This window comes from Gordonia oryzae (genome assembly GCF_003797185.1).
Classification (GTDB): Bacteria; Actinomycetota; Actinomycetes; order Mycobacteriales; family Mycobacteriaceae; genus Gordonia; species Gordonia oryzae.
Genome location: NZ_RKMH01000008.1, coordinates 1 through 115,343, shown reverse-complemented (window position 1 = coordinate 115,343; position 115,343 = coordinate 1). Strand labels below are relative to the sequence as shown.

Annotated in this window: 101 protein-coding genes, 4 tRNA genes, 3 pseudogenes and 1 riboswitch (1 of these 109 running past the window's edge); of the genes and pseudogenes, 58 read left to right on the top strand and 50 right to left on the bottom strand. The window is 67.1% G+C overall.

Annotated elements, in window-relative coordinates; all coding sequences use genetic code 11:
* From EF294_RS11810 to EF294_RS11795, 4 genes and pseudogenes are all read right to left on the bottom strand, one after another.
* Positions 1-344 carry the start of an LCP family protein gene (locus EF294_RS11810; RefSeq protein WP_123929916.1) on the bottom strand. It extends 1,981 nt beyond the left edge of the window, so the window shows 344 of its 2,325 coding nt (coding positions 1-344); the start codon lies at positions 342-344; the stop codon falls past the left edge of the window.
* A 185-nt stretch (positions 345-529) separates the two neighbouring features.
* Complete coding sequence (gene dusB / locus EF294_RS11805) at positions 530-1,720, bottom strand: tRNA dihydrouridine synthase DusB (RefSeq protein WP_281276002.1); 1,191 nt, start codon at positions 1,718-1,720, stop codon at positions 530-532.
* Between the two features lie 35 nt (positions 1,721-1,755).
* On the bottom strand, positions 1,756-2,748 hold the full coding sequence (locus tag EF294_RS11800; RefSeq protein WP_123929910.1) for an acyl-ACP desaturase: 993 nt from the start codon (positions 2,746-2,748) through the stop codon (positions 1,756-1,758).
* 287 nt (positions 2,749-3,035) lie between these two features.
* Positions 3,036-3,565: pseudogene (locus EF294_RS11795) on the bottom strand (nuclear transport factor 2 family protein).
* Positions 3,566-3,730: 165 nt separating this feature from the next.
* Between EF294_RS11795 and EF294_RS11790 the strand changes: the two are divergent.
* Positions 3,731-5,134, top strand: coding sequence for a WS/DGAT/MGAT family O-acyltransferase (locus EF294_RS11790; protein ID WP_123929907.1), 1,404 nt, complete (start codon positions 3,731-3,733; stop codon positions 5,132-5,134).
* Between the two features lie 40 nt (positions 5,135-5,174).
* Positions 5,175-7,202 (top strand): NAD(+) synthase, encoded by a 2,028-nt coding sequence (locus EF294_RS11785; protein WP_123929905.1) that lies wholly within the window; start codon positions 5,175-5,177, stop codon positions 7,200-7,202.
* 316 nt (positions 7,203-7,518) lie between these two features.
* On the opposite strand, the gene EF294_RS11780 is transcribed toward EF294_RS11785, so the two are convergent.
* Entirely contained in the window at positions 7,519-8,676 is a 1,158-nt protein-coding gene (locus EF294_RS11780) for an acyl-CoA dehydrogenase family protein (protein ID WP_123929902.1), read from the bottom strand.
* A gap of 14 nt (positions 8,677-8,690) precedes the next feature.
* Entirely contained in the window at positions 8,691-9,887 is a 1,197-nt protein-coding gene (locus EF294_RS11775; RefSeq protein ID WP_185091056.1) for an acyl-CoA dehydrogenase family protein, read from the bottom strand.
* Positions 9,888-10,414: 527 nt separating this feature from the next.
* On the opposite strand from EF294_RS11775, the gene EF294_RS11770 reads away from it, so the two are divergent.
* Genes EF294_RS11770 through EF294_RS11745 form a run of 6 tightly spaced genes read left to right on the top strand, consistent with a single transcriptional unit; the run spans position 10,415 to position 16,011 of the window.
* Entirely contained in the window at positions 10,415-11,551 is a 1,137-nt protein-coding gene (locus tag EF294_RS11770) for a thiolase family protein (protein ID WP_123929896.1), read from the top strand.
* A gap of 19 nt (positions 11,552-11,570) precedes the next feature.
* Positions 11,571-12,335, top strand: coding sequence for an SDR family NAD(P)-dependent oxidoreductase (locus EF294_RS11765; protein WP_123929893.1), 765 nt, complete (start codon positions 11,571-11,573; stop codon positions 12,333-12,335).
* Positions 12,332-14,014 (top strand): class I adenylate-forming enzyme family protein, encoded by a 1,683-nt coding sequence (locus tag EF294_RS11760; RefSeq protein WP_123929890.1) that lies wholly within the window; start codon positions 12,332-12,334, stop codon positions 14,012-14,014. Before EF294_RS11765 ends, EF294_RS11760 begins: the two co-directional genes overlap by 4 nt.
* Positions 14,007-15,236 carry an acetyl-CoA C-acetyltransferase gene (locus EF294_RS11755; protein ID WP_123929887.1) on the top strand — a complete coding sequence of 410 codons (1,230 nt, stop codon included), beginning with the start codon at positions 14,007-14,009 and terminating at the stop codon, positions 15,234-15,236. Before EF294_RS11760 ends, EF294_RS11755 begins: the two co-directional genes overlap by 8 nt.
* Positions 15,237-15,293: 57 nt before the next feature.
* The gene (locus EF294_RS11750) at positions 15,294-15,512 is read left to right on the top strand and encodes a helix-turn-helix transcriptional regulator (RefSeq protein WP_123929883.1); all 219 of its coding nucleotides are present in this window, start codon (positions 15,294-15,296) and stop codon (positions 15,510-15,512) included.
* Between the two features lies 1 nt (position 15,513).
* A complete protein-coding gene (locus EF294_RS11745) occupies positions 15,514-16,011 on the top strand; it encodes a hypothetical protein (protein WP_123929880.1) in 498 nt (165 codons plus the stop codon).
* Positions 16,012-16,032: 21 nt separating this feature from the next.
* On the opposite strand, the gene EF294_RS11740 is transcribed toward EF294_RS11745, so the two are convergent.
* The 4 genes from EF294_RS11740 to EF294_RS11720 all read right to left on the bottom strand — a co-directional run bounded on the left by EF294_RS11740 (position 16,033) and on the right by EF294_RS11720 (position 20,497).
* On the bottom strand, positions 16,033-16,923 hold the full coding sequence (locus tag EF294_RS11740) for a LysR family transcriptional regulator (RefSeq protein WP_123930343.1): 891 nt from the start codon (positions 16,921-16,923) through the stop codon (positions 16,033-16,035).
* A gap of 5 nt (positions 16,924-16,928) precedes the next feature.
* Positions 16,929-17,873 (bottom strand): LysR family transcriptional regulator, encoded by a 945-nt coding sequence (locus EF294_RS11735; RefSeq protein ID WP_123929877.1) that lies wholly within the window; start codon positions 17,871-17,873, stop codon positions 16,929-16,931.
* Between the two features lie 747 nt (positions 17,874-18,620).
* The gene (locus EF294_RS11725; protein ID WP_123929875.1) at positions 18,621-19,382 is read right to left on the bottom strand and encodes a crotonase/enoyl-CoA hydratase family protein; all 762 of its coding nucleotides are present in this window, start codon (positions 19,380-19,382) and stop codon (positions 18,621-18,623) included.
* On the bottom strand, positions 19,379-20,497 hold the full coding sequence (locus EF294_RS11720) for an MBL fold metallo-hydrolase (protein WP_246007813.1): 1,119 nt from the start codon (positions 20,495-20,497) through the stop codon (positions 19,379-19,381). Before EF294_RS11720 ends, EF294_RS11725 begins: the two co-directional genes overlap by 4 nt.
* A gap of 242 nt (positions 20,498-20,739) precedes the next feature.
* Between EF294_RS11720 and EF294_RS11715 the strand changes: the two genes are divergently transcribed.
* Positions 20,740-21,894, top strand: a complete 1,155-nt coding sequence (locus tag EF294_RS11715; protein ID WP_425459426.1) for a CaiB/BaiF CoA transferase family protein — start codon at positions 20,740-20,742, stop codon at positions 21,892-21,894.
* A 9-nt stretch (positions 21,895-21,903) separates the two neighbouring features.
* Here the strand turns inward: EF294_RS11715 and EF294_RS11710 are convergent, their stop codons facing one another.
* The gene (locus EF294_RS11710; protein WP_123929866.1) at positions 21,904-22,851 is read right to left on the bottom strand and encodes an alpha/beta fold hydrolase; all 948 of its coding nucleotides are present in this window, start codon (positions 22,849-22,851) and stop codon (positions 21,904-21,906) included.
* 312 nt (positions 22,852-23,163) lie between these two features.
* Between EF294_RS11710 and EF294_RS11705 the strand changes: the two genes are divergently transcribed.
* Positions 23,164-23,982: an alpha/beta fold hydrolase gene (locus EF294_RS11705; protein WP_425459425.1), complete on the top strand. Its 819-nt coding sequence runs from the start codon at positions 23,164-23,166 to the stop codon at positions 23,980-23,982.
* A gap of 501 nt (positions 23,983-24,483) precedes the next feature.
* Here EF294_RS11705 and EF294_RS11700 read toward each other — a convergent pair.
* The 3 genes and pseudogenes from EF294_RS11700 to EF294_RS22080 form a co-directional block, all read right to left on the bottom strand.
* Positions 24,484-25,032, bottom strand: coding sequence for a YceI family protein (locus EF294_RS11700; RefSeq protein WP_123929860.1), 549 nt, complete (start codon positions 25,030-25,032; stop codon positions 24,484-24,486).
* A 148-nt stretch (positions 25,033-25,180) separates the two neighbouring features.
* Positions 25,181-25,855 (bottom strand): NUDIX hydrolase, encoded by a 675-nt coding sequence (locus EF294_RS11695; protein ID WP_123929858.1) that lies wholly within the window; start codon positions 25,853-25,855, stop codon positions 25,181-25,183.
* A gap of 57 nt (positions 25,856-25,912) precedes the next feature.
* A pseudogene (locus EF294_RS22080) lies at positions 25,913-26,250 on the bottom strand (polyphosphate kinase 2 family protein); the annotation flags it as partial.
* 74 nt (positions 26,251-26,324) lie between these two features.
* On the opposite strand from EF294_RS22080, the gene EF294_RS11685 reads away from it, so the two are divergent.
* On the top strand, positions 26,325-27,260 hold the full coding sequence (locus EF294_RS11685; protein WP_123929855.1) for a cytochrome c oxidase assembly protein: 936 nt from the start codon (positions 26,325-26,327) through the stop codon (positions 27,258-27,260).
* A gap of 80 nt (positions 27,261-27,340) precedes the next feature.
* On the opposite strand, the pseudogene EF294_RS22075 reads toward EF294_RS11685, so the two are convergent.
* The 4 genes and pseudogenes from EF294_RS22075 to EF294_RS11665 form a co-directional block, all read right to left on the bottom strand.
* A pseudogene (locus tag EF294_RS22075) lies at positions 27,341-27,701 on the bottom strand (HNH endonuclease); the annotation flags it as partial.
* Between the two features lie 114 nt (positions 27,702-27,815).
* Positions 27,816-27,889: transfer RNA gene (locus tag EF294_RS11675), tRNA-Phe, on the bottom strand.
* Between the two features lie 29 nt (positions 27,890-27,918).
* Positions 27,919-27,995: transfer RNA gene (locus EF294_RS11670), tRNA-Asp, on the bottom strand.
* A gap of 34 nt (positions 27,996-28,029) precedes the next feature.
* Positions 28,030-28,102, bottom strand: a tRNA-Glu gene (locus EF294_RS11665).
* A gap of 180 nt (positions 28,103-28,282) precedes the next feature.
* Here EF294_RS11665 and EF294_RS11660 point away from each other — a divergent pair.
* Positions 28,283-28,355, top strand: a tRNA-Lys gene (locus EF294_RS11660).
* A gap of 15 nt (positions 28,356-28,370) precedes the next feature.
* Here EF294_RS11660 and EF294_RS11655 read toward each other — a convergent pair.
* On the bottom strand, positions 28,371-29,363 hold the full coding sequence (locus EF294_RS11655; RefSeq protein ID WP_123929852.1) for an oxidoreductase: 993 nt from the start codon (positions 29,361-29,363) through the stop codon (positions 28,371-28,373).
* A 51-nt stretch (positions 29,364-29,414) separates the two neighbouring features.
* Here EF294_RS11655 and EF294_RS11650 point away from each other — a divergent pair, with 51 nt between their 5' ends.
* From EF294_RS11650 to EF294_RS11635, 4 genes are all read left to right on the top strand, one after another.
* Positions 29,415-29,831 carry a MerR family transcriptional regulator gene (locus EF294_RS11650; RefSeq protein ID WP_123929849.1) on the top strand — a complete coding sequence of 139 codons (417 nt, stop codon included), beginning with the start codon at positions 29,415-29,417 and terminating at the stop codon, positions 29,829-29,831.
* A gap of 233 nt (positions 29,832-30,064) precedes the next feature.
* Entirely contained in the window at positions 30,065-31,705 is a 1,641-nt protein-coding gene (locus EF294_RS11645; RefSeq protein ID WP_123930340.1) for an adenylate/guanylate cyclase domain-containing protein, read from the top strand.
* A gap of 97 nt (positions 31,706-31,802) precedes the next feature.
* Entirely contained in the window at positions 31,803-32,681 is an 879-nt protein-coding gene (locus tag EF294_RS11640) for an oxidoreductase (protein WP_123929846.1), read from the top strand.
* Between the two features lie 367 nt (positions 32,682-33,048).
* Complete coding sequence (locus EF294_RS11635) at positions 33,049-33,540, top strand: hypothetical protein (RefSeq protein ID WP_123929842.1); 492 nt, start codon at positions 33,049-33,051, stop codon at positions 33,538-33,540.
* 601 nt (positions 33,541-34,141) lie between these two features.
* Here EF294_RS11635 and EF294_RS11620 read toward each other — a convergent pair.
* Positions 34,142-34,744, bottom strand: coding sequence for a TetR/AcrR family transcriptional regulator (locus EF294_RS11620; protein ID WP_123929836.1), 603 nt, complete (start codon positions 34,742-34,744; stop codon positions 34,142-34,144).
* 90 nt (positions 34,745-34,834) lie between these two features.
* Between EF294_RS11620 and EF294_RS11615 the strand changes: the two genes are divergently transcribed.
* Together EF294_RS11615 and EF294_RS11610 are read left to right on the top strand one after the other, a co-directional pair.
* Positions 34,835-35,218, top strand: coding sequence for a DUF1304 domain-containing protein (locus EF294_RS11615; protein WP_123929833.1), 384 nt, complete (start codon positions 34,835-34,837; stop codon positions 35,216-35,218).
* Between the two features lie 51 nt (positions 35,219-35,269).
* A complete protein-coding gene (locus tag EF294_RS11610; RefSeq protein WP_123929830.1) occupies positions 35,270-36,283 on the top strand; it encodes an NADP-dependent oxidoreductase in 1,014 nt (337 codons plus the stop codon).
* Here EF294_RS11610 and EF294_RS11605 read toward each other — a convergent pair whose 3' ends face one another.
* Complete coding sequence (locus EF294_RS11605; protein WP_123929827.1) at positions 36,284-37,438, bottom strand: pyridoxal phosphate-dependent aminotransferase; 1,155 nt, start codon at positions 37,436-37,438, stop codon at positions 36,284-36,286.
* A 712-nt stretch (positions 37,439-38,150) separates the two neighbouring features.
* On the opposite strand from EF294_RS11605, the gene EF294_RS11595 reads away from it, so the two are divergent.
* Positions 38,151-39,920 carry a serine/threonine-protein kinase gene (locus EF294_RS11595; RefSeq protein ID WP_123929824.1) on the top strand — a complete coding sequence of 590 codons (1,770 nt, stop codon included), beginning with the start codon at positions 38,151-38,153 and terminating at the stop codon, positions 39,918-39,920.
* A gap of 3 nt (positions 39,921-39,923) precedes the next feature.
* On the opposite strand, the gene EF294_RS11590 is transcribed toward EF294_RS11595, so the two are convergent.
* Entirely contained in the window at positions 39,924-41,591 is a 1,668-nt protein-coding gene (locus EF294_RS11590) for a DNA repair helicase XPB (RefSeq protein ID WP_342774342.1), read from the bottom strand.
* A gap of 458 nt (positions 41,592-42,049) precedes the next feature.
* Between EF294_RS11590 and EF294_RS11585 the strand changes: the two genes are divergently transcribed.
* Entirely contained in the window at positions 42,050-43,558 is a 1,509-nt protein-coding gene (locus tag EF294_RS11585) for an MFS transporter (protein WP_123929818.1), read from the top strand.
* A gap of 23 nt (positions 43,559-43,581) precedes the next feature.
* Here EF294_RS11585 and EF294_RS11580 read toward each other — a convergent pair whose 3' ends face one another.
* Both EF294_RS11580 and EF294_RS11575 read right to left on the bottom strand, forming a co-directional pair.
* A complete protein-coding gene (locus EF294_RS11580) occupies positions 43,582-45,909 on the bottom strand; it encodes a helicase-associated domain-containing protein (protein WP_123929815.1) in 2,328 nt (775 codons plus the stop codon).
* 37 nt (positions 45,910-45,946) lie between these two features.
* Entirely contained in the window at positions 45,947-48,424 is a 2,478-nt protein-coding gene (locus tag EF294_RS11575) for a protein kinase domain-containing protein (RefSeq protein ID WP_123929812.1), read from the bottom strand.
* Between the two features lie 158 nt (positions 48,425-48,582).
* On the opposite strand from EF294_RS11575, the gene EF294_RS11570 reads away from it, so the two are divergent.
* From EF294_RS11570 to EF294_RS11555, 4 genes are read left to right on the top strand one after another with little or no spacing between them, the layout of a single operon-like run.
* Positions 48,583-48,786, top strand: a complete 204-nt coding sequence (locus EF294_RS11570; protein WP_185091043.1) for a hypothetical protein — start codon at positions 48,583-48,585, stop codon at positions 48,784-48,786.
* Between the two features lie 13 nt (positions 48,787-48,799).
* Positions 48,800-49,336 (top strand): cyclic pyranopterin monophosphate synthase MoaC, encoded by a 537-nt coding sequence (gene moaC, locus EF294_RS11565; RefSeq protein ID WP_123929805.1) that lies wholly within the window; start codon positions 48,800-48,802, stop codon positions 49,334-49,336.
* Positions 49,333-49,812, top strand: a complete 480-nt coding sequence (locus tag EF294_RS11560; protein WP_123929802.1) for a MogA/MoaB family molybdenum cofactor biosynthesis protein — start codon at positions 49,333-49,335, stop codon at positions 49,810-49,812. Before moaC ends, EF294_RS11560 begins: the two co-directional genes overlap by 4 nt.
* A gap of 16 nt (positions 49,813-49,828) precedes the next feature.
* Positions 49,829-50,275, top strand: a complete 447-nt coding sequence (locus EF294_RS11555; RefSeq protein ID WP_123929799.1) for a molybdenum cofactor biosynthesis protein MoaE — start codon at positions 49,829-49,831, stop codon at positions 50,273-50,275.
* A 116-nt stretch (positions 50,276-50,391) separates the two neighbouring features.
* On the opposite strand, the gene EF294_RS11550 is transcribed toward EF294_RS11555, so the two are convergent.
* The 5 genes from EF294_RS11550 to EF294_RS11530 form a co-directional block, all read right to left on the bottom strand.
* Positions 50,392-51,021: a transglycosylase family protein gene (locus EF294_RS11550; protein ID WP_123929796.1), complete on the bottom strand. Its 630-nt coding sequence runs from the start codon at positions 51,019-51,021 to the stop codon at positions 50,392-50,394.
* 7 nt (positions 51,022-51,028) lie between these two features.
* Positions 51,029-51,202, bottom strand: a riboswitch (cyclic di-AMP (ydaO/yuaA leader).
* Positions 51,203-51,462: 260 nt separating this feature from the next.
* Positions 51,463-51,711 carry a MoaD/ThiS family protein gene (locus EF294_RS11545; protein ID WP_123929793.1) on the bottom strand — a complete coding sequence of 83 codons (249 nt, stop codon included), beginning with the start codon at positions 51,709-51,711 and terminating at the stop codon, positions 51,463-51,465.
* A gap of 4 nt (positions 51,712-51,715) precedes the next feature.
* Positions 51,716-52,831, bottom strand: coding sequence for a GTP 3',8-cyclase MoaA (gene moaA, locus EF294_RS11540; RefSeq protein WP_123929790.1), 1,116 nt, complete (start codon positions 52,829-52,831; stop codon positions 51,716-51,718).
* The gene (locus EF294_RS11535; protein ID WP_425459422.1) at positions 52,828-53,451 is read right to left on the bottom strand and encodes a flavin reductase family protein; all 624 of its coding nucleotides are present in this window, start codon (positions 53,449-53,451) and stop codon (positions 52,828-52,830) included. The genes moaA and EF294_RS11535 overlap by 4 nt, the downstream gene beginning before the upstream one ends.
* 4 nt (positions 53,452-53,455) lie before the next feature.
* Entirely contained in the window at positions 53,456-53,677 is a 222-nt protein-coding gene (locus tag EF294_RS11530) for a hypothetical protein (protein ID WP_123930337.1), read from the bottom strand.
* A gap of 284 nt (positions 53,678-53,961) precedes the next feature.
* On the opposite strand from EF294_RS11530, the gene EF294_RS22455 reads away from it, so the two are divergent.
* A complete protein-coding gene (locus EF294_RS22455; RefSeq protein ID WP_123930331.1) occupies positions 53,962-54,375 on the top strand; it encodes a cold-shock protein in 414 nt (137 codons plus the stop codon).
* Between the two features lie 90 nt (positions 54,376-54,465).
* Here the strand turns inward: EF294_RS22455 and EF294_RS11520 are convergent, their stop codons facing one another.
* Together EF294_RS11520 and EF294_RS11515 are read right to left on the bottom strand one after the other, a co-directional pair.
* Entirely contained in the window at positions 54,466-54,993 is a 528-nt protein-coding gene (locus tag EF294_RS11520) for a DUF2771 family protein (protein WP_123929787.1), read from the bottom strand.
* 3 nt (positions 54,994-54,996) lie between these two features.
* A complete protein-coding gene (locus tag EF294_RS11515) occupies positions 54,997-56,991 on the bottom strand; it encodes an MFS transporter (RefSeq protein WP_123929784.1) in 1,995 nt (664 codons plus the stop codon).
* A 119-nt stretch (positions 56,992-57,110) separates the two neighbouring features.
* On the opposite strand from EF294_RS11515, the gene EF294_RS11510 reads away from it, so the two are divergent.
* Positions 57,111-57,959 (top strand): DUF3027 domain-containing protein, encoded by an 849-nt coding sequence (locus tag EF294_RS11510; protein WP_123930328.1) that lies wholly within the window; start codon positions 57,111-57,113, stop codon positions 57,957-57,959.
* 26 nt (positions 57,960-57,985) lie between these two features.
* Positions 57,986-60,799, top strand: a complete 2,814-nt coding sequence (locus EF294_RS11505; RefSeq protein ID WP_123929781.1) for a sacsin N-terminal ATP-binding-like domain-containing protein — start codon at positions 57,986-57,988, stop codon at positions 60,797-60,799.
* A gap of 21 nt (positions 60,800-60,820) precedes the next feature.
* Here the strand turns inward: EF294_RS11505 and EF294_RS11500 are convergent, their stop codons facing one another.
* Entirely contained in the window at positions 60,821-61,429 is a 609-nt protein-coding gene (locus EF294_RS11500) for a TetR/AcrR family transcriptional regulator (RefSeq protein WP_123929778.1), read from the bottom strand.
* A gap of 107 nt (positions 61,430-61,536) precedes the next feature.
* Between EF294_RS11500 and EF294_RS11495 the strand changes: the two genes are divergently transcribed.
* The 3 genes from EF294_RS11495 (at position 61,537) to EF294_RS11485 (ending at position 65,917) form a co-directional block, all read left to right on the top strand.
* Positions 61,537-62,679, top strand: a complete 1,143-nt coding sequence (locus tag EF294_RS11495; RefSeq protein WP_123929775.1) for an acyl-CoA dehydrogenase family protein — start codon at positions 61,537-61,539, stop codon at positions 62,677-62,679.
* A 108-nt stretch (positions 62,680-62,787) separates the two neighbouring features.
* Complete coding sequence (locus EF294_RS11490; protein ID WP_123929772.1) at positions 62,788-63,366, top strand: phosphatase PAP2 family protein; 579 nt, start codon at positions 62,788-62,790, stop codon at positions 63,364-63,366.
* 46 nt (positions 63,367-63,412) lie between these two features.
* Positions 63,413-65,917, top strand: a complete 2,505-nt coding sequence (locus EF294_RS11485; protein WP_123929769.1) for an outer membrane protein assembly factor BamB family protein — start codon at positions 63,413-63,415, stop codon at positions 65,915-65,917.
* A gap of 113 nt (positions 65,918-66,030) precedes the next feature.
* Here EF294_RS11485 and EF294_RS11480 read toward each other — a convergent pair whose 3' ends face one another.
* The gene (locus EF294_RS11480) at positions 66,031-66,279 is read right to left on the bottom strand and encodes a DUF2530 domain-containing protein (RefSeq protein WP_123929766.1); all 249 of its coding nucleotides are present in this window, start codon (positions 66,277-66,279) and stop codon (positions 66,031-66,033) included.
* Positions 66,280-66,788: 509 nt separating this feature from the next.
* On the opposite strand from EF294_RS11480, the gene EF294_RS11475 reads away from it, so the two are divergent.
* Positions 66,789-67,229, top strand: coding sequence for a MarR family winged helix-turn-helix transcriptional regulator (locus EF294_RS11475; RefSeq protein ID WP_123930325.1), 441 nt, complete (start codon positions 66,789-66,791; stop codon positions 67,227-67,229).
* A gap of 56 nt (positions 67,230-67,285) precedes the next feature.
* On the opposite strand, the gene EF294_RS11470 is transcribed toward EF294_RS11475, so the two are convergent.
* The gene (locus EF294_RS11470) at positions 67,286-68,527 is read right to left on the bottom strand and encodes a GNAT family N-acetyltransferase (protein ID WP_123929764.1); all 1,242 of its coding nucleotides are present in this window, start codon (positions 68,525-68,527) and stop codon (positions 67,286-67,288) included.
* 167 nt (positions 68,528-68,694) lie between these two features.
* Between EF294_RS11470 and EF294_RS11465 the strand changes: the two genes are divergently transcribed.
* Both EF294_RS11465 and EF294_RS11460 read left to right on the top strand, forming a co-directional pair.
* Positions 68,695-69,561, top strand: coding sequence for a TrmH family RNA methyltransferase (locus EF294_RS11465; protein ID WP_123930322.1), 867 nt, complete (start codon positions 68,695-68,697; stop codon positions 69,559-69,561).
* Positions 69,558-69,944 (top strand): DUF2537 domain-containing protein, encoded by a 387-nt coding sequence (locus EF294_RS11460; RefSeq protein ID WP_123929761.1) that lies wholly within the window; start codon positions 69,558-69,560, stop codon positions 69,942-69,944. Before EF294_RS11465 ends, EF294_RS11460 begins: the two co-directional genes overlap by 4 nt.
* A gap of 31 nt (positions 69,945-69,975) precedes the next feature.
* Here EF294_RS11460 and EF294_RS11455 read toward each other — a convergent pair whose 3' ends face one another.
* The 5 genes from EF294_RS11455 to EF294_RS11430 all read right to left on the bottom strand — a co-directional run bounded on the left by EF294_RS11455 (position 69,976) and on the right by EF294_RS11430 (position 75,321).
* Complete coding sequence (locus tag EF294_RS11455; protein WP_123929758.1) at positions 69,976-70,761, bottom strand: DUF6928 family protein; 786 nt, start codon at positions 70,759-70,761, stop codon at positions 69,976-69,978.
* A 9-nt stretch (positions 70,762-70,770) separates the two neighbouring features.
* Positions 70,771-71,814, bottom strand: coding sequence for a septation protein SepH (gene sepH, locus EF294_RS11450; RefSeq protein WP_123929755.1), 1,044 nt, complete (start codon positions 71,812-71,814; stop codon positions 70,771-70,773).
* A gap of 497 nt (positions 71,815-72,311) precedes the next feature.
* Positions 72,312-73,454: a phosphoserine transaminase gene (serC, locus tag EF294_RS11445; protein ID WP_123929752.1), complete on the bottom strand. Its 1,143-nt coding sequence runs from the start codon at positions 73,452-73,454 to the stop codon at positions 72,312-72,314.
* Between the two features lie 431 nt (positions 73,455-73,885).
* A complete protein-coding gene (locus EF294_RS11435; RefSeq protein WP_123929749.1) occupies positions 73,886-74,131 on the bottom strand; it encodes a hypothetical protein in 246 nt (81 codons plus the stop codon).
* A 62-nt stretch (positions 74,132-74,193) separates the two neighbouring features.
* Positions 74,194-75,321, bottom strand: a complete 1,128-nt coding sequence (locus EF294_RS11430) for a citrate synthase 2 (protein ID WP_123929746.1) — start codon at positions 75,319-75,321, stop codon at positions 74,194-74,196.
* A gap of 212 nt (positions 75,322-75,533) precedes the next feature.
* Here EF294_RS11430 and pdxH point away from each other — a divergent pair, with 212 nt between their 5' ends.
* From pdxH to EF294_RS11405, 5 genes are all read left to right on the top strand, one after another.
* Positions 75,534-76,229: a pyridoxamine 5'-phosphate oxidase gene (gene pdxH / locus EF294_RS11425; protein ID WP_185091054.1), complete on the top strand. Its 696-nt coding sequence runs from the start codon at positions 75,534-75,536 to the stop codon at positions 76,227-76,229.
* Positions 76,226-76,855 carry a PadR family transcriptional regulator gene (locus EF294_RS11420; protein ID WP_123929739.1) on the top strand — a complete coding sequence of 210 codons (630 nt, stop codon included), beginning with the start codon at positions 76,226-76,228 and terminating at the stop codon, positions 76,853-76,855. Before pdxH ends, EF294_RS11420 begins: the two co-directional genes overlap by 4 nt.
* A gap of 9 nt (positions 76,856-76,864) precedes the next feature.
* A complete protein-coding gene (locus EF294_RS11415; protein WP_123929736.1) occupies positions 76,865-78,133 on the top strand; it encodes an MFS transporter in 1,269 nt (422 codons plus the stop codon).
* Positions 78,134-78,179: 46 nt separating this feature from the next.
* Complete coding sequence (locus EF294_RS11410) at positions 78,180-79,265, top strand: isopenicillin N synthase family dioxygenase (protein WP_123929733.1); 1,086 nt, start codon at positions 78,180-78,182, stop codon at positions 79,263-79,265.
* A 496-nt stretch (positions 79,266-79,761) separates the two neighbouring features.
* On the top strand, positions 79,762-81,339 hold the full coding sequence (locus EF294_RS11405) for a 13E12 repeat family protein (protein WP_123929731.1): 1,578 nt from the start codon (positions 79,762-79,764) through the stop codon (positions 81,337-81,339).
* Between the two features lie 186 nt (positions 81,340-81,525).
* Here EF294_RS11405 and EF294_RS11400 read toward each other — a convergent pair whose 3' ends face one another.
* Entirely contained in the window at positions 81,526-82,524 is a 999-nt protein-coding gene (locus tag EF294_RS11400; protein WP_123929728.1) for an oxygenase MpaB family protein, read from the bottom strand.
* Positions 82,525-82,731: 207 nt separating this feature from the next.
* Between EF294_RS11400 and EF294_RS11395 the strand changes: the two genes are divergently transcribed.
* Entirely contained in the window at positions 82,732-83,208 is a 477-nt protein-coding gene (locus EF294_RS11395) for a hypothetical protein (RefSeq protein ID WP_123929724.1), read from the top strand.
* A gap of 24 nt (positions 83,209-83,232) precedes the next feature.
* On the opposite strand, the gene EF294_RS11390 is transcribed toward EF294_RS11395, so the two are convergent.
* Together EF294_RS11390 and EF294_RS11385 are read right to left on the bottom strand one after the other, a co-directional pair.
* Positions 83,233-84,105, bottom strand: coding sequence for a 5-oxoprolinase subunit C family protein (locus tag EF294_RS11390; RefSeq protein WP_123929720.1), 873 nt, complete (start codon positions 84,103-84,105; stop codon positions 83,233-83,235).
* A complete protein-coding gene (locus tag EF294_RS11385; RefSeq protein WP_123929717.1) occupies positions 84,102-84,767 on the bottom strand; it encodes a 5-oxoprolinase subunit B family protein in 666 nt (221 codons plus the stop codon). Before EF294_RS11385 ends, EF294_RS11390 begins: the two co-directional genes overlap by 4 nt.
* Before the next feature lie 136 nt (positions 84,768-84,903).
* On the opposite strand from EF294_RS11385, the gene EF294_RS11380 reads away from it, so the two are divergent.
* The 5 genes from EF294_RS11380 to EF294_RS11355 all read left to right on the top strand — a co-directional run bounded on the left by EF294_RS11380 (position 84,904) and on the right by EF294_RS11355 (position 89,414).
* On the top strand, positions 84,904-85,848 hold the full coding sequence (locus EF294_RS11380) for a carbohydrate kinase family protein (protein ID WP_123929714.1): 945 nt from the start codon (positions 84,904-84,906) through the stop codon (positions 85,846-85,848).
* 67 nt (positions 85,849-85,915) lie between these two features.
* A complete protein-coding gene (locus EF294_RS11375) occupies positions 85,916-87,238 on the top strand; it encodes a citrate synthase (protein ID WP_123929711.1) in 1,323 nt (440 codons plus the stop codon).
* A gap of 82 nt (positions 87,239-87,320) precedes the next feature.
* Entirely contained in the window at positions 87,321-87,689 is a 369-nt protein-coding gene (locus tag EF294_RS11370; RefSeq protein WP_123929708.1) for an FKBP-type peptidyl-prolyl cis-trans isomerase, read from the top strand.
* 75 nt (positions 87,690-87,764) lie between these two features.
* Positions 87,765-89,054, top strand: a complete 1,290-nt coding sequence (locus tag EF294_RS11365) for a cryptochrome/photolyase family protein (protein WP_123929705.1) — start codon at positions 87,765-87,767, stop codon at positions 89,052-89,054.
* Between the two features lie 162 nt (positions 89,055-89,216).
* On the top strand, positions 89,217-89,414 hold the full coding sequence (locus EF294_RS11355; RefSeq protein ID WP_123929702.1) for a hypothetical protein: 198 nt from the start codon (positions 89,217-89,219) through the stop codon (positions 89,412-89,414).
* Here EF294_RS11355 and EF294_RS11350 read toward each other — a convergent pair whose 3' ends face one another.
* Complete coding sequence (locus EF294_RS11350) at positions 89,415-90,554, bottom strand: NAD(P)-binding domain-containing protein (RefSeq protein WP_123929699.1); 1,140 nt, start codon at positions 90,552-90,554, stop codon at positions 89,415-89,417.
* A gap of 66 nt (positions 90,555-90,620) precedes the next feature.
* Here EF294_RS11350 and EF294_RS11345 point away from each other — a divergent pair, with 66 nt between their 5' ends.
* Together EF294_RS11345 and EF294_RS11340 are read left to right on the top strand one after the other, a co-directional pair.
* Positions 90,621-91,352: an enoyl-CoA hydratase gene (locus tag EF294_RS11345; protein ID WP_123929697.1), complete on the top strand. Its 732-nt coding sequence runs from the start codon at positions 90,621-90,623 to the stop codon at positions 91,350-91,352.
* A gap of 138 nt (positions 91,353-91,490) precedes the next feature.
* Positions 91,491-93,329 (top strand): purine-cytosine permease family protein, encoded by a 1,839-nt coding sequence (locus tag EF294_RS11340; RefSeq protein ID WP_123929694.1) that lies wholly within the window; start codon positions 91,491-91,493, stop codon positions 93,327-93,329.
* On the opposite strand, the gene EF294_RS11335 is transcribed toward EF294_RS11340, so the two are convergent.
* From EF294_RS11335 to EF294_RS11320, 4 genes are all read right to left on the bottom strand, one after another.
* Complete coding sequence (locus EF294_RS11335; RefSeq protein ID WP_123929691.1) at positions 93,303-94,382, bottom strand: XdhC family protein; 1,080 nt, start codon at positions 94,380-94,382, stop codon at positions 93,303-93,305. The genes EF294_RS11340 and EF294_RS11335 overlap by 27 nt on opposite strands.
* A gap of 246 nt (positions 94,383-94,628) precedes the next feature.
* Complete coding sequence (locus EF294_RS11330) at positions 94,629-95,948, bottom strand: D-arabinono-1,4-lactone oxidase (protein WP_425459421.1); 1,320 nt, start codon at positions 95,946-95,948, stop codon at positions 94,629-94,631.
* Positions 95,936-97,195, bottom strand: coding sequence for an alanine racemase (locus EF294_RS11325; RefSeq protein WP_123929686.1), 1,260 nt, complete (start codon positions 97,193-97,195; stop codon positions 95,936-95,938). The genes EF294_RS11330 and EF294_RS11325 overlap by 13 nt, the downstream gene beginning before the upstream one ends.
* A complete protein-coding gene (locus EF294_RS11320) occupies positions 97,192-97,818 on the bottom strand; it encodes a TetR/AcrR family transcriptional regulator (RefSeq protein ID WP_123929683.1) in 627 nt (208 codons plus the stop codon). The genes EF294_RS11325 and EF294_RS11320 overlap by 4 nt, the downstream gene beginning before the upstream one ends.
* A gap of 141 nt (positions 97,819-97,959) precedes the next feature.
* Between EF294_RS11320 and EF294_RS11315 the strand changes: the two genes are divergently transcribed.
* The 3 genes from EF294_RS11315 to EF294_RS11305 all read left to right on the top strand — a co-directional run bounded on the left by EF294_RS11315 (position 97,960) and on the right by EF294_RS11305 (position 102,014).
* Positions 97,960-99,141 carry an MBL fold metallo-hydrolase gene (locus EF294_RS11315; RefSeq protein ID WP_123929680.1) on the top strand — a complete coding sequence of 394 codons (1,182 nt, stop codon included), beginning with the start codon at positions 97,960-97,962 and terminating at the stop codon, positions 99,139-99,141.
* Entirely contained in the window at positions 99,138-101,705 is a 2,568-nt protein-coding gene (locus tag EF294_RS11310; protein ID WP_246007812.1) for an HAD-IC family P-type ATPase, read from the top strand. The genes EF294_RS11315 and EF294_RS11310 overlap by 4 nt, the downstream gene beginning before the upstream one ends.
* 90 nt (positions 101,706-101,795) lie before the next feature.
* The gene (locus tag EF294_RS11305; RefSeq protein ID WP_123929677.1) at positions 101,796-102,014 is read left to right on the top strand and encodes an antitoxin; all 219 of its coding nucleotides are present in this window, start codon (positions 101,796-101,798) and stop codon (positions 102,012-102,014) included.
* Here the strand turns inward: EF294_RS11305 and EF294_RS11300 are convergent.
* Entirely contained in the window at positions 102,011-102,664 is a 654-nt protein-coding gene (locus EF294_RS11300) for a DNA-3-methyladenine glycosylase (RefSeq protein WP_425459420.1), read from the bottom strand. The genes EF294_RS11305 and EF294_RS11300 overlap by 4 nt on opposite strands.
* Positions 102,665-102,685: 21 nt before the next feature.
* Here EF294_RS11300 and EF294_RS11295 point away from each other — a divergent pair, with 21 nt between their 5' ends.
* From EF294_RS11295 to EF294_RS11275, 5 genes are all read left to right on the top strand, one after another.
* On the top strand, positions 102,686-103,123 hold the full coding sequence (locus tag EF294_RS11295; RefSeq protein ID WP_123929671.1) for a type II toxin-antitoxin system Rv0910 family toxin: 438 nt from the start codon (positions 102,686-102,688) through the stop codon (positions 103,121-103,123).
* Between the two features lie 57 nt (positions 103,124-103,180).
* Positions 103,181-104,911: a VWA domain-containing protein gene (locus tag EF294_RS11290; RefSeq protein ID WP_123929668.1), complete on the top strand. Its 1,731-nt coding sequence runs from the start codon at positions 103,181-103,183 to the stop codon at positions 104,909-104,911.
* Positions 104,912-105,017: 106 nt separating this feature from the next.
* The gene (locus tag EF294_RS11285) at positions 105,018-105,515 is read left to right on the top strand and encodes an FMN-binding protein (protein WP_123929665.1); all 498 of its coding nucleotides are present in this window, start codon (positions 105,018-105,020) and stop codon (positions 105,513-105,515) included.
* Positions 105,516-105,519: 4 nt separating this feature from the next.
* Entirely contained in the window at positions 105,520-106,461 is a 942-nt protein-coding gene (locus tag EF294_RS11280; protein WP_123929663.1) for an FAD:protein FMN transferase, read from the top strand.
* Positions 106,458-108,047 carry a ferredoxin--NADP reductase gene (locus tag EF294_RS11275; RefSeq protein ID WP_123929660.1) on the top strand — a complete coding sequence of 530 codons (1,590 nt, stop codon included), beginning with the start codon at positions 106,458-106,460 and terminating at the stop codon, positions 108,045-108,047. The genes EF294_RS11280 and EF294_RS11275 overlap by 4 nt, the downstream gene beginning before the upstream one ends.
* A gap of 32 nt (positions 108,048-108,079) precedes the next feature.
* On the opposite strand, the gene EF294_RS11270 is transcribed toward EF294_RS11275, so the two are convergent.
* Positions 108,080-108,970 carry a LysR substrate-binding domain-containing protein gene (locus EF294_RS11270; RefSeq protein WP_123929658.1) on the bottom strand — a complete coding sequence of 297 codons (891 nt, stop codon included), beginning with the start codon at positions 108,968-108,970 and terminating at the stop codon, positions 108,080-108,082.
* Positions 108,971-109,063: 93 nt separating this feature from the next.
* Between EF294_RS11270 and EF294_RS11265 the strand changes: the two genes are divergently transcribed.
* Genes EF294_RS11265 through EF294_RS11250 form a run of 4 tightly spaced genes read left to right on the top strand, consistent with a single transcriptional unit; the run spans position 109,064 to position 112,610 of the window.
* Positions 109,064-110,305, top strand: a complete 1,242-nt coding sequence (locus EF294_RS11265; RefSeq protein ID WP_123929655.1) for an acetyl-CoA C-acetyltransferase — start codon at positions 109,064-109,066, stop codon at positions 110,303-110,305.
* The gene (pcaD, locus tag EF294_RS11260; protein WP_123929652.1) at positions 110,302-111,078 is read left to right on the top strand and encodes a 3-oxoadipate enol-lactonase; all 777 of its coding nucleotides are present in this window, start codon (positions 110,302-110,304) and stop codon (positions 111,076-111,078) included. Before EF294_RS11265 ends, pcaD begins: the two co-directional genes overlap by 4 nt.
* Positions 111,075-111,857 carry a CoA transferase subunit A gene (locus EF294_RS11255; protein ID WP_123929648.1) on the top strand — a complete coding sequence of 261 codons (783 nt, stop codon included), beginning with the start codon at positions 111,075-111,077 and terminating at the stop codon, positions 111,855-111,857. The genes pcaD and EF294_RS11255 overlap by 4 nt, the downstream gene beginning before the upstream one ends.
* A gap of 51 nt (positions 111,858-111,908) precedes the next feature.
* Positions 111,909-112,610 carry a 3-oxoacid CoA-transferase subunit B gene (locus tag EF294_RS11250; RefSeq protein WP_123929645.1) on the top strand — a complete coding sequence of 234 codons (702 nt, stop codon included), beginning with the start codon at positions 111,909-111,911 and terminating at the stop codon, positions 112,608-112,610.
* On the opposite strand, the gene EF294_RS11245 is transcribed toward EF294_RS11250, so the two are convergent.
* Positions 112,556-115,078 carry a helix-turn-helix transcriptional regulator gene (locus tag EF294_RS11245; RefSeq protein WP_123929642.1) on the bottom strand — a complete coding sequence of 841 codons (2,523 nt, stop codon included), beginning with the start codon at positions 115,076-115,078 and terminating at the stop codon, positions 112,556-112,558. The two genes, EF294_RS11250 and EF294_RS11245, sit on opposite strands and share 55 nt — an antisense overlap.
* Positions 115,079-115,343 lie beyond the last annotated feature (265 nt).

Genomic DNA, 115,343 nt, shown 5'->3' with positions numbered 1-115,343 from the left:
GACGCAGTCGGCGGGTTCGCGCGCGGAGGAGCAGGCGAAGCGGGCGGGCTCGACCGTGGTCGCCGGAGTCTCGGCCGGGCCGGCGAGATGGCCTGGGTCGGGGTGTCGTCGGATGCTCCGGCCGACGCCTCGTCGGCATTCATCTGTTCCATCAGCTGCCGCACGGTCAGCCGATTGCGCCCCCGGACGAACCGATCCGCGGAGCGGGGCTCGCGGAGCCGATCGGCGGGTGGACTCTCACCGGACGCGGCGAACCTCGACCCGCGTTCGTCGCCGGTACGGCGAGCGTCGGGGTCGTCGCCGTCACCCGGCTGGGCGCCCTTGTTCGGCGTCGAACGACTCAACTGACAGTTCCTCTTCCCCCGGCAAGCTTCCGTGGACCGCGTCGTCGGGGCTCAACGGGACCGGCACGCTCCGATCACGGACCTGCCGCAGCAGGACCTTGCGACATCCTACTTAGTCTCGGCTGGGAAGCGCTTGCGCCGGTCGCCGATTTCGGCGGCGGGCGCGCGAGTCGCGTGGACTCGGCTCATCCGCCGGAGTGCATCACCTCGGCGCCGGCCGGCACCACGTCCTCGTCCGGATCATCGAGCCAGCCGTCCGGCAGTGCCACCTTGGCGGGCGATCCCTGACGCCCGCGAGGACCGTGTCCGTCGTCGGGGAATGGGGCCTCGGCGGGAAGTGTCGCCACCAGATCGCGCAGTTCGGCAAGCGTGTTTACCAGTGAAAGTCGTTGGCGCAGATCTGATCCGGCAGGGAAACCGCGGAGGTACCAGGCGACGTGCTTGCGGATCTCGCGCATGCCCTTGTCCTCGCCGTGGTGGTCGGCGAGCAGCTCGCCGTGGCGCACGATGATGGCCGCGACCTCGCCGAGGGTGGGTGCGGCGGGAGCGGGCAGGCCGTTGAGCTCGGCGGCGAGCTCGGCGAACAGCCACGGCCGGCCGAGGCAGCCGCGACCGATGACGACGCCGTCACACCCGGTGCGCTGCATCATCGCCACCGCGTCGGCGGGCTCGAAGATGTCGCCGTTACCGAGCACCGGGATATCGGTCACCTGCTCCTTGAGACGTGCGATCTCATCCCAGTCGGCGAGTCCGGAATACCGCTGTGACGCGGTACGGGCGTGTAGCGCAACGGCTTTCGCGCCCTCGTCGGCGGCGATGCGTCCGGCATCGAGGTGGGTGTGGTGCTCGTCGTCGATGCCGATGCGGAATTTTACGGTCACCGGGACGTCGGTGCCCTCGGTGGCGCGTACCGCGGCGGCGACGATCTTGCGGAACAGGGTGCGCTTGTAGGGGATCGCCGATCCGCCACCCTTGCGGGTCACCTTGGGGACCGGGCAACCGAAGTTCATGTCGATGTGGTCGGCGAGGTTTTCCTCGATGATCATCTTCGCCGCCTCGTAGGTGTAGCGCGGGTCGACGGTGTACAGCTGCATCGACCGCGGATTCTCGTCCGGGCCGAAGGTGGTCATGTGCATCGTCACCGGATGGCGCTCGACAAGCGCTCGCGCGGTCACCATTTCGCACACGTAGAGCCCCGACACCGTCCCGGTGCGGGCGAGTTCGAGTTCGCGGCACAGGGTGCGGAAGGCGACGTTGGTGACCCCGGCCATCGGTGCGAGGACCACCGGGCTCGACAACTCGAACGGTCCGATGCGCAGCCTGGATGCTCGGGACGTCGGGTCGGGGACCGACGCCGAACCGGCGCCCTCGGTAATCGAGGACGCCGGTTCGGTCACGATGGGTGCAGTACTCAGGACGCCTGACGCTCCCGCTTCTTGGCCTCGCGCGCGAGGGCGCGGTCGCGCATCTCCTCGAACTTGAGGGTGTCCTTCTCGAGCTGCTCGAGGAAAGCGGCGAGCTCCTCGCGGGTCTTCTCGCCCTCGGCGGAGAAGTCGTCGCGGTCGAACACGTTCCACTTGCGCAGGACGGGCTGCACAACCTCTTCGAGGTGCTGGCGCAGGTCGTAGATGCCGTGCTTGGCCATCAACACGCCGTGGCGGCGGAAGTTGGGCATCCCGGCGCCGGGCATCTGGAAGTTGGTAACGATGTCGGTGACCGCGCGCAGCGTCTGATCGGGGGCGAGATCCATCCCAGCACCACAGATGTTGCGGTAGAAGATCATGTGCAGGTTCTCGTCGGCGGCGATGCGCTGCAGCATCTTGTCGGCGATCGGGTCGTTACAGGCCTTGCCGGTGTTGCGGTGGCTCACCCGGGTGGCCAGCTCCTGGAAGGTCACGTAGGCGACGGAGTGCAGGATGCCCAGTTCGTCGACGTGCTCCTCGAACTCGTCGGTGCGGCCGGCGGCGGCGAGCATCGGGTCGTAGCCGTTGGTCATGTGGATCATGCGGTCGGCCTCGAGAGCGGCCGGATCGACACCGCGGGTCACCACGAGGTAGTCGCGCATCACGATGCCGTGACGGTTCTCCTCGGCGGTCCACCGACCCACCCAGTGGCCCCACGCCGAATCCATGGAGAAGTTGTCGGCGATCACGCGGTGATACGAGGGCAGGTTGTCCTCGGTCAGCAGGTTGGTGATCATCGCGGCCTTGGCGACCTCGCTGAGCTGCGACTGCTCGGGGTCGTATTCCGGACCGCCCAGCGCCGGGTAGTTCTTGCCCTCGTCCCACGGGATGTAGTCGTGCGGGTTCCAGTCGCGGGCGATCTTGAGGTGTCGGTTCACGTTCTCTTCGGCAACCGGAGCGAGTTCCTGCAAGAGCTCCAGTTGAGTCAGTGCACGTGCCATGAAGGTTCCTCCGAACGGTGGTCGCATACGTGTGGGGTCGGTGCGCACACGGTTGGGTCAGCGTTTCAGGATACGGCACATACCAGGCCGTACCCAAGTCCGCTACTTACGGTGTCGTCACCCGACCTGCCGGTCATGTTGCTTGGGGGTGATGTAGCTGTCTTTCGGGTGTTGCTGTCTTTCGGATGTCGCTGTCGACCCCGATGGTGTTACCCCGACTCACCATCCTGAGTGGTCGGCTTTGCCCGGGTCCAGGCCCGGATGCGCACTCACAGGTGATCGACAGTTCAGCGGCGCGTCGCGAACGCCGGCCCGATACGGCGAATCCACTCGGCGCGGACGTCGAGAGTGCCGAGGTCGGATGCCCTGTCACACCACGTCATGGCGGCGGCGCCGAACTCGAGCGGGTGGTAGACGTGCTCCAAGCGAGACCACAGCCCGTCGCCGGCGTAGGTAAGGATGGTGATACTGGTCGTTGTGATGAGGTAGCCGTCGCCGGGATCGCGCATCGGGTTGTCGACCTCGCAGATCACCCGTGCGGTCGGGGGGTCGGCGACGTGCCACAGTGTCGGGAATCCCGTCATGTGGCTGCCCGGGCAGGCTGTCATCGTCTCCCAGATCCACGCCCGGATCTCCTCGCGACCATGAATGTCGCCCAGGGCGCGTGCTCGACCTAGTCGGCGTCGGTGGTGAACATGACGGCGACGCGGTCCCGGTCCCGGCTGGCCCCGATCTCGGCGAGTCTGCGCTGGAAATCGGCAAAGGCCGTGTCGAGCTCGGCGCCGTCGAAGGTCGGTGCGGACCGTAGGCTGGACACATGTCCACCCTACGGCCATCCGCATCGAATCGGTCGAATCTCGCATTCTCGCGCAATGCGTGGGGGTGACCGTCGGCGGGAGCAGAATGGTTTCGGGGGCCGAGATACGGGCCGCGTCGTCGGAGCGCGCACGGGTGCTCCGGCCGAGACAAGTGGAGGTCCGCAGTGCAGCGGTTGAGTGGTTTGGACGCGTCGTTCCTCTATCTGGAAACGCGCTCGCAGTTGATGCACGTCGTGGGAATCATGGAGCTCGATGCGAGCACCATTCCCGGTGGATACAGCTTCACCCGGATGCGTACCCAGCTCAACGCGCGGGTTGCCGCGATGCCGATGTTGCGACGCAGGCTGGAGAACTCCGCGCTCAACATCGACCACCCGGTGTGGGTCGAGGACGACCACTTCGACATTGACCGGCACGTGCACCGCGTCGCGTTGCCTTCGCCCGCGGGTAAGCGGGAACTCAATGAGCTCTGTGGACATCTGGCCGGGCAGGCCCTCGACCGGGGTAAACCGCTGTGGGAGCTGTGGATCATCGAGGGCAGCGCCGACGGAACGATCTGCGCGTTCCTGCGGATGCACCACGCCAGCGTCGACGGGGTCACCACCGCCGAGGTGCTCGGTCAGCTCTGCAGCCTCACCCCCGACGAGCCCGACGTCGACCCGGAGAAGGTCGCCGAGACCGCTGGTGGACCCAACCGCACGGGCATGGTGATCTCCGGCGCCCTCAACTACTTCGTGCAGCGACCCATCGCGATGGCCAAGCTGCTTCCGCAAACCGTCGGCGTACCGATCGAGTGGTTTCGCCGGTCGCGGTCGCGCACCGGAATGCCCGCCCCTTTCGCCGCGCCGCGCACGGTGTTCAACGGGCCGATCTCACCGCACCGCAGCATCGCGACCACCCAACTCTGCCTCGACGATGTCAAGCGGGTGAAGAACCGCTTCGGGGTGAAGGTCAACGATGTGGTGCTCGCGATGGTCGGCGGTGCGCTTCGCGAATATCTGTCCCAGCACGGGGATCTACCGGACTCGCCGTTGGTGGCGATGGTTCCGGTGTCGGTCCACGATGCCGACGAGCGCGATCTCGTGGTCAACGGCACCAACAAGGTCACCGGTATGTTCACCGAATTGCCGTCCGACGTCGCCGATCCGGTTGAACGGCTCGAACGTGCCGGAGAACTGGCCCGACGCGCCAAGGAACACCACGCCGACATCGACGCGAACATCCTGCGCGCGTGGGCGCAGTTCGCCCCCGGCACCATGTTGTCGACGCTGATGAAGTTCTACGGCGACCGCAAGCTCGCCCTGAATCACCCACCGGTCTTCAACGTGACCGTCTCCAATGTCGCCGGCCCGGACTTCTCGATCTACTTCTGTGGGGCAAAGGTCGCCGCCGTCTATCCTCTGGGGCCGATCTTTCACGGGTTGGCCCTCAACATCACCGCCTTCTCCGTCGACGGACAACTCAACGTCGGCATCGTGACCTGCCCTGACGAGGTGCCCGACGTCGAGGTGATCGCCGAGGCCTTCGATCACCAACTCAAGGCGTTGATCGAAGCGTGTGACGACTGAGGGGCGACGCCGCCAACGGCCTCGCAGTTAGGCTGAGGCGGTGTCTGTTCACGACCATGGTTTCGCGCGGGTCACCGGGGCAATCCCGGTCGTCCGCATCGCCGATCCGAAGGCCAATGCCGAGGCGACCGTCGAGTCGATGCGGCAGGGCGCCGCAGAGGGGTCGCTGCTCGTTGTCTTCCCCGAGATGGGTTTGTGTGGTTACAGCATCGACGATCTCGTCCAGCAGGATGCGATTCTCGACGGTTGTCGCGACGCATTGGCGTCGATCGTCGACGCCAGCGCAGGGCTCACCCCGCTCGTGGTGGTGGGGTTACCGCTGGTGGTCGGCGACGGCCTGTACAACTGTGCCGCGGTGATCCGTGACGGCGCAGTACTGGGTGTGATCCCCAAGTCGTATCTGGCCAACTATCGGGAGTTCTACGACAAGCGCTACTACAGCGCCGCGCGCGATGCACCGCAGGATACTGTGCGGCTCCTCGGCTCCGACGTCCCGTTCGGTGCGGATCTCCTCTTCGACGCCGAGGATGTCCCGGGCTTCTGCCTGCACGTGGAGATCTGCGAGGACGGCTGGGTACCCATCCCGCCGAGCATTTGGGCCTCGCTGGCCGGCGCGACCATCCTGGCGAATCTGTCGGGTAGCCCGGTAACAGTCGGGAAAGAGTCGTACCGGAAGTTATTGAGTACCGGCCATTCCGCGCGCTGCATTGCCGCGCACCTGTACGTCGCGGCCGGTTTCGGCGAATCCACGACCGATCTCGCGTGGGACGGCGACGCGTTGATCACCGAGAACGGGACGCTACTGACACGCAGTAAGCAATTCGAGATGGGTGCCCAATCCATCAGTGCCGACATCGATCTCGACCGTCTGCGCCAAGAGCGCATGCGTACGACCAGTGTGCGCGATCAGGCAGGCGACCACGCCGAGGACCTCAAAACGTTGCGACGCATCGGTTTCAGCTTCGGCGTGCAGCCCGGAACCGATGATCTCGACGTGCTGCGGCGTGGCATTGCGCGGTTCCCGTTTGTGCCCAGCGGCACCGGCGACCTCGATGAACGGTGTCGGGAAGTCGGCAACATCCAGGTGCAGGGACTCGCGGCGCGGTTACGTGCGACGGGACTCGAGAAGATCGTCATCGGCGTATCCGGTGGACTCGATTCGACCCTTGCGTTGTTGGTCGCGGTGGCCACCTTCGATCGACTCGGCCTGCCGCGCACCAATATTTTGGCCTACACGATGCCCGGTTTCGCCACCGGAGGAGCAACCCTGCGGCGTGCGCACACTCTGATGGACTCACTCGGTGTGAGTGGGACCGAACTCGACATCCGTCCGTCGTGCGAGCAGATGCTCGCCGACCTCGACCACCCGTACTCGCGTGGCGAGAAGGTCTTCGATGTGACGTTCGAGAACGTGCAGGCCGGGGAACGGACCTCACACCTGTTCCGCCTGGCCAACCACCACGGTGCCATCGTCCTCGGCACGGGAGATCTTTCCGAGCTCGCCCTCGGATGGTGCACCTACGGCGTCGGTGATCAGATGTCGCACTACAACGTCAACGGGTCGGTTCCCAAAACACTTGTCCGCCATCTTATCCGGTGGATGATCAGCTCAGGTGAGTACTCCGATGAGACCAGCGAGGTTCTCGCCGAGATCCTTGCCGAGGTGATTTCACCGGAATTGGTACCGCCAGGAGAGGACGGCGCGATTCAATCCACCGAAGACACCGTCGGGCCGTACGAATTGCACGACTTCTTTCTTTACTATCTCACCCGGTTCGGCTACCGTCCCAGCAAAGTCGCCTACCTCGCCCGTCAGGCGTGGGGTGATCTTGACCGAACGCCGTGGGATACCGAGCCGCTCGACGACCGCAACGTCTACGACGCAGCGACGATCGACAAGTGGCTCACAGTCTTCTGCCAGCGGTTCATGGCCAACCAGTTCAAGCGCACAGCCATGCCCAACGGACCCAAGATTGGTTCCGGCGGTTCGCTGTCGCCACGCGGTGACTGGCGTTCACCGTCGGACGCCTCCGCACGTGCGTGGTTGCAGGAGCTACGCGGGGAGTGAGACGCGGCCCGGCCCCACGGTGACCACCGTGGCCGCCGAGGGTGGTTCGCAAGGAAACTCTCACCCCACAGATACGGTCCCCGGCCGTGCCGCGTACGTTGTGGGTTGATCCGTCCCAGGGTTTGCGGAGGGCTCCTCTCAAGGGAGGATGAAACCTATCACCATTGAGCGGTACACCGTATCCCTACACGGGAACTCGCCGCTGACCGCGAGGCTTGGACGTGATTGGGAGGCGGCGTGTCTCGCCGGTTCTCGAGGCTCACCACATGCGGCTCGCACCTCGACCATCAAAGGCCACGGTGCCTCGCAGAGGTCGCTACAGCCCCAGATCCTTGGCGATGATTGTCTTCATCACCTCGTTGGTCCCGCCGTAGATCCGCGATACGCGGGTGTCGGCATAGAGGCGGGCGATGGGGTACTCGGTGATGTAGCCGTAGCCACCGTGCAGCTGTAGGCATTTGTCGATGACGCGGCCCGCGGTATCTGTGGCGAACAGTTTGGCGCGGGCGGCGTCGGGAACCGACAGCTTACCCGAGTTGTGGAGCGTCAGAGCGTGATCGACGAACTGCTGGATCGCCTCGACCTCCGCGGAGCATTCGGCGAGCACGAACTTGGTGTTCTGGAAGGAGGCGACGGGACGCCCGAAGACGTCACGGTCGCGAGTGTAGGCAAGCGCATGCTGCAGAGCCGCGGCGGCGGTGGCTGCCGAGCCGATCGCGATGCTGAGCCGCTCTTGCGCCAGATTGTGTGTGAGGTAGCGGAATCCGTTTCCCTCCTCGCCCAGGCGATCGGCCACCGGCACGCGGACAGAACTGAACGACAGTTCGGCGGTGTCGGAGGCCTTGAGACCGATTTTCTCCAGCTTGCGGCCGACGGCGAAGCCCTCGGAGGAGGTATCGACCACCAGGATCGACAGGCCGCCGCGGCGGTTGTCGGGGTCGAAAGCCGCTGTGCGGCAGACCACCAGGATGCGGTCGGCGAGGGCTCCGCCGGTGATGAAGGTCTTGGCGCCGTTGAGGATGTAGTGGCCGCCATCGTCGCTGAGTGTGGCGGTGGTGGAGATGTTGGCCAGATCCGATCCGGTGCCGGGTTCGGTCATTGCTATCGCGAACATCAGCTCGCCGGAACAGAATCCGGGTAGCCACCGCTGCTTCTGCTCGTCGTTCGCGTACTCCGTCAGGTAGGGCAGGATGAGGTTGGCGTGCACCGAATAGCTGCCGAAGGTCACCCCGGCCAGCGCACACTCCTCGGCGATGACCATCGAGTAGGTGAAGTCGCGCTCGCCGCCGCCCCCGTATTCCTCGGGCGCCTCGATGCCGAGTACTCCGAGCTCGCCGAGCTTGTTGTAGAACTCGCGCGGCGGATGCCCCTGCTTCTCCCAGTCGTGGTGGACGGGTACGACCTCTTTGGCGATGAAGTCGCGAATGGTTTTGCGGAAGGCTTGGTGGTCGTCGTTGAACACGGTGCGCTGCATGGGTTATGACCTCTCTAGTTGGTGCGGTACTCGCGGAGCAGACCCTTGGAGATGATCTGTTTCTGGATTTCGCTGGTGCCCTCGCCGATCAGCAGGAACGGAGCTTCCCGCATCAGCCGTTCGATCTCGAATTCCTTGGAATAGCCGTAGCCGCCGTGGATACGAAAACTGGCCTGGGTGACCTCTGCGCAGTACTCGCTGCACAGGTATTTCGCCATGCCGGCCGCGACGTCGTTGCGCTCGCCGGAGTCCTTGAGCCGGGCTGCGTTTACCATCATCAGGTGCGCCGCTTCGGTTTTGGTGGCCATCTCGGCCAGCGAGAAGGCGATGGCCTGATGCTCGGCGATGGGCTTGCCAAAGGTGCGTCGCTGCTGGGCGTAGGTGATGGCCAGTTCCACGGCGCGCTGGGCGATCCCGCAGGCGCGCGCCGATACGTTGACCCGGCCGACCTCGACACCGTCCATCATCTGTGCGAATCCGCGGCCTGGTGTGCCGCCGAGAATGTGCTCGGCATCGGTGCGATAACCGTCGAAGATCATCTCGGTGGTGTCGATACCTTTGTAGCCCATCTTGTCGATTTTTCCGGGAATCGTCAGTCCGGCAACCACTTCGCCGAAACCAGCCGGCTTCTCGATGAGGAAGGTGGTCAGATTGTGGTGCGGCTTCTCGGCTCCCTCGTCGGTGCGCACGAGCGCCGCGACCAGAGTCGACGAGGCGCCGTTGGTGAGCCACATCTTCGCGCCGTTGATCGTGTAGGTGCCGTCGTCGGAGCGTGTGGCCGACGTCGTGATGGCTGCGACATCGGAGCCGAGATCGGGTTCGCTCATCGAGAAGGCGCCCCGCACCTCGCCGGTCGCCATCCGTGGCAGCAGCCGCTGCTTCTGCTCCTCGGTTCCGTGCTGTCGCAGCATGTAGGCGACGATGAAATGGGTGTTGATCACGCCTGACACACTCATCCAGCCGCGCGCGAGTTCCTCGACGCACAGCGCATACGTCAGCAACGATTCGCCGAGGCCGCCGTACTCCTCCGGGATCATCAGCCCGAACAGTCCCATGTCCCGCATGCCTGCGACGATCTCGTCGGGGTAGGCGTCGGAATGCTCGAGTTCTTGCGCGTTGGGGATGATCTGGGTATCGACGAAGCGCCGCACAGTGGCGAGGAAGTCGGTCTGGATATCGGTGAGACCGAGGGTCTGGGCAAGGCGGGCCATGGTCTTCAGCATGCCCGTGACGGAACCGTCCGGTAACCGGGTCTTCGGCTAAGGCTCCGATAGGACGAGACAATGCCACTCCCGTAGGCGACGATTGTGGGCCGCTGAACAGCGCGTATGGGAAACTCCGTGGGCGCCGATCGTCGATCCGGGTATCGGCGACCGGGTCTGGCGAGCGGCGCGCTCGGGGCCGGATGCGATCTGAGACACCCTTGGCGCCACCTTGATCTCCGACCCGAACAGGAGCCCAGAATGGCCTTCGTGGCCCCGTACCGGCGGCCGATTCGTCGGTGGCGCGGCGGTCGGGCTCGGCTCCAGCCGCGTGCAGGCCGGGTCGATGCCGCGTCCACCGTGGTCGCGGTCTTCGCGGTGATGACGGTGTGCAGAGCGCGACATAGGTCGCGGCTATGACCCCATGAGCGTGAATCACCTTGTGATCGAGCGCCCGTCATGGTCGATTCGTTGGTAGGGGTCGATTCGTAGGTAGAGGTCGATTAGTTGGTAGTGGTTTCGAGAAAGGAACTCTGATGACAGACGCGGTGATCGTCGATGCGGTCCGCACCCCGATCGGACGCCGGGGTGGGGCGTTGTCGGGTATCCATCCGGCCGACTTGTCCGCCCACGTCCTCGAGGCACTCGTGGAGCGCACCGGCATCGATCCCGCCGACATCGACGACGTCATGTGGGGGTGCGTCAGCCAGCACGCAGAACAGGCCGGCAATATCGCGCGCACCGCGATCCTGGCCGCCGGCTGGCCGGAAAGCGTTCCGGGGACCACGATCACGCGGGCCTGCGGATCGAGCCAGCAGTCGCTGGCGATGGCCGCCGCCGCGGTCATCAGCGGTCAGCTCGACATCGTGGTCGCCGGTGGGGTCGAGTCGATGAGCCGCGTGCCGATGGGCAGCGCGGCCCCCAACGGCGAGCATCAGCCCGCGACCGTGCTCGACCGCTACGGCGTCGACCGGTTCAGTCAGGGCGTCGGCGCCGAGATAGTGGCCCGGCGTTGGGATCTGAGTCGCACCCGACTCGACGAGTACTCGCTGCGCTCCCATGAACTCGCGGCTGCGGCCAGCGATGCCGGGGCCTTTGATAGTCAGCTCGCCCCGGTGCCCGGCGTCCTCGAGGGCGACGAGGGCATCCGGCGCGGTGGATCATTGGAGTCACTGGCCAAGCTCGCGACCGTGTTCGACGAGAACGGGGTCATTCACGCCGGCAACGCCTCTCAGATCTCCGACGGTGCAGGCGCGCTGCTGGTGTGCTCGTCGGAGACGGCCGCCGCACACGGCTGGACCCCGCTGGTACGCGTCCACACCACTGTGGTGGCCGGCGATGATCCCGTCGTGATGCTCACCGGACCCATCCCGGCTACCGCCAAAGCCCTTGCCCGGTCCGGTCTCTCGATCAACGAGATCGGGGCGTTCGAGGTAAACGAGGCGTTCGCGCCGGTGCCGCTGGCGTGGCAGATCGAGACGGGTGCGGCGGAGAAGGCGCTCAATCCGCTCGGCGGTGCCATCGCGGTCGGGCACCCGCTCGGCGGCTCCGGTGCCATCCTCGCTACTCGGTTGGCACATCACATGCGCGACAACACTATTCGTTACGGACTGCAGACGATGTGCGAGGCGGGTGGCATGGCCAACGCCACCATCTTCGAACTCATCGGCTGACCACCTCAGGAGCAGATGCATGGAACTCACAGACCTCTCCACCGCGATCACCGGCGGAGCCTCCGGCCTCGGCCTGGCCACCGCTCGGCGCATCGTCGATGCGGGCGGGCAGGTGACCCTCATCGACTTGCCGACCTCCGACGGTGCCGAGGTGGCCGAACAGCTCGGTGCCGCAGCGAGGTTCGCGCCCGCCGACATCACCGACCGAGAGCAGTTCGCCGCCGCGCTCGACGTGGCCGACCACCGCGGCGGCCTGCGCGCACTAGTGCACTGTGCCGGTGCGGGGCGCCGGATGCGCATCCTCGACGCACAGGGACGCGCCGGGTCGGCCGACGACTTCGAATTCGTCATCAGGCTCAACCTCATCGGCTCCTTCCACGCCTTGTCGCTGGGTGCCGAGCGGATGGCCCGACTGCCCGAGATCGACGGTGAGCGGGGCGTGATTGTGATGACCGCGTCGGTGGCCGCCTTCGAGGGCCAGATCGGCCAGATCAATTACAGCGCCTCCAAGGCGGGCATCGTTGGGATGACTCTGGTGGCCGCCCGAGATCTGGCGAGTAAACACATCCGCGTCAACACCATCGCTCCCGGCACCATGGACACGCCGTTGCTGGCGCGGCTGCGTGACGACGTCCGCGAGTCGCTCGCGGCGAGTATTCCGAATCCTTCGCGGCTCGGTAAGCCCGACGAATTCGGCCGGTTGGCGGTGTCGATCGTGGAGAACCCGTATCTCAACGGTGAGACGGTCCGCCTCGACGGCGCCATCCGGATGGCGCCGCGATGACCGAATTGAACTATCCGGCAATTACTCTCGACGCACTGCCGGCCGGAATGGCCCGGCTGTATCCCTCTCGCGTCGCCGTCATCGACGGTGAGCGGGTGCTCACCTTTGACGATCTCGACGTGCGCACTGCCGCGGTGGCCGCCGGGCTCGCCGCGATCGGGGTGATGCAAGGCGACGTCGTTGCGCTGCACCTGACCAACAGCGCCGACTTCGTGCTGGCCTACTACGGGGCGTTGCGCGCCGGAGCGACAGTGGCATTGATCAACCCGGCGCAGCCGGTTGCCGGGCTGCGGTCCCAACTCGCGGAGATCGGCGCCGTCGCGGTCGTCACCGAGGCGCCGCAGTCGCAGATACTTGCGTCGGCGGTCGAGGGACTCGATCTGCGGGCCGCGATCCTCGTCGGCGACGACGCCGGAAACGACACCGCCACTGCCCCCTCGGGTCTGATCACCCTGGCCGAGCTGGTCGCCGATGCAGGCCCCGCACCACGGGTCGAGATCAACGGTGCGGATGTGGCGCACTTGGCCTTCACCGGCGGCACCACCGGCGTCTCCAAGGGCGTGCAGGTGTTGCACCGCAACGTCATCGCCAACGTCACCCAGATGATCGCCTGGCGCGCCGGACATGCGGTGACCCAGAACGGGGACGGATCGTTTCGCCTCATCCCGCGCGATGCCGCCGGACGCGGCGTCGTGCCCGGGCAGGCCGCCACCATCGTGGTGTCCCCGCTCTATCATGCTCACGCCCTGATCAACATGTCCTTTCTGCTGATGTGCGGCGCCACCCATGTGCTGGCCGGCCGGTTCGATCCGGCTCGGATGCTCGATCTCATCGAACGACACCGCGCCACCTACATCACCGGCAGTCCGACCATGTGGCACGCACTGGCCGCACATCCCGACGTTGCCACACGCGATCTGTCCTCGGTACGGGTGGTGTCGTCGGGGGCCGCACCGATCGATCACGTCACGCTCGAGCGACTCGCCGCTGCCTTTCCGTCGGGTGCGGTCGTGGAGGGCTACGGGCTGACCGAGGCGACCTGTCTGGTCTCGTCGGCGCCGCTGGTGGCCACCGACGACGGCATCGGTGATTACCGCTTCGGCAGTGTCGGATTACCAACCTTCGACACCGAGGTGTCGATCCGTTCGCTCGTCGATCGCACCACCGAACTCGCCGCTGGCGAACGCGGCGGACTGTGGGTGCGCGGTCCGCAGGTGACCGCCGGGTATCTGCACCACCCCGAGATCACCGCAGAGCAGTACGTCGACGGATGGCTTGACACCGGTGATATCGCCTACGTCGATCATGATGGCTACCTCTACATCTGCGACCGTGTCAAGGACATGCTGATCTACAAGGGCTACAACGTGTATCCGCGCGAACTCGAGGAGATCCTGGTGACCCACCCCGACATCGCTGGTGCCGCGGTGGTGGCCCGGGAGGCCGGGCCGGTCGGGCAGGAGCCGGTGGCCTTCGTCGTTGCCCGGCCCGGTCACCGCGTCGACGCCGACGCGGTAACCGGCTTCGTTGCCGAACAGGTCGTGCCCTATAAGAAGATCCGCGAGGTGATCGTCGTCGACGAGCTCCCCACCTCCGCCGCCGGCAAGATCCAGAAAGTGGTGTTGCGCGCCCAACTCGCCGCCGCCGAGTACCCCGGAAAGGGCCGACTTCATGCGTGATGTCGTCATCTGCGAGCCCGTACGCACCCCGATCGGGCGCTACGGGGGCATGTTCGGATCGCTGACCGCCGTCGACCTCGGGGTGGCCGCTCTGCGCGGACTCCTCGAGCGGACCGCAATCTCCGACGACGCCGTCGACGATGTGATCCTCGGTCACTGCAACGGTAACAGTGAGGCACCGGCGATCGGCCGTGTCGTCGCACTCGACGCCGGACTGCCGACCACCGTGCCCGGCATGCACATCGACAGACGCTGCGGGTCAGGGTTGCAGGCGGTTATCCAGGCTGCGTACCAGGTGGGTTGCGGCGACAACGATCTCGTCGTCGCAGGCGGTACGGAGTCGATGAGTAACGCGTCCTACTACTCGGTGGACATGCGTTGGGGCGGTGCGCGCACGGGAATCACCATGCACGACAGCCTGGTTCGGGCCCGCTCCACCGCCGGCGGCAAGAACTGGCCGGTACCCGGCGGCATGATCGAAACCGCCGAGAACCTCCGCAAGGAGTACGGGATCTCCCGCGAGGAGCAGGACGATCTCGCCGTCGAATCACACATGCGCGCGGTTCGTGCTCAGAAGGACGGCATCCTCGGTGAAGAGATCATCCCGGTCACCGTGCGAGATCGTAAGTCCGAGAGGGTGATCGACACCGACGAGCATCCGCGCGCCGATGTCTCGCGCGAGTCGCTCGCCGGACTGCGACCCATCATGGGCGCCACCGACCCCGACGCCACGGTGACCGCCGGCAACGCCAGCGGACAGAACGACGCGGCCTCGATGTGTCTGGTGACCACCGCCGAGGTCGCCGCGCAGCACGGTCTGACGCCGTTGGTGCGCCTGGTGTCCTGGGGTCTGGCCGGTGTGCCGCCGGCGACCATGGGCATCGGCCCGGTGCCGGCCACCGCCAAGGCGCTCGACAAGGCGGGATTGACGCTCGCCGACATCGACGTCATCGAACTCAACGAGGCCTTCGCCGCGCAGGCGCTCGCCGTCACCCGGGAGTGGGGTTTCGGCCGATTCTCCACCGATAGTCCCGATTTCGCGCGCACCAACGTCCACGGATCGGGAATCTCGCTGGGGCATCCGGTCGGCGCGACCGGCGGGCGGATGCTGGCATCGCTGGCGCGGGAACTGCACCGGCGCGAGGCACGCTACGGCCTGGAGACGATGTGCATCGGCGGCGGCCAGGGGCTGGCCGCAGTGTTCGAACGGGTCAGCGGATAATCGATGCTCGTGACAAGCCGCCTTGACATCTGATGTCAAGGCGGCTTTACTCGTGGCATGCCCGACCCGGCCGCTGCCTCATCGCCGATCCGGGCCGCGCGGACCCGGGCGGCCCTACGGCAGGCCGATCTGGCGAAGGCGGTCGGGGTGAGCAGGCAGACGATCGTGTCGCTCGAGCGCGGCGACTACGCACCGTCGGTCTATCTGGCCATCCGGGTCGCGCGGGCGCTGGGTGCCGGCGTCGAAGAACTGTTCCCGTTGCCCGAGGAGAGCTGAGATGAGTTCCGGACGAACCACATTCCCCGATCTGTTGCTCGGCCCCGACGATGCTTCGTGGGGCGATGAACGTGAGCGCGCGGTACTGCTGGAGGGCTACGCCTACATCTACACCCTCTCGACGCTGCTGCTGTGGGCGCTCGGTGCCGTCGCGGCGTGGTTCGTACCCGCCTGGGTGACCGTCCTGTGGTGGGTCGCGTTGATCGCGCCCGCGATGGAATGGCAGCGATTCTGCAAGGCGCGCAGCGTCGATCCCCAGACGCTGGTCTACGCCCGCGGATCCCGGCGCCGCATCATCGTCACCAGCCTGTACACCGGGGCCTGCTCGCTGTCGATGGCACTCGCGGTGATCCTCGGGCTCGGACCCGACGGTGAGGCCACGACGATCGCGGGGGCCGTGGTTGGCGGTATCGTGGGCGGCGCCGCGGCGTTCCTGCTGGCCCGGCGACATGCGATCAAGTCCGAGAAGGCGCAAGCCGCAGTCGACCTCGACGACTGAGCAGTGCGCGTCTCGTGCACCTCACTCCTGGACCGCTCGCTGCGCGGCCATCGACCGCGCGACGTCGGCGAACGCCTGGCCGGCGACCGAGAGGCCGCCCGGATCGAAGATCATCGCGAAAGTCCGTGCGAACCGCGGTGACACCGGCCGCACCACCGCGCGATCGGCCACCGATTCGGCGATGCGACGTTCGAGCAGGGTGGCCCCGATCCCGGCCAGCACCATGGGAAGTCGCTGCTCCCGGTGGTCGGAGAGCACGGCGATCGGCAGTCGGACACCGGATTCGCGGATCGCGCTCTCGATCTCTTCGGCGACCGACCCGCCCCGCGGAACGAAGATCATTGGAATGCGGGGGAGATCGGCGATCGGGATCGGACCGTCGGGTACCTCGGTCCCGGGTGGGCAGACCAGCCAGAATTCCTGTTCACCGAGCACGATCATGTCGAGATCGTCACCGACCGTGGGCAAGTGGGTGATGACGAACTCGCAGCGACCCTCTTCGATCATCGCCGACGCTTGTGTCTCGACCCGCAGGTCGCCGAGGCGCACGGTGACCCCCGGATGCCGGGCTCGGAAGCCGGCGACGAGGTCGATCACCGCGCCGCCGTCGATGAACGGGGAGGCGAGAATCTCCACGCGACCGGTCGGTTCGTCACCGGCCGCGGAGAGCGCGTCGTCGACGGCAGCGACATCACGCATGATCTGCCGGGTCGATCCGACGAGTGTCCGTCCCGCCGCACTCGGCACCATGCCGCGTCCGATTCGGTGGAACAACTGCACCCCGACTTCTCGTTCCAACGCCCGAAGTGCCTGGGACACAGTCGGTTGGGCGACCCCCAGCGCGGCCGAGGCGCCGCCGATGCCGCCGTGTTCGACGACGGCGAGGAAGTACTCGAGTTGGCGCAGTTCCATCGAACTCACCACGCTCCGTCGTGGGCAATGGTGGCAACGTCGGGCACGACGTCGGCCGGTGGCGCGGGCGCCCCGCTGATCCGGCGCGCCACCGCGACGAAGGCGACGGCTGCCGGCGACGGCTGCCCCGACCGCAGTACCAGTCCGTAGTCGCGCAGCAGTGGGGGCGCCACGCCGACGACCTCGGCGCCGCTGAGCTGCTCGGCGGCGACCGGACGCGGAACCACTGTCACGCCGACGCCGCGGTCGACGAGATCCCAGATGGCCGACGAATGGGCACAGTCGACGACCACGTTGCGGGCGTCGTCGGCGATGACGTCGGCAAGCAGGGTCGCGGTCGCCTGATCGGACAGGTTGACCAGCAGCGGTAGATCGCGCACCGCCGCTCGCGGCACCGTGCCCGACTCGGTGACCACACCGGCGCCGAGGAGTCCCGGTGACGCGGCCAGCACGAGTTCCTGTGCACCGAGGGGGATCGATACGAGAGACGCGTGGTCGGCACCGGAATCGATCACCCCGATTTCGGCGTCACCGCGCCGCAACGCGGCCAGCACCCCGGACGGGCCGTCTGCGGCGTGGACGCGCACGACCACGGCGTCGTGCCGCTCCCGGAACGCCCGCACCATCGTGACCAGCGGGTCGATGGCGAAGGCGGCATCGGTGACGATGTCGACGCGTCCCGAGCGCAGTTCGCGGACGGCGGCCACCTTCAGTTTCGCGCGTTCGACGTCGGCGAGGATGCGGCGTGCGGCGACCTCGACGCGCCGGCCTGCGTCGGTGAGTGCGAGTCGTCGACCACTGCGGTCGAACAGGGTGACACCGAGACGGCGTTCGAGCGTGCGGATGGCCTGGGAGAGCGAGGGCTGGGAGATGTAGAGGGCATGCGCCGCCTTGGTGATCCCGCCGTGGTCGATGACCGCGACGAAGTAGGTGGCGAGATGCAGGTCCACTGCCACAGCCTAGCCGCGGCGTGCAGAGGCGTGCCCGCGGCCCGTCGACGCGGGAGAGCATGGTCGAGGAGTGGGCGATGCGGGCGAACGAGCCGACCGCCGGGGTCATCACCGGTTGGTCGTTGGCCGCGGGCCCCGCGCCGCAGTCAGCGCACGGTAGGCGTTCACTGCGCTCGTCGAATGGTGCGTGAGGTCCGGATTGTGCAGTCCTTCGCTGAAGGCACGCCTGGTGACCAGTCTGACCGCGGGCGGGATGTCCTCGTTGACCGCAACGCGCGCTTGCGGATTCGCCTCATCTATGACCGATGCTGATCCACATCGAAGACCGCTCGGCGTCGCGAGCGGGTGATCATGCGCGCATACCGTTGGAGGTCGCCGAGTGTGCGGGGCAGAGGAACAGGACACCTCCCTGATCGCCCACCCGCCCCGGATGCGCGTAGTGCACCACGGTGATCATCGGGCTGAGGGCCCAACGATCGGATTGCGGCGATGAACTCGTCGCAGTGGGCCAGCGCCGCCGCACTGAATCGGCTGTGCTGCGGCTCGACTACCGGCACCGCTACCGGGCCAATCCGCACCTCGCCGTGGCCTTGGCAATCACCACCTTTCGTTTCGGCATCGAGTGGCCGCGAATCGGGCCGCCGGCACCATGTCCGATATACCCAGCCCGACTCCCCGCTGCGACCGCGGTAGCGGCGAACAGGCTGCGTCGGGACATCGCCGACGGTGCTCGGCTCGTGCCGAGGGTCAGCGGCCGGTCCAGAGGGGCGCCCGCTTCTCGGCGAACGCGCGAGCACCTTCTTGGGCGTCGTCGGAGGCGAAGATCGGGTTGAGCACCTCGCGTTGGGCAGTGATGAGATCGGGGTCGGTGTAGCGAATTGCCATGCCCACAACCTGTTTGGTGGCGCGGACGGCGAGCGGTCCGTTCGCGGCGATCCGGGCGCCGAGTTCCCGCGCACCGTCGAGCGCGCCGCCGGTCGGGGTGAGGACGTTGACGAGACCGAACTCGTGGGCACGCTGCGCGGTGATGGGGTCGCCGGTCAGCGCGATCTCCATCGCGAGCTGGTAGGGGAGGATCTTGGGCAGACGCAGCAGTCCGCCGGCCGCAGCGGCGAGACCCCGTTTCACCTCGGGCAAACCGAATTTCGCGTCCTCGGCAGCGACGATCAGATCGGCTGACAGGGCCAGTTCGCAGCCGCCGGCCAGCGCCCAGCCCTCGACCGCGGCGATCAGCGGCTTGCTCGGCGGCTTCTCGGTGACCCCGCCGAATCCGCGACCGGGCACACTCGGTACCTCGCCGCGGGTGAACGCCTTGAGATCCATTCCGGCGCAGAAAGTCCCGCCGGCGCCGGTGAGGATGCCGACGGTGATGTCGTCGCGGGTCTCGAACTCATCGATCGCCGCCGCGATGAGGGCAGCGACCTGGCCGTTGACCGCGTTACGGGCCTCGGGGCGGTCGATGGTGATGACGGCGACGCCGTCGGCGAATTCGGTGGTGACCGGGCTCATGTGCCGGTGTCCTCTCGATCGGTGGGGGTGGTGACAAACCAGTGCACGGGTTCGGTGCCCGATCGGGCGAGGATCCCGCGTTCTTCCAGAACCAAAAGGTGGGCATTGGTCTCGCGCAGGGCCATTCGGCTCAGCGGCAGAGAAAGCTGCTCGAACGGCCGGGACCAGGTGACCGATCGGGTGACCTCCCACGCGGTCGACCCGGGCACCTCGGTGATGGCCTCGGTGATCTCGGTGAGTCGTTCTTCGTGGTGGGAGAGCAGATGGGTGACGCGGCCGGCGAGACCGCGGAACCGGTATTCGTGCGACGGCAGCGCCTCGAGGTCCCCGAGATGCTCGGTGTTGGCCAGCGAGGTCAGGTAATCGGCGAGCGGACTGGGGTTCTGGAAGGAGTTGGTGGACACGTTCGGACTGATCCGCGGCAGCAAGTGATCACCGGTGAAGATGATCCCGGCGTCATCGTCGGCGAAGCACAGGTGTCCCGCCGTGTGTCCTGGCGTCCAGATCGCGCGCAGATTCCATCCCGGGATATCCAGGGGCGCATCGCCGACGAGTTCAACGTCCATCGTGCGGCCCTGTGGTAGCCGCACGATCTCACGGATTCCGGCGTCGATCACGTCGGTCGGGGCACCGAGCTCACGCAGATCGACCTGGGCGTCGGCGAGCTCCCGCGCGAGTTGCGCCTCGTCGCGGTGATACAGAAACCGGGCGTCGTTGCGATGCATGCCCAATCGGGGGTCGGCGTGCTCGAGAACCCGGGGGACGAGACCGAAATGGTCGGGGTGTAGATGGGTGATGAACACGTCGGTGATGTCGGACAGGTCATGGCCGGTGGCATGGATGCCGGCGACCAACGTGTCCCACGAGTCGTCGGTGTTCCAGCCGGTGTCGATCAGGGCGAGGCCGCCGGTGGCGGTGACCAGTGCGTACACCAGGACGTATCGCAACGGATTGCCGGGCATCGGCACCGGGATCGAGAACACGCCGGGCCGAACCTCTTCGACCGCCGGTAACACCTTGTCGGCCCACGCCTGACGCTGCCCGTGGCCGGTGACCACTACGCCGGTGCTCGTGATGACCTCGTCGGTGGTGACGGCACCCGATTGAACAGCCATCGATTCGACCGCGCCTGGGGCGCCCGAACCGGTGGTCGGCGGGCGCGCCGATCGAGTGTTCATCGGTCCATACGATCACGCGGGACGCGGCCGGGCAAACACCGCTCGGCTCACGCATCGTGAGGTAAACCCTATGTGTCCCAGATTCGCTCGCGGCATTGACACGGTGACTGCGGCGGGCAAAGGTGGCCGACGTGGCCTTTGCGCAGACCCCCGCCGACCCCGACAAGCCCGAGACCGACCTGCCGAACGACTCGCTTCCCCTGGTCGGCCTGACCGTGGTGGCCCTCGAGCAGGCCGTCGCCGCGCCTTTGGCCACGCGGCACCTCGCCGACCTCGGGGCTCGGGTGATCAAGATCGAGCGGGTCGGTGAGGGCGATTTTGCCCGACACTACGACGCCGAGGTCGAGGGGCTCGCCTCGCATTTCGTGTGGCTCAACCGAGGCAAGGAGTCCTTCGCGGTCGACCTCAAGCACGAGCGGGGCGCAGCGCAGGTGCGCGCGCTCATCGACCGCGCCGATGTGTTCCTGCAGAACCTCGCCCCCGGGGCCGCCGCTCGGCTGGGATTCGACGCGCAGCGCCTGCGTTCTGAGCACCGCGACCTGATCGTGGTGAACATGAGCGGCTACGGCTCCGCCGGGCCGATGAGTGACCGCAAGGCCTACGACATGCTCGTGCAGGCCGAGGCGGGGATGATCTCGGTCACCGGCACCGCCGAGCACCCCGCCAAGACCGGGGTCCCCACCTCCGATATCGCCGCGGGGATGTACGCACTCACCTCGATTCTGTCGGCGCTGGTGCGTCGTGGCATCACCGGTGCGGGCGCCACGATCGAGGTGTCGATGTTCGATGCGACCGTCGAATGGATGGGCCATCCGATGTATGTCGCGCTGCACGCGGGGCGGCAGATTCCGCGTTGCGGCGTCGGACACGCGGCCATCGTCCCCTACGACGCGTATCCGACGCGTGAGGGCGAGATCCTCATCGGCGTCCAGAACGACCGCGGGTGGCGCGCACTCGCACGGGTGTTGGGCCGACCGGAACTCGGCGACGACCCGCGTTACGCCACCAACATCGCAAGAGTCGCTCGCCGTGCCGAAGTCGACGACCTCGTTGCGGCTCTGACCGCGACCTTCGACACCGCCGAACTCGACCAACGCCTTGCAGCAGCCGGGATTCCCGCCGCACAGATCCGCGACGTCGCCGGCGTTGTGGAACATCCACAGCTCTCGGCACGTCAGCGGTGGCGAACGGTCGACACCGAGATCGGCCCGATCCGGGCATTGTTGCCGCCCTTCACCTTCGACGACGTCGAGATGCGGATGGGCCCGGTGCCCGCGCTCGGCGAGCACACCAAGGCGATCCTCGCGGAGTTGGGCGAGTCGACCACCGGATGAGCCGGCGGGTCAGGGCTCGATCAGTGGGCCGGCGGGCATCATCGGGGTGCGTTCGGCGTCGTCCCACACCGAGAGCAACTCGGCGAGGATCTGCCTCGACATCCCCAGTGCGCTGAGGTGGCTTTCGCCGGGCAACTCGAAGAGCTTGGCGTCGGGCAGCAGCGAGACCATGTGTATGCCATGGGAATACGGGATGATGTGGTCGTGGTCGCCATGCCACCAGCGCACCGGCGTGGTGACGTCACCGACGCGGAATCCCCAATCCTGGGCGAAGACGACAACGTCGGCGAACGGTGCCTCCATGCGACGGCTGCCGCCGTGCAACAGGTCATCGAGGAACATCGCCCGGAACTCGGGGCGGGCGAGCAACTCTCGGTCGGCGCGCGGCGAAAACCGGCCGTAGAGGCGGATCGCCGGATTCGCGATGGGCGCGGCCACGCCGAGCGCCGAACTGAGGACCTTGCCCAGGGGTGCACCGGCGACCCGGACGGCCGGGGCCAGCAGCGAACCCAGGGCCATCGCACCGCCGCCGATGGCGTCTGCGCCCACGGTGGGTGCGACTCCGCCGACGATCCCGGCCACCATGACGCGATCGGGCAGCGCGTGTGCGGTCGCCAATGCGTACGGCCCGCCGCCGGACATGCCGATCACCGCGCACCGGTCGATGCCCAGAGCCTCCAGAACCGGCTCGAGGTCGTCGGAGAACTCCGCCACACATCCATACCGGTGGGCGGTGGAACTGCCGATGCCGGGGCGGTCGAGCCCGATGAGCCGGATGTCGTGCTCGGCGGCGTAGGCGCGGGCCTCGGTCGGAATCTGGCGTCGTGCGCCGGGCGTGCCGTGTAACCAGATGACGGCGCGGCCGGTCGCCGACCCGAACTCGGCGAACCCGATCCGGCGGCGCCCCGCTTCTACCGCCACCGAGCCCTCGATCTTCGGTCGGGCAATCCCCATCATGAAACCAGGATCGCACTGTGAGTCGGTGCGGCGGGCGTCGGGTCGGCCGACCGCTGGACCGAATACGGCCATCAGCGGGTGTCGGATCTGCTGGCCCTGACCATTGACGGACGCGCGTCCCTCAGAAGTCCCTGTGCACCCTGTGCTGAGAGTGTGGCGGGTGCCTGGTTGCGGCCGACGACACACAACCGAAGCGGAGGAATCTGGCGTACCGTCGTAGCGGTGTGTGCTGCAGTACTGGATCGGATCTCCCGAGGTCTGTCGCTTCCCGGCCCGTCCTATCTGCCGGTGCGTAATCTGCCGAGCGGGGCCATGGTGGAATTGCCCGGGCGCGGTAGCACTTTCGTCACCGACTCCGGCCCGGCCGACGCGCCGGTGATCATCCTGCAGCATTCGGTGATGACCACCGGGCTGCTGTGCTGGTATCCGGTGATCCCTGAACTCACTCAGCGCTATCGGGTCGTCACCCTCGATCACCGCTGGCATGGCCGCGGCATCCGATCGGGTGCCTTCGACTTGCTCGACTGCGCTGACGACGTCGCCGCGCTCGCTGACGTCCTCGGGATCTCTCGGTTCGTGACCGCTGGCTTCTCGATGGGTGGTGGCATCTCGCAACTCGTGTGGCGACGCCATCACGATCGGGTCTCGGGGTTGGTCCTGTGCTCGACCGGGCCGTACTTCAGCACCCGTGATCCGCATCTGCGGGAGCGGGCCAACAAGACTGGCCGACTGCTCAAGCCCGTCTACCGAATCGTCCCTCGGCCGTCGGACGCGACGTTGGACAAGCCCACCGCGCACACCGCCCTGTGGGGTATGCGTCAGTTCCTCTCGACTCCGTTGTCGCACACCGGTGACTTCGGGGAAGGTTTGGGGCGCTTCGATTCTCGTGAGTGGCTTGCCGAGATCGACGTGCCGACGTCGGTGGTGGTCTCGGTCCGGGACAAGGTCGTCGAACCCGAACGCCAGCAGCTGCTCGTCGACGGTATCCCGGGAGCCCGACGTTTCGACGTCGACGGCGGGCACGCGTGCTGTGTGCTCGGGGCGGGCAGGTTCGTGCCGGGGTTCCTCGACGCCGTCGACGCGGTGGTCCGTGCGGGGAACCAGTACTCCCCGCGCATCGTCGGGTCCTGACGCCGCGGCTTCTCACATGCAGGGTTCGGTTGCGAGTCCCTCATTGCACAGATGTGCTGTGCCGGTGCGCGTGATACCGGTGTGAACAGGGCCACGCCCCAATCGGATACGTGATCTCGTCGTCACAGGTCTTTCGTTCTGTGCCGGATTGGGAGAACATGTGTACACCGAAATCCGTCAAGAGCTGTAGACGGTCCGTCCTTGCCCTGTGGAGGCTGATCATGATCGCACTCGTCGTAGTTCTGTTCGCGCTGGTTGCCCTCGGCATGCTGTGCAACCGGCCCGGTCTGAATTTCTATGCCCGAGAACTGGGTTCGTCGGGGCGCTACCGCGAGCGCTGACGCCCGCCCATCACGTGCGGCGAGATCACGTCACCCGGCGCATCACGTATCCGGCAGTACGACAACGGGACCGATACCGCACACGGGGTTTGCGGTATCGGTCCCGGTCTAGGCTGCCCCGTCGATCGATCGGGTCGGCGTGATCGATCTGAGAAGGGGGTCAGGCGCCCTGGCCGGCCTCGATCTCGAGGGTGATGGTGACCTTGTCGCCGACGACGACGCCGCCGCCCTGGAGCGGCATCTCGATATCGATCCCGAAGTCCTTGCGGTTCAGCACGGTGGTGGCCTCGAAGCCGGCCACCGGGCCGTTGCCCATACCCGGGTTGACGCCGTTGAACTCGAGCTTGAGATCGACGGGCTTGGTCACGCCGCGCAGGGTGAAGTCGCCGGTGAGCACGTAGTCGTCGCCATCGGGGCGCACTGCGGTCGAGGTGAAGGTGGCCTTCGGGTAGGTCTCGGCGTCGAAGAAGTCGCCAGACTTGATGTGTCCGTCGCGCTGTTCGTTGCCGGTGGTGATCGAGGTGACGTCGATCTCGGCCTGCACCGACGGCGTTCCGTCCTCGGCGACGGTGATCGTGCCGCTGAAGGTGTCGAACTTGCCGCGGACCTTGCTCACCATGAGGTGCTTGACGGAGAAGCCGACGGTCGAGTGGACGGGATCGATGGTCCAGGTGCCTGCGGCGATCGGCGCGGTGACGGTGGTGCTCATGGGATACTCCTTCTTCCGGGGTGCCCGGGTGTCGATGACTGATGTATCGATGACCGGTGAGGTCGCTGGGTCGTTCCGGCCCATTACCGAGCATAACCGGACCGCGGTCCGATTTCATTCCCGGGCGCCGAAGTTTTTTCGGGCGCCGCTATGACCAGGCGAAAACCGGCTGCTCGTACTCGTCGACACGGGTATCACGGCCGCGCAGCGCGACCTCGGCGAACTGATGGAGCACCGCGGCGGTCGGCGCGTGCACCAGCGCCGTCCGTCCACTCGCTGAGTGGTCATCGGGATCGCGGTGCAGCCCCGGAATCGGCATCTGGATGACCGGTCGCGTCGACTCCGGAATGGTGATGAACCGAGGTGTGACGAGGAGGTCGTCGAGCGGGATGAAGTACCACACCGAGACCTCGTCGGGGTTTGGTGACGGTTCGGGAGCGTGCGGCGCCCAGCACACCACGGGTGTGATCACGTACCCGGACCTGGTCGGATAGTCATCGAGCATGCCGACGACGTCATCGGGGGACAACGCCACCCCCATCTCCTCATGTAACTCACGCAGCGCTGCGGTGGTCTGATCCTCGCCGGGATCGAGTCGGCCGCCGGGTAGCGCGAACTGGGCGGCGTGGTGGCGCATACTCATCGGTCGGCGCAGGAGCCAGATACCCTGCTCGCGCTCGCTGGTGTCGGCGTCGTTCGCGTTGCTGCTGTCGCGGTCGACGACGACGATTGCCACGGCCGCGGCTGTGCCCGGTGTCGCGGCGGCTCGCCGGTCGAAGGCCGACAGCCGGTTGTTCAGGACCTCACGCTCGACCCACGTCACCTTCTCAGTTGACCACGTGCGGGGATCGGTGCCGACAAGTGGCATCGTGGCGAGAGGTCAAGACAGCGTGGGGATGCGCCGAAGCGGCAGGTCAGGTCCCTCGTGACCGGTCGCCTTCCGCTTGGGGAGTTCCACGTCGGAGCGGTCGAGCGGGGTGTAGCGAACTTGGTCGGGGACGTGGCGGATGACGGTGCGGCGCCCGCGTTTCTTGTCGTCGGTGTTTGCGACGTACCAGGGCGCCCCAGTCGGTGTCGGTGAAGCGGAACATGCCGTCGCGTGCACGGGTGTAATCGTCCCAGCGTGTACGACGTGTGGTCCGTCGGCGTGAGCTTCCAGTACGTGCGTGGATCGTCGATGCGGCTCTGGAGCCGCAGTGTCTGCTGGTCCTCGCTGACCCTATGTCACCGCGGTGTCCGTTGGGCCTTTACGAGTCGATTAACGATTCGTCGCGGGTGCATACTCGCCGGTTGTGGCCGATGACCTCGCTCCCTTGACCCTGCAGACGGTGGTGTCGTCGTGGCGAGTCGATGTGCCCACATCTGTTGTCGTCGTCTTGATCACGGTGGCGTATGTGGTGGCCATGCGCAGATCGACGTTGCCACGGCGGCGGGCGGTTCCGTTTCTGTTCGGCGTGGCGGGGTGGCTGATCAGCGCGTGCGGGTTCGTCGGCGTGTACTCCGACACCCTGTTCTGGGTGCGAGCACTACAGATTGTGCTGGTGCTGATGGTGGTGCCGTTCTGCCTTGCGCTCGGGATGCCGGTGACCCTCGCCCGCGAATCTTGGCCCGCGGCACGCAGAGTGATTGATCGCTGCCTCCGAATGCGGGCGGCGCGGGTGATCGCGTCACCGGCGGTGACCTCGGCCGGCGTCATCGTGACGCCGTGGCTGATCTATCTCACCGGCTGGTATCCGGCGCTGTTGCGATCCGACGCCCTCGACACCGTGACCCGACTGTTGCTCGTGTTCTGCGGCTTCGGATACTTCTACGCGCGGCTGCAGGTCGACCCGGTGCCACGGCGCTATCCGCAATCACTGTCGTTGCTCGTCACCCTCGGTGAGACGCTCGGCGACGGCATCCTGGGCGTGGTGATGTGGCAAGGCGGACTTCTCGCAGCCTCGTATTACGAAGCGCTACATCGCACGTGGGGGCCATCGCTGCGGACCGATCAAACCATCGGGGCCGGTGTGTTCTGGGTGCTCGGCGACGTCATCGGCCTGCCGTTCCTCCTCGTGCTGTTCGACCGATTCCGTACCGACGAGGGTCGGCGGGCGGAGATCGTCGACGCCGAACTCGACGCGGACGAACGCGAGTCGACCCGATCGACAGCAGCGAAAACGGAAGTCGACCAACCGTCGAGGCTGTGGTGGGAGAACAACCCGGAGTTACGCGAGCGCTTTCGCTGATCTGGTGGGCGCTTCGGCCCTCGCGACCTGTTGCACCGCTGCTGGTTTCCGATCCCGGACGGAAGCACGCCCCGGGTGTAGAGCCGGTGACTGCTGAGCAGGTGCGCGAGTCGGGTTTCGATCGGGGAGTCCGGGTCGGCGTCGGGGTGAGAATTTCGATGATGATGAGGGTCGTTGCGGATGAGGTCGTAGTGTCCGTGTCCGATCGGTGCTCGGGTGCGTTGGATTCGGTTGGTGGGCAGCATCGAGTCCGGTCGTCGTGCTCGGCGAGATCGGTATCGGCCTGTGGTGGTCGGGTGGTAGGCGCATCTCGGCGCGCACTTTGTCGAGGGCGGCGCGGTAGGTGGTGCCGACGTCGGAGAGTGCGTTAGTGCGTTTCGGATGCGGTTCGGCTGCCCTGACCCGGGTGTTTGTGTGCCACCTGCACCGCCCGGCCCACGGGCTGGAGAGGGCAGTTGGGCCAATACGAGGATCCCGTATAGACCGAATCCCAGGTACATCAGAGATATGCGTCAGAAACAAGAAGACCACCTATGAGAATGCGGTCTTTTGAAGTGGCCAGGGCCGGGATCGAACCGGCGACCTTCCGCTTTTCAGGCGGACGCTCGTACCAACTGAGCTACCTGGCCGGAAGGTTCGGTACGTACACCGAGACCTTTGGCGACCCTGACGGGACTCGAACCCGCGACCTCCGCCGTGACAGGGCGGCGCGCTAACCAACTGCGCCACAGGGCCTTGTTCAGTTATCTGTTCACCGAGGCGAACAGCGTACCCCCTACGGGATTCGAACCCGCGCTACCGCCTTGAAAGGGCGGCGTCCTAGGCCGCTAGACGAAGGGGGCCGGTTTCCGTTCGGGAGGGCTCCGTTGGGAGCCGACTCAGATTAGGACACCGTGCGCGGAAAACACAAATCGCCACGTCAACGGTGTTTTCTTCGGTCCGACACGCGAAGCGGACACCGCCTGTCCGCGACCTGTTCGACGCGAGGTAAACTCGCTTCCGCCCTCAGTGCCGAGGGTAACGCCCCTATAGCTCAGTTGGTAGAGCTACGGACTTTTAATCCGCAGGTCGTAGGTTCGAGCCCTACTGGGGGCACCGCAAACCGCCTGGTCACGGGCGGTTTTTTTGTCTCCGGAGTGGGTTGACATCGCATGCGGTGATCGCCGCGGTCAGTGTCCACAACCGCTCGGCAGCAACGGGATCAACGGCATAGGGCTGGACCCCTCCGTCGTCCATCTCGCCGTCGGCTTCGGCAGGTGAAGCAACCGTGCAATCCTCGAGATACAGTCCGCCGCGATCGTCGAGCGCGGCGGAGGTAGCCGCCCACAATCCGGTGGCGGCTCCCTGGGAGGGTGTCTTGAAGCCGTGGCCCACGACGTTGCCGGACGCGTCGATCCAGCCCAGTGTCGTTTGCTCGGCAGAGGTCAACTCGCGCTGCAAACCGGTGATGATCTTGCCCGGGTGCACCGCAAAGGCGCGGACGCCCTCACCGCGGCCGATCTCGTCGAGAGCAACAGCGAAAAGTGCGTTGGCTGTTTTGGCTTGGCCGTACGAGATCCACTTGTCGTAGCCGGTGCGCAGATGTAGGTCGTGCCATCGGATGTCGGACAGGTGGTGACCTGCCGAGGAGTAGACGACCACTCGTGCACCACGCCCGGCGAGTAGCGGGTAGAGGCGGGTCAGCATCATGAAGTGTCCGAAGTGGTTGACCGCCAACTGAAAATCCCACCCAGGTCCGACCGGCCGGCGCCGGGTCGCCATCACGCCCGCAGAGGCGACGACGAGGTCGATCGAGTCCAGCTCGGCGAGAAGGTGATCTGCCGCTTGGGAAACCCGGTGCGGATCTCCGAGGTCGACGTCGTCGAGGACTGTGACCCGTGAGAGGTGGCCGAGCGTCGAGCGTGCGATACGACCCCGTCGTGCCGGGACGATGACGCGGGCGCCCGCAGCGACCAGTGCGTTGGTGGTCTCCAAGCCGAGTCCGGAGTAGCCGCCGGTGACGAGTGCGGTTCGTCCGTGCAGATCGATGCCGTTCATCACCTCCGATGTGGTGCTCGCAGAATCGAATCCGGTCGAGAGAGGGTACTGGTGGACGATGCTCATGACCCGAACCTAGAAGCTAGAGTTCTCTCTAGGTCAAGGGCTGGAGGCGCGATGGTCGACGATGCGGAGGCGTCGTATTCGATCGGCGAGGTTGCCGACGCGGTGGATATGAGCGTCCACGCACTGCGGTTCTACGAGCGCGAGGATCTGCTCATCGGTCCGATCGAGCGAACAGCCGGTGGACGGCGCCGCTACCGCGAGGTCGACATCGACTGGCTACGCATCTGCACCCGCCTGCGTGAGTCCGGCATGCCCCTGGCAGATCTCCGGCGCTTCGCCGCGCTCGTGCGCGAAGGTTCGGGCAACGAAGCCGAACGGCTGGAGATTCTCGAGGGACAGCGACGCCGGATCGACCGGCAGATCCGCGCCCTGCGGGATGCCCGCGACATCATCGATTGGAAGGCCGACGTGTACCGGGAGCACCTGCGCACCGGAGACGCAGTCGGCCTCTGGGACCCAACAGCGTGAGTGGCGGCGGCTCAACACCCCCGTCCGCAGAGCCCGCCGGCATGGACCGCCGATGCGCCGACCACACCGATGTGACCCACGCCATTGGGTAATCTCTGAGGTGACATCGACTTCAGGGAAGGCCCATGACCTCATCACCGAGTTCCGGGGTGGGGTCATCGGCGCAAGGTCGGCCCCCACGCCGAAGCGCCGCGACCCGATGGAGCCGGGCGCGGCGGCGTTACGCCCTCCTCGTGTGGGGTGCTGTCGGTGAGCCGGGGGTAAACGAATGGGTGCGACTCGGTACCGCTGGACGTCGGCGGTTGGCGACACGCGCCCTCGCCATTTCCTCGACCGCCATCGTAGGCAGCAACGCGCTCATCGGTTTCGAGACCTTTCTCCTGGTGCAACTGTCGTATAACGGGGGACTGCTGACGGTCGACGAGACCCTGCGTGCGCCCAACTTTCCTGGCATCGTCACCGCCATTGTGGTGTGCATCGTCGTCAATCTGGTCCTCGGGTTTCTCACGCTGCGCCCGCAGTTCCGCTGGTTCATCTGCGGCGACCCCGCTGATCATGTGCGCCGTGTTGCGGTGCAACGAATTCCGGCCTTCCAGGTGCTCAGCACGTCGATAGCGTGGGCGGCGTCGGTACTCAGCTACATAGCAGTGTCCGCCCAAACCCTTACCGTCGAAACGGTGTTCGGCGTGACGGTGGCCTTCACGCTGGCTGGCATGTCGAGCGCGTGTCTAACGTATCTGTTCGCCGAACGCGCCTCGCGGCCACTGATGATGGTGGCGCTGGCCTCCGACCCGACCTCGCGGGTCGTGCACGGAGTGCGGGGCCGGATGTTCGCGGTGTGGGCGGTCAGTTCGGCCGTGCCGATGGTCGGTCTGATCATCCTCAACGTCGGGCGCAGACTACACATGCTTCCGCCCGTTGCTGCCGATATCGACTGGGCGAGTGTGGTTCTCGCTCTCGTCGGAATCGCTGCCGGTGCCCGCATCATCGTCCTCGTCGGTCAGTCCCTGATCGATCCGCTCACCGAATTGCGCGATGCGGTGGAGAAGGTCCATGCCGGCGACCTCGACGCCCACGTCGACGTGTACGACTCCTCGGAACTCGGAGTGCTGCAGCAGGGTTTCAACGAGATGGTCACCGGCCTCGACGAGCGCGAACGCATGCGAGAGCTGTTCGCCCGCCACGTCGGTGACACCGTCGCCGAACTCGCAATCGAGAGGGGGATGGGACTTCATGGCACCAACGCCGAGGTTGGGGTGCTGCTCGTCGACATCGTCGGCTCCACCACCATCGCGCAGGAACGCCGCCCCCAGGACACCGCGGCGCTGCTCAACGAATTCTTCGAGATCGTGGCGCAGGTCGTCGACGACCACGAGGGATTCGTGAACAAATTCGAGGGCGATGCCGCGCTCGCAGTGTTCGGGGCGCCGGTGGCGATCGATGATCCCGCCGGCGCGGCCCTGGCCGCGGCCCGGGACCTTGCGCGCGGTCTGAGCGAGGCCCTCGACGTCCGCTGGGGGATCGGTGTCTCGTTCGGCACCGCCTTCGCCGGGAACATCGGTGCCGAACGGCGATACGAGTACACGGTGATCGGCGACCCGGTCAACGAATGCGCACGCCTGTCGGAGATGGCCAAGACCAGTCGGGTGCCGGTGCTCGGGAGCGGGGCGGCCATCGCCGGCGCCGGAGAGGCCGAGGCGCACCACTGGACGATGCTGGGTAAACGCGTCGTGCGCGGACGCACCGAGGCCACCGACGTCTACCGCCCGACCGACCTCGTTCCCGACAGCGCCACCACGGTGGGTGATGTGATCTCTGGACTGTTGCGTCCGGTGAAATGGCTGGGGTCGGCAGGGCTGATGCGCGTGCGGTAGCGGCAACGCGCGGGAGACACACCGCGCTCGTCTACGCCTCGCGGCGATGTCGTGGCAGGGTGGGAGGGAGCACACCGCAGCGATGAAGGGGCATTTCATGAGTGGTTGGTCGACGCACGACATCCCGGACCAAACGGGCCGGACTTTCATCGTGACCGGGGCCAACTCCGGACTCGGTGCCGAGACCACCAAGGCGCTGGTCGATGCCGGTGCGGAGGTCATCATGGCCTGCCGCAACATCGCCAAGGCCGACGACGTAGCCCGCGGCCTCGGCGACCGGGTGCGGGTGGCCGCGCTCGACCTCGCCGATCTCGCGTCGGTCCGGGCCTTCGCCGACGGGATCGGCAGCGCCGACGTCCTCATCAACAACGCCGGCGTGATGGCACTGCCGTTGCGGCGCACTGCCGACGGCTTCGAGATGCAGATGGGCACCAACCACCTGGGCCACTTCGCGCTCACCGGCCTGCTCCTGCCCAAGATCAGTGACCGCGTCGTGACGTTGTCGTCGGGGTTGCACCAACTCGGCCGCATCGACCTCGCCGATCTCGACTGGCGCAACCGCCGCTATCGGCGCTGGCGGGCCTATGGCGACTCGAAGATGGCCAACCTGATGTTCGGCATGGACCTCGCCGACCGCTTCGACGCCGCGGACGGCGACGGTCGGCTCTCGCTGATCGCCCACCCTGGCTACGCGGCCACCGAACTACAGGGCCACACCGAGTCGCTCATGGATTCGGCGATGAAGGTCGGCAACCTGTTCGCGCAGTCGGCCGCCGACGGCGCGCTGCCCACGCTGTACGCCGCGACCGCACCGGACGTCGTCAACGGCACCTTCTACGGGCCGAGCCGCCTCTTCGGTATGCGTGGAGAGCCTGGGGTGTCGGCCTTCAGCGGCCGCGCCAACAACCGGGCGATCCGTGACGGACTGTGGGCTGAGTCGGAGAAGCTCACCGGTGTCTCCTACCCGCTCTGCTAAGACACGCGTAAGTGTCAACCTGTTCCGTTTTGCGTTGTGGGACAATGGTTTATACGCGAATGCAAGGGATACGCACTTGACCGCAAGACGCGAGAGATGTTGCAGTACAGGGCATTAGGCCAGGTGGAGTCGATCCGCGTGCGGGGTCGCGGGTGTCGGAGGTGGCATGTCAACACCATGTGCACATCGGTGTGGCCGCCGGCGACGGCGGCCACTCGGCCTTGGGCGCCACACCTGCAACCAGGGCGGCTGGCGATACTGACCGAGCGGCAGACGCAGGCGGTGGAGTGGATCACCGGCAGTGATCCGCGGCAATTGTCGAGTGGGTACGCGTTGTGGACCCGGCAGATAATGTGCGGAGCACTCGTTGCCTGAACGCACTCGGCGACCTCGACTCGCAGCAGCTCCTCTTGCCGTCACCGCGGCCATCACCCTCGCGGGCTGCACCACCAACCACGCGCTGCCCGCCACGGCCTCACCGATCCCCACAAGGTCGATGACGCTATCGCCGGCACCCACGCCAGCAGTCACCTACCCGTCCGCACCTGCACCCGCTGACGCCACCCAGCTACTCGGTTCCTGGGTCTCCACCGACGATCCGTCAGACCAACGCACCTTCCGGGCCGATGGAACCACCATCGAAACCGAAGCAAGCGGTCCCAGCATGACCAGCACCTACCGGTGGCGGTGGATCTACTACCACGCCCCAGACATCGAGAACCCTCCGACGATTGTTGCGCTCGAACTGACCGAAAGCACGGCCACCCCGCTGATATACAGCGTGGAGTACCCCCGACCCAACCACCTCCGACTCGGCTACACCGGAGGACGCATTCTTGACTACACCCGCCTGAACTGAGAACTGGTACACCGTCGCAAAGCATGCACGGAAATGCTGCGTCTCCTGACGTTCTTGCGGGTGGATGACGGCCAGGGCGCCTTGGGGCAGGCGCCGCCGCGGGCGAGTTCTCCCATCGCGATGGGTGGTCCGGGTGTGTGGAACCCGTAGGCACGCTTGGTCAATGCGCGAAGGTCGGTGTTAATGGTCGTGGAGTGCGCGCTGGTCAGTTTGTGGCGCAACGGGTTACAGATGCGGTCGTTGTAGCGGTCCGATTTACGCCCACGGCTACTATTTCCGGGTTGTGACTGTCACGGGCCCACGTTTGTACACCGGACAGAAACACGAATCGGCGGCCACCGTGAGCGCGGTTCGCTTCGCGGAGTTGCTCAACATGCCCGTCACCCCGGTGACTGATTCAGTGTGGGATGTACTCACCGCCCATGACACTCTTCCCGCCGCCATGTTCACTCGGCAGTAGGCATGGTCTTTCTCGGCCAGTACGTTGGCCAAGGACGACGAGATCGCCAACGGGGTGGCCATCCTCGCTCCTGTCAACAGTCCACCACGAGTCGGCGTTCATCACCGCTGAGCACATCTCGATCGACGGTGGTGCACAGCACTAGTGGTGCTCGCTGCGCGCCTGCGCCCGCAGCGCCTCGGCGGCGGCGCCGAGGGTTGCCCGCGCGGCGTCGGGATCGATCCGGCTCAACGACAGTGCGGCGATGTCGGCGGCGACGGTGAGCAGGGTCAATCGCCGACGCACCCGCGCGCTGGCCCGGGGGAGCAGGGCATCGACGCCGCTGCCGATCGCATCGGTGAGTTCGCGGTGATAACCGGCGATCACCTCGTGCACCGCTGTATCCGAGCCGATCGGAGCCGCGGCGCTGACCAGCAGTAGACAGCCTTGCGGTGCACCGGGATTCATTGCCAGCGTGCCGATCGCGACGCTCAGTCCGCTGAGGAAGTCCAGGATTGCCTCGGGTGACACCGGGTCGGTGGTGAGCGGCCTCAGCCGCGGACGGACCACGGTGTCGAGGTAGTCCACGACGGCGGCGTCGAAGAGGCCCCGCATATTGCCGTGGGCGTGGTAGATACTCGATCGGCCCACACCGGTTGCCTGCTCGACGTCGGCGACCGAGACGGCGTCGAAGCCACGCTGCCAGAACAGATCGCGTGCCTGGCTGATCAGCTGCTGGGGGTCGTATCCGGCTGCGCGTCCCATGTGAACTCCGGGGTGAGGTTGACAAATTGTGTAACGATCATTCTAGTATATTTCTGGAATGATCGGTTCGCAATTCTGGAGGAGTGCCCGATGGCCGTCGCCATGATCGTCTTCGCAGCCCTGGCCGCGGCGTTGCACGTCTATATCTTCGTGCTCGAATCCCTTCTTTGGACCCACCCGCGCACCCGAGCCGGTTTCGGAACCAGCGTGCAGCAGGCGCAGGCCACCCGCGAAATGGCGTTCAACCAGGGGTTCTACAACCTCTTCCTGGCGATCATCGTCGTCATCGGTGTGGCCTATTGGTTCGCCGACCCTGCTGTCGGTGCTGCACTGATCGGCGCCGGTGCCGGCTCAATGCTGGCCGCGGGGCTGGTGCTGCTCGTCTCCTCGCCCGACAAGGCCCGCGCCGCCCTCACCCAGCTCGCGTTTCCCCTGATCGCTCTCGTGCTGCTCGGTGTAACACTTGCGCTGTGAGTCTCGTCCGGACTCCACGCCCCGACGTCCACACCTGTCCAGGAGATCTCGATGAACACCTCGACCAGCACCCAGATCCACCTCGTGAACCGTCCGGTGGGCTGGCCCACCCCCGAAGACTTCGGCACGGTCGAGGTGGACCTTGCCGACCTCGCTCCGGGGGAGGTCCGCGTCGCCAACGAGTTCGTCTCCGTCGACCCGTACATGCGCGGGCGGATGATCGACACCCGCAGCTACGTCCCGCCATTCGCCCTGGGGGAGACCATGACCGGCGGAGCGGTCGGCCGGGTCGTCGCGTCGGCATCCGACGATCTTCCCGTCGGCACCCTCGTGCTGCATCAACTCGGCTGGCGTGACGTCGCCCAGGCGCCCGCCGCCGAATTCACCGCGGTACCCGAACCGCCCGCCGGCACATTGACATCGGTGTACCTCGGCGTCCTCGGCCTCACCGGGATGACGGCCTACGTGGGACTCGCCGCGATCGCCGGGCTGAAAGACGGTGACATCGTCTTCATCTCGGGAGCCGCGGGCGCCGTCGGCAGTGTGGCCGGACAGATCGCACGTCTGCTCGGCGCCGCCTCGGTCATCGGTTCGGCGGGCGGGCCGGCCAAGGTGGATCTGCTCACCTCCCGGTACGGCTTCGACGCCGCCCTCGACTACAAGGCGGCACCGGTGCGAAAGCAGTTGCGGGAGCTGGCAACAGACGGAATCGATGTCTACTTCGACAACGTCGGCGGCGATCATCTCGAAGCCGCGCTCGACGTCTTCAACAACGGCGGCCGCGCCGCGCTGTGTGGGGCCATCTCCTCCTACAACGAGACGCAGGCACAGCCCGGGCCGCGCAACATGAGCAACATCATCACCCGGGGCCTGACCCTGCGCGGCTTCACCCTGCCGTCGTACATGGGCCTCGCCCGCGAGTTCAACGAGAAGATGGCGGCATGGCTGGCCGACGGGACGATCGTCCACGACGAGACCGTGGTCGACGGCATCGACCACGCGGTGGACGCCTTCCTCGGCATGATGCGCGGGGAGAACGTCGGAAAGATGTTGGTGCGTATCTGATCACAGCCGCCGGAGCCGCTGCGCGGCCTCGGCGATCACCTCGTCACGCTTGGAAAAGGCGAAGCGCACCATGTGCCGCCACGGCTCCTTGTCGTCGGCGAAGACGCTGACCGGCACCGCGGCGACCCCGATTCTCTCCGGGAGCGACCGGCAGAACGTCTCGCCGTCGGTGATCCCGAGTGGGCGCGGGTCGGCGCACACGAAATAGGTTGCCTCGCTGCGGTGCACCCCGAAGCCGGCGTCGGACAGCGCCGCCGACAACAGGTTTCGCTTGGCCTGCAGGGACTGCGCGCTGCCGGCCACCCAGTCCATCTCCGATTCCAGCGCGTGGGCGACCGCGGGCTGGAACGGGCCCGATCCGACGTAGGTCATGAATTGCTTGGCCGCGCGGGCCGCGGCGACGAGTTCGGCCGGGCCCGACAGCCAGCCGACCTTCCAGCCGGTGCAGTTGAAGGTCTTGGCGGCGCTGGAGATCCGGAGGGTCCGCTCGCGCATGCCGGGCAGCGTGGCCAGCGGGGTGTGCGTGCGTCCGTCGAACACCAGATGCTCGTACACCTCGTCGGTGACCGCGACGACGTCGTGCTCGAGACACAGCCGCGCGATCTCTGCGAGGTCGTCGTCGTGCAGGACGGTGCCGGTCGGATTGTGCGGGGAGTTGACCAGAACCAGCGCGGTCCGCGGAGTGAACGCCGCGGCGAGCGCATCGCGATCGAGGCGGAAGCCGTCGCCGTCGGGACGCAGAGGCACGGTGCGTCGTACCCCGCCGGCCATCGCGACGGTCGCGGCGTAGGAGTCGTAGTAGGGCTCCACCATGATCACCTCGGCACCCGGCTCGGTGAGCCCGACGATCGCTCCCGCGATCGCCTCCGTCGCGCCGACGGTGATCAGCACCTCCGTGTCGGGGTCGTAGTGGAGACCGTAGTGCGCTCGCTGATGCTCGGCGACGGCACGGCGCAGCCGCGGTACGCCGATTCCCGGCGGGTACTGGTTGGCGCCGCCATTGATCGCCGCGCACGCGGCGGCCAGCATCGAGGCCGGGCCGTCGGTGTCGGGAAACCCCTGGCCGAGATTCACCGCGTCGTGGGTGACAGCCAGGGCCGACATCTCGGCGAAGATCGTGGCGGTGAACGGGCGCAGGCGGGAGACGGTGGCCATTGTCTCAGGCTGTCACATCGGTTCCGGTGAGTGTTCCGGGCCGAGTTCTTCGATGATCGCCGCTTCATTGCCGACACCAAGGAAGGTGCACACGGGTGACCCGATGCCTACGGCACCAACCGTAGGTTCGCAGAGGACAGCCCATGACCAACGTCTTCGATCAACCAGCCGGTCATCGAGCCCGCTCGCCCGGCCCGATCGGCGCCTGGCCTGGCGGTCCGCCGTCATCGCCGGGTGTTTCGGATTCGCGGTGGTCGCGTCGCGCTGGATCGGCATCGGCGCATGTCTGGCGCTCGGCTCCGACGGTCTCACCTTCTCCGTGGGCCGGATGCGAGAGTCTGTGTCGGACACCGAACTCTGCCACCGGCAAGTGCTATCGGATACCGATTGGCGGTGACCGCGCCGACTTGCCGTGAGGTCGGCTGCGGTGAACCGGCGCTCAACCGGACCGGCGTCGCGCGGGCCGGGTAGCGCGGGGACGCGACGATCCCCAGCGCCGACGAGGAAACGACGTGGTCGTTTCGCGCTCGACATCCATCGGATACTGCCAACGGGAGGTGTGCGCGGCCGATCGAACAGCCGGTCGGAGGACACCCGAACATGCGACACCGACGTCGTCGGCGTGGGCCAGCCGGTAATGTGACCAGGGCTGACCGTCCGGCGCGAGCCGTGTGGAGGGCGCGTATCCGCTTCCGTCGTGCCGAGGAGGGCTGTGGTCTACCAACCGGGTGACTCGTTCGCCGGCTATACGATCACGAGGCTGATCGGGCGTGGCGGGATGGGCGAGGTCTACCTGGCCCGGCATCCCAGCCTGCCGCGCAACGAGGCCGTCAAGATCCTGCCGTCTGATCTCAGCCGCGACCCAATGTTCCGGCAGCGATTCATGCGCGAGGCCGAACTTGCGTCGAGCATCGTGCATCCGAATATCGTGACCATCTACAACTCCGGCGAGTACGAGGGTCATCTGTGGCTCGCGATGGAGTACATCGACGGCGTCGACGGCGGGGAGTTGTTGCGGCGCAGCCCTCGCGGGCTCAATCCCATGCTGGTATCGGCGATCGCCACCGCGGTGGCGGCCGCCCTCGATGCCGCACATACGCGCGGGCTGCTGCACCGCGACGTCAAACCCGCCAACATCCTCATCGCCGAGAACGATTCCGCAGACCGCGGCGACACCGACACGCCGCCGCGGGTTCTGCTCGCTGACTTCGGGATCGCCAAATCGGCCGGCGACGTCAGTAACCTGACCGCGGCCAACATGTTCCTCGGCACGGTGGCCTATGTGGCACCCGAACAGTTATTGGGTGCCGAGGTCGACGGCCAGGCTGACCAGTACTCGCTGGCGGCCACGCTGTTCCAATTCTTATGCGGCAGGCCGCCGTTCGAAGGGACGAGTCAGGCCAACGTGATCGCTGCGCACCTGAGCAGCGCTGCGCCGGCGGTGTCGTCGTTACGGCCGGGCACCTCTGCGACTCTCGACGAGGTCATGCTTCGAGCGCTGGCCAAGACGCCGGGGGATCGGTTCGGCTCGTGCGGTGAACTCGCCGCACAACTCGTTCTCGCGTTGCGTGCCTCGCCGACTCGGGTCGACACTCCGATACCGGGGCCGACGGAGGTGATCCGGACCGCACGCCCGACGGTGTCAACACCCCCGGTGCTCCCGCCGCCGGTATCAACACCCCCGGTGCTCCCGCCGCCGGTGTCCCATTTGCCGGTGTCGCCATATGCGCCGCCGCAGTACTTCCCGCAGTCCGCACCCTCGGGTGCGTTCGCGGGTCAACCGAACCGTCCAGGCCAACCGAGTCACCCGGGTTTCACCGGCGGGTATCCGATGCCACCCGCCCGGCGTTCACGTGGAACGGTGACGATCGTGGTGGTTTCGCTCGTGGCCCTGGTGGTCGTGATCATCGCCGGGGTGGTGGTGGCCAACCTGATCTCCGACTCGTCCTCCGACACGCGCGCGAGATCGTCGGGCAGCGCGTCGACGACCGGTGCGGCGCCCGGCACGACGACCCCCTACACCCGGCCGCCGGTGACCGAGGCACCCACCAGCGTCACCAGCGCGAGCCAGATCACGGTGGGCAACTGCGTGCAGATCGGCCGAGACCGCGATGTGCAGGGCAACGTGTCGACATCAAAGGTCGATTGCGCCACTCCGGCGATGACGTTCTATGCGGCCGGTTTCATCGCCGATTCCGCCGACTGCCCCAACGACCACAATGCCAGCCTGACCTTTGGCGACTCAGGCGACAAACTCTGTCTCACACCGAATTTCGCGCCCCAGGAGTGCTACCAGATCCCGAGTTCGGGTGGCTCGCTATCGGACTATCACGAAGTGGCATGCGGGTCGGCCGCCGCTGCGGGTACCGTAGCCTTCCGCGTCACCAACCGTTCCACGAGCGCGCTGACCTGCGCGAGCGGTGAGGTGCGGTGGACCTTCGAGCAGCCCCTGTCGCTGGGTTACTGTCTGGCGCAGGTGTAGTCCTCAGCCCGCCGATTCCTCGCCGATGGTGGGGCCGAGGAGGTCGTCGGCGTCGGTGATCCGATAGGCGTAGCCCTGTTCGGCGAGGAAGCGCTGACGGTGGGCGGCGTAGTCGGCGTCGAGGGTGTCGCGGGAGACCACCGAATAGAAGTGCGCCTGTCCGCCATCGGATTTCGGTCGTAGTAGGCGCCCGAGGCGCTGTGCCTCTTCCTGTCGGGAACCGAAGGTGCCCGACACCTGCACGGCCACCGACGCCTCGGGCAGATCGATAGAGAAGTTGGCGACCTTGGACACCACGAGGGTCTGCAACTCGCCGGACCGGAAGCGATCGAACAGGGCTTCGCGCTCCTTGTTTTTGGTCGATCCCTGGATCACCGGGGCGTCGAGTTCGCGGCCGAGTTCCTCGAGCTGGTCGATGTAGGCGCCGATGACCAGCGTCTGAGAGTCGCTGTGGCGTGCCAGGATCGACCGCACGACGTTGACCTTGGTGTGTGCCGTCGAGCAGAGCTTGTACTTCGTCTCGTTCTCGGCGACGGCGTACTGCAGTCTTTCCTCGTCGGTGAGGGTCACCCGCACCTCGATGCACTCGGCGGGCGCGATCCAGCCCTGGGCTTCGATATCCTTCCACGGCGCGTCGTAGCGTTTGGGACCGATAAGGGAGAACACGTCGCCCTCGCGTCCGTCCTCGCGGACCAGCGTGGCGGTGAGACCGAGTCGTCGGCGCGACTGCAGGTCGGCGGTCATCCGGAACACTGGTGCCGGGAGCAGGTGCACCTCGTCGTAGATGATCAGACCCCAGTCGCGTGAGTCGAAGAGATCAAGGTTTTTGTACTCGCCCTTGGACTTTCGTGTCATCACCTGATAGGTGGCAATTGTGACGGGGCGAATCTCCTTGCGCTCACCCGAATATTCGCCGATCTCCTCCTCGGTCAGGGTGGTGCGGGCGACCAGCTCCCGCTTCCACTGACGCCCCGCAACGGTGTTGGTCACCAGGATCAGCGTGGTGGCACCGGCCTTGGCCATCGCGGCCGCGCCAACCATCGTCTTGCCCGCACCACACGGCAGCACCACGACGCCTGAGCCGCCCGCCCAGAACGAGTCGGCGGCCATCTCCTGGTAGTCGCGTAGATGCCAGTCGCCCTGGTCGAGGCCGATCGGATGTGCTTCGCCGTCGACATAACCCGCGAGGTCCTCGGCCGGCCAGCCGACCTTGAGCAGGATCTGCTTGAGCCGTCCTCGTTCGGACGGGTGCACGACGACGGTGTCGTCGTCGATGCGGGCGCCGAGCATCGGGGCGACCTTTTTGTTGCGCAGGACCTCCTCGAGAACCGCGCGGTCGAGACTCACCAGTGTCAGTCCGTGGACGGGACTCTTGACCAGCTGGAGCCGGCCGAACCGGCCCATGGTGTCGACGATGTCCATCAGTAGCGGTTGCGGCACCGCGTAGCGCGAGTAGGTGACCAGCGCGTCGACGACCTGCTCGGCGTCGTGGCCCGCCGCGCGCGCATTCCACAGCGCCAGCGGGGTCACCCGGTAGGTGTGCACGTGTTCGGGTGCGCGTTCGAGTTCGGCAAACGGAGCGATCGCTGCGCGCGCGGACGCCGCGTCGGGGTGATCGACCTCGAGCAGCAGCGTCTTGTCGGATTGCACGATCAGGGGTCCATCAGTCACCCGATCCATTGTCCAGGTGTCTGCACGTCGCGTCGAATCCCGATCGCGCTCTCCAGCACGCCGACGGCGCTCTCCCCACCCGCGACAGCGCCCTGCACCACGCCGACAGTGCCCCGTCGAGCGCTGTCGGGACTGAGTTGAGCGCTGTCGGGACTGAGCTGAGCGCTGTCGGGACTGAGTTGAGCGCTGTCGGGACTGAGTTGAGCGCTGTCGGGACTGAGTTGAGCGCTGTCGGGACTGAGCTGAGCGCTGTCGGCGCCGTGGCGAGCGCCGTGGGCGCTGTCGGGACTGAGCCGAGCGCTGTCGACGCTGTGGATGCAAACGGAGTTTCGCTGTCGCGCCGGACGGCGTACGCTATCCGGAGTAATGCCCTCCGGATATTGGTCCGTGGATCACCACACCAGGTCGGTGCATCGCACCGACGCGTCCACCGCACGCCGACAAGAGCGAGTTCTCGAATGTCCTCACCTGTTTCGCCCGCCACCGAACCTGATCCCCGGCGGTGGAAGGCCCTCGTCTTCATCTGTCTGGCCCAGCTGATGGTGGTCCTCGACGGCACCGTCGTCCAGATCGCCCTGCCCGATGCCAAGGTTGACCTCGGTATCAGCGACGCCAACCAGCAGTGGGTCATCACCGCATATGCCCTGGCCTTCGGTGGTCTGCTCCTGTTCGGCGGACGCATCGCCGACCTCTGGGGCCGTCGGCGCTCGCTGATGGTCGGTCTCGTCGGCTTCGCCCTCGCCTCCGCGCTGGGCGGTGCGGCGGTCAACCAGGGGATGCTGTTCGGCGCGCGGGCACTGCAGGGTGCGTTCGGCGCGCTGCTCGCCCCGGCCGCGTTGTCGCTGCTGACCGTGATGTTCACTGCGCCCAAGGAACGCGCCCGCGCCTTCGGTGTCTTCGGTGCGATCGCCGGTGGCGGCGCCGCGGTCGGCTTGCTTCTCGGTGGTCTGCTCACCCAGACCCTCGACTGGCGCTGGACGATGTACATCAACGTGGTCTTCGCGGCCGCCGCGCTGTTCGGTGCGATCGTCGAGATCAAGGAGCCGCCGCGGGCTCACGACAACGCCACTCACCTCGACGTCCTCGGCGTCGTCCTGGGCGGCGGGGGACTGGCCCTGGTGGTCTACGGTTTCAGTCGTGCGGCCGAGGAGGGCTGGGGTGACACCGGAACCGTCATCTGCCTGATCGCGGCGGTGGTACTGCTCGTCGCGTTCGTCGGATGGCAGACGCGCTACCGACATCCGTTGCTGCCCTTGCGGGTTGTCGCCGACCGTGCACGCGGTGGGGCGTATCTGAGCGTCGCCATGTCGGTGATCGCGATGTTCGGATCCTTCCTCTTCCTGACGCTCTACATGCAAGTGGTGCACCACTATTCGCCGCTGAGCGCCGGAGTTGCCTTCTTGCCCATGGTCGGTGGCATGCTGATCGGCTCCACCCAGATCGCGGCGCGCCTCATCACCCGGGTGCCGCCACGGTTCCTGCTGGTGCCGGGTGCGCTCATCGCGGCTTGCGGAATGCTTCTGCTGAGTCAGATCTCGGCTGACTCCACCCGGTACTGGAGCGTGATCTTCCCGGCTCTGTTCCTGCTCGGCTGTGGGATGGGCACGGTGTTCATGACCTCGATGAACCTCGCCACCTACGGCGTCGAGCCACGCGACGCCGGTGTGGCGTCGGCGATGGTCAACACCTCACAGCAGGTCGGCGGAGCCATCGGCACGGCCTTGCTGAACACGATCGCCGCCACTGCGACGGCCTCCTACATCACCGGCCACATGGCCTCGGTGCACGGACCGGCCGATGCGCAGGTGCTGCAGGCACAGGCCATGGTCCACGGTCAGAGCATCGGATTCTATGTCGCCGCAGCCATTCTCGCGGGTGTGGCGCTCGTGGCCGGGGTCCTGATCAACGTCCGGCGGCCGATCGGCGACGCACACGAGTCCGAGCCGGTCGCGGTGGCCGCGGGTTGACCCTCGGCTGCGATCTGCGCTGGTCAGCCGTCGAGCAGTTCGACGCTGGTGATGCGATGCAGCGAGAACCGCTGTTCGTCGTTGGTGCCGTCCTCGATCCCGATGAGCTGACCCGCGCCGAGGGTCTGCGGGGACACCACGTGTCGTGACGCGCTGCCGTGCGCGTCGACGTAGCCGACGCGCAGTTTCCGGTTGGCGCGCAACGCCAATCGGATCAGAGCGGTCGTCGGCTCGCCACCCCCGGTGGCCCGCACCGACGCCGAGGCAGGCCCGGCCGCGGGGGTGGCGACCGCGGCACGATCACCCGAGCGCACCCGGCCGACGACGGCGGCGATCTGATCGGGGCCGAGCGCCGCGCGACGTGGCGCCGCGGCCGGATGCCGCCGCGCGCGGTTGGTGGCGACTCGGCTTCCGCGGTCACGCATGTCGACGAGCTCACCCGCCGAATCCTCACCGGCCGGAGCGAATCCGGCGGCACGCAGAACGTCGAGCACATCACGGATCTCACTGGGCGACACCGCAACCGTGGGCGCCAGCGCCCGTAGCGCCAGACGCTCGGTGGCATCACTGCGCAACACCGCCGCCAGGGTCGCGGCGTCCTCACACCGGATGAACGACGAGGCGATCCCGACCCGGAGCGCGCCGTGTCGGCGCGCCACGTCCTCGATCAGATAGGTCAGCGATTGCGGCACCGGTGTGCGGGAATGCGTGGTGAACATGGTGATCAGTTCGCTGCTGGATCGGCCGGCGTCGAGCGCGCGGCGCACACTGTCCTCGCTGATCCGATACACCGATGCGGCGCCGCCGGATTCGAGGTCGGCCACCAGCTCCACCTGTTCGGCGAGCTCGGCGGTCATCGGCCCGGGCACGGTGATCGTCAGATCGGCCTGGGTGAGGAAATGATCGACCGGCGCCGGCAGCGCCTTGCGCATCGCGGCGAGCACCGCCGAATCGTCGGTGGCGGGATCGGCGTCGAGCACCGCCCGTCCGACCGTGGTCAACGCGTGATGCCCGACAACCCCGACCGAGCGTGCCTCGTCGAGCGTCGCACCCACCACCCGCGAGGTGAGACGACGCATCTGGTGGGGATGATCCCAGCCGAGGGTGGCCACGAGCCCGGCGACCGACACTGGTGTCGCCGGCGCCGTCCGCCGCAGCGCGGTGAGGATGATGCGACGCACGGTCGGGGCGTGAGAGTCGTAGATCTCGGCCGACAAAGCCGGGATCGTGGTGCCGTCGCGGTCCGGCTCGCCGACCTGCCAGGCGTTGCGCGGCATCGTCAGCCAGGCCTCGAGCAGGGTGTGCCACTGCCGTTCCGGAGGCTGGTGCAGCCAGGTGTCCGACGTCGTCGTCGGAGCGAAGGCGTGTTCGCCGGTGTCGCCCGCCGGTGGGGGGTCGGGGAAACCGGAGTCGATCAATCGTGCGTGACCGAGGAGCTCGACGATCAGTGCGAGCCGGGGCTGATCGAGGCCGGTGGACTTACTCAGGCGCCGCAGCTCGCGCACGCCGAGAGCTCCCGACCGCAGGATCGCCGCCGGCGCCGACCCCAGTGCGCGGAGCACCGTGGTGGCGTGTCGGATCAGTTCCAGCGCCTCGCCACCACCTGCGGCGTCGATGTCGCGGGCCGAGAACCGGCGCGGCGCAGAGGAGTCGTCGGGTACCGGACGCGCGAGGGAGTCGGTCCGCAGGGCCGGTTCACCGCGCAGCAACTGCCCGGATTGTGCAGGGAGCTCCACGGTCTGATGATCGATTCGCGCGAGCAGACCGTCGGCGATCAGGCGTGCGACCGGCGACTGCGGGTCGGCGTCGGGTGCTGCGTCGCGGCTGCGACCCAGCGCCGGGCCTCGGGAGAGCGCCGCGAGTAGTTCGCGCTGCCGCTCGTCGAGGGCGTCGAGACGCGCCCGCAGGTCTTCGGGCGTCACGTCGGCGAGCGGGCCTGTCAGGTGCAGCCCACGCCACGGCAGCGCCGAGGTCGCATTACCGGCGACGTGCAGTGCGTCGTCGGGGCCCCAGATCAGTGCGAGCCGACGCAGATGGGTGATGCGCTCGAGGATGTCGTCATGCTCGGCGCGATCGGACAGCGCGTCGAGCACCGACGAGGCCGACACCGTCGCCGCAGCCGGTGGGCCCGAGGAGATGCACACCTCGAGCACGGCGATGTCGAGCAGGTCGAGGCGCTCGCCCGCCAGCGCGACCGACGCCGCGGAGAGCGCACGTTGCGCGAGAACACGGCTGCCCTGCGGGGGCGGGGAGGCGAGGTCGGGACGCAGCGCGAACAGATCCGCCAATTGATCGTCGGTGCGCGAGATCAGGTCGCCGGCAAGCCCGTCGGCCCGATCATCGGAACTCATTCGGCCGATTCTACCGAGCGCGCCACGCGAGCCCTTCTCACGCGGGCAGGTTCAGCAGCGTCGGGGTCGACACTTCCTTGTCCTCACCGCTGTCGCCGTTGCCGACCTGGCCCGCGGAGTTGCGGCCCCAGCAGTAGATCGAGGTCTCGTTGACGACCGCGCAGGTCGTGCCCAGCACGGTCTCGACGGCGGAGACGGTGCCCGACAGCGCAGTGATCTGGGTCGGCGAGGTGGTCGCCGAGCCGGAGCCGATGCCGAGTTGCTGTCCCTCGTTGTCTCCCCAGCAGAACAACCTGCCCTGTGACACCGCGCAGGTCGAACCCCAACCGGTGTTGATCTGGGTGACCCCGGTCAGCCCGACGACCGGCGTCGGGGTGTGCTGGGCGTTCTTGGTGCCGTCGCCGATCTGGCCGTACCGGTTGTCGCCCCAGCAGTAGGCCTTGCCCGACGCCGACGCGCACACGGTGATGTATTGGTTCGGGTCATCGGTGACGCCATATGTGCCGACCGAGATGGAGTCGGCGTCGGTGACGGCGACCTTCTGCGGGGTGTTGGCCCGCGTGGTGGCCCCGGTGCCGAGTTGGCCGCTGTCGTTGTTGCCCCAGCAGTAGACGGCGTCGGCGATGGCGCAGGTGGTGCCCTGTGCGGTGGCAATGCCGGTGACGGTGCCGCTCAGTCCGGTCACCTCGGTGGGGCTGGAGGTCTTGTCGCTGACCGAGTCCACGCCGATCTGCCCGTCGTCGTTGTTGCCCCAGCAGTACAACGTCCCGCCCGCGATGGCGCAGGTGCTGCCGAAACCGGTGGTGATCGCCGTGACCGTGCCCGACAGCCCGGTGACCGGTGTCGGTATCTGGGCGTTGGAGGTGGTGCCGGTGCCGAGTTGGCCGTAGCTGTTGTCGCCCCAGCAGAAGGCCTGACCTGCCGAGACCGCGCAAGTGGTGGTCTTGAAGTCCTTGCTGGTGTCGACGTACCCGCCCATCGAGACCGCGGTCACGGTGGGGAGGTTGACCTTGACTGGGGTGGGCGAGCCGGTGGTGTCGCCGTTGGCGAGCTGATTGTCGTAATTGGCTCCCCAGCAGTACAACTGCTTGGCCGAGATGCCGCAGCTGGAGTTGCCGTAGATGGCAAGCACGGTGGGATGTCCGGCGGCCGTGGGCTGATCATCATCACCGCGGAAAGCGCCTGCGGCGAAGGCGATGCCGAGGCCGAGGACAAGCAGGACGACAACGGCGGCGGCCGCCAGGGAGACGATCAGGCCAGTGCGCTTTTTCGGGGCCGCCGGCACGGGGGGTGGATAGCTGCCGATGAGGTGCGGCGGCGTTCGGGGCGCAAACGTCGGGGGTATTCCGCCGGTCGGTGCGGGTGCGCCGAGCGGTGTCGACTGATACGGCGAATTCGGTTGCGAGGGTGGGTTGTTGGCGACCGTCGGGCCACCCGGCCCGTAGCCGCCGGGCATCGCGGACGGCATCTGGCCGGGGTGGGAGGGATTCTGGCTGGGCACTGAGGGATTCGGATGCGACGGATTCGGATGCGACGACGGCGGCGTCGCATAGGACGGCGGCGGCGTTGGCTGCGACTGCCCCGCGGCGGTCTGGGAGTACGGGTGGTTCGCCCCGACGAAAGGTCCTGCCGCCGGGTTCGACTGGTGCGGTGGCGGTATGGGGTTGCCCCGCCCCTGGAATGCTTGACCCCGGCTTTCGAATGCCTGACGCAGCGCCGTCGAGAACGACCGGCAGTCGGGGTAGCGCTCGGCGGGATTTTTCGACAATGCCTTCGCGATCACCGGATCGAGGGCGCTGAGGTCGGGGCGTAGTGAGCCGATCGGCGGAATCTGTTTGGTCAGATGCGCCATGACCAGCGCCGAAGGTGTAGTGGTGGTGAACGGGGCCTGCCCGGTCAGGAGCTGAAAGACGGTGCACGCCAAGGAGTACTGGTCAGAGGAGGCTGATGCGTCGTGACCCTCGATCACCTCGGGGGCACAGTAGGCCAGCGTGCCGATGAAGGCGCTCGTCGCGGTCAGTGACGTCGAGTTGACGAGTTTGGCGATACCGAAGTCGAGCACGGTGACCCGGTCGATCTGACCGTGTTCGTCGCGGCTGAGGAAAACGTTGGCCGGTTTGACGTCACGGTGGATGATGTTGCGCCGGTGAGCGTAGTCGAGGGCGTCGGCAACCCGCGTGGTCACCTCGATCACGTCCGACGGGGAGATCGCACCGTGGGTGAGGTCGGCGCCCTCGAGGTAGTTCATGGTGAACCACGGGGTGCCGTCGGTGTTGATGCCGTACTGGTGGATCGAGATGATGCTGGGGTGATCGAGCGCCGCGGTGGTACGCGCCTCGTTGGTAAAGCGTCGCTGGAAATCGGGGTCGTGCGCACCGGCCAGCGAGATGACCTTCAGGGCCTCCCGTCGCAGCAACTGCGGGTTCTCGACGAGGTACACCTCACCCATTCCGCCCGAACCCAGCAGGGAGACCACCTTGTATCCGGCGACCTGCGAACCTGGACTCAGAGGCACGATTCTTCCTTCGATCGGGGGCGGACCGCTGGCCTGTGACCTTACCCAACGTGCTCTGGGATCGGTCGTCGTATCATTCGAACGACGGGCACACGTCGTGGGCGTGGAGGAGCAAACGGTGAGCGCACCGCGTGCCACAAAGGACGTCGTGGCACAATATGCGCGTGGCTGAGAGCAATTCGAAGAAGCACTACGTCGACAACGGCTGGCCGAAGGCCTCCGACGGCGACGGTCCCGAGCACGCGGTGTCGGAGTTCGCGGCCGCGCTGCCCGGCGCGTTGTCGCCGTTCGGCGACGTGGAGTTCCCGTTGCCGGCCGACGAGGTCAACTACATCAACCCCAAGACGGTCATCAACCGCTGAGCGCGGTGACCGAGTGAGTGCGGTCCCCGACCCGCAGTCCGCTGCCCGGTTGTCCCACGTCGACGACTCGGGTACGGCCCGCATGGTCGATGTGGGGGGCAAGTCGGTCACACAGCGCCGCGCCGTTGCCGGCGGCACCTTTCGCACCAGCACCACCGTCATCGACCTGCTGACCTCGTCGGCACTGCCGAAGGGGGACGTCCTCGCCACTGCGCGGATCGCCGGGATTATGGCGGCCAAACGCACCGATTCGCTCATTCCCCTCTGCCATCAGTTGGCGCTGTCATCGGTCGACGTCGACTTCACGATCGGCGCAGATCACATTGACGTGACAGCTGCGGTCACCACCGCTGGCCGGACCGGCGTGGAGATGGAAGCACTGACCGCAGTGGCGGTGGCCGGGCTCACGCTGCACGACATGGTCAAGGCAGTCGACCGCCACGCACGCATGGACGGAATCCGGTTGCTTGAGAAGTCCGGCGGACGGTCCGGAGACTGGCGCCGAGAAGACGACGGCGGAACGTGTAGGGACCCCGGATCGCAACCATGAGCACGCAGCGCATCGCACGGATTGTCGTCGCCTCCACCCGGGCCTCCCAGGGTGTCTATCCCGATCGCACCGGCCCGATCATCGCCGAGTGGCTCACCGACCACGGGTTCTCCGTCGACGAGCTCGACGTCGTCGCCGACGGCCCGCCGGTGGGCGATGCGATCCGGGCCGCGATCTACGCCGACGTCGACCTCGTCCTCACCACCGGCGGGACCGGGCTCGCACCGACCGACCGGACTCCCGAACAGACCCGGCCGCTGCTCGACATCGAGATCCCCGGTCTCGCCGACGCAGTGCGCACCGCCGGGCTGCCGCAGGTGCCGGCCGCGGTTCTCTCCCGCGGCACCGCCGGGGTTGCCGGCACCACGCTGGTGGTCAATCTGCCCGGTTCGACCGGCGGTGTGCGCGATGGACTTTCGGTCCTCGCCACCGTCGTCGACCACGCTCTCGATCAGCTCCGCGGCGGCGACCACTGATGCCGGGCTATCGCTGATGAGCGCCGCCACGTCGGTGACGGTGTGCACGGCGGTGAGCGCCGACCCGATCGCATTCGCCGACCACGAGGCCCGCGTCGTCGCGGCAGCCGACGGACATGCCGGCGCGGTTGTCGGGTTCGTCGGCGCGGTCCGCGATCACGACGGCGGGCGCGCGGTGACGAGTCTGTCGTATTCGGCGCATCCGGATGCCCCGCGCGTGCTCACCGAGGTCGTCTCCGAGGTCTGTGCGGCCGCCGACGGTGTGCGGGCGGTCGCGGTCTCCCATCGGGTCGGTGACCTGTCGGTCGGTGACGTCGCTTTCGTCGTTGCTGTGGCCGCCGACCACCGTGCCGAGGCGTTCGCGTTGTGTGCGCGACTCGTCGATGAGGTCAAGGCGCGTATACCGGTATGGAAACACCAGTTCTTCGGCGACGGAACCGACGAGTGGGTCGGGTCGGCCTGATCGCGGGCGCTACTTGATACCGGCGACCACCGAGACCACCTCCAACAATGGGAAAAGGACCCCGCACGGCGTCGAGCAACGTGCGGGGCCCTTCGTCAGGGCTGAACCGTTCGGGTTCAGGGGAGCGGGATGAGTCCCTTGTTCTCGTTGAACAGGCGCAGCTGATCCGGGGTGAGCTGGTAGCCGCTGTCCTTGGCGGCCTTGAGTAGGTTCTGCACCTCGGGGCTGACGCCGGCCTGGCTGACCTGATCGATCGCCTGGTCGGTGCTGGTGGCGTTCGGGGTGTTCGCGAGACCTTTGGCGCGTGCCTGCGGTGTCTGCGGTGCCTGGGGTGCTTCCTGCCGTGGGGTGGAGGTGGGGGCGGTGCGTGGGGTGGGGCCGGACAGCCCGGCTCCACAGACCGGCCACGCGCCCTTGCCCTGGGTGGCCAGGACACGCTCCGCGACAGTGATTTGCTGCTCTTTGGTGGCCTGATCGGCGCTCGGCGCGAACTGGGTGCCGCCGTTGGCGGCCCACGTGCTTGGGCTGAACTGGAGTCCGCCCTGGTAGCCGTTGCCGGTGTTGATGGCCCAGTTGCCGCCGGACTCGCACTGTGCAACCTGGTCCCATTCGGAATCGGTGGCGGCATGTGCCGAGCCGGTGCCGAGCAGAGCCGCGCCGCCGCCGAGAACGGCCCCGGTCAGTGCGATCTTCGCGAAGGTCTTGGTCGCGGTGGTGGTCGACGGCTTGCGGTGACGTGCGGACATAAGTCGAATTACCTCTCTCCACGCGCCTGCGAGGTCAGCTGTCGGGTTCGAGCGAGAGGTGCTCGGTCACGATCGCCGTGCGGCGACCGGACTTAACCCCAAGGACGTCTGTCGACGTCCGTTCTTCCTTGCGGAAAGGGTGGGTCCCCCGTCCTCGTTCCAAGATGTGTTCTCGTCATTCCACCGGAGGAACGAGGCTCGGCGCGACCGGTGGCAATCGTGATGTGTAGTTACTGTGCTGTGACCTTCTGTGAAGGACGCTTCGTACAGTACGGCGTCTGAGAGCGGGAATCACCCCGTCCTGACAACCCTTTTTGGGCGTGGCGGTGGGTCTTTGGGCCCTGTATTGGCGTCCGTGCAGTTCACGGGCGTGACGTCTGGTTCGTGTCCATCTCGTTATCGACTCGTTATGTGAGGAAAGTCACAAGAGATTCGCGTGTGTCAACCTCCGGCGAACGGGGGGAGAACGTCGATCGTGCGCGTCGGACCGAGGCGCCGCGCGCGGTCGCACAGCGCGATCTCATCGCGCAGATACGAGCAGCGCTCCAACACCCGTGCCAACTCCGGATTATCGCCTGCCAGAATGTGTTCGAGCTCACCGAGCGTGAGGTCTTCGTCGATCTCGTACACGGCGGATTCGGTCTTCGCGGCCGCGGATGCGGCGGCGAAGTACCGGACCGTCACACGCATCCGCTCAGCCCCCGATCGCCGACATCGGACGGTCCGGCTGCCGGAATCCCGCGGTGCCGACCGCGTGCCCGGCGCGCTTGGCCCAGGTGTTCTCCCGCCACACTTGCGCGATCCGACGATCGACTTCGAGCTCGCCGTCACGACGGCCCCGCAGCACGGGCATCAGCGAGGTCTCGGCGTCGGCGAACAGGCAGTTGCGCAGAGCTCCGTCCGCGGTCAGCCGGGTCCGGTCGCAGTCACCGCAGAAAGGACGTGTCACTGATGCGATGACGCCGATGCGCGCAGGTGCTCCGCGGGCGTCGGCATGGCCGTCGACGAGGAAGGTCTCCGCAGGCGCACCTCCGCGCGGCACGGTGTCGGGGAGCAATCGGAGATGCGCCGACAGCACGTCGAGGATCTCCGTCGCCGTGACCATCCGCGACCGATCCCATCGATGTCCGGCGTCGAGGGGCATCTGCTCGATGATTCGCAGCTGATATCCGGCGTCCAGGCAGAACCGGGCGAGGTCGACCAGTCCGGCCAGGTCCCGACGATCGGGGACGACCGCGTTCACCTTTATCGGATACAACCCCGCGCGACGGGCGGCATCGAGGCCCGCGAGGACGTCGGGCAGCCGGTCACGTCGGGTGATCTCGGCGAATCGGGAGGGATCGACGGTGTCCAGTGAGACATTGATGCGCGTCAGCCCGGCCTCGACGAGACCGGCGGCACGGCGCGTCAGCCCGAGGCCGTTGGTCGTCATCGCGATCTCCGGACCCTGCGGCAGCGAGGCGACGGCAGCGATGATGTCCTCGAGGTCGCGGCGCAGCAGCGGCTCGCCGCCGGTGAACCGGATGGTGCGGATGCCGAGGTCGGCGACCGCGATGCGCAGCACCCGGATGAACTCGGCGGTGGTCATCACCGACTCGCTCGGCAACCAGTCGAGGCCCTCGGCGGGCATGCAGTAGGCGCAGCGCAGAGTGCAGCGGTCGGTCACCGACACCCGCAGATCGGTCGCCACCCGTCCGAAGGTGTCGCGCAGCGGCCCGGACGTGGGCGCGGTCGACGCCTCCGAATGAGGTTCGTCGGCGGCGCGCGGCAGCACCGTTGGGAGCGGCAGACCGAGGTCGACGACGGTCATCGCCGTGCGGGATCGTCGTTGGGAATCCGTGCCTGGAGGGCACGGAAGGTGCTGGCGTGGAACACGAGTGGCTCGACAGTCGGATCGGCGTCGAGGCGCTGGATGCGCAGCAGCACCAGCAGGTGATCGCCGGCGAGGATCTCACTCTCGATCGTGCACGACAGGTGAGCGGCCGCGCCCGGGATGAATAGGGCTCCGTCGTCGGAACCGAGAGGCTCGATGTCGTCGAACCGTCGTAGTGCCGGACCGGCGAGCTGACGGCACAGCTGTGCCTGGTCGTGGGCGAATACGCTGACACCGACGGTGCCGGCGTCGCGCAGCCGTGGCCACGTTGTCGAGGTGTTCTGCACGCACACGCTCACCAGCGGTGGATCCAGCGATACCGAAGTGAAGGCACTCGCGGCCATTCCGACCAGTTCCGGGCCGGTCGAATCGCTGGGGCCGGTCGAATCGTTGCCGTCGGAGGGCGGGCGGGGCTCAGGCGCGCCACGATGACAGCAGACCGCGACCACACCGGACGGGAAACAGCTGTACGCCCGCTTCAGCGCGTCCTCGTCCGATGCCGGCGCGAGATCGGCGTGGGTGGCGATCACCGAGGGTCGATCCACAGAAGCCGACACCCGATCACCGGGTCCCACGGCCCGACCGCAACGCGTAGATGACGCCCATCAAGAAGCCCAGCGGGGCGCACATCGTCAACAGATACACCGCGGTCGGAGCGGTCTCGCCGTGATCGGCCACCGGGGTGAGGAACAACGCAACGATCGCGAGCAGCCCGATCACAAAGACCACGCCCGCCAGGGGCAGCAGCCGCGACGTGGACGACTCGCCGGCTCCCGGAGTCAGCGAGCGACGATCGCCGTGTGCCTTCAACCCGTACGCTTGCCTCCCGGCGCCGGCGCCGGCGACACGCTTGCTCTCCATGGCTTCCACGGTAGAGCACCCGGGGTGATGATGACGGTGTCGTGACCGGTCAGCGCGCGGCTCACGCTGCCTCGAGAATTCGTTTTGCCCATTGGCTAGACTGGCTTCACCAGGCGCCTTGCTCATTGTCGTGGGCCAGGGCGCCCTTGTCATGTGGTGGATCGACCGCATGCAACGACAACGACGTTCGAGTGAAGGTGAGCACAGTGCCGAGCGGCAAGGTGAAGTGGTACGACGCCGAGAAGGGCTTCGGTTTTCTCGCACAAGACGGTGGCGAAGACGTGTACGTGCGTTCGTCGGCGTTGCCCGACGGCGTCGAGGCGCTCAAGCCCGGCCAGCGGGTGGAGTTCGGGATGGCTGCGGGGCGTCGGGGCCCGCAGGCATTGACCGTCACCGTGCTCGAACCCGCACCCAGCGTCACCAAGAACACCCGTGAAGCCGCGCGTAAAGAGGTCAAGCGGCACAGCCCCGACGAACTCCACGGCATGGTCGCCGATCTCATCACCCTTCTCGAGGGCAAGGTGCAGCCGGATCTGCGCAAGGGTCGCTACCCGGATCGCAAAACCGCACAACGCATTTCCGAGGTCGTGCGTGCCGTCGCCCGCGAGCTCGACAGCTAGGGTGTGTCTCCCGATTCTTCTGCGAGGGATTGGCGCAATCGTGCCGCCAAGACCCGCAAAGGGAATTGGGAGACACACCCTAGCTCACCCTCACGTGGGCGGCGCGGTGTCGGCAGCGATGAGACCGCGCGCGATGTCGGTCGACCCGTCCGGGTTGGTCGCCACCGCCGATGCCGCGGTGATCGTCACGCCCAGCAGTACGCGGTCGGGGCGCGATCGCAGGGCGACCGTGTAGGTGGTGTTCGACGGCTGCGGTGATTCTTCTTCCACCAGGCCCTGCGGGGTCCAGTAGAGGGTCGTGAGATTCCACGGAGACTTGGCGACGGTCTTCGAGACCGACAGCAGCGCCGTTGAGTTCAGCGGGATCGGCACCCGCGGCGTCGTGCGCTGAGGCTGATCCCGTGGCGGGGTGCACTCACGTACGAATACGTCACACCACCGGGCCGGCTGCACCGTATGGAGCTCGCCGCCGACGGCGAGCTGGATGTACGCATCGTCCTTGTGCTCGCCGGTATTGCCGGCCACCAGGATGCCGACGCCTGCCGCGACGACCACCACGAACACGACGGCCACTGCGGCGATGATCGCGATCGCCTTCTTCTCACCGGGGTTGACCACGCTCTAGTGATATCCCATCCGCTTGGTGGGCTGAGCACCCGGTCCGGAAGCGTCGCGGGACGACGGACCCTGCGCCGGGCCTGCCGGTCGGTGCGGTCGGGTGGGTGCCGACGCCGGATCCGCCGGGCGGCCGACCGGATGGCCGTTCGGACGATCCGGCCGGACCGCAGCATGCCGCTGCGTCGGATGGCTGTAGGCCGGCGTCCCGAGATCGGCGAACGACATGGTCGGCTCCGCATGCTCGGGACGCTCACCACCGAGGCCGGGAACCAGGGAGCGTCCGCGATCGGTCAGCACCGTCTGCGCGAGTCCCAGCCCCAGCAAGACCGAGACGACGGTGAACCCCACCCACAGCGTCGTCGGCAACAGCACACCGAGAGCGGCACCGAGGACCCAGCACAACTGCAGGACCGTCTCCGACCGGCCGAACGCCGATGCCCGCGACTGCTCGGGTAAATCGTCCTGGATCGACGAATCGAGGCACACCTTGCCGATCGCGCTGGTGCCAGAGGCGACCAGCGCGGTCGCCGTCGCCAGCACGATGTTGCCGAATATCGCCGCGAGTACGGCCATCACGAAGCATGCGGCCGTCGAATACAACACGATCTTGGACGGGTTACGCAGTTGCAGACGTGTGCCGACCCCGTTGCCGATGGCGTTGCCCACGCCCGCCGCGGCGCCCACCGCGCCAATGGTCGCGAGCTGCTTCCAATCCGAGTGCACGCCCTGCTGGGACTTGGCATAGAAGGCGATGTAGAGCGTGAGGAAGCCGGTGAGGATGCGGATGGTGCCGTTACCCCACAGCGCAGCGACCACCTTGCGTCCGAGGGGCTGACGCATCTTCGCGGCCAGCGCTTTGGCCCCGCCGCGCATGCCCGCCCGTCCCGGTGCCGCGGCTGCGGCGTGCGGGGCGTGATAGGTCAACGTCGCCGGGATCTCTCCCTCGGTGACCTCGACCCAGGACGGGATACGCATGCACAGGTATGCGCCGTATGCGGCGATGACCGCAAGCCAGAGCATCGCGCCGGGCAGGTGCCACGGCAGCGCCTTGGCCAGCAATACCTCGAAGAGCCCGGCCACCGCGCCACCGATGATCGTGCCGCCGACCAGGCCGAACATCGTCAGCCGGGAGTTCACCCGCGGCAGGTCGATCGTCGGGGGGACCACCCGCGGGGTGACCGCCGACTTGAGCACACCGAACGACTTGGACAGCACCAGCAGACCCAGCGCGCAGGGATAGAGCACCCACGGGTCGTAGTTGAGCTGATCGGCAACCGGATCCCAGCTGACGTTGGTCATGATCAGCAGTGCGAGCACCACACGGGCGCCAAAGGTGGCGGCCATCGCGATCCGACGGCCTTGCTGCAGTCTGTCGAGCAACGGCCCGATCAACGGTGCGATCAGTGCGAACGGTGCGATGGTGAGCGCGAGATACAGCGCTACCGATACCTTGGACTGTCCGGTGGCAGCCGAGAAGAACAATGTGTTGGCCAACGCGACCGCCATCGCCGCGTCAACGGCGAAGTTCACGATCACCGGCAAGGTCAGCGCGGTCAGACCCGACTGGTCGGCGCCGTCGGCGGTGGCTGCCTGGTGGATCTTGCCGAGCCCCTTCGCGGTCAGTTGCCTGCTGCGCATCGCCGCCACCCGCGCGACCGTGATCTTCTTCGGCGCCTCTGGCGCCGGATCGGTCGGCAGGGCCTGTGTCCGATGGCCGCCCGGTCCCGTCTCGTCATGGGGATCGGTCGGCGTGTCGTCGAGGGGGGGCAGATGCGGATTGTGGGTCCGCGGCGGCAGGTACGCCTCGCCGCGGTTCCCGCCCGGGGGATTGCCGTGCGACGGGATCCGCGTCGGGGCGGCACGGCGGCGTGCGCCATCGGCCGGATAGTTCGCGGCCCCGGGGTGGTCGACGGGGTTGCGTCGGGTACGCGCGGCACCCGCGGGGCCCGAGGTCCCCGCGGGCGCGGCGGCGCTGTCCTTCGGCTTCCGTCCGATCACGCGTCAATTGTTCCTCATCGGCCGACCGGGCCGCCGTATGTGTCGTTCGGAAGTGTCGCGCGCAGCCGCTGCGACCCGCGGTCTCCGGGTGAGGCACACTGGAGGGCGTGACTGAAGTAATGGACGGCCAGCGGTTGCTCGACGCCGTCGAGGTCGCCCGTGCCGCGCTCGTCGAAGACGGGCATGAGCCGGGTGCCCATCGTCAGGCGATCGCGGAGGGCGCGTGGGCCGCAGCACACTACTTCGACGCCGATCTCACCGGATACCGCGGCTGGCAGTGGTGTGTGGTGGTCGCCGGCGCGCCCGGGACCGACGTGGTCACAGTCAGTGAGGTGGTCCTCCTGCCGGGCGAAGGTTCGCTCCTCACGCCCGAATGGGTGCCGTGGAGTGAGCGCGTCGCGCCGGGCGATCTGACGGCAGGTGACATGCTAGCCGCCGACTCCAACGATCCGCGGCTCGTTCCCAACCATGTCGACACCACGAGCGCCCTGCTCCGCGAGACTGTGGTGCCGGAGGTCGCCGACGACTATCCGGCCCGTGGTGTCGAGGCATCGGCACCCGACCCGGAGGACCTGGCCGAGGTTGCCGGGGTACTCGGGCTCGGACGTCGGCGATTGCTCAGCCGGGAGGGCCGCGACGCGGCTGCGCAGCGCTGGTACGACGGCGAGCACGGTCCCGGCGCAGAGATGGCAGTTGCGTCGCCTTTTCCGTGCTGCACCTGCGGTTTTTACATTCCGCTGTCGGGTGCGTTGCGGGTGGCTTTCGGCGCGTGTGCCAACGAGTATTCCGCCGATGGCCGGGTGGTCTCGGCCGAATACGGATGCGGGGCGCACTCCGACGTCGTCGCCCCGAGCGGTGAGGGATCACCGGCGTACGACGCCTTCGACGATGGCGTTCTCGAGATCGTTGCGGTCGGCGCTGGTGCAGGTGCTGCGGGCGCTGACGGCGAGCCGAACGCTCGGGCTTGACGCCCGGAGTTGCCCGATCCGTCCCGGTGCACACGGACCCCTTCGGTACCGCCGACCTCGCCACGTCAACACTGTCGGCGTGGCGGAACTCGCCGACGCGTCTGGCCGAAGATGTTGCCGCCGAGGATGATCTGGCGAGTGTCGGCTACCGCGACCGCCTCTTCGTCGAACTGGTCACCAACGCGGCCGACGCGGCCCGGCTCGGAGGGGTCGAGGGAGAGGTCGCGATCTGGTCGGATGTCGACGATCTCCACGTTGCCAATACCGGTGCGCCGCTGACCGAAGCGGGAGTCCGGTCGCTGCTGGCACTACGTGTCTCGGCCAAACGGCCCGATGGCACCGGTGGCGTCATCGGCCGGTTCGGGGTGGGATTCAGTGCCACCGCCGCCGTCGCGCACACCATCGAGATCCGCTCGACGACCGGGACGATCCGTTTCGATCGTGCACGTGCCGCTGCCGCGGTTGCCGAGGCGGGAATTGTTGACGCAGCACGGGTTCCGCTCCTGCGGCTGGCCTGGCCGGGTAAGGGGGTTCCGCGCGCGGGTTTCGCGACCGAGATCGTCCTCGGCCTGGTCGAGGGACTCGACCCGCAAGCGATCCTCGACGCAGCTGCCGCGCAGGCCCCCGATCTGCTTCTGGCGCTGACCGCGCTGCGGTTGATCACCGTGGAGGACAACGCTTTCGAGATCGACCGGACCGACCTGGTCAATGACGAACTGTCCTCCGGTTCCCGAGTTCGTCGGCTCACGGTGACCGTGACGGGCCGGGACGATCGGCGGAGTCGGGACTTCGCCGAAATCGAGCACGGGCCGTCACGATGGTTGCGCGCCGACGATGGTCGGCCGGTCAGTGCCGGGGCGGACGCGTCGGCGGCCGATGTGCTCTGGGCGCCGACACCGACGGACATCGAACTGTCGTTGCCGTGTCGGCTCATCGCCCGTCTCCCGCTCACCCAGGATCGTCGCCACGTGCACCCCGATGCCGACATCGCCGCGGCCGCAGCGGGTTACGTGGACGTGTTGCGTCTTGCCGAGCCCGGCGACGGCGTGGCACTCGTTCCTCGCGCGCATCGCGCGCGTAACGGCGACGATGCCCGGTTGATCGACGCGGTGCTCGGTGAACTGCGTCGTACTGCTTGGCTACCCGGCATCGCAGGGGTGCCGCTGGTGCCTGAGGGTGCGTCGGTGCTGATTGGGCTCGATCCCGATCTCGCGGAGGTGCTCGGCGAGCTGTTCACCGATCTCGTCCATCCAGATCTGTCTCTCGCACATCAACTTCCGGTGCTCGAATCGCTCGGCGTGTCCCGCATCGGCTTGGCGTTGTTGGCGGAGCGGCTAACCGGTGTGGATCGCGACCCTGCGTGGTGGGGGCGGTTGTACGCGGCGCTCGCACCGCTGGTGTCGACAACCCTCGACGCCGAAGAACTTGCCGCGCTGCCCATCCCGCGTTCGGATGGTCGGATGAACATCGGTGCGCGTGGATTGTTCACCGCGCACGCCGTGCAGACGCCCCTGCGCTGGATTCGTACCGTTGCGGCCGAGGCTGACCATCCCCTCCTGGAACGACTGGGCGTGCAGCGGCTTTCGATCACCGATGCACTCGCCGATCCGGCATTGCGCGTGCTCGTCGAGGAGGCGGCCGACCTTGTCGAGGACGGTGCGGGTGAGGAGGTTGACGCCACTGGTCTGGCCGAGGAAGTTCTCGCGCTGCTCGGAGCTGGCACCGATACCGATGTGCCCGGATGGCTGTCGCGGCTTCCGTTACCCGCCGACGATGGAGACTTGCGTAGTGCCGACGAGATGCTGCTCGCCGATTCGCCGTTGGCCGCGGTGCTCGTCGAGGACCATCCCTTCGGTCTGCTCGACACCGACGTCGCCGAGCGGCACAGTGTGCAGGTGCTTCGTCGGCTCGGAGTGGGATGGTCGTTCGCGGTGATCGGCGATGAGCTGCCGACCGGGCCCGATCACGATCTTCCCGACGAGGAGCAGTGGTGGGAGACCTTGCCGGATCCGCCGGAACGTCTGTGCGCCATCCGTGATCTCGACCTCGTCGACCCCGCTCGGTGGGAGCGTGCCCTGACGTTGATCGTCGAGGATGAGCAAGCGGCACGAGCGCTCGACGATCGCGAGGGGTACACGGCCTGGTGGTTACGCCACTTCGCCGAGGTCGACGGAGCACTGCTTGGTGAATACCGCGCGCCGTCGGACCACTCGCTCGTCGGTGTGCTCGATCCGCTCGAGCATCCGCACGCGGACGCGCTGGCCCCAGCGGTCGCGGCATTGCCACCCGAATCCGCCACGCAGGCATCGTTGTTGCTGGCCAGGCTGGGCGATCGGGCAAGATCGATCTCGCCCGGTGTCGCCCGCGGGATCTACTCCGCGGTGGCTGAGGTCTGCCGGTCGGGCAGGATCGACTGGTCGGAGATCGATGCACCCGACGGCGTGCGGGTCGCCTCCGGTGCCACCGTCCTCACCGATGACCATCGCGTGCCGGTCGTTGTCGATGACCGGTGGTGGGCGCAGGCCGTCGATCCCGGGGTCCTCGTGATCGGTCCCGACAGCCCCGAGGGTGCAGCGCTTTTGGCAGATGTCCTGGACCTCCCGACGGTATCGGAGGAGCTCACCGCCGAACCGGTCGGTGCGGGGGAGTATGCGACGGCCGACGACACCGCAGCGGTGTTGTTCACTGCCGAAACCGGAAGGCCGGTTCACGGCGAGGTGCGTGTGTATGACGACTTGCGGATGGCAGTGTCGCGCAAGGGTAGTGGCGAGTCGAGTGAGGTTCGGGTGCGGTGGTGGGTCGACAACCGGGGTGGTACGCATCTGTCCCGCCGTCGTTGATGGCCGCCTCGTTGCCGACCGTCAGCGTTGTTGGGCGTCGATACCAGTGGTGAGGATCGCGGCGAGCTGTCGATAGGCGGCGGCGTCGTCGAGGCCCGTGGTCGCCAACACCTCTCGTCGCTGGATGCGGCTCATCATCGTCGCGGCGACGTCGGCAGCGAACGCGGCATTGACATCTCGGAACTCGCCGTCGTGAACTCCGGCGTCGATCAGCTCCCGCACCCGGCGGGCGGCTGCGGCGGTGTTCTGTTCGTAGAGGTCGCGGGTCGGGCTGAAGGCATGCAGGTCGGTCATGAACACCTCGGAGGCAGGCGAGAGTTCCTCGCCGACGGCGATGAGGTAATCGATGACCGCGTCGCGTGCCGACGTCGCCGCCACGACCCGCGCCTCGACGTGCTCGGTGGCGACCCGGAAGAAATGCGTCACGGTCGTGGTGACCAGTTGCTCCTTGCTGTCGGCGAGGGTGTAGATCGTCGTCTTGGAGCAGTGCAATCTGCCGGCGAGGTCGGCGACGGACAGATGTGCGAAACCCTCGGCGAGGAGCAGGGCGAGGAGGTCGTCGAACAGCGCGGCGCGTCTCCGGGTACCGAAGTCGGTGACGCCCGCGCTCGCATTCACCCCGCGGGTCATGATCGCTCCTCACTGCTGGGCTGCCGGACCGCGATGGCCTTCCGGCGTCGAGAATAGTACTGTGAAGAGTACCTGAGTACTGTCTATGGCCCGGAAAGGCTCGCCACATGGCTGTTGATCGTCTGCTCCCCAATGATGAGGCGCGCGACCTGATCGCCCTGACCCGCGACATCGCCGACAAGCGTCTGGCACCGATCGCCGACGCGCACGAGAAGGCCGAAACGTATCCCGACGGGCTCTTCGCTGAGCTCGGCGAGGCAGGACTCCTCGGTCTGCCGTATCCGGTGGAGTGGGATGGCGGTGGCCAACCGTACGAGGTCTACCTCCAGGTGCTCGAGGAACTCGCGGCACGGTGGGCGGCAGTGGCAGTGGCGACCAGTGTGCACGGGCTGGCGTGTCACCCGCTCTTCACCTTCGGCACCGACGAGCAGAAGCAGCGTTGGCTCCCGGATTTGTTGAACGGCAAACTCATCGGCGCCTACAGTTTGTCCGAGCCACAGGCCGGCTCGGATGCGGCGGCACTGAACTGCCGAGCCAAAGCCGCCGCCGACGGCTATCACCTGACCGGAACGAAAGCATGGATCACCCACGGCGGCATCGCCGACGTCTACAACGTGTTCGCGCGCACCGGTGAGGGGTCGAAGGGGATCTCCTGCTTCCTCGTTGCGCGAGACACCGACGGTCTCACCTTCGGAAAGCCTGAGGAGAAGATGGGGCTGCACGCCGTGCCGACCACTGCCGCCACGTACGACGACGCTGTCGTCGACACGGACCGCCTGATCGGCGCCGAGGGTCAGGGGTTGCCGATTGCCTTCTCCGCCCTGGATTCCGGACGATTGGGAATCGCCGCCTGTGCCACCGGATTGGCGCAGTCGGCGTTGGACGCTGCGGTCGAGTACGCACAAGAACGGACCACCTTCGGCCGCAAGATCATCGACCACCAGGGTTTGGGCTTCGTCCTCGCCGACATGGCCGCCGCCGTCGACTCGGCACGCGCGACCTATCTCGACGCCGCTCGCCGACGGGATGCCGGACAACCGTATTCGCGTGCGGCCGCGACCGCCAAGCTCATCGCGACCGACGCCGCGATGAAGGTCACGACCGACGCGGTGCAGGTCCTCGGTGGCAACGGGTACACCCGTGACTTCCGAGTGGAGCGCTACATGCGTGAAGCCAAGATCACCCAGATCTTCGAGGGCACCAACCAGATTCAGCGGCTCGTGATCAGCCGCGCACTCGCTGCGGGCTGACCGCCCGTTTCCTTCTCGGCGGCATCCGGGCCAGTATGGGTCCGAATCCGAATCCGCCTCAGTCGATCACCCGGCGCAACCGCGACAGCCGATCAGTAGGGTGTCGTCATGACGGTCACGCTTGCCTTCGACCGGCTTCGGATCGACGACGACGTCACCAACTGGATGATTGCGGGGCGGGCGCAGCCGTGGATCGGGCTGGCGCACGTCGTCACCTTCTTCGGGAACTCCCTGACGATGACGATCATCTGCACGGTGGTCGTTGTCTGGCTGATGATTCGGCGCCACGTGGACGAGGCGGTGCTGCTGGCCGTCGGGTCATTGGTGGGCGCGGCGGTCATGGTGGCGTTCAAACACCTTGTGGCGCGCACTCGTCCGCCGGTCACCGACCGGCTGTTGCACGTCGGGAGTTACTCGTTTCCGAGTGGACACGCGATGATGTCGATGGTCGTCTACTGTCTGCTCGCCGTCGTCGCCTACCGGCTCAGCGCGTGGGTCCGCGACCATCGGTGGGTATTGCTCGCCGCGCCTGCACTGTCGTTCGCGATCGGAGTGACCCGGGTGTATCTCGGCGTGCACTGGACCACGGACGTGCTCGCCGGATGGGCGTGCGGCGCCTTGTGGGTACTGCTGTGTGTAAGGGCGTCGATGTGGGTCGCGGTGCACAGAAATGGTCCGATCGGATGACAGTCGGAGCTGCAACGTCGAGGTCCGACTCCGATTAACTGACATGATGTCCGACTCGGATGAACTCGCCGGTGACAACGCCTCGGACGCGACGGAGTTCATCGCGCGTCCCGCGCCACCCACGACCCGTGGCCCTCAGCCTCCGGTGCCACCTCCACCTCCGCCGGCCACCGGGCCGCAGGCGGCGTATCAGCCGACCATGGCGCGACCGATGCCGCCGGCGGGTGCCGGATACTTCGGTCCGCCGTCGGGGATGCCGTCGGGGATGCCGCCCGGATATCCGAGCGGCGGATTCTCGGCCCGGCCTCCCGGCCCGACGCCACCTCGCCGCCGCCGTGCGCTGCCGTGGGTTCTGACTGCCGTCGCGCTGGTCTGCGTCGCCGGGCTGGTCGCCGGCGGACTCGTCTGGTGGACCAGCCGCCGCGACGACTCGCCCCGCCCCGCCCCGCTCGACGGGCAACTCACCAGGACCTTTCCGACAGTTCCGACAGCCACCTGGCAGGTCGGTGCCTCGCAACTCGGTGGCGAGCAGTTCGTCTCGCCCGATCCCAACAAGGCCCAGTACCTCTCGCTCGGCGCGGTCCACGACGAGCACACGTTGGTGACCTTCGTCAGCAGCCAGTCCTCGTCCGGCCGCACGCTGGCCGGCGTCGACACCGAGACCGGTAAGCACTGGACTTCATCGCGAACCGTTCAGGGCTGCTCGGACACGATCGTCAACGGCCGGATCGCTTGCTATGACGAGTCGACCATCACCTTCTTCGACACCTCGACCGGCTCCGTCGTCGCCACCGCCGACAACCCCTCGCCCCGGGCCTACGAGATCGCACTCAACACCGACGGCGCGTACCTCCGATCGTTCACCGACGATGGGCTGTCCATCATGAAGGTGGACAACAGGGCGCACGCGGTGTGGACCAAGTCCTACCCGCTCACCGACGGCGGTCCCGGCGGGGATGCGTCCAGCTTCACCGCCACGTCGTCGCTGGTGGCCAGCGGTCAGACCTCGGTGCTCGTCGTCTCGGCCGGAGACGGCCGTGAACTTCTCAACCGTGCCGGATACGCCACCACCGAGCCGCTGGCCGATGGTTCGATCGCCGTCGTCTCGGCCTCGGGTTCGGCGGGAGCGTTCACCCCGGGTCCGGTCGTCGTCGTACGACCCGACGGCACCACCGTCGAGATCCCTGGCTCCTCGGTGTCGGTGCCCACGGTGGCCTCGCCGACTCAGCGGGGCCACCTTCTCGTCGACGGCAAGTGGACCTCGGTGGCCGACAAGTCCAGCACGTGGACGACCACGGTGGGCGGACCCGACTCGCCGTACGGTTCTACCGCCGCTGTTTTCGCCGACGATCACGAGGTGGTCATCGCTCAGGGTGGAAATCTCACCGCCGCCGACACCGCGACCGGTCAGACCCGCTGGACGCAACCGGCCGCACCGTCCTATGCGTCAACGGGTTTCCCGGTCACCGACGGACAGCGGTTGATCGCTGCCGACGCCACGGGTGGGATCACGGCGCTGTCATTGGCCGACGGCAGCAACGCCTGGTCGCTGCCCGTGTCCACCGTGGGCGGCGCCTCGTCGGACTCGTCGCCGGCCGCGCAGACCTTCGCCGTCGGATCGACTCTGGTGACCTTGACGGGTACGACGATCACCGGCTTCGCACCCACCGGCGGCCCGGCGGGCCCGCCGGGTATCGCGCCGGCCCAGACGCGGACAGCCGCCGAAGGCACCGTCACCCATTGTGCGACGCCGCCGACGTTCACGCCGCAGCAGTTCCGCACGACCCCGGCCGGGCTGGTCGCGACGATGAAGGTCGTGGCCACGTGTGCCGATGGAGATGTGATGTCGGGCAACGGAACCCGCATCTCCATCGCGGACTCGGGATCGCTTGTTGCCTCCGGGCGTTTCGACTTCTCCCGGGCGCCCGCCGCGATCCCGCCGAGCGATGTCGGTGAGGGCATCACCATGGAATTGACCTACCCGCCCGGCTCCTTCTATCGGACACCGGACACCCTCGGCCAGGCCAACGGTACGGTCGCGGGCACGTTCACCGTCGACTGCGACCCTGGCCCCCAAACCACCACCTCGTTGCCGAAACCGGAAGGCGGTTCGGCCGCGCCACCCCAGGTCTCCACGGGTCCGGCGCTGCCGCCGGGTGTCGACCTCGGTTCGACCACCGGTGATGCGCTACGTAGACAAGCGAATTCGGATCGTGCCTTCATCCTGTCCACTCTCAACAACCGGTGGGTGGCGCAGCTGAGCTCCAAACGGCCCGGCCTGTTCGCCGACGGCAAGACCTGGGACAACCAGGCCATTCTCGACGAATTCCTGGCACTGCGATTGCGGTTCAACGATGTTCGGTTGCTCTACTCAGACGAATGGAGCGTCTTCACTCAGCCGGGCTGGTGGGTGACGGTGGCCGCGGCGACCTTCCCCGGACCGGACCAGGCCAACGCATGGTGTGCGGCACAGGGATTCGACGGCGAACACTGCTTCGCCAAGCTCGTGTCGACCACAGCGCCGCCGGACGGGTCCACGCGCTACCGTTGAGTGCGGCGGGTCGTCGTGGTGGGTAGTTGACGGTCGGCGGCAGCGTTGGCCTCGGTGGCTGATCCGGGTGCTCGACTGACCGAAGCCACGAGTCCGTCGAGTCGGTCGGTCAGTCAGTCGAGTCCCCGCTGCGCGGTCTTCTCGCCGCGCCGCGATGCCCTGCGCTGGATCAGGAATACCACCGTCCCCAGCACCCCTACACCGAGGCCGGTGAGGCAGACCGCGAGCGTTCGCCCCCCGCCCCATCCGGACACGCCGACGACGATCGTGGCGATCAGCCACGCCAGCATCCCGACGATGATCACCGGCTCTGGCGCACGCAGGGCACGGGGGAGTTCGGGTACGGGCGCTGCGTCGGACATGGTTTCAGGGTAGCTTTCCGCTGCGTCCACCGATCCCTCGCACGAGCCCCCCGACACCGACTCCCGCCAGGTCGACCGAATCGGGCGCCCAATCGACGCAGAATTGCGCCCGGTTGGCGGGCGCGCTCGACCGGCTTTTCACGATCTCCCAGCGCGGGTCGACGCTGGGTCGGGAGTGCCGCGGCGGCCTGGTCACCTTTATCACGGTGGCCTCTTGCCTCGCGCTCAACCCGATCATCATCGGCGGCATCTCCGGCGATCCGCACAACGCCGACGACTGCGGGGGAGGGGATGAGGAGGAGGGGAAGAGTGTCTTCGAGTCCTCTTTCGTTCGTCCCCGTGAAATTTCCTGCGGAGGAAGGGAGTACTTGGAGGAGCATCGGGGGAGCGCCACTCGGCCTCCGCGACGCGACTCGCGCACGCGCCGCAGGAGGAAACCTGTGGTTCAGAGGAGCGACATTCCCGCTACGGTGCTGCGGAATTCCGCAGAAGAACATAATATTTGCGCCGTGGAGCTTGTTGTTGAGAGTGACGAACGGCTGGCCGGGTCGCTGTCGCTCGCGGTCGTCCGCATGGCCCGGCGGCTGCGACTGCGTCGCGACAACGAACTCGTGTCGCTGACACAGCTCTCGGCGCTGAACACTCTCTATCACGAGGGCTCGATGTCGCCGGGTGCGCTTGCCGCGGCCGAACGCGTCAAACCGCCGTCGATGACGCGGGTCATCGCCTCGCTCACCGACCTCGGCATGATCAAGCGCGAGGCGCACCCCACCGACGGTCGGCAGGCCATCGTGACCTTGACGCCCGCCGGGGAGCGGGTTATCGCCAACGAGGTGGCGGCCCGCAAGGCGTGGCTCAACGACCGGCTCGAAGAACTCTCCGACGAGGAACGCGCGACGCTGAGCGCGGCCGTGCCGATCCTCGAACGGATCATCTTCGCCGACAGTTGACCTCCGAGCCGACCAGTGTCGGCACGGATGGTCGGGTCGCAGGGCGCAAGGTCGGGTCAGAAGAAGGTGCCGGCGAACGGTGCCCGGGTCGTCGCGAACGCCCGGTCCAGTGCGTCGAGCGTGGCCGACGAATCGGTCCACAGTCGTCCCGCTGCGGCGAACTCGCGCGCGGAGATCCCGCCGAGGTAGAGGCTGGAGAGCACCGCGATGTCCAGTCTCACGGTCGGTTGTGCCTCGCTGGGCACCACGACGGCAGCACCGTTGCCGACGGTGAGGGCAAAGGTTCCGCCGCGCCCGGCGAATCGATCGCCCACGTCGAGGACGACATCGAGATCGGCGTTGTATCGGCGTGCGCCCAGAGCGGCGGGCACGTTGAGGATGCGTAACCACATCTTGTCGACCAGACCGGTCACCTCGACCGAACGCAGGTTCAGCAGCTTGCGGGGAAGGGGGTCATCGACCGGGATGGACGCGTGCAGGGTCGGGATGAGGTCGAGGGAGATCAATACCCGCCACAGGTCGGTGTGGGCGTCCTCGGTGACCGCCACGACCTCCTCGACCTCGGCGTGTACCTCGCCGTCGGCGACGCCCTTGAACACCCGGTAGCTCGCGTATCCGTCGTCGTGCAGCAGGTAGTGCAACCCGCTCGCCGCTGGTGGGCGTTCGGAGTTGCGGTCGGCCAGGATCGGCGCCCACCACTCCTCGGTGCGGACGAGGGCGCCCGGTCGGGTTGCGGTCCACCGGTGATGGATGTCGGCGACGGTGGCCGCCACCTCGTCGGGGTTGGCGAAGCGCACCGTCGCGTGAGACGGGTGCTCGGCCCGCATCAGAGCCGATGACCCGATACGGATCGAATGCGCGAAGCACGCCGGCCCGAAGCCGAAGCGCTCGTAAATGGTGCCCTCCGATGCGGTGAGGATCGCAAAGGTCTGCCCTTCCTCGATCCACTGGCCGGTCAACTCGGTGAGCATCCGTCGTAGGATGCCGCGGCGGCGATGAGTCGCGGCCACCGACACCCACGACAGTCCGGCCGCATCGGCGACGCCTCCGCCGGGCAGGGTCATCGACATCCGGTAGAACATCGACACCCCGACCAACGGCACCGACGACACATCGGTATCCCGGACGACGATGACATCGGAATCGGAGACCTTGGCGCGCAGGTCATCTCGCTCGTCGTCGGGAATCGGGTTGCGCATCGCGAAAGCCCGGGCGTCGGCTGCGATGATGTCGTCCCAGTCGTCGTCGGTGGCGCGGTTCAGGCTCAGATTGTCGATCGTCGCATCGGCACTGTTCACGACTCCACGTTGTCATACCAGCCTGGTCACTCGGCCCGTCGGGCTCGGATCGGCGAATGACCCCGGTAGCCGCTTTGGCAGACTGACTGGTTGTGTCCGACGCGTTTTTCCCCTCTGTGCCCCCGAGTCCGGTGAACTCGAGCCCGGTTGCGGCCAGCCGATTACCGGTGCGGGTCATCGACATCGACGATCCCGCCGACGAGCGGGTCGACGACTTTCGCGATCTCAACTCGGTCGACCGGCGTCCGGATTTGCCTGCCTTGCCCGGAGGCCGGCGTGGCCGTGGTCTGGTCATCGCCGAGGGCGTCCTGGTTGCCCAACGGATGATCGCCTCCCGCTTTACCCCGCACGCCTTCCTCGGGGTGTCGCGGCGACTCGACGAACTCGCCGACGACGTGCGGGTGGTCGGGTCAGACGACTCCGGGCCAGACGACCCCGGGCCGGCGGTCCCGTTCTATCGGGCCACCGCCGAGGTGATGGCCGAGATCGTCGGGTTCCATCTCAATCGCGGGGTGCTGGGGGTGGCCCGACGGCCGCCGGTGCTGCAGGTCGATGAGGTGCTCGCCGGCGCACGGACGGTGGCGATCCTCGAGGGGGTCAACGATCACGAGAACATCGGGTCGATCTTCCGCAACGCCGCGGGGCTCGGGGTCGACGCCGTCCTATTCGGGTCGGGTTGTGCCGATCCGCTCTATCGGCGCAGTGTGCGGGTGTCGATGGGGCACGCCCTGTTGGTGCCGTCCGCGCAGTTCGACCAATGGCCCGCGGGGCTCGAGGACGTGCACCGGTACGGTTTCACCACGGTATCGCTGACCCCGGACCCGCAGGCCGCGGTCCTGGCCGAGTCGGTGGACGCCGAGCGCGTCGCCTTCCTCGTCGGCGCCGAGGGACCCGGACTGGCCAGGGCCACCATGCGTGCCACCCATGTGCAGGCCCGGATCCCGATGAGTCGGGGCACCGACTCGCTCAATGTCGCCACCGCGGCGGCGATCGCCTTCTATGAGCGCGTCCGGTCGGGCACGATGGTGAAATGAGCGACTCGGGCGAGCGCACCGCCGACCGCACACCCGCGTGGACGATGTACATCCCCGAGCCGCAGCGGGTGATCGCGGGATCGGCTGATGGTGCCGACCTCGAGTCATGGCGCCGCCACGAGCCGACGCCGTGGACACTCGGGCTGCTCGTCAGTGCGGCGGCGGTGGCCTTCTGCTCGCTGGTGACCGTCGGGGTCTACAGCTTGGCGGAGTCGCTCGCGCACGGCGTCGGTCTCGTCGCCATCGTCGTGCTGGCCCCGACGAGTGCGTGGACGTTGTGGGACTTCAGGTTTCGCCCGGTGTGGCGGTGGATCGTGTGGGGTGCACTCACCGGGCTGCTCGCCGGGGTCGGTTCGGGTATCGCCCTGTTCGCCATGTCGTAGGACAGCGAAAATCGTTGCGGTGAAAGAAGTGTCAGGAGCCGCCGAAGCCGAAGTACCGGGCCAGCCGGCCGCGGCCGCGTTTCGGTTCGCCGCCGGTGAGTTCGTCGGGCGTCGGCGGTGGTGTCACCCGCGCACGGGACGCGGCGTGGTAGCGCTCGGTGTCCTCGCTTGTCGGTTGGTAGTCCGCCGGATGAATGGCGAACGCGGTCACCGGGATTCGGGCCGGGTCGGAGTCGGTCGGCGCGAGGGGATGGGTGAAGCGGAAGCCGAGCCAGGCCCGGTTGGATTCCTCGGCGAGTTGCTGCGGGTGAAACGGCAGGGCCAGTGGATCGGGGGCCACCCCGTCGGCGTAGCGCAGCGGATGTTCGCCACCCCAGAATGGTCCCTCGAAGCTGAAGGGGACGCCCTCGTCCTCGAAGTAGTCCACCGGTGTCGCCGAGAACGATCGGCGCAACTCCCCGTTCTCCCACCGGGCGAAGGCGCCGGTACCGGTGGCCGGATCGGTGTAGAGCACCGCGGCCGCTGCGCTGCGCTGAATTGACGCGATTGTCCGCGTGAGTGTGCTGGGCCGCTCGGTGGCGAATAGCGAACACGACAACACACGCAGCGGCCCGTAGAAGCCGGCGTAGATGTGTGAGTCCGTCGCGTCCATCGCCGACGCGAGGTCCGTGTCGACCATCGGTAGCAGGACGCTGTTGCCGTAGATCGCCGACGCCAGGCGTCCGGCAGCGGTCACGTCATTGGTGACTCCATCACGAATCACTCGCGCAGGATCATCGGTATCGATGAACCAGAGTGTGACTGCGCGCGCCGACATCGTCCCCCCTCAGCTGTTCGGATTGCTACGGACACCCAGTAGGACGTCCTCCCAGGCGGGTACTGCTGGTTTGCGTGACTTGCGCCGACTCTGCGCGGTGACCGGGGTCGGCGTGGGCGTTGGGTTGTCGGGGGTGTGGTCCAGGTCATCGGTGCTGCCGGTGCTGCCGGCGTCCTCAACCGGCGCGACGTCGTCGGGGGTCTCCGAGGGTTCGGTGCCGACCACGACCTCGTCACGATGACGGTCGTGCGGTTCGGTGCCGTGCGGGTCTGCGGAGTTGAAATCGAGCGCGTAGGTGCCGTGCTCGTCAAAGGGGGCATGCGCGGGATCGTGGCGGCTGCGTTGGGCACCGATGATCGAATCGGCGTCGAGGGTGACCTGCTCGCGGCCTGCATCGTCGACGTCGACGACGGGCGCGGGAACCGGAGCGATGACCGGGGTTGCGACAGGCGTCAGGCGTCGGCGCGGCTCGATCAGCTCCGGGTGGGTCAGTTCCTCGGCGAGGTCGTCGAGCGGGTCGGCGGTTCCGCCGTGCGCGCCGGGGTGATACCGCCAGTGCGCACGATGCTCGGTGTGGCCGATCCGCCAGACGATCTGCACCGCCCAGTAACCGTCCTCGCCCTTCCAGGCGTCCCACGCCGCCTCCGACGGATTCTGGCCGAACGCAACGAGTCCTTCGGTGACGACGTCGCCGAGGGTGAGTTCCGAGGGTCCGTCGTGACGCAGGGGATGAGCCAACGCGGCGAGTTCGGCCGCCCGGCTGCGTTCGAGCAGAACCGGGTGGGCGAATCGTTCGATCTTGTCGGTGCTGACTCCGGCAATGGCGGCGACCTCGGCGACCGTGGCTCCAGCCCGGATGCGGGACTGGATCTCGCGCGGTCGAAGTGAGCTGGTCATCTCGATGTCGATCTGTCCGAGGCGGGACAGGTCGCCGCGGGCTGCGGCGCGGAGGCGTTCGTCGGCGGCAACGGTGAACTTCTCGCCCGACTCGACGTCTTGGCAGATGACTCGGGAGCCGTCGGCGTCGACGCCGACCACTCGAAGTTCGCGCATCTGCTCCTCCTCCGGTTGACCACGAGTGCGGGCATTGTGGCCAGGTTAGACCACCGAACGTCGCGGATCGGGCCGGACACGCGGGCCGGAGTCGCCCGGTGGCACGGCGGAAACGCGCAGTTCAGCCCGACAGTGGCGGACGTGACCCATGCGTTGGATGGGACGTATGTGATCTAGGGTAACGTGCGGTCCGGTGTGGTCTGGACGTCACCGGTGATCCACACACAAGCACCACGGTGCTGGTGCGCACGGTGGTGGTGCGCACGAGGCGAAGACTACGAGATCGACGGTGCGTCCGCCGGTCCCATTGCTCGAAGATGACCTCCCCGACGATGATGCCCTTCGTCCGGCCCTTCTCGCCGATTGGCGGGGCGGCTTCGACGGCGAGACCACGCCCGTACGTGCGCCGACGTCGAGCACCGATATACCCGGGGGACGGGCAGGAGTCGTTCGATAACCGCGGACGGAAACTGTGGACGGTAACGGGAGCAGCGCGGCTACAGGCGCTCGACGATGTAGTCGATGCTCGCGGTGAGCTTGCTGACGTCGTCGGGATCGATTGCCGGAAACATCCCGATTCGCAACTGGTTACGGCCCAGTTTGCGGTACGGCTCGGTGTCGACGACGCCGTTGGCGCGCAGGGTCTTGGCGACGGCGCCCGCATCGATCTCGTCATCGAAGTCGATGGTGCCGACGACCTGGCTGCGCAGGGTCGGGTCGGTGACGAACGGCGTCGCGAATGTCGACTTCTCGGCCCAGGAGTACAGGCGCGAACTTGAATCCGCGGTACGTGAGACGCACCAGTCCAGGCCGCCGTTGCCGAGCATCCACTGGATCTGGTTGTCCAGCAACAGCAATGTCGACAGGGCCGGGGTGTTGTAGGTCTGGTTCTTGCGACTGTTGTCGACCGCGGTCGGCAGCGACAGGAACTCCGGGCACCAGCGATCGGTGCCGGAGATCTGTTCGATGCGTGAGAGGGCCGCAGGACTCATCGCGGACAGCCAGATGCCGCCGTCTGCGGCGAAGCACTTCTGCGGGGCGAAGTAGTAGACGTCGGTCGCGGCGATGTCGACGGGCAGTCCGCCGGCACCGGAGGTCGCGTCGATGGCGATCAGCGCGTCGTCGGCGCCGTCGGGGCGGGTGACCGGCACCGCGACACCGGTGGAGGTCTCGTTGTGTGCCCAGCCGATCAGGTCGACGCCACCGAACTCATCGGGCGTCAGCGCGGCGGGGTCGGGGGCGGTACCCGGATCGGTCGAGATCACCGCGGGAGAATCGAGGAACGGCGCCTTCTTGGCGACGGTGGCGAACTTCGACGAGAACTCACCGTAGGTCAGGTGCAGGGAGCGGCGCTTGATCAGGCCGAACGACGCGGCATCCCAGAAGGCGGTGGTGCCGCCGTTGGACAGCACGATCTCGTAGCCGTCGGGGAGGGCGAATAGCTGCGACAGGCCTTCGCGCACTGAGCCCACCACGTTCTTCACCGGGGCCTGACGGTGGCTGGTGCCGATCACCGATGCGCCGATGTCGACCAGGGAGTGCAGCTGCTCGGGTCGCACCTTGGACGGTCCACAACCGAAACGCCCGTCGGCGGGCAGTAGATCGGCGGGGAGGGTGATCGGGGTGGCGGCGTCGCTCATGGGCGCAATTCTAGGGCTGTGGCCCTCGCCACTGGGTCGCGGCCCGTCGTCCGGAGACGACCAGGCCGACGCGCTCCTCGTGACCGCTCCTGAACGGGTGTTGAGTGCGGTGAACGTGCGTACCGTCGAGGGGGTTCGGACTCGGTCCCCGGTGACGACCGGAAAACCCGTGCCGGTCTACGAGACACGGCGATGGAGGTGTTCGGGCGCTCCGGATTGCCGCCCTCGGGCCGCGCGATCGCCGAGATCGTCGCCCTGCTTCTCGGGCCTGCTGTGCTTCTCGGGCCCACTGTGCTTCTCGGGCCCACTGTCGGGGATGGTCAACCTATTGGCCGTGGGGCGACGAGCTGTCGCGGGTGACTCACGTTCCGCGCTGGTTGCGGCGGAGTCGATGCGATGGCTGCCGGATGAGCCGCGTCAGCTCGGCGCAGTCAGCCCGCGAGGCCCTTCGCGGTGCCGACGGCGATGTCCTTGGCCTCGATCGCCTTGTCCTTGACCTCGATGCCCAGGCGCGCCACCACGGCGGCCTTGGCTGCGGGATCGAACTCGTCGATCGTCTCTTCGATCTTCGCGGTGGCCGCGTGTACCAGTGTCTTGTCCCGACGCAGCAACACCATGAGCGCCACGATCAGCCCGAGGCCGACGATGATGAGAGCGACCTTCGCGTTCTTCGACACGTCGATGGGTCCTTTCGGTTCGCGTGGTCACGACGATCGTGGCCACGCGACCAGTCTGCCCGTCAGAGGCCTGGTGTGACCACATCTCCCCAACCTTCGACGTCCTCGGGCCGTCGCGGTGCGGCGCCGACGTACAGCGCGGCCGGGCGGACGAGCTTGCCGAGCTGCTTCTGTTCGAGGATGTGTGCGCACCAGCCCGCGGTCCGGCCGCAGGTGAACATGGCGGGCATCATGTGCGTGGGCACCTCGGCGTAGTCCAGGATGACCGCCGCCCAGAACTCGACATTGGTCTCGATCGCGCGGTCCGGGCGGCGTTCGCGCAGTTCGGTGAGCGCGGCCTGCTCCAACGCCGCGGCCACCTCGTAGCGCGGCGCCCCGAGCTGTTGTGCGGTGCGGCGCAGGACGCGTGCTCGCGGGTCCTCGGCACGATAGACCCGGTGACCGAACCCCATCAGCTTTTCCTTGCGGTCCAGGATGGTCCGGACCAGCGCCCGAGCGTCGCCGGTGCGCTCGACCTCCTCGATCATCGGCAGCACCCGTGCCGGTGCTCCTCCGTGCAGCGGCCCCGACATCGCGCCGATCGCCCCGGACAGCGCTGCTGCCACATCGGCTCCGGTACTGGCGATCACGCGGGCGGTGAACGTCGACGCGTTGAGTCCGTGCTCGGCTGCTCCGACCCAGTAGGCGTCGATCGCGGCGATGTGCTTGGGGTCCGGATCACCCTTCCATCGGGTCATGAATCGTGCTGTGACGGTGTCGCATTCGTCGATGACGCGCTGGGGTACGGCAGGTTGGTGAATGCCGCGGGCCGACTGTGCCACGTAGGACAGCGCCATCACCGACGCGCGCGCCAGGTTCGCGCGGGCGGTGGCGGTGTCGATGTCGAGCAGCGGCCGGTAGCCCCAGATGGGGGCGAGCATCGCCAGCGCGGCCTGCACGTCGACACGGACGTCGCCGGTGTGGATGGGCAGCGGGAAGGGTTCCGCGGGTGGCAGGCCGTCGCCGAACCGACCGTCGACGAGCAGCGCCCACACGTCGGCAAAGGTGACTTTGTTCTCGACGAGATCTTCGATGTCGACGCCGCGGTAGCGCAGGTTGCCGCCGTTCTTGTCCGGCTCGGCGATCTCGGTGGTGAAGGCGACGACGCCCTCGAGGCCGGGGACGAAGCCGTCGGGGATCTTGTTCGTCATGTCTGCGACCACCTTCTGTTCGGCACGGCGCTGTGTCGGCGATGCCGGGCTGGGGCATCCTGCTGTGCACTGTAGGACAGTCCGCACACGCGGGCATTCCGGGGAGTAGTCGGCCCGCCACGCTGGTCGCGGCACTCGCTCGGAGTAGCGTCAGGACAGTGAGCGAATCCATCGACGACGGGCCCCGGCGACGCGGGATCGACCTGCCCAACATGCGTGTCGGGTACGGCGGCGGCATCCCGCCCAACGTCGGGGAGGGAGATCGCGCGGCCGGGGCCGACGGGGTGCGCGAGAACCTCGATCCGAGCTGGTTGCGCGGCGATCCGCCGTGGCTCGACCTGTTCGAGGTGTGGTTGCACGAGGCCCTCGACGCGCGGCTACCCGAGCCGAATGCGATGGTCCTGGGCACCGTCGATGCCCATGGGCTGCCGGCCACGCGCACCGTGCTGTGCAAGGGCGCCGACGCTGCCGGAATCGTGTTCTTCACCGGCTACGACTCCGACAAGGGCCAAGACTTGGCCGCCAATCCCGTTGCTTCGGTAACCTTCCCGTGGATCGCACTGGAGCGTCAGGTGCACTTCCGAGGTGCGGTGGTCCGAGTAGGTCCCGAAGAGACGCAGGACTATTGGTACAAGCGGCCGCGGGGTTCGCAGCTCTCGGCGCTCGCCTCCGAGCAGTCCCGGCCCATCGGCAGCCGGGCGGATCTGGAGGCGAAAGCGGCCGACGTCGCTGCACGCTGTGGTGGCATCGATGGCGACACCCCGGTTCCAGTGCCCGCGCAGTGGGGCGGCTATCGCCTGGCGCCCGCGCGCATCGAATTCTGGCAGGGCCGCGCTAACCGACTACACAACCGGATACGTCTGACGATGGTAGACGGGGTCTGGAAAGTTCAGCGGCTGCAGCCGTGAGCCTGCGACACGCATTGCTGGCCCTACTCAGCGCCGGGCCCGCGACCGGATACGACGCCGCGAAGCGGTTCAACGGTTCGGTCGGGCACGTGTGGTCGGCGCCGGACTCGCAGATCTATCCCGAACTCAAGCGGATGCACGGTGACGGCCTGGTTCAGAGCAGCACCGTCCGCTGGGGTCCGCGCAGTACCAAGACCCAGTACACGATCACCGACGCCGGACTCGAGGAGCTGATCGACTGGGCCGGCAGAGCGCTGCCGTACTCGCCGCCGCGCGACACCCACTATCTACAGTCCGCCTATCTGGAATGGACCGATGTTGCGGGCGCGCGGCGATTCTTCACCGATCACCTCGGCCATCACACCGAGCAGCGGCAACTGTTGTTCGCGGTCCACGCGGGAATCGTCGCGCGCACCGATCCGACGATCATGCGCAGGCTCTCGCGCTTTCCTGACTCCGATCACGAGCGGATCGTGGCCTTCAAAGCCCACACCTACGCCGGGATGCTCGCCCGGAGTGAAGCGGAGATTGCCTGGGCGTGCGAGGGTTTGGCGATGCTCGACAACCTGGCCGCCGAAGGCAGAACAGACGGGGGGAGCGGACGGGGCAATGATTCGATCCCCTAAGCTGTTTCGGTGCGTCGTCTCCTGGCCGACACCCGGCCGCTGTCCAATCGATACTTCCGCCGATTGTGGTGGGCCAACATCGTCACGGTCATCGGCGCGCAACTCACCGTGGTGGCGGTGCCTGCGCAGATCTATGAGATCACCGGCAGTTCAGCCTATGTCGGACTCACCGGAATATTCGGTGTGGTCCCTTTGGTCGTGTTCGGCCTCTGGGGTGGGGCGCTTGCCGACGTCATGGATCGCCGGCTCATCCTGGCCGTCACCACTCTCGGGCTCATCGGGACCAGTGCGTCGTTCTGGTTGCAGTCGGCGATGGGCTGGAACAACGTCTGGATCATTCTGTCGCTCTTCACCGTTCAGCAGGCCTTCTTTGCGGTCAACCAGCCGACACGGACCGCGGTCCTCCCGCGGCTGTTGCCCGCATCCGAACTGCCGGCAGCGCTGTCGCTGAACATGACGGTGATGCAGGCGGGCGCGATCGCCGGGCCACTCGTCGGCGGCGCGTTGATCCCGGTGCTGGGGTATTCGGTGCTCTACCTGATCGACACGATCTTCCTGTTCGCCACGCTCTGGGCGGTGATCCTGCTGCCTGCGCTGCGTCCGGAGAGTGAGCGCGCGCCGAAGGTCGCTGGATTGCGGTCGGTCATCGACGGCCTGACCTACCTCGCCCGACATAAGGTGCTGATGGCGTCCTTCCTCGTCGATCTGATCGCGATGATCTTCGGCATGCCCCGGGCGCTGTTCCCGCAGATGGCGCACGAGAATTTCGGTGGGCCATCCGGTGGTGGCCTCGCCTTTGCGCTGCTGTTCGTCGCGATCTCGGCGGGCGCCGTCGTCGGCGGGGTGTTCTCCGGATGGGTCAGTCGTGTTCAGCGACAGGGATTCGCGGTGATCATGTGCATCCTGATCTGGGGTGTGGCGATCGCCCTGTCGGGTGTGGCGGTGGGGTTCGCCGGCGGGTCGACGATGCCGTGGCTGCCGGTGGTCTTGGCGCTGTTGATGATCGGCGGCGCCGCCGATATGGCGTCGGCGGCCTTCCGCCAGTCGATACTGCTGGCCGCGGCCAATGACGAGGTGCGCGGGCGCCTGCAGGGAGTGTTCATCGTGGTGGTTGCCGGTGGCCCGCGCATCGCCGACGTCGCACACGGTTCGGCGGCAGCGGTCGTCGGTGTCGCGGCGACCACGGCCTTCGGCGGAGCGGCCGTGGTGGTGCTGACCGTCGTCGCTGCGCTGTTCATCCCGGCCTTTGTCCGCTATCGCGTCGGCCAACACGCCTGATCGCAGCAGCAGCTGCGATCAGCGAACTCTCTCGATCGGTGTCACCATGGTGGCCATGACTGCGACCGTCGACGAGTCTGTGGACTCCTTTCGCGTTCCGATCATCGACATTTCCGCTTACACCGACGGAGGTGGCGCCGCCGACCGCGCGGTGGTTGCGGCGCAGATCGACGACGCGGCGAGTTCGGTCGGATTCATGCAGATCGTCGGCCACCAGATCCCGTCGGTGGTGATCGAGGAGTTCACCGCAGTCATGGACGACTTCTTCGCGTTGCCTCTCGAGGAGAAGAATGCCTACCGGACACCGCCGGAGATCAACCGCGGGTATGCACCCCCGAAATCCGAGTCGCTGTCGCTGAGTCTGGGCGTGGAATCGGCGGGACGGATGAACGATTTCTTCGAGGCTTTCAATGTTGGCGTCGAGGCCACACAGTATCCCGGACTCGAGTTGCCCACCGACCACTACGCCGACAACACCTGGCCGGCGGTCAGTCATTTCCAGGCTGCGGTGTCGACCTATTTCGCTGAGGCACGCCGCGTCGCACACGTGCTGACGCGCATCTTTGCCGACGCTCTCGACCTCCCGCCGGACTTCTTCGACGGCTACACCGATCATTCCCTCGACGTGCTGCGGATGAACAACTATGCGCTGCGGCCCGGCGAGATCGAACTCGACGGTGAACTGACCGGCATGGGCGAGCACACCGACTACGGCATCGTGACCGTGCTCTGGGCAGACCAGGTGCGCGGCCTGCAAGTGCTCGACCACAACGGGTTGTGGCACGACGTTGCCCCGGCCGACGGTGCCCTCCTCATCAACCTCGGTGACCTGATGGCGCGCTGGACCAACGAACGTTGGATGTCGACTCTGCACCGCGTCAAGCCACCCATCGTCGACGGAACCATCGAACGCCGCAGGTCTGCCGCCTACTTCCACGACGGCAACATCGACGCCACCATCTCCACACTGCCCTCCTGCGTGGGCGCCGGCAGCCGCTATTCGCCGATCACCGTCGGCGAGCACATCGGCGCCAAACTTGCGGGTTCGCGCGCCGGACAAGCCAATCCGTACGCAAAGCGTGAGGCCGCCCGCGTCCAGCGCGCGATGCAGCGAGGGCTTGGCCAGCAGTAGCGTCCCGGGTAGACATCCTCTGCTCGATGGCCGTAGGCTTCCTTCCCTCCGCTGGTCCCCGCCCGGTGGTCGAGGTGTGAGCCGCGTGCGGCGAGCCTCGAGACCGCTTGTGCCGGTGCGGTTTCCGGCTTGGCAGGTGGTGCGGATACCTGTCGGTGGGCGGGGTCTCGAGGCCTCGTCCACCGGATGGAAACGTACGGAGTAGAACGACGGCGCATTCCCTGACCGACGGTCGACCCTTCCCCCGGTGGTCGAGCGCTTCCACCTTCCGACGCTCGTTCTGTCCCCCCGGTGGTCGAGGTGTGAGCCGCGTGCGGCGAGCCTCGAGACCCGGCGAGATGACAAGCATCGCAACCACATCGACGCCCACTCGACGAGAGGGAATAGTTATCCACAGATTTCCCCGGTCTAGCAATCGTCGGGACGGTTTTGTCGGTACCCCTTCGTACGCTTGTGCCCATAGGTTGGATCACCGATCGCGGGAGGGGAGGTACTGGTGTCGAGTGTGTTGACGTTCACCGATCCGGATGCCGACGCTGCCGCGATCACATCGATGTCGCGCGATGAGCTCACCGAGACCGGCCCGGACCTGCTCCGCCAGTCCCGCAAAAACGAGGACCGGACGGTGCTGGCTGCCGCCGCGTTGGCGGAGCGGGTATTTCACGAGCATCTGGCGGGGCGGCCCGAGAGCGGTGTGTGGGGGTCGGTGATCGAGCGTGCCGAGAGACTCGGCCGGGCCGAGGTGTCGTTGCAGTTCAAGGTTTCCCGTAGCAAGGCCGGGAGTTGGGTGGCGTTGGCGGATCTGTTGGAGAAGTTTCCCCTGATCCGTGCCGCCTATCTGAATGGGGAACTGTCGACGAATCGGGCGTCGATCATGGCGCGCGCCGCCCAACGTGGCGGGGACGTCGACACCGACAGCGACAGCGTCGACGATGGTGCCGAGTCCGGGATGACGTTCGAAGAGATCGTCCTGGATTACGGGTCCCGCGCCACCACCGATCCGGTGCTGTCCCAACAACTCGACGCTGCGCTGATCTCGATGAACCCCGACAGTGTCATCGAGGACCGCGACACCATCACCGATCTGGTGGGGAACGTGACCATCACCCCCGACGTTGCCGGACACTCCGCTCTCGATGCGGTCGTCCCCGCCCATTACGGGGTGTTCCTCACCACCCAAATCAACGCCCTCATCGACGAACGCACCTGCCGCCAAGACCCACGCCGCGTGGGATCGCTGCGGGTCATCGCACTCGGGGAGATCACCGGCGTGCCCCGCGCCCGGCTCGACTGCGAATGTGGACAAGATGATTGCCCGAAACGAGGTGGCGGCACCGACAGCAACGGGTCGGCGGAGACACCCGCTGATGCCGACGACGCCGCAGCCTGGGACGACCTGCTACCCGAACCTATCGACGCGGACGCTCCCGAAGTCGAGTTGGTGGAGCCGGTCGTTGAACCCGACGTCCCCGACCCGATGAACCCACCGACGCCGGATGAGGTTCCGGTGGCGTTCGGACGGGCCCTGGTAATACCCGGGGCGCCTGTGTTGACGGTGGTCACTGATCCCGACGGTGTGCTGGTGCCCCGGTTGCAGGGGTACGGGCCCATCGACCCCGACTACGCCACCACCCTCGCCGACGTAGCGAAAACCATCCACTACCCCGAATCCGTGCGTACTGCTGGGCCGTTGATCCCGCAGATCGCCGACCGCGCACAGGCCCCACCGGCGGATCCGACCGGGCACGGTGGCCACAACGTGCCACCCCCTGGGGCATTGACGTATGCACCCAGCGCAAAGTTGCGCGCTGAGGTGTTGGCGAACGATGTGTGGTGCCGGTTTCCGTTCTGCGGGATGCCGTCACACCTGTGCGACCTCGACCATTGGCAACCCTTCAACCACACCGACCCCGAGGCCGGAGGCTGGACGGTGCTCGGTGACCTGATCCCGCTGTACCGGGCCGATCACCAACGCAAGCATCTTGCCGAGTGGGTGCCGACGCTCTTTCTGGATCGGCGGGTGGAGTGGCGGAGCCGACGGACGGGGCAGGTGATTGTTACCTATCCGCGGTGACGGGGTTTTGCTGTGGGGTGGAACCAGCTGCGGTGCAAGAGGTCTCGAGGCTCGGCGCACGCGCCTCGCACCTCGACCATCGGGGGAAAGTCCTCGACCACCCAGGGGGAAGTCCTCGACCACCCAGGGGGAAGGGCGCCTCGACCATCGGGGGGTGAACCTCGACCATCGGGAGAAGAGCGTCGGTCAGAGTGATGCGTGGACGTGCGTTGGATAGTCGGCGGTGCGGGCGGCATGCACCGGGCAGTAGTGAATCGGGTTGTCGCGCTCGGCTTCTGGTGGCAGATTGCGGGCGGGCGTCTCCACCAGGGGTGCCGAGTGTGGTACGCGTCCGTGGACTCGGTCCCACGCATCACGGGGACGGGGATGCCGGAGATAGCGTTTCGGCGTCAGTCGGTGCATGACGAGGTTGATCACCTTGCCCAGCAGTCGGAATCGTCGTTCGTCGGCCTCGCTCCACTGCAGGTTCATCATCTCGCGGATGGGTTCGTCGTAGAAGCCGGTGGTCAGCCACACGAAGAAGCGCGCATTCCGTGGCGCAATGTGACGACGCCATAAGCCCTCCGGAATGAACGACAGAAACGGCGGGGGTGGTAGTGAGCCGATGTCGAGGACGGTGCGCACCGACTCGTGGTCTCTGAGCACATTGCGGCACATGTGATCCCAGTATTCGAGGAAGTCCTCGTAGGTGTCGGGAACCGGTCGCATGGATACGCCGTACTGTGCGTACCAGACCTTGGACTCCTCGAACAGCTGACGTTTCTGAGCCTCGGTGAGCCAGGGTCCGAATCGCTCGCAGAGGCGAACATTGCCATACCAGAAGGTGGCATGTGCCCAGTAGAAGACATCGGGATCGAGTGCGTGATAACGCGATCCGTCGGGCATAGTCCCCTTGATGGTGCGGTGATAGTCGCGCACTTCCTGGCCGGTCGTGGCCGCGCGATCGGTGGCCACCGGGTCAAAGACGACGCCGCTGATCGGATACAACGACCGCAGCAAACGCTGCCATCGTTCCCCGAAGAAGTCCGAGTGATCCCACACGGCCTGTCCCAACTTGGGATGCATGTTCTGCATCGACCCCGCCCACAGGCCTTGGAACATACCGGTCCACGTCCCCCAGATCTGCCACGTCAACGAGTCCGGGCCAAGCACTGCGGTGTCGGGTGGAGTGGCAACCTGGGGCATGAGACGAAATTCTAGAAGCGTCTCAGCCTGGAGTCAACAACGTCGAGTCATGCCTCCCCCGATCGGGGGAGGCGCGGTTCCTCCGGAGAATCGGTCGGTCAGCTGAAGAGAGGAGCCGCTCCTCGACGGCAGAGTCATGGGTGTCAGAAACACCACGGACCGCCGGCCACACCCGGACCGGCGGCAATAGACACAAGGGAGACCCCCATGAACACGACCACCGCAGCCCGCCGCCTTCGTGACCGCGCACTCATCGGTCTCGCCGGCCTCGGAGTCGGCACCGGATTGGTGCTCGGCGGAGCGGGTCTGGCCACCGCAGGTACCGTCCCGACCACCCATCCCGGTGAGCCGACTGTGGCCATGACGATCACCAATCACACCAACCGCACCGAGTTCTTGCAGAGCGCCACTCCGGGAGCTGGGCAGTGGGTGCAGTCCCCGCGGGCACAGCTGGCTCCCGGTGCCACCGAGATCATCGTCTCCCACGCCCCGCACAGCTCATCGGAGAACGTCATGGTCTCCTACCGGATCGGCGCGGCCGGTCCCAAGGCGGTCTACAACATCGAGAATGCCAAGGGCGCAGTCAATCTGAACGCCACCGGAACCACCAGTGGCAGCTACCGAATCAACGCACACATCAACACCGGCTACCCGGCCGTCAACGTCGGCTACGACCTGTGGTGACCGCTACGGGTTGGTCGCCGGCACTCACCGAGAGCGGAAACGCACCCGGTTGCCGGCGACCAGCTGAGCCGCTCGCGCCAGCGCCCCAGCGGTGAGTACCGCGACGACCGGATAGCCGCCGGTCACCGGATGATCGGCGAGAAACAACACCGGCTGCCCGTTGGGAGGGACCTGAACCGACCCGTGGGCGACGCCTTCGGAGGCAAGTTCGCCGACATCGGCACCGTGGTGCAACAACGGATGATCCGACCCATCTGGCCGCCCCAGCCGCACCCCGACCCGATCGGCATCGGCGCTCACCTCCCACTCGCCGGCCATCAGATCCCCGACCCGGTGCAGGCGCCCACAACGCGGACCTGCACTCACATCGAGTTCGACGACTGGCGGTGGTATTGCCGTGACCGGCGCTTGGGTCACCGCGGGCCACGCTCCGCTCTCGACGCCGACTTCGAGCACATCACCTGCCGACAACGGCGGTGGCCCGAGCCCCGACAACGTATCGGTGGATCGTGAACCGAGGACCGCGCCGACCTGGATTCCGCCTCGCACTGCAACGTAATTGCGACAACCCCAGATCGGCGCCGACACGGCCAATTCCGAGCCCGCGGTCACGGTGACGGTCGCGCCGAGGCCTACGGGCACGTCGTCGACGAGTACCTGTGCACCCGCCCCGGTCACTGCGATCACCAGCCTTCGCCGCGAGCGAATCCGTATGCCGCCCATAGTTGCCTCGATAACGGCAGCCGATTCCCGGTTTCCGACAAGGCGATTGGCGAGTGTCATCGACACGACGTCGGCGGCACCCGACCGGGGGACACCGAGATGGGCCAGCCCGGGCCGACCCAGATCCTGAATCGTCGCGAACGGGCCGGGGCTGATCACCTCAATCGCGTTCACCGCGGCTCTCCGGTGTCACCACGGGCGGCGTCGACGAACCGGACGAACGTTCCCGGTGCCAGCAGAGATGGCGGATGCGCCGTTTCGTCCCACAGTCGGATACTGGTGCGGCCCAACAGCTGCCATCCCCCGGGGCTCGGACGCGGATAGATCGCGCTGTATCCGGCTGCGACGGACACCGCGCCGGCGGGCACCCGGGTGCGCGGCTGCGCACGTCGGCCGATCCGGAGCAGCGGGTTGTCGGCATCTTCGGGGACGAGGTAGCCGAATCCCGGTGCGAAACCCATGAATTGAACACGCCACCTTGTCGCGGTGTGCGCGGTGACCACATCGCCGACTCCGCACCCCAGGGTGGTGGCGACGGCATCGAGATCGACGCCGTCGTAGGTCACGGTGATCGCCACCTCGTCGTCGGTGTCCGGCGTCGCGTCGTCGTCGGTGACCGCACCCCGCAACACCCGGCGGATGCCCAACGAATCCGCGCCGATTCCCAGCTCGAACTGAACGAGGACAGTCGATGCGCTGGGCACGATCTCGCTCACACCGGGCAGATCGCCCGCGTTCGCGGCCGCGCGCAGTGCCCGGTGTGCTCGGCGCACCGCCAGTGGGTCGTCACCGAAGTCGAGCAGCACCGCGTCGCGTCCCGCGGGCAACTCGTTCATGCCCGTCGAATCTACCCGCACGCTGCTGTGGTGGTCTCGTCGTCGTTTCACCCGTAGCCGAGATCGGTGCCGTCAAGCGATGGCAGACTGATGCCGTGACGGCGGGACGAACTCACACAGTGGTCGGAATCGTTCGATGAGCGAGATCGTCGTGTGCGGGGAGGCGCTCGTCGACGTGGTGGCCACGGCGCCACCAGGTGTCGGCGGCGGGCAACTGCCCCCGTTGCAGCCGGCCCTGGGCGGGGGACCGTTCAACGTCGCGATCACCCTGGGGCGGCTGGGAAGTGAAGTCTCGTTCTGTTCGGCGGTCTCGACCGACGACTACGGCGAGGCCATCATGTCGGCGTTGCGGCACAGTGGCGTCGGCACGACCCTGGTCCAACGGCATGCCGAGCCGACGTCCCTGGCCCTGGCGACCATCGGCGCCGACGGGTCGGCCCACTACTCGTTCTACGTTGAGGGCACCGCCGATCGGCTCGTCACCGACCCCGGGCCGTTCGCGCCGACGGTCGCGGCGGTCGGCTTCGGCACGCTGTCACTGGTTCTCGAGCCAGGTGCGAGCGTGTACGAATCGACGATGCGTCGCTGCCACGAGGAGGGGCGGCTCGTCGTGTGCGACCCCAACATCCGTGCGGCCGTCATCGAAGACGCCGACGCCTACCGCGCCCGCTTCGCGTCGTGGATGAACGCGGTCGACGTGGTCAAGCTCTCCGATGCCGACGCCGAGTGGCTCGGCCGCGGACCGAACGGTTCGCGTCCCGCCGACTGGCTCGACGCCGGGGTGTGCGCGGTGCTCGTGACCGCCGGCGCCGACGGCATCGACGTCGTGACCGCGTCGAACTCGAGCCATATCCCGGCGCCCCAGGTGGCCGTTGCCGACACCATCGGTGCTGGTGACAGCATCATGGGCGCGATCCTCCACCACCTCGACCGCGCTGGTGCGCTGTCGTCGTCCGCGGTGCGTGACCTCGACGACGAGCAATGGCGCGAGGTGGCACGGTTCGCCGTGAAGGTGGCCGGGATCACTGTCTCGCATCCAGGGGCGGACCCTCCGTGGGCGAGCGAGCTCGGGGGAGACTAGGTTAGGTTCTCAAGAGCCCGTCATGGGCGAAGAGGAAAATCTCGCACCTGAGTAAAGGGGTCCACGAGTGTCCGCTGAAACAGTCCCGGCCGACGGCACAACCGATGCGGCTTCGGCAACATTCACTTACCCCGGTGGGCAACTCGAGCTCCCGATCCTGAAGGCCACCGAGGGTAGCGATTCGGTCGAACTGGGCAAGTTCCTGTCCGAGACCGGATTGACCACGTTCGACGGTGGATTCGTCAACACCGCATCCACCAAGTCGTCGATCACCTACATCGACGGCGACGCGGGCATCCTGCGCTACCGCGGCATCCCGATCGACCAGCTGGCCGAGAAGTCGACGTTCATCGAGGTCAGCTACCTGCTGATCTACGGCGAACTGCCGACCCCGACCGAGCTCGAGGAGTTCACCAACAAGATCCAGCGGCACACCCTGCTGCACGAGGATCTCAAACGGTTCTTCGACGGATTCCCGCGCAACGCCCACCCGATGCCGGTGCTCTCCAGCGCCGTCAACGCGTTGTCGGCGTACTACCAGGATTCGTTGGACCCCAAGGACCCCGAGCAGGTCGAACTGTCGACCATTCGGTTGCTGGCCAAGTTGCCGACGATCGCGGCCTACGCCTACAAGAAGTCGGCGGGCCAGCCGTTCCTCTACCCGGACAACTCGCTGAGTCTGGTGGAGAACTTCCTGCGGATGACCTTCGGCTTCCCGGCCGAGCCATACGAGGTCGATCCCGAGGTCGCCAAGGCCCTCGACATGCTGTTCATACTGCATGCCGATCACGAGCAGAACTGCTCGACGTCGACGGTCCGGCTGGTCGGGTCGTCGCAGGCCAACCTGTTCACCTCGATCTCCGGCGGCATCAACGCCCTGTGGGGCCCGCTGCACGGCGGTGCCAACCAGGCTGTTCTCGAGATGCTCGAGGACATCAAGAACTCCGGCGGCGACACCCAGGCGTTCATGACCAAGGTCAAGAACAAGGAAGCCGGCGTCAAGCTGATGGGCTTCGGGCACCGGGTCTACAAGAACTACGACCCGCGTGCGGCGATCGTGAAGAAGACCGCCGATCAGATCCTCACCTCCCTCGGTGTGCAGGACGACCTGCTCGACATCGCCAAGGGCCTCGAAGAGGTCGCCCTCAACGACGACTACTTCATCGAGCGCAAGCTCTACCCGAACGTCGACTTCTACACCGGCGTCATCTATCGCGCGATGGGCTTCCCGACCCGGATGTTCACCGTGCTGTTCGCGCTCGGCCGGCTGCCCGGCTGGATCGCACACTGGCGGGAGATGAACTCCGATCCGACCGGCAAGATCGGTCGTCCGCGTCAGCTGTACACCGGTTACACCGAGCGCGACTACGTCGCACGCGGGGATCGCTGAGGCGCTCGCCCGGCTAGGCGGGCCCTCTCGTCCACGAGGAGCCCGAACCACCAGAGAACCGACGACTCAAAGGAGAGTTCCGATGACCAGTACCGAAAAGCCAGAAGTCGAATTCCCGGAGGGCCCCGCCCCCGCCGAACTCGAGGTCGTCGATCTCGTCGAGGGTGACGGTGCGCAGGCCCAGCGCGGTGACGTCGTCGATGTCCATTACGTCGGAGTCGATTTCGAGTCGGGCGAGGAGTTCGACTCGTCGTGGGATCGCGGTCAGTCCGCGCACTTCCCGCTCGAGCGGCTGATCCCGGGCTGGCAAGAGGGAATCCCCGGAATGAAGGTCGGCGGCCGTCGCCGTCTGACCGTGCCCCCGAACCTGGCATACGGCCCTCCCGGTACGGGGCACCGACTTTCGGGCCGCACCCTGGTCTTCGTCATCGACCTGCTGGGCGTGGGATAGATCTCCGCCGCCACACGCACCCGGGGTGGGTCGGCCGCAGCGGTATCGGAGCCGACCGGCACGGCCCTGCTCTGGTTGCGCCGCGATCTGCGGCTCAGTGATCTGCCCGCACTCGCCGAGGCGCTCGCCGCCGCCGATCGCGTCCTGATCTGCTTCGTCCTCGACCCCCGGCTGGAGCAGTCAGCCGGCGACCGGCGCCTGGCATTCCTCGTCGATTCGCTGCGCGAGCTCGATGAGCGCCTCGACGGTCGGCTTCTCGTCGTCCGCGGGCGTCCCGATGACGAGATCCCCCGACTGGTCGATGCCGTCGGGGCGTCGTCGGTGCATGTCTCCGAGGACTTCTCGCCGTTCGGGCGCCGTCGCGACGAAGCGGTGGTCGCGGCGCTCGACGCCGTCGGCGATGTGTCCTGGGAGCCGGTCGGTTCGCCGTATCTGGTCTCGCCCGGGCGCGTCGCCAAATCCGACGGCAGCCCCTACAAGGTCTTCACGCCGTTCTTCCGGCAGTGGCGTGATCATGGGTGGCGCACACCCGCGTCGACGTCGGTCAGCGCCAGTGATCTCCTGGACCCGTCCGACCTCACCGGCTCCGGTCGCATCCGAATCCCCCAGGCGCCCACGACGACCGACATCCCCGCTGGCGAGACTGCCGCCCTGGCACGGTGGGCCGAGTTCGTCGCCGAGGATCTCGCCGGTTACGACGCCGACCGCAACCGGCCCGATCTCGATGTGACGAGCCGGATGTCGGCGTACCTCAAGTTCGGCAACATCCACCCGCGCACCTTGGCCGCCGATCTGACCGGCACCGGCAAGGGCGCGCAGGCGTACCTGCGCGAGTTGGCATTTCGCGACTTCTACGCCGACGTCCTTCATCACTGGCCGTCCTCGGCGTGGCACAACTGGAATCGACAATTCGACGGCATCGACCTCGACACCGACGCCGCAGCCGGCCGACGATTCGACGCGTGGAAGAAGGGGCGCACCGGTTTTCCGCTCGTCGATGCCGGCATGCGCCAGCTCGCGCAGACCGGGTTCATGCACAACCGGGTGCGGATGGTCACCGCGTCCTTCCTCGTCAAGGATCTGCACCTTCCGTGGTGGTGGGGGGCGGGGTGGTTCCTCGATCAGCTCCTCGACGGTGACATCGCGTCCAACCAGCACGGCTGGCAGTGGGCGGCCGGCACGGGAACCGATGCGGCGCCGTACTTTCGGGTGTTCAACCCGGAGGCGCAGGCGAAGAAGTTCGACCCCGACGGCGCCTACGTCGCTCAGTGGGTGCCCGAGTACGGCACCGACGACTATCCGGAGCCGATCGTCGATCACAAGGCCGAACGGGAAGAGGCCCTGCGCCGGTTCGGCGAGATCTGAGGCGGCGCGAGTTTGTCGCCGTGCACGAGCGCGCCCGCATGTTTGACCCGGCGCAGTAGCGGGACGAGTTCGTCACCGGTGATCCCGTCCAGCCGTGCAAGGTCTTGCTATGAGGAGAACTCGCACGAACTCGGGCGGAGCCGCAACACGCTGGGGACCCTCGTGTCCCGACGGGCGGGCGGTAACGAGTTCGGGGGAGAACAGAAGGTCTCCGATGGCCCGATCGACACTCCGTCCCACCCCAGGGCGAGCGCCGCAACGCTGGTCACCGCCGTCGTGGTGGTTGCGCCGTCCACGGTGGGTATCGCACCGGCACAGGCCGCTACCCGAGGTCCGGCGCGTGTCGTGGTGATCGGTTGATCACGACGCGTCGAGCAGATCGACGATCACACGCGCGGCCTCCCGGCCCGCCCGATTCGCGCCGATCGTCGACGCCGACGGTCCGTAACCGAGCAATTGGACCCGAGGGTCGGCGGCCACCGTCGTGGCGAGTCGGCCGGTCATCGTGATCCCGCCACCCGGCGCGCGCAGGTGTAGGGGCGCGAGGTGGTCCAGCGCACTGCGGAATCCGGTGTTCCAGAACAGGACGTCGACGTCGAGTTCGGTGCCGACCCCGAGATCGCCGACCCCGAGGTCACCGCCACCGCTATCCCAGCACACGCCGGTCTCGGTGATCCGGGTGAACATCGGTCGCCACTGCAGAATCCCGTCGCGCCGGGCCGCGGCGATGGTCGGCGTCAGTGACAGGCCCGTTACCGACACCACCGAGGCCGGCGGCAGGCCGGCCCGCACTCGCTCCTCGACGCGTGCGACCGCCGCCCGGCCCTCCTCGGGGGTGAAGGGGCAGTCGCGAAAGTGCGGCTCGCTACGCGAACACCAGAACGTGGTGGCCGTGGGGGCGTTGCGGGCGATCTCGATGAGAAGTTGGATCGCCGAGATCCCGGCGCCGACCACCAGGACGCGTTGTCCGGCGAACTCCTCGGGGCCGGTGTAATCGTGGGTGTGTAACTGGCGTCCCCGGAAGTCGCCGATGCCGGGGATGTGCGGAATGAACGGCCGCTCCCAGGTGCCAGTGGCGTTGATCAGCGTTTGCGTCGTCACCTCGGATTCCCGGCGTTCGCCGTGCTCGTCGGGCGCCACGATCGACGCTCGGAATCCGTCACCGTCACGATGGACCGCGCGCACGTGGACCGGTCGCGCCACTGTCAGCCCGAACTTCTCCTCGTACCGACCGAAATAGTCGGGGACGGCGGTGGCCGCGGGGAACTGATCGCACTCGACCCCGAGCGCCTCGACGAGCCCGTATCCGGGCAGGTCGTGGACATGATTTGCGGCGGCGAGGGTCAGCGTCGGCCATCGATACTGCCAGGCGCCACCGGGGCCCGGTGAATGGTCGAGGAGCCGATACCGTCCGTGCAGCCCGAAGCGTTCCAGGAAGTAGGCCGCCGACAATCCCGCCTGACCCCCGCCGACGACGAGGACGTCGGTATCGGCGTGCATCGTGCCAGCCTGTCATGTCCACGTGAGCGGCATGTACCGGCCACCGGCTCGGTAGGCTCTGTGTCCATGATTGCAACGAGTACAGATGGCGCGGTGACGACAATCGAACTCGACCGCCCCGACAAGCGCAATGCTCTCAACGAAGAGGTGATCGAGGCTCTCGGCGCGGCCTTCACCGGGGCTGTCGATGCGGGTGCCCGGGCGATCGTGCTCACCGGGCGGGGCAGCGCGTTCTCCGCCGGCGCCGACCTGTCGGGTCCGGTGTATGACCCCGGCTTCCTCGACCACCTTGTCGCCACGTTGCAGCAGATCGAGTCGACCCCGGTCCCGGTGATCGCCGCGGTCAACGGCGCGGCGCTCGGCGCCGGACTCCAGCTCACGATGGCCGCCGACCTGCGGGTCATGGCACCCGACGCGATCGCCGGCATCCCGGCCGCCAGAATCGGTGTTGCCGTGGACGAATGGACCATCCGCCGGTTGGTCTCACTCGTCGGCGCCGGGCAGGCCGCCGGGATGCTGATCGGCTGCGAACCACTCTCGGCTGATCGGGCCCACGACCTCGGATTCGCCAATCGCATCGGTGATGTGGCCGACGCCCAGCACTGGGCGGCGACCATCGCCGAGCTTGCGCCGCTGACCCTGCAGCACTACAAACTCGTCCTCAACGGCGACGGTGCCCGGGACGTGGCGCCCGAAGAACGTCATGCCGCGATGATGCGTGCCTGGCACAGTGACGATCTCGCCGAGGGCCGCGCCGCGCGCGCCGAGCGCCGCGCCCCGCGATTTTCCGGAACGTAGTTCGGGCCCGTCAGTCCCGAGTAGGCGCCCGGATTGCCCGATATGCCGAGCGTGTAATGTTGCCGAAACATGTAGGGGTACCTTTCGGAAACGCATCAGCCCTAGCGTGATCGCAGTTCATTCCTGGAAGGGGACTGCGTGTCGAAAAAGCACCACGGAGCCGACGATCTCTCCGCAGGAGTCGGAGAGATCGAGAACGCCGAACACAGCATCATCGCCACTGGTGCGCAGGCGGCCGCCGCGCGTGAGTCCTTGGAGGACTACACACTGCGGTTCGCGCCGCGCAGCTACCGAAAGTGGGGCCCGGGGGTCGTCGCAATCTCGGCCCTCGGCGGTATCGCCTACCTGGCCGACTTCGCGATCGGTGCCAACATCGGAATCGCCAACGGCACGGGAAATGCCTTGTGGGGCATCCTGTTCTTCGCAGTGGTGATCGTACTCACCGGCTATCCGCTGGCCTACTACGCCGCACGGTACAACATCGACCTCGATCTCATCACGCGCGGAAGCGGATTCGGCTACTACGGCTCGGTGCTGACCAACGTCATCTTCGCGTCCTTCACCTTCATCTTCTTCGCGCTCGAGGGTTCGATCATGGCGCAGGGACTTCAGCTGGGCCTGCACATTCCGCTGTGGATCGGCTATCTGCTGTCCTCGGTGCTGATCATCCCGCTGGTCATCTACGGCATGAACACCCTGGCCAAACTGCAGGTGTGGACCACCCCGCTGTGGCTGATCATGATGGTGCTGCCGTTTTTGTACCTGGTGATCAAGCACCCGTCGGCGATCGGTGACTTCTTCGCGTTCAGCGGTGTCGACTCCGCGGGCAGCCCGCTGGGCAAGGGTGTCAGCTTCGCCGGCACCATGCTGGCCGCAGGCGTGTGTCTGTCGCTGATAGCGCAGATCGCCGAGCAGATCGACTACCTGCGATTCATGCCGCCGCGCACCCCGGAGAACACCCGCAAGTGGTGGATCGCCACTCTCACCGCCGGACCCGGCTGGGTGTTCTTCGGTGCCATCAAGCAGATCGTCGGCCTGTTCCTGGCCGTCTACCTCATCGGCATCAGCGTCGACAACGCCGGGATCGCCAACCAGCCGGTGCATCAGTTTGTCGAGATCTATCAGGACTTCCTGCCGCACTGGCTCGCTTTGACCCTCGCGGTGATCCTGGTGGTCATCAGCCAGGTGAAGATCAACGTCACCAACGCATACTCGGGATCGTTGGCCTGGACCAACGCGTTCACCCGCGTCACCAAGACCTACCCGGGTCGACTGGTGTTCCTGTTCTTCAACGTCTTCATCGCCATCGTGTTGATGGAAGCGGACATGTTCAGCTTCCTGAACAACCTGCTCAACTTCTACGCCAACTGCGGTATCGCCTGGATCGCCGTCGTGGCCTCCGACATTGCGATCAACAAGTACCTGCTCGGGATCTCGCCCAAGCAGCCCGAGTTCCGGCGCGGCATGATCCACAACGTGAACCCCGTCGGATTCGGAGCCCTGATCGTGTCGGCGGGAGCCTCGATCCTGGTGTACTTCCACGTCTTCGGTGATGCGATCCAGCCGTACTCGCCGCTGGTGGCATTGGTGCTCGCCGTCGTGCTGCCGCCGATTCTGGCGCTGGCCACCAAGGGCAAGTTCTACCTGCGTCGTTACGACGACGGCATCGACATCCCGATGTACGACGAGCACGGCAACCCGACAGATGCGCGACTGCTGTGCTGTGTCACCGGCATTGAGTTCGAACGCCCGGACATGATTGCCTCGGCGGTGCCCGGCCCGAACGGCGAGAAGCAGTACATCAGCTCGCTGGCGTTGTCCTGTGATCGCACCGGTCAGCATGTGCTTCCCGCGCAGGACATGTCGGCCGCCCCGACGTCGTCAGTGACCTCCGACATCGCCGTCGATTCCACCACCGGCCAACCCGCGGCGGAGTCGCCGACCTCGGGGTCACCGGTGGATGGGTCCACTCGTTAGGGTCAACGACATTCCCGAGGCGTCGTGCCGGTCGGCGATCAGTTGGGCGGCGATCGACACGGCGACCTCGGCCGGGGTGTGTGCCCCGAGATCCAACCCCAGCGGAGAACGTAACCGCGCCAACTGATCTGCCGTGACGCCCGCCTCCACGAGGCGGGCGTTTCGGTCGGCGACGGTCCGGCGGGAACCGAGGGCGCCGACGAATCCCACCCGGTCGGAACCCAACGCCGTGCACAACGTCGGCACATCGAATTTGGCGTCGTGGGTCATCACGCACACGCATGTCGACCTGTCGGTGCGGTGTTCGGTGATCTCCTGGGCGAGATAGCGGTGCGGCCAGTCGACGATCACCTCGTCGGCGTCGGGGAACCGCGTGTGGGTCGCGAACACCGCGCGGGCATCGACGACGGTCACGTGATGGCCCAGCGCTGACCCCAGAGTGGCAAGCGCGCGGACGAAGTCGTTGGCGCCCACCAGGATCAGCCGTGAGCGCGGGCCGAAGGTCTGCACAAACGTGCGCGGCCGGTCACCCTGTGGGCCGGTCTCGCAGTCGTCGACACCGATGATGCCGCTGCGGCCGGTGGCGAGTAGGTCGGCGATGTCGGCGTCGAGGTGTCGCCACGGTCGCTGGTCATCGGGAGTGGCCACGTGCCACGCCGGACTTGCGCTCAGGGTGGCGGCCAGGGCGATCGGTGTGCCCGCGGCCACCGCCGCGGCGAGGCGTCGCACCGCGTCCAGGTGCCCGGCGCCGAGCGGCTCGACGAGCACTTCCATCTCTCCGCCGCAGGTCAATCCGATTGCGATGCCGTCGGGGTCGGCGAGTCCGAAGTGCTCGATGGTCGCGGTCTCGTCGCTCAACGTCTCTGCGGCACTGTCGATGATCGCCGATTCGACACACCCGCCCGACAACGACCCGATGATCTCCCCGTCGGCGGTGATCAGCATGGCCGACCCGACGGCACGCGGCGACGCGCCGGTCGTCGAGATCACCCGGGCCAGGGCGACCGGACCGCTCTCCAGGTGCCGTACCAGGGCGGGGAGAACATCACGCATACTCCCAGTGTCGGCGCCCTGGCCCGCGCGCGCCACTCGGGCTGCGGCGGTCCCGAGGCCTCCTCGCTGCGCTCGTCGGTACCTCGACCATCGGAAGGGGCAGTGACCGTATCCCGGCGGTGGAAATGCCTCATCCCGGTGGTCGAGGTGCCCCTACTCCGGTGGTCGAGGTGTGCGGAGCGATAGCGACGAGGCTCGAGACCGATTGTGTCGGTGCTGGTTCGGCAACCGCAGTGGCCGGAACCGTCAGGAACCGAGCACCTGGTTCAGGTAGGTGTTGGTGAACACCCGATCCGGGTCGAACCGGTCTCGGACGGCCAGGAATTCGTCGAAGCGCGGGTAGACCGATCGAAGATACCCGGCGTCGCGTGTGTGCATCTTGCCCCAATGCGGGCGACCGCCGTGATCGGTCATGATCGCCTCGGCATCGGCAAAATATGCGGCGGAGTCGGCGGGGTCGTCGTGGTGGTATCGGTGCACGGCGATATACCCCCGCGGTCCACCGGATGCGGTCGAGAGCATCAGATCGTCGCCCGCGGCGGCGCGGACCTCGACGGGGAAGCTGATCCGATAGCGCTTGCGGTCGATCATTTTTCGTAGCTCGTGCAGTACCGTCGGGGTCGCCTCCAGCGGGACCGCGTACTCCATCTCCCGGAAGCGGACCGTGCGAGAGGAGACGAACACCTTGTCGGAGCGGTCGGTGAACGTGCGGGCCGACAGCACTCGCCCGGACAGCTGACTCATCGCGGGAACCACTGCGGGCAGACGGGAGCCGAGCGCGCACACGGCGCCGTACAGGCGGTTGGAGAGGATCTCGTCATCGACGTAGCGGCGCACCGCGCCGGCACCCGACGGCTCGACCAGGCCGTCGAGTCGGGTGTTGGTCTTCGCCAGCGCGCAGTTGGTGTGCGGGAACCAGTAGAACTCGTGATGATCCTGTGTCTCCACGCGTTCGAGGAAACCGTCGATCGCGTCATCGGCGTCGAGCGGGTACTCCTCGGCCCGGATGGAGAACGCGGGAACGCACTCGATGGTCAGGTCGATGAGGATGCCGAGCGCACCGAGGCCCAACGCGACGGCGGCCAGGTCGGGATCGTCCTCGGACACGGTGACGACCTCACCGGTTCCGGACACGAGGGTCGCGCCGACGATCTGGGTGCTGATACCGCCGAAAGCGATTCCGGTGCCATGGGTTCCGGTGGAGGTGGCCCCAGAGATGGTTTGCCGGTCCACGTCGCCGAGGTTCGTCATGGCCAGACCGTGCTCGCCGAGCAGGGCGGGTAACTCGTGGAGATGGGTGCCCGCACGCAGAGTGACGCGCCGGGCGGCGGCGTCGACGTCGACGAGTCCGCGCAAACCGGACATGATCACTTGATGCTGCGGCGCCACCGCGATGGGGGAGAAGCTGTGGCCCGCCCCGACGGCCTTGACCGTCGAATGTGCCTGCGCGGCACGCTCGACCAGCGCGACGACGTCGTCGATCCGGGCGGGGGAGTGCACGGCGTCCGGTGTGCACTGCGCGGTCCCGCCCCAGTTGCGCCAACTCGCGATGGTCACAGGAAACACTTCCCCTCTCCACGGTAGGTGGGCGTCAGCGCCTCGACCCGGGCCGTCCCGTCGGCGGTCCGCGCGATCCGCGCGACTCGCGACGACCGTTCGCACACCTCGCCGGATTTGGTGTGGCGGAACCAGACCCGATCCCCGATCCGCAGTCCCTCGGTTCCCGGCCCGTGCAGCGGCGTCTGCACCTCACCGGCCGCTTCGGTCCCCACGTAGTGCAGCTCGCGGGGCCACACCGGGCGGGGCAGGCGATCGGGCGCCGGTGGGCCCGAGGCAATCCATCCGCCGCCGGCGCAGGTGACGAAGCCCGGCGCGGGAACACGCACCACGTCGAGCCCGAACGCGAGCGCCGGCGCGGGCCGGAAGCGGCGGTAGGTGTCGAACAGGTGGCCGCCGAAAACGCCGCTGCCGGCCGCGATGTCGGTCACCGCGGTGTCGTGTGAGGTGGCCTCCAGGGAACCGGTGCCGCCGGCGTTGACGATCTCCAGCGGTGCGATGTCGCGCAGCGCCGCCACGACTCGTCCACGGCGACGCCGGATCTCGGCCATGGAGGCACGCTGCATCAGACGCACGGCCCCGTTCTTCGCGCGTTTGCCGGGTACGTCGTCGCCGACCCCGGCGACCTGTGCCTCGTAGGACATCACGCCGACCAGATCGAAGCCCGGGCGATCGACGATCGAGCGACCGAGGGCAAGTGCGGCGTCTTGATCGTGGATGGGCGAACGCCGCACACCGAGATGAACGCGACCGCCGAGTGCACGCAACGACGCGTCGAGGTCGATGGCGACCCGGACCGGCGGGCGGGAGCCGGGAGCCGCGATCGCATCGATCGCGTCGAGATGTGCCACGGAGTCGACGAGCAACGTCACCCTTGTGGTGGCCGTCTCGTCGGCGAGGAACCCGCCGATGGCGCTCGCACGTACCGTCGGGTATCCCATCAACACATCGGTGATACCGGATTCGGTTGCCAGCCAGCGTGCTTCGTCGAGGTCGTAGGCCAGCACCCCGGCGAATCCCGGGCGGGCGACGAGGTCGGCGATGACCGAGCGGACCCGCAACGACTTGCTGGCCACGCGGATGGGTACGCCACCGGCGCGGCGCAGCAGGTCGGCCACATTGTATTCAAGCGCGGACGTGTCGAGGACAAGGGCGGGACTGTCGACTCCGGCAGCGGTGAGCGCCTCGGTGAAGCCCTCCCAGTACCGGCGCGGGTCGCGCTCCCATGATCCCAGGGGGATGGCCGACGGCGTCATGACGCTTCGTCATCCGCAACGACAGCCGACATTGTCTGTCGGACAAGTGATTCCATGAGGCTTTTGACGACGGCGTCGTCGGCGGTGCTCAAGTAGATCAAGGTGATCGAGATCAAAGCGCCAATCATCGCGGGCGCGATCTCGGCGGACGGGGTGACGAACCGAACACCGCAACGCGCTGCCCCGGCGTCGAGGCCTGCGGCGGCGACGCCATAAAGATCCTCGTACATCGTCTTGCCGTCACGTTGCAGCTCGGGATGGTTGTGCGCGTAGATGCCGAGCGAGATCGTGGCCTGCAGCCGACCTGGATCGGCTTTGAGCATGGCGTAGAACGCATCGAGCTGGTGGCGCATGGTGGTTTCCATCGCCTCCACCGCCGAACCGGCGGCGACGTCGTCCTCGGCCTGGATCGTGTGCAGCATCTGATTGATGTCGGTGGGAACCGCCGTCTTCATGACCGCGCACAGTAGGGCCGTGCGAGATTCGAAGGCGTAATGGAAGCTCGCGAGTGGCATGTCGGCGTGGGCACAGATCCGGCGAGTCGTCGCGCCCTCGACGCCGTGGTCGGCGATGACCCGATATGCGGCCTCGACGAGCGCTGCGCGCCGATCCGTGACGGACATCCGAGCCAACGAAATTTCACTTCCCGACCAGCGTGTGCGCTCCGCACACGCGTAAACTTGGTTGCAGGCGAGAATGCTACCAAGCCGCGTCCTCCTTTTCCGATACCACGACTTCCGGTGGGCACGGTTACGCTGAGGATCGTGACCACGCGCATCGAAAAGACGCCCACCGACATGTGGGGGCGGGTGAAGAGTTCGGTCAGCACGCTCGGCGTAGGTGCGGCAGGCGCGGCTGTCGACTCCTTGGCCTCGGTGGGACTGCCCGCGGCGCGGGCGATCGGCGCCGACCCGGAATCGATCTGGCGGCACGTCGCGGGCTCACCGAACCTGGTGGGCCGAACCTTCACCAACCCCGAGCCGCCGTCGGTCGCGTCGGCGCCGGGCCTGCGCGTCGCGCTCGACATGGCCCGCCGCCCGGGCCGGCCGACAACACCTATTCGGGTCGAGCGCCCGACGTTTCCCGAGGACGCACGAGCACTCGCGGTCACCTGGCTCGGACACGCCTCGGCCCTCGTCGAGATCGACGGGATGCTGGTGCTGACCGACCCGGTGTTCTCCCAGCGGTGTTCGCCGTCGCAGGCCATCGGTCCCGCCCGGATGCACCGCGCCCCGCTCCCGGCCGCCGACCTCCCGCCCCTCGACGTCGTGCTGATCAGCCACGACCACTACGACCATCTGGACATGGCGACCGTGCGCACCATCGCCGACAGCCAGCCGGCGGTGACCTTCGTCACCCCGCTCGGCGTTGCTGCGCACCTGCTGTCCTGGGGTGTGCCGGCCGATCGCATCCGGCAGGCCGATCTGTGGGAGACCGTGGAGGTCACCGGTCGAACCGGTCATGTCAGCTTTACCTGCGGCCCGGCCCGGCATTTCTCAGGCCGCATGTTCGACCGCGACCTCACCCAGTGGGCGAGCTGGGCGATAGTCGGACCGACCCATCGCGTGTTCTTCTCCGGTGACACCGGGTACACCGAACGCTTCGACGAGATGGGCGCGCGGCTCGGTCCGTTCGACCTCACGCTCATCGCGGTCGGCGCCTACGACACGCTGTGGCCCGACGTGCACGTCGACCCCGAGGGGGCCGTCGCGATTCATCGGATGGTCTCCGGGTCGGCGCACGCCGATGCCGTTCTCGTCCCCATCCATTGGGGCACGTTCTCCCTTGCCCGCCACCGGTGGGCCGAGCCGATCGCGCGACTGCTGCCCAGTGCCCGCCGCAACGCGACCACGGTGATGGTTCCGCAGCCCGGAGGCAGCATCGACCTCACCCGTCGGTCGGGGACCGGTCTCGCCGATCCGCAGTGGTGGGAAGCCTCGGCGTGAGCGGACTGATCGACACCGGAGCCACCAATCCCGGACTGACCGCCGACGAGGTGGCCGAGCGGGTCGCCGCCGGGCAGGTCAACTCGATGCCCGATCGCTCCGGGCGCAGCGTCGCCGACATCATCCGCGCCAACGTGTTCACCCGGATCAACGCGATCCTCGCTGTGCTGTTCGCCATTGTCGCGTTCACCGGCTCGTTCATCAACGGACTCTTCGGCCTGCTCATCGTGGCCAACAGCGGCATCGGCATCATCCAGGAGATCCGCGCCAAACGCACCCTCGACCGGCTGGCCATCGTCGGTCAGACCCGGCCCCGGGTACGCCGGGAGGGGCAGGTGCACGAGCTTCCGCCCGCCGAGGTCGTCATTGACGACATCATCGAAGTCGGCGCGGGCGATCAGATCATCGTCGACGGTGAGGTTGTCGAATCGCTGGTCCTCGACGTCGACGAATCGCTGCTCACCGGGGAGGCCGATGCCGTCGACAAGGCCGCGGGCGAAAAGATCCTCTCCGGCAGCTTCGTGGTGTCGGGTTCCGGCGCGTACCGGGCCACCAAGGTGGGTGCCGACGCCTACGCCTCGCAGCTGGCCGCTGAGGCGTCGAAGTACACGCTGGTGACCTCGGAGCTGATGACCGGGATCAACGAAATCCTCAAAGTCATCACGTGGCTGCTCATCCCGGCCGGTGTCCTGACGATCGTCAATCAGCTATTCATCAGCGGGAACGGGCTGCGTGCGTCGCTGTTGGGCATGGTCGCCGCGCTGGTGCCGATGGTGCCCGAGGGTCTGGTCCTGATGACCTCGATCGCGTTCGCCGTCGGCGTCGTCCGGCTCGGGCGCCGCCAATGTCTGGTGAACGAACTCCCCGCGATCGAGGGCCTCGCGCGCGTCAGCGTCGTCTGTGCCGACAAGACCGGCACGCTCACCGAGAACGGTATGCGCCTGTCGGAGGTGCGTGGGGTCGGCGACGCCACGGAACACACGTCGCTCGAGGAGGCCCTCGCTGCGCTCGCCGCCAACGACCGCAGCCCGAACGCCAGCGTGCTCGCGCTGGCCGAGGCCTACCCGCAGGCGCCGGACTGGCATATCACCGCCATCGAGCCGTTCACCTCCGCCAAGAAGTGGAGCGGCATGTCGTTCGCCGACGCCTCCGGCGCCGATCGCGGCAACTGGATTCTCGGCGCTCCCGATGTGCTTCTCGACCCGGACTCCACGCCGGCAACGCTGGCCTCGGACATCGGCGCCAACGGACTGCGGGTGTTGCTACTCGGGCACACCGACGTCCCGGTCGACACCGAACCCGAGGCCGCGCCCAGCGAGAGCGGTTCGGCGACAAACGTTCCCGGGACGCTGACGCCGGTCGCGCTCGTCGTCCTCGAACAGCGGGTGCGTGACGACGCCCGCGACACCCTCGACTATTTCGCGTCCCAGCGCGTCGCGGTGAAGGTGATCTCCGGCGACAACGCACGGTCGGTGGGTGCGGTGGCCCAGTCGTTGGGTCTCGGTTCACCCGAGTCGGCCGTCGACGCGCGCATTCTGCCCGACGATCCCGCCGAGCTCGCCGAGGTCGTCTCCGACGGCGTCGTCTTCGGCCGGGTGCGCCCCGACCAGAAGCGCGCGATGGTGGCGGCGCTGCAGTCTCGAGCAGACACCGTGGCGATGACCGGTGACGGCGTCAACGACGTCCTCGCGCTCAAGGACGCCGACATCGGTGTGGCCATGGGATCGGGCAGTTCGGCAGCCCGGGCGGTCGCGCAGATCGTGTTGCTGGACAACAAATTCGCGACGCTGCCGTATGTGGTCGGTGAGGGCCGACGAGTGATCGGCAACATCGAGCGCGTATCGAACCTGTTTCTCACCAAGACCGTGTACGCGGTGCTGCTTGCGCTGTTCGTCGGGGTTGCCGGGGTGGCCGGCAAGATCTTCGGATTTGCCTCGCTCAGTTACCCTTTCCAGCCCATCCACGTCACCATTTCGGCATGGTTCACCATCGGTGTGCCGGCATTCGTCCTCTCGCTCGCCCCGAACAACGAGCGTGCCCGGACCGGTTTCGTCCGTCGGGTGCTGACCCAGGCGGTACCCAACGGCGTCATCGTCGGGCTCGCCGCGTTCATCACCTACGTCATCGTCAATCCCGGCGGGACCGGGGTGGCGTTGGGTGGCGACAGCGTCGACCTTCCGCCCGCCCAGACCCAGGCGGCCACGGCCACCCTGATCTGCCTGATCGCCGTCGCCCTCTACGTCCTGGCCGTCGTCGCGCGGCCATACACATGGTGGAAGATCGTGCTACTTCTCGCCTCTGTCGGCGCTTACGCGATCATCTTCGCCTGGCCGTGGACGCAGCACATGGTCAAACTGGATTCGTCGAACTGGGGCATGAACGTGGTCGCGTTCATCGCCGCGGCCTGCGGCATCGCGGGTGTGGAGATCGTGTCGCGGCTGTTGCCGCGCCTGGTCGGAGATCGCGACTCGGAGCACATCGACGGCTCGGGGCACATCGACGGCTCGGGGCACATCGACGGCTCGGGGCACATCGACGGCGCCGAGGGAGGATCGCTGGCATGACCTCGATGCGGCACCTACACTCGGGGACCGCTTCGCCCGATCTGTACACCGTGTGACAGACGGTTATCACCCCACCACAAGGAGCTGGTCATGGATCTCAAAGGATTGGTCGACAAGGCCAAGGCCGCACTGCAGAAGAACCCGAGTCTGATCGACAAGGGCGGCGACGCCATCGACAAGGCGACCGGCGGCAAGTACGCCTCGCAGGTCGACAAGGCGCAGGATGTGGCCCGCAAGGCTGTTGGAGCCGACAATCGGGAAACTCAGAATTCGGAAACCCCCCACCAGCCGCCGCAGAATCCCGCCTAATTCCCCGCTGCGGCCCGCGGGTGTCGGCGATACGCCGACACCGTCGGGTCGTCGGTGAGCCAGAACCGCCACGCGAGGTCGGCATTGCGTCGCACACCCACCCGTGGGCCGGCGCTGATCGCTGCAGGGTCGATCGGTTGGTCTGCGGGTAGCAAAGTGACCGACAAGCCGTTGGCGAGATCGGTGCCCAGGTCCTCCATCGTGATCCCGAGCGCACGGGTCAGGTTGCCTGGTCCACGCGCCAGTGCCGACTCGGCGACCGGCGCCGCTCGACCGGCCTCTCGTCGCCGATGCGCGCGCGCCGATCCGTCGACGACCTCACCGGCGCGCAGCAGCACCGCCGATGCCGCCCCGCCGGGCCCGGTCACCACATTCGCGCAGAAATGGCCGTGGATGCGGTACACGTAGAGCCGGTCGGGTGGGCCGTACATGATCTCCGAGCGCGGCGTCCTCGCGAAGGCGTGAGACGCGGGATCGCGCGGTCCCGCATAGGCCTCGACCTCGGTGATCCGCAAGATCACGTCATGCCCGACGAGGATCGTGCCGAGCAGGGTCCGTGCCCCGACGGCGGGATCGGGATGGGCGATCGCCGCGGTCAGCCGGTCGCGCCCAGTCGGGCAAGGCTCGGGTCGACGTCTGTGCACCTGCATCACCGGTTAGGCTTCCACACCATGGCGAAGACGAGCGATTCCATCGACCTCGAGCTGTCACCCGCAGACACCTGGACCGCGGCATCGGATCTGTCGCGTTTCGACGAGTGGTTGGTGCTGCACGGTGGATGGCGCAGTCCGGTGCCGCAGCCGCACGAATTGCGTAAGGGACTGAAGGTGACCTCCATTGTGAAGGTGAAGGGCAATCCCGTGCGCATTGATTGGGTCGTCGACAAGTATGTCGAGGGCAGCGAGGTGCGGCTGAAGGGCTCGGGTAAGGGCGGGATCAAGGTCAAGCTCGATCTGACGGTAAAGCCGCGCTCCTCGGGATCGACGATCACGTTCCTCATCGACCTCGGTGGTCTCCCGTTGATGGGGCCGATCGGGATGGCGACGGCCAAGGTGGTCCATGGTGACCTGCACGCATCGCTGAGGACCTTCCAACAGACGTTCGGCTGAGTTCGACACCGCCGGGCTCGACACCAACCGGATTCGACAACACAGGGGAGTGCGCGCATGGGGCGGCACAGCAACGAGCCCGCGGAGACCGGGCGCGCGCCCGGTCGCCCGGGCGCGGGTCGGTCCGGCGGGGCCACCGACGACTTCGGTTTCGAACACCGCAAGGTGCGGTCGTCGCGTCGCGGCGCCCTGCTGTGGGGGCTCGGCGCACTGGTGGTCGTCGCCGCCCTTGTCACCGGATTCGTGGTGTGGCGCACCCTCGATTCGGGGGCCTGCCACGGTGACCGGACGAGCGTGAGGGTCGCCGCCGACCCGACGATCGCCGCGGCGTTGCGGGATTCTGCGGCCACGATCTCGGCCACCAGCTGTTACGACTATTCGGTCGACTCGGTGGCCGGGTCTGCCGCCCCGGGTCTGTTGACCAGTGGTGATCAGCGCCCCGATCTGTGGGTGCCGGATTCGCAGTTGCAGGCTCGCCGCGTCATCACCCAGGTCCGTCAGGAACTCGATCTCACCTCACCGTCGTTGGTGTCCACGCCCACCGTCGTCGTCGGCAAGAACGTGCCGCAGCTGGTCAGCTGGGAGCAGGTCATGAAGTTGCCCGATCTGCGCGCGGGTAGCCCGGTGGATACCAGTAGCGGCGACGCACCGATCGTCGGCGCACTCGCCGAGGTCAATGCCAACAAGCTCACCGAGGATCAACTACTCGAAGCCATGACGGTACTTGCGGTGCAGCAGAACAACGTTCGTCTGACCAACGACAGCGAGGGCACGCGCCTCAACCTGGCGAACGCCTCCCAGGTGCCGGCGGTGACGACCGAACAGCAGTTCGTGATGTTCATGCGTACCCATCCGGGATCGCAGCTGAAGTCCGCTATTCCCGCCGACGGCACAGTGCTGCTCGACTACCCTTTGGTGAACACTGCCGGTTCAGCGCGCAAGGGTGACGCCGACGACGCGGGCAAGGCGCTGGCCGCCGGTATCGCGGGCGATGCCGCACAACCGTTAATCGACGCGGCATTTCGTATGCCGAACGGCAAACCGGCCGGTGGTGAGCACCCGTATGGCACGGGTCAGCCGGTGCAGGTGCTGACGCTGCGTGATCCCGCGCAGGTCGACAAAGCGCTCCGGCAGTGGCAGGTACTCGGCGTGCCGATCCGCACGCTCGTCGTCGAGGACACCTCCGGATCGATGCAGCAAAGCGTGGGATCGCAGACCCGGGCGCAACTGTTGATCGACGCGTCGCTACAGGGTCTGAAGCTTTTCCCGAACAACGCAGAGATCGGCGGCTGGGCATTCAGTCAGAACCGGGGCCCGGGCGGCCAGGACTGGGTGCAACTGTCCGACATCCGTCGACTCGACGCGCCCGCAGCCAACGGAAAGACCCATCGTGACGAACTCGCCGCCGCGGTGACGCAGGGTCTGGCGCCGCAGAACCTCGGCGGAGCGACGGGTCTCTACGACACCACGCTCGCCGCATTCAAGCAGGTCCAGAGCGCCTACGATCCGACCTACTCCAACAGCGTCATCATCATGACCGACGGTGAGAACGACGATCCCGGCAGCATCAGCCTCGACGAGCTGATCGCCGAGCTCAAGAAGCTCGAGGATCCGGCGCGGCCGGTGCTTGTGCTGACCATCGGCATCTCCTCCGACGCCGACACCGACGCTTTGAAGCAGATCGCCGATGCGACCGGCGGGACCTCGTATGTCGCCAAGAGCGCCGACGACATCTCGTCGGTGTTCGTCAACGCCATCCAGGCTCGCGTGGCGGCTGCCGGCCGTTGATCCGCGGCCGTGACTCAGGCAGGTCTCTGCGAGATTTCTTGGGAGACGCTAAGACATCGGACCCGGGTGAGGCGCTCACGGTGATCGTGGCCCAGAATGGGAAACCATGACCCGATCAATACGGACCATGGTCCGCAAAGATGAGTTCGTGACCGCGACCCGCGCGACCGGGGTGGTTGCCGCCGTCGCCGCCGTGGGCCTGGCGACCGCCGCATGCGGTTCCGACGACGCGACGGCCCCCGACGCCACCCAGAGCACCGGCGCGGCCACGGCCACCTCGGCGACCGGTTCCGCAGGCGGCTCCGGCGAGTACAAAAGCGGCACCTACAGCGCGACCGGGCATTACGTCTCCCCGGGCGGCCCGCAGGAGATCGGTGTGACCGTCACGCTCGACAATGCGACGATCACCAAGGTCGATCTCGATCGCAGTCATACCCGCGGGACGTCAGCGGAGTTCCAGGCGAAGTTCGCCAGCGGGATCAACTCCGAGGTGGTCGGCAAGAACATCGACGATCTCGACGTGCACAAGGTGTCCGGATCGTCATTGACCTCCGGTGGCTTCAATGACGCCATCGCCCAGATCAAGTCGAAGGCGCGCGCCTGATCCGGTGCGTACCGACCCGTTGAGTACCGACTGGGGTTTCGAGGCGCTCGGCACGGTCTGGGAGATCACCACCGACCGGCCGCTCTCGGACCGTGCGCGTGCCGCGGTGGGTGCCGAACTCGATCGCATCGACCGGTTCTGGTCACGCTTCCGTCTGGACTCGACGGTTGCCGAGATGGCCCGCACGGCCGGCCGATACCGCCTCGCCCGTGAGGATCGATGTCTGCTGGAGTGGTATCGCGAGCTCTACGACGCCACCGGCGGTGCCCTCAGCCCGCTGGTCGGGCAGATCCTCGACGACGCCGGATACGACGCCGACTACTCGTTGACCCCCGATCGCACCGTGCCCGCGCCCGCATGGGACGACGTCATCGACTGGGACGGTGCCGAATTGGTGGTCCACACCCCTGTCCTGCTCGACGTCGGGGCGGCCGGCAAGGGCTTCGCTGTCGATCGAGTGGCGTCGATCGTTGCCGACCACGCCGAGCGTTACCTCGTCGACGCCGGCGGGGACATGGTGATCTCGCCGCGCGACGAACCGGTACGGATCGCCCTCGAACATCCCCTCGACCCCACCAAGGCGATCGGACTCGTCGGGCTGTCCGGTGGCGCGTTGTGCGCGTCTGCGGCCAACCGTCGCGTATGGGGCGACTGGCACCACATTGTCGACCCGAGGACTGCTGCGCCCACCCGTGAGGTGATGGCCACCTGGGTGTTCGCGCGGGACGCGATGACTGCCGACGGCCTGGCCACCGCGCTGTTCTTCACCGCAGCAACGGAATTGAGTGGTCTCGTAGCGCGTCACGGGTGGGCGCCGGCGCTGTCGGTCGGCTCGGACATCGCCGGATTCCGGTTCGGCGGCGCCGACCTACCCGACCATGTGACGATTCGTGGTACCGGAGTCGTCGAGTACACCATGATCCCCGGATTGGAGCTGTTCGTATGACCAGTCTGTCATGGCCGGCGAGTCTGTCACCGCGATGGCTGACCATGCATCGCGCGGTGTTGCTTGCGCTGCTCGCACTGGCTGTCGTGTCGTTCATCGTCGCCAGCACCGACAGCGATTTCGCGTACACCCCAGAGCAATTGCTGGTGTCTCTGGTGATCGCGCTGGCCGTTACGGGAACCGGAACCTACCTGTGTGCAGCGTTGGTGCGGGTACCGCCGGGTGCGGATTCGTGGGCGATCACGGCGTTGATCCTGTTCTTCCTCATGCCTGGTGTGTCCGATGCGGCCTCGGCGGTGTCGATGGTGATCGCCGCCGGCGCTGCGGCGATCAGCAAGTACGTGCTGGTGTGGCGTCGCCGGTTGATCCTCAACCCGGCCGTCGTCGGTGCGATCGCCGCGTACGCGGTCTCCTATGCCGGGGTGAGTATCGGTGGGGTGCCGCTGAGTTCGCCGTTCTGGTGGGTGGCCGCAGAGCCGCTGTTCACTCCGATGCTCATCATCGGCATCCTGTTGGTGACCGCGTTGCGCGAATGGTGGCTCGTCACGATCTTCCTGCTGGCGACACTGGCCACCGTCGGAGTGCTGCAGGTGACACAGGGCGGTCAGGACGTGCAGTTCGTGTTCGTCTCGTCGCCCACACTGTTCCTCGCGTCGGTCATGCTGCCCGAGCCGTTGACCTCGCCGACATCGCGAATCCACCGTGCCGTGTACGCGATTATCGTTGCGGTGCTGATGAATTGGCAACAGAGCTTCGAGATCACCGACACCTTTTCGCTGGAGTTCGTGCCGCAGATCGCGCTGGGCGTCGGATGTGTTTACGCCTTCGTGGTCCGAATGATCGCCCAGCGCGGTGCGGGGCGGGTGGTGCTCGACACGCAGGTCGACCGGATCGCCGAGAACACCTATCGGGTTCGCGCGCAGACGACCTCGCCGTTGCGGTTCGCGCCCGGTCAGTGGGCGATGGTATCGGCGCCACGGTGGTCGGCACCGCTGTGGCAGCGCACCCGGCGCGTGTTCTCCTACGCCGAGGCGCCGGGGGAGAACCCGGTCGAGTTCGCGTTCACCGTGCCGTCGGCGCGGGTGTCCACCTTCAAGTCCGACCTCATGGAATCTCGGCGGAGCCGGCTGTATCTCGACGCGACCGGCGGCGATTTCACCCTCGAGCGCCGGGCTGGTCGGCACCCACTGGTGCTCTTGGCCGCCGGCATCGGCATCACCCCGTACCGATCGATGCTGCGCTCTTTGACGCTCGGTGATGGCCGCCCGGACCTGTCGTGGCTGACGGTCGTCCATGTCGTCGGTGCCGCCGAGCGGACGGTGTACGACGACGATCTCGACATCCTGCGGGCCGCCGGCGCGCGGGTCGAGGTCACCTCCGCCGATACAGGGCTGACCGCGGGTATCGCCGAACCCGCGGCGCTGGTCGACCTCGCCGGGCGTGCGGTGCACTCCGGGGATGCGCACTATCTCGTATCGGGCAATCCCGCGTTCGTGCGCACCACCGCCGCCACCATTCGACGCACCGACACCACAACCCGCTGGGCGTTCTGGCGGATTCGCACCGATGCGTTCCTGGGGTACTGAGTTCCTGGGGGTTCTGACGTGCCCGGTGGCGTTCATCCGGGCGCGTGCGCCAAGCGATGCAACACCGTCACCACCTGGTCGACCACGGGGGAGTGCACATGCGCCGGTCGTGCGGCGACGAGTTCGACGCTGGTGTGCGGGATGAGATCGGCGTAGCGCACGCCGGCGATGTCGAGCGCGGCGGTGGGGGCGGGCACAATCGCCACCCCCAACCCGGCGGCCACGAGCGTGACCAGCGTCGAGGTCTCGGCGACCTCGTGGCGGATACGTGGGACGAACCCCGCGTCGGCCCACAGACCCGAGATCACCGAGTTCATCACCGAGCGGCCATGTCCGGCGTGCGCGATCAGGTCGTCGGTCGCCAGGTCGGCGACGGACAGCTCTGTGCGGTCGGCGAGTCGGTGGCTGTCGGGGAGGGCGACGATCAGCCGGTCGGAACGGATCGGCTCGATCACGACGTCGGTCCCGGTGATCGGCGGTCGTAGCAGCGCGAGGTCGATCCGTCGTTCTCCCAGTGCGGAGAGCAGTTCGGGCGCCAGCATCTCGCCGCGGACGGCTACCTCCACCCCGGGGAGTTCGTCGCGCAGCGTGCGGACGAGTTGCGGGAGCAGCGAGTAGGTGGCCGAGCCGACACACCCGATCGTCAGGTGTCCCTCCTGGCCTTCGGCGATGCGGTGTGCCTGGGCGCCCGCGGATTCGACAGCGTCGAGGATCGCGACAACCTGTGCGAGATATGCGGTCCCGGCCGGGGTCAGTTCGACGCGGCGGGTCGAGCGGGTCAGCAACTCGACGCCGAGTTCGGCCTCGAGCTGCCGGATCTGTGCCGACAGCGGTGGCTGGGCGATGTGGAGTCGTTGCGCGGCCCGGCCGAAGTGCAACTCCTCGGCAACCGCGCGGAAGTATCGCAGGTGACGCAGTTCCATGGGGAGGAGTGTACGACTATTGATACTTCACAGCTCTCAATAGCGGCGATTTCGGTACTTCAGAATATGAGCGGTGCGGCTTAGCCTCGGAGTATGAGTTCTGGCTCCTCACGCACATCCGCCACCGATGTGGTCATCTGCTCCCCGCTGCGCACCCCGGTGGGCCGGATGGGTGGCGCGCTGGCGCCGCTGACCGTCACCGACCTGGCGACGACACTGCTACGCGAACTCGCCACGCGGACCGGCCTCGGCGAGGGCGATGTCGACGACGTCATTCTCGGACAGGGCTATGCCAACGGCGAGTCACCCGCGATCGGACGCATGGCCGCCCTCGACGCCGGTCTCGGCATCGGCGTGCCGGGGATGCAGGTGGATCGCCGATGCGGCTCGGGACTGCAGGCCATCCTCAACGGTGCCGCCCAGATCGCCTCCGGGGGCGCAGAATTGGTCATCGCCGGTGGTGCCGAATCGATGTCGAACGTCGAGCACTATGCGCTCGGACTGCGGACCGGGGTGCGTCAGGGGGGCGTCGAGCTGATGGACCGACTCGATCGGGGTCGCCTCACCGCTGGCGGGCAATCGCACCCGGTACCCGGCGGGATGATCGAGACCGCCGAGAACCTGCGTAAGAAATACTCGCTGAGCCGCACCGAGCAGGACGAACTCGCGGTGCGCTCCCACGAAAGAGCCGTAGCCGCACACGACGCCGGGCGTTTCGCCGATGAACTGGTGCCCGTCACCATCCGCGGGCGTCGTGGAAAGCCCGACACCGTCGTCGACCGCGACGAGCACCCGCGTGCCGACGCCGACCTCGCGAGCCTGTCGAAGCTGCGCGCCATCCGCTCCCGGATCGACCCCGACTCGACGGTCACCGCCGGTAACGCGTCCGGGCAGAACGACGGCGCAGCGATGTGCGTGGTGACCACCCGCGCTGGTGCCGAGAAGCGCGGTCTCACGGCACTTCTGGCGTTGCGTTCCTGGGCCGTCACCGGATGTGCCCCCGAGGAGATGGGGATCGGACCGGTGGGCGCCACCGCGGCGGCGTTGGGCCGCGCCGGTCTGACCCTGGACGACATGGATCTGATCGAGCTCAACGAGGCCTTCGCCGCACAGGTGCTCGCCGTCCTCGCCGAATGGGGGATCGACTCGACCGACGAACGCCTGAACCCCAACGGTTCCGGGATCTCGTTGGGGCACCCGATCGGCGCGACCGGAGCCCGCATCCTGGCGACCGCGGCCTATGAGTCGCGACGTCGAGACGCCCGCCACGTCCTGGAAACCATGTGCATCGGCGGCGGTCAGGGCCTGGCCGCGGTGTTCGAGGTGATCCGATGAGCGCGGTCGAGGTCGCATCGTCTGTGAGTGGGCCCGCCGACGCGCCGGTTGTCGTGTTGTCGAACTCACTGGGCTCCGACCACCGGATGTGGGATGCGCAGGTCCGCGCACTCGAGAAGTTCTTCCGGGTGGTGCGGTACGACACCCGGGGACACGGGGCGTCGCCGGTTCCGCAGGGGCCGTACGGGATCGACGACCTTGCCGACGACCTCGTCGCCCTGCTCGACCGCTTGGACGTCGAGCAGGCCGCCATCGTGGGTCTGTCCCTCGGCGGGATGACCGCGATGCGGGTCGCCGTGCGCAACCCGGACCGTGTCCGCAGCCTCGGGTTGCTATGTACTTCACCGTATCTGGGGCCGCCGACCGGCTGGACCGACCGCGCTGCGGTGGTGCGTGACGGCGGATCCGTCGCCGTCGCCGACGGCGTGCTCAGCCGCTGGTTCAGCCCGGGATTCCTTGCCGACGAGACGAATTCGGACAGACTTGCCTACTACCGGGAGATGATCGCCGCCACCCCGGCCGAAGGGTACGCGGGCTGCTGCGAGGCCATCGCCGCGATGGATCAACGCGACGAGATCTCCGCGATCACCGTGCCGACCCTCGCGGTCGCCGGTGCCGACGACCCGGCGACCCCGCCGCAGATGCTTGCCGACATCGCCGACGCCGTTGCCGACGGCACATTGCTCGTCGTCGACGATGCGGCGCACCTGGCCAACGTTGAACAGTCCGCCACCATCACTGCTGCCCTCATCGAACATCTGGAGAAGTCATGAGCATCAACAAGGTTGCTGCGTCCGCGGCCGAGGCTGTCGCTGACATTCCCGACGGAGCGAGTCTCGCGGTCGGCGGATTCGGGCTCTCCGGAATCCCCAAGTTCCTCATTGACGCGCTACTCGCCCAGGGTGCCGGGAACCTGACCATCGTCAGCAACAACTGTGGTGTCGACGGCGCGGGTCTCGGACTCCTGCTGGAGGCCAGGCGGATCGACAAGGTGATCGCCTCCTATATCGGGGAGAACAAGGAGTTCGGCCGTCAGTTCCTCGCCGGTGAGGTCACCGTCGAACTCACCCCGCAGGGGACGCTGGCCGAACGGATGCGGGCCGGCGGCAGTGGAATCGGAGCGTTCTTCACCCCGACCGGCGTCGGTACCCTCGTCGCCGACGGTGGTCTGCCGTGGCGATATAACTCCGACGGTTCGGTGGCGCTGGCGTCACCGGCCAAGGAGGTCCGCACCTTCAACGGCCAGGAGATGGTGCTCGAGGAGTCCATCGTCACCGACTACGCCCTGGTGCGTGCCGCCGTCGTCGACACGGCGGGCAACTGCTGCTTCCACGCCGCTGCCCGCAACTTCAATCCGCCCGCCGCGATGTCGGGGCGCATCACCATCGTCGAAGCCGAGAAGGTGGTGGAGGTCGGTGAACTCGGCCCCGATCAGATCCACCTGCCGGGAATCTTCGTCAAACGAATCGTCGAGCTCACCCCGGAACAGGCCGCCGACAAGGGAATCGAGCACCGCACCATCCGTGAGCGGCCTGCAGCCGCTTCGGCGTGATCTCCTGAACTGCCCGATCGACTGCCACCCTGTACTTTTCGAGGAGACATCATGACTTGGACCCGCACCGAGATGGCGGCCCGCGCGGCGCGCGAGTTGCGTCCCGGCGACTACGTCAATCTGGGAATCGGGCTGCCGACGCTCATCCCCGATCACATGCCCGCCGACTCCGACATCGTGCTGCACGCCGAGAACGGAATTCTCGGGGTGGGGCCGTTCCCGTACGACGACGAGGTCGACCCCGATCTGATCAACGCCGGCAAGCAAACCGTGTCGGTGGTGCCGGGTGCGTCGTATTTCGATTCTGCGGCCAGCTTCTCGATGATCCGCGGCGGTCACGTCGACGTCGCGGTGCTCGGTGGCATGCAGGTGTCGGCGAAGGGCGATCTGGCCAACTGGATGGTGCCCGGGGCCATGGTCAAGGGCATCGGCGGAGCGATGGATCTTGTCAACGGTGCCGGACAGGTCATCGTGCTGATGGAGCACGTCAGCAAGAAGGGTGACCCGAAGCTCGTCGCGGAGTGCTCGTTGCCGCTGACCGGCAAGGCCGTGGTGAGTAGGGTGATCACCGATCTCGGTGTCTTCGACGTCACCGGAGCGGGATTCGACGTTGTCGAACTCGCCCCGGGAGTGGAGTTCTCAGATGTGGAGGCGAAGACCGGAGCGCCCGTCGTCGACGCAACCGGCCGCAATGGTCGTCAGGATCGCGACGCCGCCAATTCCGACCTCGACCGTAGTCCGAGCTTGGCGTAGATGCGAGTGAGGTGGTACTGCACGGTCTTGGGTGAAATGTACAGTTCGGCAGCCACTTCGCGGTTCGACAGTCCGCGGGCAACGAGAGTCGCGACGGCCTCTTCCTGAGGGGTCAGGTCGGTGACGTCACGCTCGGCACGGTGGGAGGTGCCGGAATGACCGGTGTGCACCCCGCCCGCCTTCAGCTCCCGATCGCACCTCTCCACATACGTTGTAGCGCCGAGGGAATGGTAGATCTCGCGCGCGGTGGCCATGATCGTGTCGGCGGCTCGGCGCTTGCCGGCCCGTCGCAGCGTCTGACCGTAGGCGAAGTTCACGCGCGCGAGATCATAACGCAGTGGCAGGCCCTCCAACAGTTCCAGTGACCGCTCGAAAGTCCTTCGAGCTCCGTGGATGTCGCCGGTGGAACCGAGGAGACGGGCGCGCGCATAGCCGAGTCGGGCTGCCGTCGAACGGTGGCCGCGTGCCGCGGTACGTTCCTCGAACGGTGCGAGCAGGGCGTCGGCTTCGTTGAGCCGGCCGTCGACGACGAGCGCGTTGGCGAAGACGTCGACCCACGGCCACCATCCTGGCTCGACGAGAGCGGGGGTGTCTTTGGCCATTTGCCGCAGTGGTTCGAGCGTGCGGATCACCTTGCCGTAATCGGCGGCGGCCTCGGCGAGTTGCGCTTGAGTGAGGAGCATCGGTATCCGCATGATCTCGTAGTCGCCCGCCGGTGCCGCCGCGTCCTCGGCCGCCTCGTGGGCCGAGGACCAGTCTCCGCGAAGTGAATGAATCTGCGCCGCAGTCCAGTTCAGCAGTGGCGTGACCAGCTCGATGCCGCTGCGGTCGGCGAGTTCGCGTCCTCGCTGCACGGTGACGAGCGCGGTGTCCCAGTCGCCTGTCAGGAATTCGACGCGAGCGAGCCAGGCCAACGACCACAGCGAGATCCGGTTCGAGCCGCCGAGCGCGGCCATGGAGACCGCTGTTTCCAGATGGCTTCGGGCGCTGCCGATATCGTCGACGCCGAGTTCGAGCCAGCCGCGCCCCATGGAGACGCGCTGTGCCTGAGGTCCGAAGCGCACGCGCTCGGCGAGGTCGGTGTAGGAGGCGACGGCTCCGGCGGTGTCTCCCGACCATGCCTGTCCGAGACCACGGATGACGGCGGCCTCGATTCCGGCGGGGGAGTTGTCGCCGGCCATCTCGATCGCGCGATCGGCCCAGTCGACGAGCTCGTCCCCGCGGCAGCGGACGAGCTCGTGCAGGACGAAGCGCTGCGCGATCAGTGCGGCGACATCGGGCTCGCGCTCGAAACTGACTATTCCCCAGGCGCGTTCGAGCCGCAGGTGGGCCTCGGCAGACCGGCCGCGCAGGATGGCGAGATACGCCAGGGTGGCGTTGCGTAGCGCGGTCTCGCGCAGGCTCTCCACGATCGGTACGTACGACGCCGCGCTCACACAGTCGCCTGCGGCGAGCAAGGCATCGACCGAAAGGGTGGTGCGTTGGTCACTGCGAAGCCGATCCGAGGTCAGACGACCGGCTTGTCGATAGAGGTCGGCGGCCGCGGCCCACTCGCCGTCGGTGGCGCGGGCCTGGGCGAGCGCGTCGAGTTCGTCGGCGAGCGCGGCGTCGGGGACCGGGGTCGCGGCGACCCGATGATGGAGTTTGTGTACCGGATCGGTCACCAGATCGGCGGCGCGGCGATGCATCTGGCCAACGCGAAGGATTCCCATCACTTGGAGCACTGCGGCCCGTACCAGCGGCCCGGCGATCCGGGCGTGCGCGTCGGCCGGTACCAGAGCGGCCGGAGCCTGGACAAGCCCGGTGCGCAGGGCGTCGTCGAGTGCGCTGAGCGGATCGATGACATTCGCCAATTCGATTGCCACACCCAGGGACTCGTTCTCATGAAGAATGCACAGCGCTTCGATGAGTAGGCGGGCAGGCGGGGGGCACGCGTCGAGTTTTTCGCCGACCGAGCTGACGATGTATTCGGGTGCGGGCAGTGCGATGCCCACCTGTGACCAGGTCCGCCCCGGTAGTTCGTTCAGCAGACTCAGGACGTCGCGCGGATTGCCTCCGGTGTGGTGGGTGAGCGTGTCGACAACCGTCGGATGTACCGCGCGTGCGCGGGCTGTGGCCAGGGCGGCAACAGCGTCGCGGTCCAGCCCGGCGAGTGGCATCACATCGGGCAGAAGGGACATCAGTGCCGGGGTGTCATGCGTGGCGGTGAGAAGGACGAGGTGCGCCTCGTGCATTTCGCCGATTACCTTGGCGAGTTCCGCTGCGCCGAGTTTGTCGGCGTCGTCAATGGGGCGGATCGACAGGTGCTGCTGCGCGGCGAGTTGCGCGACATGGCGTAGCAGTGTGCTCTTGCCGATGCCGGCGGCGCCGGTGATCAGGAGGTAGGACGTGTGTGTCAGATGAGCCGCACGTTCGAGGATTTCACCCACCTCGCGATCACGACCGATACAACCGGCCTCGATGATCATCCCCACATCCTAGTTGCGTCCCCTCCGGCGCAGCGGATGTTTCACCCAAGGGCCTCGGCGCCTTCCCCACGCCGACCGGGCCCCTGCCCCGATCAGCGAGGCGTCCCCCGCTGGTCGAGGTGTGATGCGCGTGCGCCAGGCCTTGAGACCTCCTGCACCACCGTAGGTTCCATCCCACAGGGATACCCCGTCATCGTGGGTGGGTGACGATCACTTGCCGGTTGCGTCGGTTGTGCCATTCCACCGGCCGGTCGGTGTGGAGCGT

Coding starts and splice junctions, on each gene's coding strand:
- EF294_RS11800 (WP_123929910.1), bottom strand. CDS start 2,748: ATGGCACGTGCACTGACTCAACTGGAGCTCTTGCAGGAACTCGCTCCG.
- EF294_RS11780 (WP_123929902.1), bottom strand. CDS start 8,676: ATGCAGCGCACCGTGTTCAACGACGACCACCAAGCCTTCCGCAAAACC.
- EF294_RS11775 (WP_185091056.1), bottom strand. CDS start 9,887: ATGGCCCGCCTTGCCCAGACCCTCGGTCTCACCGATATCCAGACCGAC.
- EF294_RS11770 (WP_123929896.1), top strand. CDS start 10,415: ATGACAGACGCGGTGATCGTCGATGCGGTCCGCACCCCGATCGGACGC.
- EF294_RS11765 (WP_123929893.1), top strand. CDS start 11,571: ATGGAACTCACAGACCTCTCCACCGCGATCACCGGCGGAGCCTCCGGC.
- EF294_RS11760 (WP_123929890.1), top strand. CDS start 12,332: ATGACCGAATTGAACTATCCGGCAATTACTCTCGACGCACTGCCGGCC.
- EF294_RS11755 (WP_123929887.1), top strand. CDS start 14,007: ATGCGTGATGTCGTCATCTGCGAGCCCGTACGCACCCCGATCGGGCGC.
- EF294_RS11750 (WP_123929883.1), top strand. CDS start 15,294: ATGCCCGACCCGGCCGCTGCCTCATCGCCGATCCGGGCCGCGCGGACC.
- EF294_RS11745 (WP_123929880.1), top strand. CDS start 15,514: ATGAGTTCCGGACGAACCACATTCCCCGATCTGTTGCTCGGCCCCGAC.
- EF294_RS11740 (WP_123930343.1), bottom strand. CDS start 16,923: ATGGAACTGCGCCAACTCGAGTACTTCCTCGCCGTCGTCGAACACGGC.
- EF294_RS11725 (WP_123929875.1), bottom strand. CDS start 19,382: ATGAGCCCGGTCACCACCGAATTCGCCGACGGCGTCGCCGTCATCACC.
- EF294_RS11720 (WP_246007813.1), bottom strand. CDS start 20,497: ATGGCTGTTCAATCGGGTGCCGTCACCACCGACGAGGTCATCACGAGC.
- EF294_RS11710 (WP_123929866.1), bottom strand. CDS start 22,851: ATGATGGGGATTGCCCGACCGAAGATCGAGGGCTCGGTGGCGGTAGAA.
- EF294_RS11705 (WP_425459425.1), top strand. CDS start 23,164: ATGGTGGAATTGCCCGGGCGCGGTAGCACTTTCGTCACCGACTCCGGC.
- EF294_RS11700 (WP_123929860.1), bottom strand. CDS start 25,032: ATGAGCACCACCGTCACCGCGCCGATCGCCGCAGGCACCTGGACCATC.
- EF294_RS11655 (WP_123929852.1), bottom strand. CDS start 29,363: ATGAGCATCGTCCACCAGTACCCTCTCTCGACCGGATTCGATTCTGCG.
- EF294_RS11650 (WP_123929849.1), top strand. CDS start 29,415: ATGGTCGACGATGCGGAGGCGTCGTATTCGATCGGCGAGGTTGCCGAC.
- EF294_RS11640 (WP_123929846.1), top strand. CDS start 31,803: ATGAGTGGTTGGTCGACGCACGACATCCCGGACCAAACGGGCCGGACT.
- EF294_RS11620 (WP_123929836.1), bottom strand. CDS start 34,744: ATGGGACGCGCAGCCGGATACGACCCCCAGCAGCTGATCAGCCAGGCA.
- EF294_RS11615 (WP_123929833.1), top strand. CDS start 34,835: ATGGCCGTCGCCATGATCGTCTTCGCAGCCCTGGCCGCGGCGTTGCAC.
- EF294_RS11610 (WP_123929830.1), top strand. CDS start 35,270: ATGAACACCTCGACCAGCACCCAGATCCACCTCGTGAACCGTCCGGTG.
- EF294_RS11605 (WP_123929827.1), bottom strand. CDS start 37,438: ATGGCCACCGTCTCCCGCCTGCGCCCGTTCACCGCCACGATCTTCGCC.
- EF294_RS11585 (WP_123929818.1), top strand. CDS start 42,050: ATGTCCTCACCTGTTTCGCCCGCCACCGAACCTGATCCCCGGCGGTGG.
- EF294_RS11580 (WP_123929815.1), bottom strand. CDS start 45,909: ATGAGTTCCGATGATCGGGCCGACGGGCTTGCCGGCGACCTGATCTCG.
- EF294_RS11570 (WP_185091043.1), top strand. CDS start 48,583: ATGCGCGTGGCTGAGAGCAATTCGAAGAAGCACTACGTCGACAACGGC.
- EF294_RS11560 (WP_123929802.1), top strand. CDS start 49,333: ATGAGCACGCAGCGCATCGCACGGATTGTCGTCGCCTCCACCCGGGCC.
- EF294_RS11555 (WP_123929799.1), top strand. CDS start 49,829: ATGAGCGCCGCCACGTCGGTGACGGTGTGCACGGCGGTGAGCGCCGAC.
- EF294_RS11550 (WP_123929796.1), bottom strand. CDS start 51,021: ATGTCCGCACGTCACCGCAAGCCGTCGACCACCACCGCGACCAAGACC.
- EF294_RS11545 (WP_123929793.1), bottom strand. CDS start 51,711: ATGCGTGTGACGGTCCGGTACTTCGCCGCCGCATCCGCGGCCGCGAAG.
- moaA (WP_123929790.1), bottom strand. CDS start 52,831: ATGACCGTCGTCGACCTCGGTCTGCCGCTCCCAACGGTGCTGCCGCGC.
- EF294_RS11510 (WP_123930328.1), top strand. CDS start 57,111: ATGGACGGCCAGCGGTTGCTCGACGCCGTCGAGGTCGCCCGTGCCGCG.
- EF294_RS11500 (WP_123929778.1), bottom strand. CDS start 61,429: ATGACCCGCGGGGTGAATGCGAGCGCGGGCGTCACCGACTTCGGTACC.
- EF294_RS11495 (WP_123929775.1), top strand. CDS start 61,537: ATGGCTGTTGATCGTCTGCTCCCCAATGATGAGGCGCGCGACCTGATC.
- EF294_RS11490 (WP_123929772.1), top strand. CDS start 62,788: ATGACGGTCACGCTTGCCTTCGACCGGCTTCGGATCGACGACGACGTC.
- EF294_RS11485 (WP_123929769.1), top strand. CDS start 63,413: ATGTCCGACTCGGATGAACTCGCCGGTGACAACGCCTCGGACGCGACG.
- EF294_RS11480 (WP_123929766.1), bottom strand. CDS start 66,279: ATGTCCGACGCAGCGCCCGTACCCGAACTCCCCCGTGCCCTGCGTGCG.
- EF294_RS11460 (WP_123929761.1), top strand. CDS start 69,558: ATGAGCGACTCGGGCGAGCGCACCGCCGACCGCACACCCGCGTGGACG.
- EF294_RS11455 (WP_123929758.1), bottom strand. CDS start 70,761: ATGTCGGCGCGCGCAGTCACACTCTGGTTCATCGATACCGATGATCCT.
- sepH (WP_123929755.1), bottom strand. CDS start 71,814: ATGCGCGAACTTCGAGTGGTCGGCGTCGACGCCGACGGCTCCCGAGTC.
- serC (WP_123929752.1), bottom strand. CDS start 73,454: ATGAGCGACGCCGCCACCCCGATCACCCTCCCCGCCGATCTACTGCCC.
- EF294_RS11430 (WP_123929746.1), bottom strand. CDS start 75,321: ATGACGAACAAGATCCCCGACGGCTTCGTCCCCGGCCTCGAGGGCGTC.
- pdxH (WP_185091054.1), top strand. CDS start 75,534: ATGCGTGTCGGGTACGGCGGCGGCATCCCGCCCAACGTCGGGGAGGGA.
- EF294_RS11410 (WP_123929733.1), top strand. CDS start 78,180: ATGGTGGCCATGACTGCGACCGTCGACGAGTCTGTGGACTCCTTTCGC.
- EF294_RS11400 (WP_123929728.1), bottom strand. CDS start 82,524: ATGCCCCAGGTTGCCACTCCACCCGACACCGCAGTGCTTGGCCCGGAC.
- EF294_RS11395 (WP_123929724.1), top strand. CDS start 82,732: ATGAACACGACCACCGCAGCCCGCCGCCTTCGTGACCGCGCACTCATC.
- EF294_RS11385 (WP_123929717.1), bottom strand. CDS start 84,767: ATGAACGAGTTGCCCGCGGGACGCGACGCGGTGCTGCTCGACTTCGGT.
- EF294_RS11380 (WP_123929714.1), top strand. CDS start 84,904: ATGAGCGAGATCGTCGTGTGCGGGGAGGCGCTCGTCGACGTGGTGGCC.
- EF294_RS11370 (WP_123929708.1), top strand. CDS start 87,321: ATGACCAGTACCGAAAAGCCAGAAGTCGAATTCCCGGAGGGCCCCGCC.
- EF294_RS11350 (WP_123929699.1), bottom strand. CDS start 90,554: ATGCACGCCGATACCGACGTCCTCGTCGTCGGCGGGGGTCAGGCGGGA.
- EF294_RS11345 (WP_123929697.1), top strand. CDS start 90,621: ATGATTGCAACGAGTACAGATGGCGCGGTGACGACAATCGAACTCGAC.
- EF294_RS11335 (WP_123929691.1), bottom strand. CDS start 94,382: ATGCGTGATGTTCTCCCCGCCCTGGTACGGCACCTGGAGAGCGGTCCG.
- EF294_RS11325 (WP_123929686.1), bottom strand. CDS start 97,195: ATGACGCCGTCGGCCATCCCCCTGGGATCATGGGAGCGCGACCCGCGC.
- EF294_RS11320 (WP_123929683.1), bottom strand. CDS start 97,818: ATGTCCGTCACGGATCGGCGCGCAGCGCTCGTCGAGGCCGCATATCGG.
- EF294_RS11305 (WP_123929677.1), top strand. CDS start 101,796: ATGGATCTCAAAGGATTGGTCGACAAGGCCAAGGCCGCACTGCAGAAG.
- EF294_RS11300 (WP_425459420.1), bottom strand. CDS start 102,664: ATGCAGGTGCACAGACGTCGACCCGAGCCTTGCCCGACTGGGCGCGAC.
- EF294_RS11295 (WP_123929671.1), top strand. CDS start 102,686: ATGGCGAAGACGAGCGATTCCATCGACCTCGAGCTGTCACCCGCAGAC.
- EF294_RS11290 (WP_123929668.1), top strand. CDS start 103,181: ATGGGGCGGCACAGCAACGAGCCCGCGGAGACCGGGCGCGCGCCCGGT.
- EF294_RS11285 (WP_123929665.1), top strand. CDS start 105,018: ATGACCCGATCAATACGGACCATGGTCCGCAAAGATGAGTTCGTGACC.
- EF294_RS11275 (WP_123929660.1), top strand. CDS start 106,458: ATGACCAGTCTGTCATGGCCGGCGAGTCTGTCACCGCGATGGCTGACC.
- EF294_RS11270 (WP_123929658.1), bottom strand. CDS start 108,970: ATGGAACTGCGTCACCTGCGATACTTCCGCGCGGTTGCCGAGGAGTTG.
- EF294_RS11265 (WP_123929655.1), top strand. CDS start 109,064: ATGAGTTCTGGCTCCTCACGCACATCCGCCACCGATGTGGTCATCTGC.
- pcaD (WP_123929652.1), top strand. CDS start 110,302: ATGAGCGCGGTCGAGGTCGCATCGTCTGTGAGTGGGCCCGCCGACGCG.
- EF294_RS11255 (WP_123929648.1), top strand. CDS start 111,075: ATGAGCATCAACAAGGTTGCTGCGTCCGCGGCCGAGGCTGTCGCTGAC.
- EF294_RS11250 (WP_123929645.1), top strand. CDS start 111,909: ATGACTTGGACCCGCACCGAGATGGCGGCCCGCGCGGCGCGCGAGTTG.
- EF294_RS11245 (WP_123929642.1), bottom strand. CDS start 115,078: ATGATCATCGAGGCCGGTTGTATCGGTCGTGATCGCGAGGTGGGTGAA.